This window comes from Chromobacterium violaceum ATCC 12472 (assembly GCF_000007705.1).
Classification (GTDB): Bacteria; Pseudomonadota; Gammaproteobacteria; order Burkholderiales; family Chromobacteriaceae; genus Chromobacterium; species Chromobacterium violaceum.
The window spans coordinates 1,007,059-1,121,329 of record NC_005085.1 but is presented as its reverse complement, the minus strand read 5'-3'; the positions used below and the strand labels follow the sequence as shown (position 1 = coordinate 1,121,329).

The 114,271-nt window shown below is 65.0% G+C and carries 100 protein-coding genes and 7 tRNA genes (2 of these 107 running past the window's edge); 56 read left to right on the top strand and 51 right to left on the bottom strand.

Annotated features, from left to right (window positions below; all coding sequences use genetic code 11):
- The 11 genes from lpdA to CV_RS05210 all read right to left on the bottom strand — a co-directional run.
- Positions 1–166 carry the 5' portion of a dihydrolipoyl dehydrogenase gene (gene lpdA, locus CV_RS05260; protein WP_011134629.1) on the bottom strand. Its footprint begins 1,268 nt before the window's first position, so 166 of the gene's 1,434 nt are visible here — the first part of the coding sequence; the start codon lies at positions 164–166; its stop codon lies beyond the left edge, outside the window.
- Positions 167–182: 16 nt separating this feature from the next.
- Positions 183–368, bottom strand: a complete 186-nt coding sequence (locus tag CV_RS05255) for a hypothetical protein (protein ID WP_011134628.1) — start codon at positions 366–368, stop codon at positions 183–185.
- Between the two features lie 56 nt (positions 369–424).
- The gene (odhB, locus tag CV_RS05250) at positions 425–1,654 is read right to left on the bottom strand and encodes a 2-oxoglutarate dehydrogenase complex dihydrolipoyllysine-residue succinyltransferase (protein WP_011134627.1); all 1,230 of its coding nucleotides are present in this window, start codon (positions 1,652–1,654) and stop codon (positions 425–427) included.
- A 52-nt stretch (positions 1,655–1,706) separates the two neighbouring features.
- Positions 1,707–4,535: a 2-oxoglutarate dehydrogenase E1 component gene (locus tag CV_RS05245; protein ID WP_011134626.1), complete on the bottom strand. Its 2,829-nt coding sequence runs from the start codon at positions 4,533–4,535 to the stop codon at positions 1,707–1,709.
- Positions 4,536–4,666: 131 nt separating this feature from the next.
- Positions 4,667–5,974 carry a citrate synthase gene (gene gltA, locus CV_RS05240; protein ID WP_011134625.1) on the bottom strand — a complete coding sequence of 436 codons (1,308 nt, stop codon included), beginning with the start codon at positions 5,972–5,974 and terminating at the stop codon, positions 4,667–4,669.
- A 33-nt stretch (positions 5,975–6,007) separates the two neighbouring features.
- Positions 6,008–6,256, bottom strand: a complete 249-nt coding sequence (locus CV_RS05235; RefSeq protein WP_011134624.1) for a succinate dehydrogenase assembly factor 2 — start codon at positions 6,254–6,256, stop codon at positions 6,008–6,010.
- Entirely contained in the window at positions 6,253–6,963 is a 711-nt protein-coding gene (locus CV_RS05230; protein ID WP_011134623.1) for a succinate dehydrogenase iron-sulfur subunit, read from the bottom strand. Before CV_RS05230 ends, CV_RS05235 begins: the two co-directional genes overlap by 4 nt.
- A gap of 14 nt (positions 6,964–6,977) precedes the next feature.
- The gene (gene sdhA, locus CV_RS05225; RefSeq protein ID WP_011134622.1) at positions 6,978–8,753 is read right to left on the bottom strand and encodes a succinate dehydrogenase flavoprotein subunit; all 1,776 of its coding nucleotides are present in this window, start codon (positions 8,751–8,753) and stop codon (positions 6,978–6,980) included.
- A complete protein-coding gene (gene sdhD, locus CV_RS05220) occupies positions 8,753–9,097 on the bottom strand; it encodes a succinate dehydrogenase, hydrophobic membrane anchor protein (protein ID WP_011134621.1) in 345 nt (114 codons plus the stop codon). Before sdhD ends, sdhA begins: the two co-directional genes overlap by 1 nt.
- Positions 9,091–9,468, bottom strand: coding sequence for a succinate dehydrogenase, cytochrome b556 subunit (gene sdhC, locus CV_RS05215; RefSeq protein WP_011134620.1), 378 nt, complete (start codon positions 9,466–9,468; stop codon positions 9,091–9,093). The genes sdhD and sdhC overlap by 7 nt, the downstream gene beginning before the upstream one ends.
- 218 nt (positions 9,469–9,686) lie before the next feature.
- Positions 9,687–10,421, bottom strand: coding sequence for a GntR family transcriptional regulator (locus tag CV_RS05210; RefSeq protein WP_043595557.1), 735 nt, complete (start codon positions 10,419–10,421; stop codon positions 9,687–9,689).
- A 197-nt stretch (positions 10,422–10,618) separates the two neighbouring features.
- On the opposite strand from CV_RS05210, the gene CV_RS05205 reads away from it, so the two are divergent.
- The 4 genes from CV_RS05205 to CV_RS22720 all read left to right on the top strand — a co-directional run bounded on the left by CV_RS05205 (position 10,619) and on the right by CV_RS22720 (position 15,894).
- Entirely contained in the window at positions 10,619–11,599 is a 981-nt protein-coding gene (locus CV_RS05205; RefSeq protein WP_011134617.1) for a malate dehydrogenase, read from the top strand.
- A 111-nt stretch (positions 11,600–11,710) separates the two neighbouring features.
- Positions 11,711–12,818 (top strand): peptide chain release factor 2 gene (prfB, locus tag CV_RS05200; protein WP_099973773.1). Its coding sequence is split into 2 segments (ribosomal slippage): positions 11,711–11,794 and positions 11,796–12,818, totalling 1,107 coding nucleotides; the frame shifts between segments, so codons are not numbered across the junction.
- Between the two features lie 89 nt (positions 12,819–12,907).
- Complete coding sequence (lysS, locus tag CV_RS05195) at positions 12,908–14,416, top strand: lysine--tRNA ligase (protein ID WP_011134615.1); 1,509 nt, start codon at positions 12,908–12,910, stop codon at positions 14,414–14,416.
- A 113-nt stretch (positions 14,417–14,529) separates the two neighbouring features.
- Positions 14,530–15,894, top strand: a complete 1,365-nt coding sequence (locus CV_RS22720) for an SIR2 family NAD-dependent protein deacylase (RefSeq protein WP_011134614.1) — start codon at positions 14,530–14,532, stop codon at positions 15,892–15,894.
- A gap of 374 nt (positions 15,895–16,268) precedes the next feature.
- Here CV_RS22720 and CV_RS22715 read toward each other — a convergent pair whose 3' ends face one another.
- Both CV_RS22715 and CV_RS05190 read right to left on the bottom strand, forming a co-directional pair.
- Positions 16,269–16,679, bottom strand: coding sequence for a hypothetical protein (locus CV_RS22715; protein ID WP_218567042.1), 411 nt, complete (start codon positions 16,677–16,679; stop codon positions 16,269–16,271).
- A gap of 121 nt (positions 16,680–16,800) precedes the next feature.
- A complete protein-coding gene (locus CV_RS05190) occupies positions 16,801–17,064 on the bottom strand; it encodes a helix-turn-helix domain-containing protein (RefSeq protein WP_011134612.1) in 264 nt (87 codons plus the stop codon).
- A 270-nt stretch (positions 17,065–17,334) separates the two neighbouring features.
- On the opposite strand from CV_RS05190, the gene CV_RS05185 reads away from it, so the two are divergent.
- The 3 genes from CV_RS05185 to CV_RS05175 all read left to right on the top strand — a co-directional run bounded on the left by CV_RS05185 (position 17,335) and on the right by CV_RS05175 (position 19,890).
- Complete coding sequence (locus CV_RS05185) at positions 17,335–17,751, top strand: DUF1484 domain-containing protein (protein WP_011134610.1); 417 nt, start codon at positions 17,335–17,337, stop codon at positions 17,749–17,751.
- Between the two features lie 687 nt (positions 17,752–18,438).
- A complete protein-coding gene (locus CV_RS05180; protein WP_011134609.1) occupies positions 18,439–18,852 on the top strand; it encodes a GFA family protein in 414 nt (137 codons plus the stop codon).
- Positions 18,853–19,149: 297 nt separating this feature from the next.
- Positions 19,150–19,890, top strand: a complete 741-nt coding sequence (locus CV_RS05175) for a hypothetical protein (protein ID WP_140411178.1) — start codon at positions 19,150–19,152, stop codon at positions 19,888–19,890.
- 280 nt (positions 19,891–20,170) lie between these two features.
- Here CV_RS05175 and CV_RS05170 read toward each other — a convergent pair whose 3' ends face one another.
- From CV_RS05170 to CV_RS24370, 3 genes are all read right to left on the bottom strand, one after another.
- Positions 20,171–21,262 carry a hypothetical protein gene (locus tag CV_RS05170; protein ID WP_011134607.1) on the bottom strand — a complete coding sequence of 364 codons (1,092 nt, stop codon included), beginning with the start codon at positions 21,260–21,262 and terminating at the stop codon, positions 20,171–20,173.
- Positions 21,263–21,772: 510 nt separating this feature from the next.
- Entirely contained in the window at positions 21,773–22,183 is a 411-nt protein-coding gene (locus CV_RS05165) for a hypothetical protein (RefSeq protein ID WP_011134605.1), read from the bottom strand.
- A gap of 199 nt (positions 22,184–22,382) precedes the next feature.
- The gene (locus tag CV_RS24370) at positions 22,383–22,637 is read right to left on the bottom strand and encodes a double zinc ribbon domain-containing protein (protein WP_080508922.1); all 255 of its coding nucleotides are present in this window, start codon (positions 22,635–22,637) and stop codon (positions 22,383–22,385) included.
- A gap of 308 nt (positions 22,638–22,945) precedes the next feature.
- Between CV_RS24370 and CV_RS05160 the strand changes: the two genes are divergently transcribed.
- Together CV_RS05160 and CV_RS05155 are read left to right on the top strand one after the other, a co-directional pair.
- The gene (locus CV_RS05160; protein ID WP_043595549.1) at positions 22,946–23,401 is read left to right on the top strand and encodes a GNAT family N-acetyltransferase; all 456 of its coding nucleotides are present in this window, start codon (positions 22,946–22,948) and stop codon (positions 23,399–23,401) included.
- Positions 23,402–23,632: 231 nt separating this feature from the next.
- Positions 23,633–24,238, top strand: coding sequence for a hypothetical protein (locus CV_RS05155; RefSeq protein WP_011134602.1), 606 nt, complete (start codon positions 23,633–23,635; stop codon positions 24,236–24,238).
- Positions 24,239–24,299: 61 nt separating this feature from the next.
- On the opposite strand, the gene CV_RS05150 is transcribed toward CV_RS05155, so the two are convergent.
- The gene (locus CV_RS05150; protein ID WP_011134601.1) at positions 24,300–25,064 is read right to left on the bottom strand and encodes an SDR family oxidoreductase; all 765 of its coding nucleotides are present in this window, start codon (positions 25,062–25,064) and stop codon (positions 24,300–24,302) included.
- 368 nt (positions 25,065–25,432) lie between these two features.
- Between CV_RS05150 and CV_RS05145 the strand changes: the two genes are divergently transcribed.
- From CV_RS05145 to CV_RS05135, 3 genes are all read left to right on the top strand, one after another.
- Positions 25,433–26,320 (top strand): hypothetical protein, encoded by an 888-nt coding sequence (locus tag CV_RS05145; protein WP_011134600.1) that lies wholly within the window; start codon positions 25,433–25,435, stop codon positions 26,318–26,320.
- A complete protein-coding gene (locus CV_RS05140) occupies positions 26,317–27,816 on the top strand; it encodes a hypothetical protein (RefSeq protein WP_011134599.1) in 1,500 nt (499 codons plus the stop codon). The genes CV_RS05145 and CV_RS05140 overlap by 4 nt, the downstream gene beginning before the upstream one ends.
- Before the next feature lie 210 nt (positions 27,817–28,026).
- Positions 28,027–28,848: a DUF2076 domain-containing protein gene (locus CV_RS05135; protein ID WP_011134598.1), complete on the top strand. Its 822-nt coding sequence runs from the start codon at positions 28,027–28,029 to the stop codon at positions 28,846–28,848.
- 445 nt (positions 28,849–29,293) lie between these two features.
- Here the strand turns inward: CV_RS05135 and CV_RS05130 are convergent, their stop codons facing one another.
- From CV_RS05130 to CV_RS05110, 5 genes are all read right to left on the bottom strand, one after another.
- Positions 29,294–30,580, bottom strand: a complete 1,287-nt coding sequence (locus CV_RS05130) for a DSD1 family PLP-dependent enzyme (protein WP_043595547.1) — start codon at positions 30,578–30,580, stop codon at positions 29,294–29,296.
- On the bottom strand, positions 30,577–31,968 hold the full coding sequence (locus CV_RS05125) for a D-arabinono-1,4-lactone oxidase (RefSeq protein ID WP_011134595.1): 1,392 nt from the start codon (positions 31,966–31,968) through the stop codon (positions 30,577–30,579). The genes CV_RS05130 and CV_RS05125 overlap by 4 nt, the downstream gene beginning before the upstream one ends.
- Positions 31,965–32,363, bottom strand: a complete 399-nt coding sequence (locus CV_RS05120) for a c-type cytochrome (RefSeq protein ID WP_011134594.1) — start codon at positions 32,361–32,363, stop codon at positions 31,965–31,967. Before CV_RS05120 ends, CV_RS05125 begins: the two co-directional genes overlap by 4 nt.
- A 129-nt stretch (positions 32,364–32,492) precedes the next feature.
- Positions 32,493–33,320 (bottom strand): nucleotidyltransferase domain-containing protein, encoded by an 828-nt coding sequence (locus tag CV_RS05115; protein ID WP_011134593.1) that lies wholly within the window; start codon positions 33,318–33,320, stop codon positions 32,493–32,495.
- A 42-nt stretch (positions 33,321–33,362) separates the two neighbouring features.
- Positions 33,363–34,583 carry an RtcB family protein gene (locus CV_RS05110; RefSeq protein ID WP_011134592.1) on the bottom strand — a complete coding sequence of 407 codons (1,221 nt, stop codon included), beginning with the start codon at positions 34,581–34,583 and terminating at the stop codon, positions 33,363–33,365.
- A gap of 304 nt (positions 34,584–34,887) precedes the next feature.
- Between CV_RS05110 and rtcR the strand changes: the two genes are divergently transcribed.
- The gene (gene rtcR, locus CV_RS05105) at positions 34,888–36,495 is read left to right on the top strand and encodes an RNA repair transcriptional activator RtcR (RefSeq protein ID WP_011134591.1); all 1,608 of its coding nucleotides are present in this window, start codon (positions 34,888–34,890) and stop codon (positions 36,493–36,495) included.
- Between the two features lie 138 nt (positions 36,496–36,633).
- Complete coding sequence (locus tag CV_RS05100; protein WP_043595545.1) at positions 36,634–37,068, top strand: hypothetical protein; 435 nt, start codon at positions 36,634–36,636, stop codon at positions 37,066–37,068.
- 9 nt (positions 37,069–37,077) lie between these two features.
- On the opposite strand, the gene CV_RS22040 is transcribed toward CV_RS05100, so the two are convergent.
- Positions 37,078–41,034, bottom strand: coding sequence for a bifunctional diguanylate cyclase/phosphodiesterase (locus CV_RS22040; protein WP_011134589.1), 3,957 nt, complete (start codon positions 41,032–41,034; stop codon positions 37,078–37,080).
- A 162-nt stretch (positions 41,035–41,196) separates the two neighbouring features.
- Positions 41,197–44,007, bottom strand: a complete 2,811-nt coding sequence (locus CV_RS05090; protein WP_011134588.1) for an EAL domain-containing protein — start codon at positions 44,005–44,007, stop codon at positions 41,197–41,199.
- 264 nt (positions 44,008–44,271) lie between these two features.
- On the opposite strand from CV_RS05090, the gene CV_RS05085 reads away from it, so the two are divergent.
- From CV_RS05085 to CV_RS05075, 3 genes are all read left to right on the top strand, one after another.
- Positions 44,272–45,591 (top strand): TRZ/ATZ family hydrolase, encoded by a 1,320-nt coding sequence (locus CV_RS05085; protein ID WP_011134587.1) that lies wholly within the window; start codon positions 44,272–44,274, stop codon positions 45,589–45,591.
- 4 nt (positions 45,592–45,595) lie between these two features.
- Positions 45,596–46,294 carry a bifunctional 2-polyprenyl-6-hydroxyphenol methylase/3-demethylubiquinol 3-O-methyltransferase UbiG gene (gene ubiG, locus CV_RS05080; RefSeq protein WP_011134586.1) on the top strand — a complete coding sequence of 233 codons (699 nt, stop codon included), beginning with the start codon at positions 45,596–45,598 and terminating at the stop codon, positions 46,292–46,294.
- Between the two features lie 382 nt (positions 46,295–46,676).
- Positions 46,677–47,345: a GntR family transcriptional regulator gene (locus tag CV_RS05075; RefSeq protein ID WP_043595543.1), complete on the top strand. Its 669-nt coding sequence runs from the start codon at positions 46,677–46,679 to the stop codon at positions 47,343–47,345.
- Positions 47,346–47,404: 59 nt separating this feature from the next.
- Here the strand turns inward: CV_RS05075 and CV_RS05070 are convergent, their stop codons facing one another.
- Together CV_RS05070 and CV_RS05065 are read right to left on the bottom strand one after the other, a co-directional pair.
- Entirely contained in the window at positions 47,405–47,902 is a 498-nt protein-coding gene (locus tag CV_RS05070) for a dihydrofolate reductase (RefSeq protein ID WP_011134583.1), read from the bottom strand.
- Positions 47,899–48,693: a thymidylate synthase gene (locus CV_RS05065; RefSeq protein WP_011134582.1), complete on the bottom strand. Its 795-nt coding sequence runs from the start codon at positions 48,691–48,693 to the stop codon at positions 47,899–47,901. The genes CV_RS05070 and CV_RS05065 overlap by 4 nt, the downstream gene beginning before the upstream one ends.
- Positions 48,694–48,832: 139 nt before the next feature.
- On the opposite strand from CV_RS05065, the gene flhB reads away from it, so the two are divergent.
- From flhB to CV_RS05030, 7 genes are all read left to right on the top strand, one after another.
- A complete protein-coding gene (flhB, locus tag CV_RS05060; RefSeq protein WP_011134581.1) occupies positions 48,833–49,999 on the top strand; it encodes a flagellar biosynthesis protein FlhB in 1,167 nt (388 codons plus the stop codon).
- A gap of 6 nt (positions 50,000–50,005) precedes the next feature.
- Positions 50,006–52,090 (top strand): flagellar biosynthesis protein FlhA, encoded by a 2,085-nt coding sequence (gene flhA / locus CV_RS05055; RefSeq protein ID WP_011134580.1) that lies wholly within the window; start codon positions 50,006–50,008, stop codon positions 52,088–52,090.
- Positions 52,091–52,103: 13 nt separating this feature from the next.
- Positions 52,104–53,543: a flagellar biosynthesis protein FlhF gene (gene flhF / locus CV_RS05050; RefSeq protein ID WP_011134579.1), complete on the top strand. Its 1,440-nt coding sequence runs from the start codon at positions 52,104–52,106 to the stop codon at positions 53,541–53,543.
- On the top strand, positions 53,534–54,418 hold the full coding sequence (locus CV_RS05045) for a MinD/ParA family ATP-binding protein (RefSeq protein WP_011134578.1): 885 nt from the start codon (positions 53,534–53,536) through the stop codon (positions 54,416–54,418). Before flhF ends, CV_RS05045 begins: the two co-directional genes overlap by 10 nt.
- On the top strand, positions 54,415–55,161 hold the full coding sequence (locus CV_RS05040) for an RNA polymerase sigma factor FliA (protein WP_011134577.1): 747 nt from the start codon (positions 54,415–54,417) through the stop codon (positions 55,159–55,161). The genes CV_RS05045 and CV_RS05040 overlap by 4 nt, the downstream gene beginning before the upstream one ends.
- A gap of 96 nt (positions 55,162–55,257) precedes the next feature.
- Positions 55,258–56,007 carry a flagellar motor protein gene (locus CV_RS05035; RefSeq protein ID WP_011134576.1) on the top strand — a complete coding sequence of 250 codons (750 nt, stop codon included), beginning with the start codon at positions 55,258–55,260 and terminating at the stop codon, positions 56,005–56,007.
- A 24-nt stretch (positions 56,008–56,031) separates the two neighbouring features.
- Positions 56,032–57,684 carry a glycosyltransferase family 4 protein gene (locus CV_RS05030; protein ID WP_052278764.1) on the top strand — a complete coding sequence of 551 codons (1,653 nt, stop codon included), beginning with the start codon at positions 56,032–56,034 and terminating at the stop codon, positions 57,682–57,684.
- Here the strand turns inward: CV_RS05030 and CV_RS05025 are convergent.
- On the bottom strand, positions 57,629–59,083 hold the full coding sequence (locus tag CV_RS05025; RefSeq protein ID WP_225548204.1) for an exonuclease domain-containing protein: 1,455 nt from the start codon (positions 59,081–59,083) through the stop codon (positions 57,629–57,631). The two genes, CV_RS05030 and CV_RS05025, sit on opposite strands and share 56 nt — an antisense overlap.
- 187 nt (positions 59,084–59,270) lie before the next feature.
- Here CV_RS05025 and CV_RS05020 point away from each other — a divergent pair.
- From CV_RS05020 to CV_RS05000, 5 genes are all read left to right on the top strand, one after another.
- Positions 59,271–59,347 (top strand) — tRNA-Arg (locus CV_RS05020).
- 5 nt (positions 59,348–59,352) lie between these two features.
- Positions 59,353–59,427 (top strand) — tRNA-Glu (locus tag CV_RS05015).
- Between the two features lie 7 nt (positions 59,428–59,434).
- A tRNA-Arg gene (locus CV_RS05010) sits at positions 59,435–59,511 on the top strand.
- Positions 59,512–59,514: 3 nt separating this feature from the next.
- A tRNA-Glu gene (locus CV_RS05005) sits at positions 59,515–59,589 on the top strand.
- A gap of 173 nt (positions 59,590–59,762) precedes the next feature.
- A complete protein-coding gene (locus tag CV_RS05000) occupies positions 59,763–62,447 on the top strand; it encodes a TonB-dependent receptor plug domain-containing protein (RefSeq protein WP_011134574.1) in 2,685 nt (894 codons plus the stop codon).
- A gap of 110 nt (positions 62,448–62,557) precedes the next feature.
- Here the strand turns inward: CV_RS05000 and CV_RS04995 are convergent.
- The 4 genes from CV_RS04995 to CV_RS04980 all read right to left on the bottom strand — a co-directional run bounded on the left by CV_RS04995 (position 62,558) and on the right by CV_RS04980 (position 64,101).
- Positions 62,558–62,632, bottom strand: a tRNA-Glu gene (locus CV_RS04995).
- Positions 62,633–62,635: 3 nt separating this feature from the next.
- A tRNA-Arg gene (locus CV_RS04990) sits at positions 62,636–62,712 on the bottom strand.
- A gap of 6 nt (positions 62,713–62,718) precedes the next feature.
- Positions 62,719–62,812, bottom strand: a tRNA-Ser gene (locus CV_RS04985).
- A gap of 62 nt (positions 62,813–62,874) precedes the next feature.
- Positions 62,875–64,101 carry an aspartate kinase gene (locus CV_RS04980; protein ID WP_011134573.1) on the bottom strand — a complete coding sequence of 409 codons (1,227 nt, stop codon included), beginning with the start codon at positions 64,099–64,101 and terminating at the stop codon, positions 62,875–62,877.
- Positions 64,102–64,296: 195 nt separating this feature from the next.
- Between CV_RS04980 and CV_RS04975 the strand changes: the two genes are divergently transcribed.
- Genes CV_RS04975 through CV_RS04930 form a run of 10 tightly spaced genes read left to right on the top strand, consistent with a single transcriptional unit; the run spans position 64,297 to position 74,893 of the window.
- Complete coding sequence (locus tag CV_RS04975; protein ID WP_011134572.1) at positions 64,297–65,223, top strand: hypothetical protein; 927 nt, start codon at positions 64,297–64,299, stop codon at positions 65,221–65,223.
- 18 nt (positions 65,224–65,241) lie between these two features.
- A complete protein-coding gene (locus tag CV_RS04970; RefSeq protein ID WP_011134571.1) occupies positions 65,242–65,610 on the top strand; it encodes a response regulator in 369 nt (122 codons plus the stop codon).
- Positions 65,611–65,636: 26 nt separating this feature from the next.
- The gene (locus tag CV_RS04965) at positions 65,637–65,933 is read left to right on the top strand and encodes an STAS domain-containing protein (RefSeq protein WP_011134570.1); all 297 of its coding nucleotides are present in this window, start codon (positions 65,637–65,639) and stop codon (positions 65,931–65,933) included.
- Positions 65,923–68,136, top strand: a complete 2,214-nt coding sequence (locus CV_RS04960) for a chemotaxis protein CheA (RefSeq protein ID WP_011134569.1) — start codon at positions 65,923–65,925, stop codon at positions 68,134–68,136. Before CV_RS04965 ends, CV_RS04960 begins: the two co-directional genes overlap by 11 nt.
- Entirely contained in the window at positions 68,133–69,743 is a 1,611-nt protein-coding gene (locus tag CV_RS04955; RefSeq protein WP_011134568.1) for a methyl-accepting chemotaxis protein, read from the top strand. The genes CV_RS04960 and CV_RS04955 overlap by 4 nt, the downstream gene beginning before the upstream one ends.
- A 21-nt stretch (positions 69,744–69,764) precedes the next feature.
- A complete protein-coding gene (locus tag CV_RS04950; RefSeq protein ID WP_011134567.1) occupies positions 69,765–70,310 on the top strand; it encodes a chemotaxis protein CheW in 546 nt (181 codons plus the stop codon).
- 31 nt (positions 70,311–70,341) lie between these two features.
- Positions 70,342–71,961, top strand: coding sequence for a methyl-accepting chemotaxis protein (locus CV_RS23765; RefSeq protein ID WP_011134566.1), 1,620 nt, complete (start codon positions 70,342–70,344; stop codon positions 71,959–71,961).
- 25 nt (positions 71,962–71,986) lie between these two features.
- Positions 71,987–72,616, top strand: a complete 630-nt coding sequence (locus CV_RS04940) for a chemotaxis protein CheD (protein ID WP_227590071.1) — start codon at positions 71,987–71,989, stop codon at positions 72,614–72,616.
- A complete protein-coding gene (locus CV_RS04935; RefSeq protein WP_011134564.1) occupies positions 72,613–73,683 on the top strand; it encodes a protein-glutamate methylesterase/protein-glutamine glutaminase in 1,071 nt (356 codons plus the stop codon). Before CV_RS04940 ends, CV_RS04935 begins: the two co-directional genes overlap by 4 nt.
- Before the next feature lie 19 nt (positions 73,684–73,702).
- Complete coding sequence (locus CV_RS04930; RefSeq protein ID WP_011134563.1) at positions 73,703–74,893, top strand: EAL domain-containing response regulator; 1,191 nt, start codon at positions 73,703–73,705, stop codon at positions 74,891–74,893.
- A gap of 7 nt (positions 74,894–74,900) precedes the next feature.
- On the opposite strand, the gene CV_RS04925 is transcribed toward CV_RS04930, so the two are convergent.
- Entirely contained in the window at positions 74,901–75,890 is a 990-nt protein-coding gene (locus tag CV_RS04925) for a serine/threonine protein kinase (RefSeq protein ID WP_011134562.1), read from the bottom strand.
- Positions 75,891–75,995: 105 nt separating this feature from the next.
- Here CV_RS04925 and CV_RS04920 point away from each other — a divergent pair, with 105 nt between their 5' ends.
- The 3 genes from CV_RS04920 to CV_RS04910 all read left to right on the top strand — a co-directional run bounded on the left by CV_RS04920 (position 75,996) and on the right by CV_RS04910 (position 77,719).
- Positions 75,996–76,250 carry a hypothetical protein gene (locus tag CV_RS04920; RefSeq protein WP_011134561.1) on the top strand — a complete coding sequence of 85 codons (255 nt, stop codon included), beginning with the start codon at positions 75,996–75,998 and terminating at the stop codon, positions 76,248–76,250.
- A gap of 153 nt (positions 76,251–76,403) precedes the next feature.
- Entirely contained in the window at positions 76,404–77,345 is a 942-nt protein-coding gene (locus tag CV_RS04915) for a cation diffusion facilitator family transporter (RefSeq protein ID WP_011134560.1), read from the top strand.
- A gap of 89 nt (positions 77,346–77,434) precedes the next feature.
- The gene (locus tag CV_RS04910; RefSeq protein WP_011134559.1) at positions 77,435–77,719 is read left to right on the top strand and encodes a hypothetical protein; all 285 of its coding nucleotides are present in this window, start codon (positions 77,435–77,437) and stop codon (positions 77,717–77,719) included.
- 44 nt (positions 77,720–77,763) lie between these two features.
- Here CV_RS04910 and CV_RS04905 read toward each other — a convergent pair whose 3' ends face one another.
- From CV_RS04905 to flgA, 5 genes are all read right to left on the bottom strand, one after another.
- Positions 77,764–79,089: a DEAD/DEAH box helicase gene (locus CV_RS04905; RefSeq protein WP_011134558.1), complete on the bottom strand. Its 1,326-nt coding sequence runs from the start codon at positions 79,087–79,089 to the stop codon at positions 77,764–77,766.
- A 183-nt stretch (positions 79,090–79,272) separates the two neighbouring features.
- Positions 79,273–80,193 (bottom strand): CobD/CbiB family protein, encoded by a 921-nt coding sequence (locus tag CV_RS04900; protein ID WP_011134557.1) that lies wholly within the window; start codon positions 80,191–80,193, stop codon positions 79,273–79,275.
- Positions 80,194–80,332: 139 nt separating this feature from the next.
- Complete coding sequence (locus CV_RS04895) at positions 80,333–80,797, bottom strand: flagella synthesis protein FlgN (protein ID WP_011134556.1); 465 nt, start codon at positions 80,795–80,797, stop codon at positions 80,333–80,335.
- 37 nt (positions 80,798–80,834) lie between these two features.
- Positions 80,835–81,134 (bottom strand): flagellar biosynthesis anti-sigma factor FlgM, encoded by a 300-nt coding sequence (gene flgM / locus CV_RS04890; RefSeq protein ID WP_011134555.1) that lies wholly within the window; start codon positions 81,132–81,134, stop codon positions 80,835–80,837.
- 89 nt (positions 81,135–81,223) lie between these two features.
- On the bottom strand, positions 81,224–81,901 hold the full coding sequence (gene flgA / locus CV_RS04885; protein WP_099426534.1) for a flagellar basal body P-ring formation chaperone FlgA: 678 nt from the start codon (positions 81,899–81,901) through the stop codon (positions 81,224–81,226).
- 137 nt (positions 81,902–82,038) lie between these two features.
- Here flgA and CV_RS04880 point away from each other — a divergent pair, with 137 nt between their 5' ends.
- On the top strand, positions 82,039–84,180 hold the full coding sequence (locus CV_RS04880; RefSeq protein ID WP_080508920.1) for an autotransporter outer membrane beta-barrel domain-containing protein: 2,142 nt from the start codon (positions 82,039–82,041) through the stop codon (positions 84,178–84,180).
- 67 nt (positions 84,181–84,247) lie between these two features.
- Here the strand turns inward: CV_RS04880 and thrC are convergent, their stop codons facing one another.
- The 4 genes from thrC to CV_RS04860 all read right to left on the bottom strand — a co-directional run bounded on the left by thrC (position 84,248) and on the right by CV_RS04860 (position 88,641).
- Entirely contained in the window at positions 84,248–85,657 is a 1,410-nt protein-coding gene (gene thrC, locus CV_RS04875; RefSeq protein WP_011134552.1) for a threonine synthase, read from the bottom strand.
- Positions 85,657–85,989 carry a hypothetical protein gene (locus CV_RS04870; protein ID WP_043595538.1) on the bottom strand — a complete coding sequence of 111 codons (333 nt, stop codon included), beginning with the start codon at positions 85,987–85,989 and terminating at the stop codon, positions 85,657–85,659. The genes thrC and CV_RS04870 overlap by 1 nt, the downstream gene beginning before the upstream one ends.
- Positions 85,982–87,292, bottom strand: a complete 1,311-nt coding sequence (locus CV_RS04865; RefSeq protein WP_011134551.1) for a homoserine dehydrogenase — start codon at positions 87,290–87,292, stop codon at positions 85,982–85,984. The genes CV_RS04870 and CV_RS04865 overlap by 8 nt, the downstream gene beginning before the upstream one ends.
- A gap of 116 nt (positions 87,293–87,408) precedes the next feature.
- Positions 87,409–88,641: a pyridoxal phosphate-dependent aminotransferase gene (locus CV_RS04860; RefSeq protein ID WP_011134550.1), complete on the bottom strand. Its 1,233-nt coding sequence runs from the start codon at positions 88,639–88,641 to the stop codon at positions 87,409–87,411.
- 236 nt (positions 88,642–88,877) lie between these two features.
- Here CV_RS04860 and CV_RS04855 point away from each other — a divergent pair, with 236 nt between their 5' ends.
- Positions 88,878–89,246 (top strand): Mth938-like domain-containing protein, encoded by a 369-nt coding sequence (locus CV_RS04855; protein WP_043595537.1) that lies wholly within the window; start codon positions 88,878–88,880, stop codon positions 89,244–89,246.
- Here the strand turns inward: CV_RS04855 and CV_RS04850 are convergent.
- From CV_RS04850 to queA, 7 genes are all read right to left on the bottom strand, one after another.
- Positions 89,243–90,550 (bottom strand): MFS transporter, encoded by a 1,308-nt coding sequence (locus CV_RS04850; protein ID WP_011134548.1) that lies wholly within the window; start codon positions 90,548–90,550, stop codon positions 89,243–89,245. The genes CV_RS04855 and CV_RS04850 overlap by 4 nt on opposite strands.
- Positions 90,551–91,122: 572 nt before the next feature.
- A complete protein-coding gene (locus tag CV_RS04845) occupies positions 91,123–92,439 on the bottom strand; it encodes an NAD(P)/FAD-dependent oxidoreductase (protein ID WP_011134547.1) in 1,317 nt (438 codons plus the stop codon).
- Positions 92,440–92,643: 204 nt separating this feature from the next.
- The gene (ubiB, locus tag CV_RS04840) at positions 92,644–94,170 is read right to left on the bottom strand and encodes a ubiquinone biosynthesis regulatory protein kinase UbiB (protein WP_011134546.1); all 1,527 of its coding nucleotides are present in this window, start codon (positions 94,168–94,170) and stop codon (positions 92,644–92,646) included.
- A gap of 7 nt (positions 94,171–94,177) precedes the next feature.
- Complete coding sequence (locus CV_RS04835; RefSeq protein ID WP_043595536.1) at positions 94,178–94,765, bottom strand: ubiquinone biosynthesis accessory factor UbiJ; 588 nt, start codon at positions 94,763–94,765, stop codon at positions 94,178–94,180.
- A gap of 17 nt (positions 94,766–94,782) precedes the next feature.
- Positions 94,783–95,517, bottom strand: coding sequence for a bifunctional demethylmenaquinone methyltransferase/2-methoxy-6-polyprenyl-1,4-benzoquinol methylase UbiE (gene ubiE / locus CV_RS04830; protein WP_043595534.1), 735 nt, complete (start codon positions 95,515–95,517; stop codon positions 94,783–94,785).
- 2 nt (positions 95,518–95,519) lie between these two features.
- Positions 95,520–95,891 carry a gamma-butyrobetaine hydroxylase-like domain-containing protein gene (locus tag CV_RS04825; protein WP_043597388.1) on the bottom strand — a complete coding sequence of 124 codons (372 nt, stop codon included), beginning with the start codon at positions 95,889–95,891 and terminating at the stop codon, positions 95,520–95,522.
- 25 nt (positions 95,892–95,916) lie between these two features.
- Positions 95,917–96,939, bottom strand: a complete 1,023-nt coding sequence (gene queA / locus CV_RS04820) for a tRNA preQ1(34) S-adenosylmethionine ribosyltransferase-isomerase QueA (protein WP_011134543.1) — start codon at positions 96,937–96,939, stop codon at positions 95,917–95,919.
- A gap of 272 nt (positions 96,940–97,211) precedes the next feature.
- Here queA and aroQ point away from each other — a divergent pair, with 272 nt between their 5' ends.
- The 5 genes from aroQ to CV_RS04795 all read left to right on the top strand — a co-directional run bounded on the left by aroQ (position 97,212) and on the right by CV_RS04795 (position 101,627).
- The gene (gene aroQ, locus CV_RS04815) at positions 97,212–97,682 is read left to right on the top strand and encodes a type II 3-dehydroquinate dehydratase (RefSeq protein WP_011134542.1); all 471 of its coding nucleotides are present in this window, start codon (positions 97,212–97,214) and stop codon (positions 97,680–97,682) included.
- Positions 97,683–97,717: 35 nt separating this feature from the next.
- Complete coding sequence (accB, locus tag CV_RS04810) at positions 97,718–98,173, top strand: acetyl-CoA carboxylase biotin carboxyl carrier protein (protein ID WP_011134541.1); 456 nt, start codon at positions 97,718–97,720, stop codon at positions 98,171–98,173.
- A gap of 123 nt (positions 98,174–98,296) precedes the next feature.
- The gene (accC, locus tag CV_RS04805; RefSeq protein WP_011134540.1) at positions 98,297–99,652 is read left to right on the top strand and encodes an acetyl-CoA carboxylase biotin carboxylase subunit; all 1,356 of its coding nucleotides are present in this window, start codon (positions 98,297–98,299) and stop codon (positions 99,650–99,652) included.
- Positions 99,652–100,548, top strand: a complete 897-nt coding sequence (gene prmA / locus CV_RS04800; protein WP_011134539.1) for a 50S ribosomal protein L11 methyltransferase — start codon at positions 99,652–99,654, stop codon at positions 100,546–100,548. The genes accC and prmA overlap by 1 nt, the downstream gene beginning before the upstream one ends.
- On the top strand, positions 100,545–101,627 hold the full coding sequence (locus CV_RS04795; protein ID WP_011134538.1) for a DUF3426 domain-containing protein: 1,083 nt from the start codon (positions 100,545–100,547) through the stop codon (positions 101,625–101,627). The genes prmA and CV_RS04795 overlap by 4 nt, the downstream gene beginning before the upstream one ends.
- Positions 101,628–102,022: 395 nt before the next feature.
- Here CV_RS04795 and CV_RS04785 read toward each other — a convergent pair whose 3' ends face one another.
- Entirely contained in the window at positions 102,023–102,910 is an 888-nt protein-coding gene (locus CV_RS04785) for a LysR family transcriptional regulator (protein WP_011134537.1), read from the bottom strand.
- A gap of 103 nt (positions 102,911–103,013) precedes the next feature.
- On the opposite strand from CV_RS04785, the gene CV_RS04780 reads away from it, so the two are divergent.
- From CV_RS04780 to ptsG, 3 genes are all read left to right on the top strand, one after another.
- Positions 103,014–103,406, top strand: a complete 393-nt coding sequence (locus CV_RS04780) for a DoxX family protein (RefSeq protein WP_011134536.1) — start codon at positions 103,014–103,016, stop codon at positions 103,404–103,406.
- 431 nt (positions 103,407–103,837) lie between these two features.
- Positions 103,838–106,351 (top strand): phosphoenolpyruvate--protein phosphotransferase, encoded by a 2,514-nt coding sequence (ptsP, locus tag CV_RS04775; protein WP_011134535.1) that lies wholly within the window; start codon positions 103,838–103,840, stop codon positions 106,349–106,351.
- A 174-nt stretch (positions 106,352–106,525) separates the two neighbouring features.
- Positions 106,526–108,292: a PTS glucose transporter subunit IIBC gene (ptsG, locus tag CV_RS04770; RefSeq protein ID WP_011134534.1), complete on the top strand. Its 1,767-nt coding sequence runs from the start codon at positions 106,526–106,528 to the stop codon at positions 108,290–108,292.
- Positions 108,293–108,358: 66 nt separating this feature from the next.
- Here ptsG and cfa read toward each other — a convergent pair whose 3' ends face one another.
- Positions 108,359–109,513: a cyclopropane fatty acyl phospholipid synthase gene (gene cfa, locus CV_RS04765; RefSeq protein WP_011134533.1), complete on the bottom strand. Its 1,155-nt coding sequence runs from the start codon at positions 109,511–109,513 to the stop codon at positions 108,359–108,361.
- A gap of 139 nt (positions 109,514–109,652) precedes the next feature.
- On the bottom strand, positions 109,653–110,450 hold the full coding sequence (locus CV_RS04760; protein WP_011134532.1) for a Cof-type HAD-IIB family hydrolase: 798 nt from the start codon (positions 110,448–110,450) through the stop codon (positions 109,653–109,655).
- Between the two features lie 67 nt (positions 110,451–110,517).
- On the opposite strand from CV_RS04760, the gene CV_RS23335 reads away from it, so the two are divergent.
- The 4 genes from CV_RS23335 to CV_RS04745 form a co-directional block, all read left to right on the top strand.
- The gene (locus CV_RS23335) at positions 110,518–110,907 is read left to right on the top strand and encodes a hypothetical protein (protein ID WP_011134531.1); all 390 of its coding nucleotides are present in this window, start codon (positions 110,518–110,520) and stop codon (positions 110,905–110,907) included.
- A gap of 77 nt (positions 110,908–110,984) precedes the next feature.
- Positions 110,985–111,395 carry a CesT family type III secretion system chaperone gene (locus CV_RS04755; RefSeq protein WP_011134530.1) on the top strand — a complete coding sequence of 137 codons (411 nt, stop codon included), beginning with the start codon at positions 110,985–110,987 and terminating at the stop codon, positions 111,393–111,395.
- A gap of 73 nt (positions 111,396–111,468) precedes the next feature.
- Positions 111,469–112,938, top strand: a complete 1,470-nt coding sequence (locus CV_RS22035) for a protein-tyrosine phosphatase family protein (RefSeq protein WP_011134529.1) — start codon at positions 111,469–111,471, stop codon at positions 112,936–112,938.
- A gap of 161 nt (positions 112,939–113,099) precedes the next feature.
- Positions 113,100–114,271, top strand: partial view of an MFS transporter gene (locus CV_RS04745; RefSeq protein ID WP_011134528.1) — the 5' portion only. Its footprint extends 28 nt past the window's final position; 1,172 of the gene's 1,200 nt are visible here — the first part of the coding sequence; it begins with the start codon at positions 113,100–113,102; its stop codon lies off the right edge, out of view.

Here is a 114,271-nt window from a genome sequence, read left to right as displayed (position 1 = left end):
GGATGCAGCCGACGTTCAGGCAGGTGCCGCCCAGCGACGGCTTGCCTTCCGGATTTTTGAACGCGTCGACGCAGGCGGCGCTGAAGCCCAGCTGGGCCGCGCGGATGGCGGCCACATAGCCGCCGGGACCACCGCCGATCACTACAACATCAAACTGTTGGCTCATGGATTTTCCCTTGGGGTCAGGCCTTGCCCACTTTGAACAGCAAGGCCCCGAAAGCGATCATGAACAGCCCGATGACGATCTTGCCGAACAAGCTGTAGCGGTCTTCCCGTATCCCCTGCTGGCGCTTCTTCCAGGTGAGGAACAACAAGGCCGCCCCGGCCAACACCGAGGCGAACGCGTAAACCCAATCCGGCAGATTCATTCTGGCTCCGTTCATGCAGATTCAAACGGGCCGGCTTGCGCCGGCCCGGCGCTTCATCACAGGTCGAGCAGCAGACGCGCCGGATCCTCGATGGCGTCCTTGATCGCCACCAGGCTCAGCACCGCCTCGCGACCGTCGATGATGCGGTGGTCGTAGGACTGGGCAAGATACATCATCGGACGCACCACCACTTGACCGTTCTCAACCACGGCGCGCTCCTTGGTGGCGTGCATGCCCAGGATCGCGGACTGCGGCGGGTTGATGATGGGGGTGGACATCATCGAGCCGAAGGTGCCGCCGTTGGAGATGGTGTAGGTGCCGCCGGTCAGCTCTTCCACGGTCAGCTTGCCTTCCTGGGCGCGCTTGCCGAAGTCGGCGATCTGCTTCTCGATCTCGGCCAGGCTCAGCTGGTCGGCGTTGCGGATCACCGGCACCACCAGGCCGCGCGGGCTGCCCACCGCCACGCCCACGTCGAAGTAGCCGTGGTAGACGATGTCGTTGCCGTCCACGGACGCGTTGACGATCGGGTACTTCTTCAGCGCGGCGACCACGGCCTTGACGAAGAAGCCCATGAAGCCCAGCTTGATGCCGTGCTCTTTCTCGAAGCGGTCCTTGTACTTGGCGCGCAGGTCCATCACCGGCTTCATGTTCACTTCGTTGAAGGTGGTGAGGATGGCGTTGGTCTGCTGGCTCATCACCAGGCGCTCGGCCACGCGCTGGCGCAGGCGGGACATCGGCACGCGCTGCTCGGCGCGGCCGGACAGGATGCCGGCCACGTTGACGGCGGCCGGGGTGGCGGACAGCGCGGCGCCGGCGGAAGCCGGGGCCAGCACCGGGCCGGCCTGGGACGGCGCGGCCGACTTGGCGGCGGCCTGCACGTCTTCCTTCAGCACGCGGCCGTCGCGGCCGGAACCGGCCACCTTGGACAGGTCGACGCCGGTCTCGGCGGCCAGCTTGGCGGCGGACGGCATCGCGGCGGCGCCGGCGGCCGGAGCGGCCTGAACCGGAGCGGCGGCGGCGGCGGCCGGAGCGGCGTCGCCCGCCTTGGCAGCGGTGTCGATCTTGGCGATCAGCTGGCCGGAGGTCACGGTGGCGCCGTCCTGCTCGATGATTTCCACCACCACGCCGGCTTGCGGCGCCGGCAGTTCCAGCACCACCTTGTCGGTTTCCAGGTCGATCAGGTTTTCGTCGCGCTTGACGAATTCGCCGACCTTCTTGTGCCAGCTCATCAGCCTGGCTTCGGATACGGACTCGGGCAGTTGCGGGACTTTGACTTCAATCAGCATGTTCTTCTCCATGGCGGGGCGGCCGCGATGCCGCCCCTTCTTTCTCGTTGGCTCAGCGGGCGACCGACATCGCTTCTTCGACGAAGGCCTTCAGTTGGGCGACGTGCTTGCTCATATAGCCGACCGCCGGCGAAGCCGACGACGGACGGCCGGCGAACGACAGCTGCTGCTTGGCGCTCAGCAGGCCTTCCAGGCGGTGGCGGATCTGGTACCAGGCGCCCTGGTTGCGCGGCTCTTCCTGCACCCACATCACTTCCTTGGCCTGGGTGAAGCGCGCCAGCTCGGCGGCCACCTGCTCGGTCGGGAACGGGTACAGCTGCTCGATGCGGACGATGGCGATGTCGTCCTCCAGGCCGCGCTCCTTGCGGGCAGCGGCGAGATCGTAATAGACCTGGCCCGCGCACAGCAGCACGCGCTTGACCTTCTTCGGATCCTTGACCACCGCGTCGCCGATCACCGGGCGGAAGCCGCCGGAGGTCAGGTCTTCGATCGGGCTCATCGAATCCTTGAAGCGCAGCAGGCGCTTGGACAGGAAGATCACCAGCGGCTTGCGGTACGGACGCAGCACCTGGCGGCGCAGCAGGTGGAACATCTGGCCGGCCTCGGACGGCATCACGATCTGCATATTGTGCTCGGCGCACAGCTGCAGCCAGCGCTCGACGCGGGCGGAGGAGTGCTCCGGGCCCTGGCCGTCGTAGCCGTGCGGCAGGATGCTGGTCAGGCCGCACAGGCGGCCCCACTTGGTTTCGCCGGAAGAGATGAACTGGTCGATGGCCACCTGGGCGCCGTTGGCGAAGTCGCCGAACTGGGCTTCCCAGATCACCAGCTGGTCCGGAGCGGAACAGGCGTAGCCGTATTCATAGGCCAGCACCGCTTCCTCGTTCAGGATGGAGTCGATCACCAGGAAGTCGGCCTGGTTGTCGGACATATTGCGCAGCGGCACATAGGTGCCCTGGTCCCAGCGCTCGCGGTTCTGGTCGTGCAGCACGGCGTGGCGGTGGCTGAAGGTGCCGCGGCCGGAGTCTTCGCCGGAGATGCGCACGCCGAAGCCGTTGGTCACCAGGGAGGCGTAGGCCAGCGTCTCGGCCATGCCCCAGTCGACGTTCTGCTCGCCGGCGGCCATCGCCTTGCGCGCGGCCAGCACCTTTTGCACGGTCGGGTGCAGCTTGAAGCCTTCCGGCAGCGTGGTGAACTTGTCGGTCAGCCGCTGGATGTCGGCCTGCGGCAGCGAGGTGTCGGTCGGGTGCGCCCAGTGGGTGCCCAGGTACTGGCTGAAGTCCAGCGCGTGCTCGCGCTTGTAGTTGGACAGCGTGGTCTGCTCGACGTGTTCGCCCTTGTCCAGCGCGTCGCGGTAGGCCTGGATCTGCGCGTCGGCCTCTTCGGCCTTCAGCACGCCTTCCTGCACCAGGCGCTCGGCGTACATCGCGCGCACGCCCTGGTGCTTGGCGATCTTCTTGTACATCATCGGCTGGGTCAGGAACGGGTCGTCGCCCTCGTTGTGGCCCAGCTTGCGGTAGCACACCAGATCGATCACCACGTCCTTCTTGAAGGTCATGCGGTAATCCAGCGCGGCCTGCATCACGTAGCAGACGGCTTCCGGATCGTCGCCGTTCACGTGCAGGATCGGCGCCTCGATCATCTTGGCCACGTCGGTGCAATACATCGTCGAGCGGATGTCGCGAGTGTCCGAGGTGGTGAAGCCCACCTGGTTGTTGATGACGATGTGGATGGTGCCGCCGGTGCCGTAGCCGCGGGTCTGCGACAGGTTGAAGGTGCCCTGGTTGACGCCCAGGCCGCCGAAGGCGGAGTCGCCGTGGATCAGCACCGGGACGGCGGTCTTGCGCTCGGTGTCCTTGCGGCGCTCCTGGCGGGCGCGGACCGAGCCTTCCACCACCGGGTTGACGATTTCCAGGTGGGACGGGTTGAACGCCAGCGACACGTGCATCGGGCCGTTGGCGGTCGGGATGTCGGACGAGAAGCCCATGTGGTACTTCACGTCGCCGGAAGCCATCTGCTGGGCGGCCTTGCCTTCGAATTCGGCGAACAGGTCGCGCGGCAGCTTGCCCAGGGTGTTGACCAGCACGTTCAGGCGGCCGCGGTGGGCCATGCCGATGATCAGTTCCTGCACGCCCTGCTCGGTGGCGTTCTGGATCAGGTGGTCCAGCGCCGCGATCGCGGACTCGCCGCCTTCCAGCGAGAAGCGCTTCTGGCCGACGTATTTGGTGTGCAAGTAGCGTTCCAGCGTCTCGGCCGCGGTGATCTGCTTCAGGATGCGCTTTTTCTTGTCGGCGTCGTAGCGCGGGGTGGACAGGTCGCCCTCGAAGCGCTTTTGCACCCAGTGCTTTTCGTCGGACTGGGTGATGTGCATGTATTCGACGCCGATGTTGCCGCAGTAGGTCTGCTTCAGGCGCGACAGGATGTCGGACAGCGGCAGCTTCTGCGGGCCGGCCAGCGAACCCACGTTGAACTGCACCGCCATGTCGGCGTCGGTCAGACCGTGGGTAGCCGGGTCCAGTTCGCGCACGATGGCCTGGTCCATGCGCTTCAGCGGGTCCAGGTTGGCCTGGCGCGCGCCCAGCACGCGGTAGGCGGAGATCAGCTTCAGCACGCCCACCTGCTTCCGCATGGCTTCCCAGTCGGTGGCGGCGGCGCTGCGCTGGCCGATCACCGGCTTCTTGGCCAGCTGGATGAAGGACTCCTGGATAGGCAGGTGCGGCACGTCGCGCTCGGCGGCGCCCGGCGCCTGGGCCAGCTTGTCGAAGTAGTCGCGCCATTCCTGCGGAACGGAGTTGGCGTCAACGAGGTACTGTTCGTACAGCTCCTCGATGAACGGGGCATTCCCACCGAACAGATAGGAATGGCTGTACATGGATTGCATCATGGTCTGGCTACCCTTTGGTCTTGGATGTTGCAGCATTCACTCAAAGCGCTTGGGCAAGGCGGCCTTGCCCCAGCGCTCTGAAAAAAGGGCTGGTCGAAGCCCCCGCTTCAACCAACCCCGATTCAGTCAAATCAGCGCTTGGCGACTTCCACGAAGTCGCGGCGCGCGGCGCCGGTGTACAGCTGGCGCGGACGGCCGATCTTCATGCCCGGATCGCCGATCATCTCGTTCCAGTGCGCGATCCAGCCCACGGTGCGGGCCAGCGCGAAGATCGGGGTGAACATGGAAACCGGGATGCCGATCGCGGACAGCACGATGCCGGAGTAGAAGTCCACGTTCGGGTACAGCTTGCGCTCGATGAAGTACGGGTCGGACAGCGCGATCTTTTCCAGCTCCATGGCCAGCTTGAATTTCGGATCGTTATGCAGGCCCAGCTCGTTCAGCACTTCGTCGCAGGTCTGCTTCATGATGGCGGCGCGCGGGTCCATGTTCTTGTACACGCGGTGGCCGAAGCCCATCAGCTTGTAGCGCTTGTCCTTCACGCCCTGCATGAAGTCGGCCACATTGTCCACGGAACCGATCTCGTCCAGCATCTTCAGCACGGCCTCGTTGGCGCCGCCGTGGGACGGGCCCCACAGGCAGGCGATGCAGGCGGCGATGCACGCGAACGGGTTGGCGCCGGAGGAGCCGGCCAGACGGACGGTGGAGGTGGAGGCGTTCTGCTCGTGGTCGGCGTGCAGGGTGAAGATGCGGTCCAGCGCGCGCGCCAGCACCGGGTTCACCTTGTACTCCTCGCACGGGGTGGAGAACATCATGTGCAGGAAGTTTTCCGCATAGGTCAGGCCGTTCTTCGGATAGGAGAACGGCAGGCCCTTGTTGTAGCGGTAAGCCTGGGCGGCGATGGTCGGCAGCTTGGCGATCAGGCGGTGGGCCGAGATGCGGCGGTGCTCCGGATTGGAGATGTCCAGCGAGTCATGGTAGAAGGCGGACAGCGCGCCCACCACGCCCACCATCACCGCCATCGGGTGCGCGTCGCGGCGGAAGCCCTTGAACAGGCTCATCAGCTGGTCGTGCAGCATGTTGTGGCGCATCACGCCGCGTTCGAATTCCTTGCGCTGCGCCGCGGTCGGCAGCTCGCCGTTCAGCAGCAGGTAGCAGACTTCCAGGTAGTCGCTCTTCTCGGCCAGCTGCTCGATCGGGTAGCCGCGGTAGTACAGATGGCCCAGGTCGCCGTCGATGAAGGTGATCTTGGACTCGCAGCTGGCGGTGGCCAGGAAGCCCGGGTCGAAGGTGAACATGCCTGTTTTGCCGAAGCCGCGGATGTCGACGACATCCGGACCCAGCGTGCCCCCCAGGACCGGCAGGTCCAGGGTTTCCTTGCCCTCGTTGTAGCTGAGCGTGACTTTGCGATTAGTTTCCACAGCAATACTCCCAGTCATTATTTCGTTGTTGTAATGGTTTGGGGCCGGCCGTCACAGCGATCGCAGGATCGCCACGATGGCCATCAATTCCGAATCGTCGAGATCGGCCTTGCCGTTGACGACATCCAGAAAATCGGTGTCCGGCAGGTCCAGCAGCCGCCGGTACGCGTCGATCTGGGCGGGCGCCAGCTGGTCGAAGGGGCCGGCGAAAAACTTCTCCAGCACCAGGTCCAGCTCCAGCAGGCCCCGCCGCGACCGCCAGCGGATCCGTTTCAGTTCGATCGGATCGTAAGCCGTCATACCGCACGCTTGACCATCAGGTCCTTGATCTTGCCGATGGCCTTGGTCGGGTTCAGACCCTTCGGGCACACGTCGACGCAGTTCATGATGGTGTGGCAGCGGAACAGCCGGTACGGGTCTTCCAGGTTGTCCAGACGCTCGTTGGTCGCCTCGTCGCGGGTGTCCGCGATGAAACGGTAGGCGGCCAGCAGGCCGGCCGGGCCGACGAACTTGTCCGGGTTCCACCAGAACGACGGGCAGGACGTCGAGCAGCACGCGCACAGGATGCACTCGTACAGGCCGTCCAGCTCCTTGCGGTCTTCCGGCGACTGGCGGCGCTCGCGTTCCGGCGGCGGCGTGTCGTTGATCACGTACGGCTTGATCGAGTGGTACTGCTTGAAGAACTGCGCCATGTCCACGATCAGGTCGCGCACCACCGGCAGGCCCGGCAGCGGACGCAGCTCGATCGGCTGTTTCAGCGTGCGGAAGTCGGTCAGGCAGGCCAGGCCGTTCTTGCCGTTGATGTTCATCGCGTCGGAGCCGCAGACGCCTTCGCGACAGGAGCGGCGGAAGGACAGCGTGTCGTCCTTGGTCTTCAGCTTGACCAGCGCGTCCAGCAGCTTGTGCTCGGTGGCGTCCATGTCGACGCTGATGTCCTGCATGTACGGCTTGGCATCCTTGTCCGGGTCGTAGCGGTAGATGCGGAATTTGACGTTTTCGGTAGTCATCTCTGGTTCAACCCTTAGTAGGAGCGGGCCTTCAACTTGATCGTGTCAACGGTCAGCGGCTTCATGTTCACCGGCTTGTACTCCAGACGGTTGCCGTCGCGGAACCACAGCGTGTGCTTCAGCCAGTTCGCGTCGTCGCGGCCGTTCGGGGTGTCCGGGGTGTCCGGCGCGTCGTCGCGCACGTGGGCGCCGCGGCTCTCGGTGCGGGCATTGGCCGAAACCATGGTGGCCTTGGCCACTTCGATCAGGTTCTCCAGCTCCAGCGCCTCGATGCGCGCGGTGTTGAACACCTTGGACTTGTCGCCGATCTCGGTCTTGGCGACCATGTCCGCCACTTCCAGGATCTTCTCCACGCCCTCGGCCAGCATGTCCTTGAAGCGGAACACGCCGCAGTGGGTCTGCATCACGCGCTGCATCTCGGCGCGGGCGTCGTGCACCTGCACGCCATTGGTCTGATTGTCCAGACGCGCGACGCGGGCGACCGAACGCTCTACGTCGGCCATCGCCAGCGGCGGCAGGTCTTCCGGCTGCTGCTTGATGAACTCGATCATCGAGTTGGCCGAGCTCTTGCCGAAGACCAGCAGGTCCAGCAGCGAGTTGGTGCCCAGGCGGTTGGCGCCGTGCACCGACGCGCAGGCCACTTCGCCGGCGGCGTAGAAGCCGTGCACCGGCGCCCCGTGCACCACCACTTCACCGTGGTAGTTGGTGGGGATGCCGCCCATCTGGTAGTGGCAGGTCGGCACCACCGGGATCGGAGCCTTGATCGGGTCCACGCCGGCGAACTTGATCGAGATCTCGCGGATGCCCGGCAGCTTGGACATGATCACCTCGGGGTCGAGGTGGGTGATGTCCAGCAGCACGTGGTCCTTGTTCGGGCCGCAGCCGCGGCCTTCGTTGATCTCGGACACCATCGCGCGCGATACCACGTCGCGGGAGGCCAGGTCCTTGGCGTTCGGCGCGTAGCGCTCCATGAAGCGCTCGCCGGAGCTGTTGCGCAGAATGCCGCCTTCGCCGCGCACGCCTTCGGTGATCAGCACGCCCGCGCCGGCCACGCCGGTCGGGTGGAACTGCCAGAACTCCATGTCTTCCAGCGGGATGCCGGCGCGGGCGGCCATGCCCAGGCCGTCGCCGGTATTGATGAAGGCATTGGTGGACGAGGCGAAGATGCGGCCGGCGCCGCCGGTGGCGAACAGGGTGGCCTTGGCCTGGAACACGACGATTTCCGAGGTTTCCATTTCCATCGCCACCACGCCCTGCACGCGGCCTTCGGCGTCGCGGATCAGGTCCAGCGCCATCCACTCCACGAAGAAGTGGGTGTTGGCGCGCACATTGCGCTGGTACAGCGCGTGCAGCATCGCGTGGCCGGTGCGGTCGGCGGCGGCGCAGGCGCGGCGGACCGGCTTGCCTTCGCCGAATTCGGACATGTGGCCGCCGAACGGACGCTGGTAGATGGTGCCGTCCGGGTTGCGGTCGAACGGCATGCCGAAATGCTCAAGCTCCACCACCACCTTCGGCGCCTCGCGGCACATGAATTCGATGGCGTCCTGGTCGCCCAGCCAGTCCGACCCCTTGACGGTGTCGTACATGTGCCAGTGCCAGTTGTCCGGCTCGGAGTTGCCGAGCGAGGCGGACACGCCGCCCTGGGCGGCCACGGTGTGGGAACGGGTCGGGAACACCTTGGACAGCACGGCGGTCTTCAGACCAGCTTCCGACAGTTGCAGCGCGGCGCGCATGCCGGCACCGCCGGCGCCCACGACTACCGCATCAAAATGACGAACAGCTACGCCCATTACAGCCCCCAGACCACTTTAACGGAATAGATGAAACAGGAAACCAGCCAGACGATGGTGAACACGTGCAGGGCCAGGCGGATGCCCACCGGCTTCACGTAGTCCATCCAGACGTCGCGGATGCCCACCCATACGTGCAGGAACAGCGCCAGCAAGGTCACCTGGGTGAACAGCTGGACCCAGGTATGGCTGAACAGAGACTTCCAGCCTTCGTAGCCGGCCGGCAGCGCCAGCAGGAACAGCGCCAGGGCCACGGTGTAGAGCACCATCACCACGGCGGTGACGCGCTGCATGATCCAATCGCGCAGGCCGTAGCCGGCGCCGACGACATGACGGTTTACCATAGAGCGATACCTCCCAGAACCGCGGTCAGCACCAGGCTGACGACCAGCACGGTCTTGGCGGTGCCGCGGGCGGTCTCGAGTTCGAGACCCTTGTGAATGTCGAGAAACAGGAAGCGGATGCCGGCGCAGAAGTGATGCAGATAGGCCCAGATCAGGCCCAGCAATGCCAGCTTCATCAGCGGGTGGGACACGACCGCCTTGTAGGTGTCGAACGATTCGGCGGAGCTGAGCGAACCGTGCAGCAGATAGATCAACAGCGGGAGGGAAAAGAACAACGCCACACCACTGACCCGGTGCAGGATGGAGACGAAACCCGGAACGGGCAGTCTGATCCTGGCCAAGTCCAGATGCTTCGGTCTTTGCTTCTGCATAAGGCTTTCCTTGGATGTTTTGTGACCAAGTGGTTTTACATGACGCCCGCCCACCGCGGGCGAAGCGCCTGGCGAACCCGTCCTTTTTCCTGGGAGCGGTATCCGCCTTTACCTGGCATATTGCGAAATTCGTCTGCAATATGCGCCGGGGATTCTAACAAATGTTGGTCTATCCCGCTGGCCGCGCGCCGTTTAATCTGCGTCAAGGACAGCGGCGCTCAGCCGTGTTTCACTGTATAGGCCAGCTGGTGCGTCAGGCAGTAGCGCTGCCGCCACTCCAGCGGGCGGCCATCCATGTCCGCCGACAGCCGCAGCAGGCAAAGCGCCGGCACATCGGCCACCATGCCGGTCACGCCCAGCAGCGCCGCCTCCTCGCGCGGCAGCATCTCGGCGCGGAACTGCTCGCACACCACCTTCACCCGCACGCCGAAGCGTTGCTGCAGCGTCGCGTACACGCCGGCGGAGTTGCGCAGCCAGCGCGCGTCCATGCCGTCGAACGCCTCCGCGGGCAGCAGCGCGTCGTCCAGCGCCACCGGGGCGCCGTGCCAACGCCACAGCTGGCGAATTCTCAATAAAGGCGCAAGGCGCCGCAATTGCAAAGCCTCGGCGATGTCCTCGCTGGCGTTCAGCCGGGACATGCCGAGAAACTCCCTGACCAATTCGTCCGGCCGCTCGAAAAACAGGCCCGGCGTCAGCAGCGCGGCCTCGCCCCAGTCGCCCGGCACCGGCGCCACGTAAGTGCCCCTGCCCTGCTGGCGGTACAACAGCCCCGCATCCACCAGTTCCGACAACGCCTTTCTCACCGTGCCCTGGCTCGCGCCCAGCTCGTCGGCCAGCTCCCATTCACTGGGCAGCGCGTCGTGCGCCTCCCATTCGCCGGCGCCCATCCGCTGCAGCAGCAGCTGTTTGACCTGGGCATAAAGCGGCTGTCTTCTCAGCGTATTGGCTGTCATGGTCTGTGTTTTAACACCAAACAAATCAAGCGTAAAGATAAGTCTTATATAAGACATAAGACTCAAACGTCTGTTTGGTCGGATATTCCATCGTCCCAATCCAAATTCACGGGCAACCGTGTTACACTCGCAACACACCTATACTGCAGAGCAACATCTGCAGCTCATTATCGGATACATCAAAGGAGAGTCCGCCAATGAAAGCCCCCGTTCGCGTTGCCGTTACCGGCGCTGCCGGCCAGATCGGCTACAGCCTGCTGTTCCGCATTGCCAGTGGTGAAATGCTGGGCAAAGATCAACCCGTCATTCTTCATCTGCTGGACCTGCCGCAGGCTCAAACCGCGCTGAAGGGCGTGATGATGGAGCTGGAAGACTGTGCCTTCCCGCTGCTGGCCGGCATGGTCGCCACCGACGACCCGAACGTGGCATTCAAGGATGTGAAGGTCGCCCTGCTGGTCGGCGCCCGCCCGCGCAGCAAGGGCATGGAGCGCAAGGACCTGCTGGAAGCCAACGGCGCCATCTTCACCGTTCAGGGCAAGGCTCTGAACGACCACGCCGCCCGCGACGTCAAGGTGCTGGTGGTGGGCAACCCGGCCAACACCAACGCCTGGATCGCGATGAAGTCCGCTCCGGACCTGGATCCGAAAAACTTCACCGCCATGTTGCGTCTTGACCACAACCGCGCGCTGTCGCAAATCGCCGCCAAGACCGGCAAGCCGGTGGCCTCCATCGAGAAGCTGGCCGTGTGGGGCAACCACTCGCCGACCATGTACGCCGACTACCGCTTCGCCACCATCGACGGCCAGTCGGTGAAGGCCATGATCAACGACGACGTGTGGAACCGCGACGTGTTCCTGCCCACCGTGGGCAAGCGCGGCGCCGCCATCATCGAAGCGCGCGGCCTGTCCTCCGCCGCCTCCGCCGCCAACGCCGCCATCGACCACATCCGCGACTGGGTGCTGGGCACCAATGGCAAGTGGGTGACCATGGGCGTGCCCTCCGACGGTTCCTACGGCATCCCGGAAGGCGTGATGTACGGCGTACCGGTTGTATGCGAAAATGGCGAATACAAACGTGTAGAAGGCCTGGAGATCGACGCGTTCAGCCGCGAGCGGATGGACCTGACCCTGGCCGAGCTGGAAGAAGAGCGCGCAGCCATCGCCCACCTGTTTGGCTGATTGCCGGCCTGACCGAAGAGAAGCGCACCAAACGGTGCGCTTTTTGTCTTTGGTCAAACCGCGAATGAACATTTGAATTTACTAATACAGACTGCCATTTGGAGCGCAAGCATGATTGAAGTTGAAGTTCTGAACCAAATCGCGGCCAAAATCGAAGACCTGGCCGCCCGCGCCGCCGACATTCGGGGGTATCTTTGACTACGACGGTAAAAAAGACCGTCTGGAAGAAGTTAGCCGTCTGACCGAAGACCCGGATATCTGGAACGAGCCGAAAAAGGCGCAGGAGCTGGGCCGCGAGCGCAAGCAGCTGGAAGACGTGGTGCTGGTGCTGGACGGCATCAACGCCACCATCGGCGACAGCCGCGAACTGTTCGACATGGGCAAGAGCGAGGAAGACGACGACACCATCCTCGCGGTGCAGGCCGATCTGGAAGAAGTGGAAGCCAAAGTGGCGCAGCTGGAATTCCGCCGCATGTTCCACGATCCGATGGACCCCACCAACTGCTTCATCGACATCCAGGCCGGCGCCGGCGGCACCGAAGCCCAGGACTGGGCCGGCATGCTGCTGCGCATGTATACCCGCTACGCCGAGCGCAAGGGCTTCAAGGTGGACGTGCTGGAACTGTCCGAGGGCGAAGTGGCCGGCGTCACCAGCGCCACGCTGAAGATCGAGGGCGAGTACGCCTACGGCCTGCTGCGCACCGAAGTGGGCGTGCACCGCCTGGTGCGCGTGTCGCCGTTCGACTCCAACGCCCGCCGCCACACCTCGTTCTCGTCGGTGTTCGTGTATCCGGAAGTGGACGACAGCTTCGAGATCGACATCAACCCGGCGGACGTGCGCACCGACACCTATCGCGCCTCCGGCGCCGGCGGCCAGCACATCAACAAGACCGACTCCGCCGTGCGTCTGACCCACATCCCCACCGGCATCGTCGTGCAGTGCCAGAACGACCGTTCCCAGCACCGCAACCGCGACGAGGCCTGGCAGATGCTGCGCGCCAAGCTGTACGAGCTGGAGCTGAAGAAGCGCAACGAAGCCAAGCAGGCGCTGGAAGACACCAAGACCGACGTGGGCTGGGGCCACCAGATCCGCTCCTACGTGTTCGACCAATCCCGCATCAAGGATTTGCGCACCAGCTACGAAGTGGGCAACATCAAGGGCGTCATGGACGGCGACCTGGACGGCTTCATCGAAGCCAGCCTCAAGCACGGCGTCTAAGCCATATCGGGCCGGCTCCCATCGGGGCCGGCCTTCGCGTTGTACTTTTAGTTAATTGCCGAAGGAACCCTACCCGGCACGGAGTCATCATGTCTGATCACGAACAAGCACAGGCGCAAAGCCAAGACGAAAACCAGATCATGGCGGAACGCCGCCAGAAACTGCAGGCGATCCGCGAAAAAGGCATCGCCTACCCCAACGACTTCAAACGCAGCCACTTCGCCAAACCGCTGCAGGACGACCACGCCGCCAAAGAGGCAGAGGCGCTGGAAGCCGAGAAAATCGAAGTCGCCGTCGCCGGCCGCATGATGCTTAAACGTGTGATGGGCAAAGCCAGCTTCGCCACCCTGCAGGACGTCAGCGGCCGCATCCAGGCCTTCATCTCCCGCGACAACGTGGGCGAAGACGTCTACGCCGACTTCAAGCGCTGGGACCTGGGCGACATCGTCGCCGTCAAGGGCATGCTGTTCAAGACCAAGACCGGCGAACTGACGGTGCAGGCGACCGAAGTGCGCATGCTGTCCAAGAACATCCGTCCGCTGCCGGAGAAATTCCACGGCATCGCCGACCAGGAAACAAAGTACCGCCAGCGCTACGCCGACCTGATCATGAGCGAGGAAAGCCGCGAAACCTTCATCAAGCGCTCCAAGATCGTGCAGAAGGTGCGCGACGTGATGGTGGGCGAAGGCTACCTGGAAGTGGAAACCCCGATGATGCACCCGATCCCGGGCGGCGCGTCGGCCAAACCCTTCGTCACCCACCACAACGCGCTGGACATGCCGCTCTACCTGCGCATCGCCCCGGAGCTGTACCTGAAGCGCCTGGTGGTCGGCGGCCTGGAACGCGTGTTCGAGATCAACCGCAACTTCCGCAACGAGGGGATGAGCACGCGCCACAACCCCGAGTTCACCATGATCGAGTTCTACGAAGCATATAGCGACTACCAGCGCATGATGGAGATGACCGAAACCATCATCCGCGAGTGCGCGCTGGTTGCCTGCGGCTCCACCACCGTGACCTACCAAGGCAAGGAAGTGGACCTGGGCAAGCCGTTCGACCGCTTCACCATCGTGCAGGCGATCAAGCACTACAACCCGCAATACACCGACGCGCAACTGTCCGACGCCGCCTGGGTGGCCAGCGAGATCAAGCGCCTGGGCGGCAAGCTGCCCCCGGCCCCGGGCCTGGGCAGCCTGCAGCTGGCGCTGTTCGAGGAATGCGCCGAATCGCTGCTGTGGAACCCGACCTTCATCATCGACTACCCGGTGGAAGTGTCCCCGCTGGCGCGCGGCTCCGACACCCAGCCGGGCCTGACCGAGCGTTTCGAACTGTTCATCGTCGGCCGCGAGCACGCCAACGGCTACTCGGAGTTGAACGATCCGGAAGACCAGGCCGCGCGCTTCCAGGCGCAAGTCGCCCAGAAGGACGCCGGCGACGACGAGGCGATGCACTACGACGCCGACTACATCCGCGCGATGGAATACGGCCTGCCGCCGACCGGCGGTTGCGGCATCGGCATCGACCGCTTGGTGATGTTGTTGACGGATGCGCCTTCTATCCGGGATGTGATCTTGTTCCCGCATATGCGTCCGGAGTAAGCTGTAGCAAGCTTACATTGGGCTAAAGAGAAAGCCGCTCACTGCAAGGTGAGCGGCTTTTTTGCGACCTTTAAACGTAGCCTGTCCTATTTATCCATCAGAAATGGAATAACATGGAAAATCACGCCCTAACCTGCGAATGTGCTATTTGTAAAAATGAAAAAGATTTTGAGATATCAGAAGCACTTATTGACGAAATTAACTCACAAAAGGTTACGATATTTGCAGGTGCAGGCATTAGCACAGAATCTCGCATCGTTCTCAAAAATACATTTTATGATGATGTAGCACTAGAACTTTACAAAATCAATCCCCACTTAAGGGTCAAAGAACTTACATTTCCAAATCTAATGCAAGCTCTAAAATCACAGCCTAATGGCAGGATAAAATTATTGGAAATGATAACTAAAAGATTCTCTCTAATAAAATCATTTCCAGAACTCCGTAAAATGGCAACAAGATTCCATAGAGAATTAGGAACATTCTTCCCTATCAAGAATATCATCACAACCAATTGGGATACATTTTTTGAGGAGGAATGTAAGGCAACCCCATTTGTATTTGACCAAGACATAGCATTCTGGGAAGCCGCAAAGAGAAGAGTATTAAAAATACACGGATCAGAAACCAATTTTGGATCGATTATTGCAGACGCCGATGATTACAAAAAATGCACAAAAAATTTAAGCAAGGGAATAATAGGAAGCAAACTAAAAGACATTCTTGCAACGCAAACAATAATATTCATTGGATACTCATTATCCGATTATGACTTTAACAGCATATATACTTTTGTTAGAAAACAAATGCGAGGTTTACACAAGCAAGCATATATAGTAACGCCATTTGAAAATGAGATAGAAAAGTTTAGAAAAATTGGGCTAATTCCGATTATTACGGATGGAACGTATTTTATTAAAAAATTAAAGCAACACCCTAAAATAGCCAGCCATTTTATAAAAGATTCATTTATAGAATTTTCCGCTCGGCTTTTATATAAAACAAACATTCAACACAACAGACTTCATAGTGAAATTAATTTTCTCAATCAACCTGATGCAATCTATTCGGCATGTTATCAAGATGGATTAAAACACTCTCTAGAACGTGCAATTAATATGAGTGGGAACTCTGAATACTCTCATGCATGCGAACTAAAAGAAATTATAAACAAATACGAAGATATAAAAAATAAAATAATTAATCGTGGCATTTTCGAAGACATTGCATATATTGAAGGCTATATTAATGGACTAGTCGCCATTTATGAGCATGAAAAATTTACGGAAAATGACATCCCAATGTACTTTCATTTTTCAGAAAGTGAAAATAGCCCAAGTATTACTGATATCGAGCATTACAAAGAAAAAATTCACTCACTCACAAAGAATGATGAGTCATATCGCCATGCAGAAAAAGTTGTACAGCGATTAAAAGAAAATCCACTTTTAGAATATCATCACCCACCTTGGCTGTAAGTCAGCTGAACCACGTAAAGCCCAAAGTTTACTACGCAATACCAATTAGTGTTGTGTCCGCTTCGCGGACAAATATTTAGGCGCCGGTTCCGCCCGGCTGGACGGGTCCATTTCTTTTGCCTCGCCAAAAGAAATGGACGAAAGAAAAGGCGCCCCAGCAGCGCTGCGAAACCCCGCCTCCAAAGCCCATTCCAAGGCGCCGCCGAACTCGCGGGGCGCTAGCGTCGCCCCGCTCAAACAAGCGGCGGCTTAAAACCTTGGAAAGGGCTTCGGAATCGGCTTGCGCTGATGGGACAGGGGCAAGTCGGTTCGATTATACCCCAATGAAAATCAATACAAATATAAGCCGTAACAGAGCGACCAAGAATTTCCATCTAATCCTCATCCTCAATCACTACAATTACAGCCTTTCGACTATTTTTTATAATCAAACAGCTATCAAATGTTGCGCTTGTTGCGGGATCATAACTCCCTGCCCAATTAAAATTATGCATACCTTTTGTGTTCGTTAAGAATTCAGCAGGCTCTATTATTCTATCTAAAATTTCCCCCCAGAAAAATTCTGCCATTTTCATGGGCATTAAATCGATCGAATGAGCCATATCATGAGTCATCAGATAAACGAACTGTTCTTTAGCCTCGCCCTCATCAATCTTATGCAATTTAATTGATTGGTTAATTCCATGCATTGGAAGCTGACTAAACAACCAACCTACCTCATTTATCAGCTTCGACGAGTAAATTTCTAATAGCCGTACACAGCCACAATCACGAGCAATATCCATTTTTGACTCGAGGTCAGCAAGTTCCTCACGGGGGTTAAACATGACTTTTAAATATATATAAATTAATAACCAAACATAGCAGCAGAGTGGGCGAACCTCACTAGCTATCCACCTTGCACGACTATTTATTCGCCTTGTCCAGCAAGCCGCCAAACATCTCAGGGTCCACCAAGTCTCTCAGCGCCACGCCCAGGGCGTCGGCCAATGCGCCCATGTTGTCGATGGAGACATTGCGCTCGCCGCGCTCGATCTCTGACACATAGGTTCGGCTCATCCCCGCCTGCAATGCCAACGCCTCCTGCGACACATCATGCAGGCGTCTGGCAATCCGCAGGTTGCGGGCGAAAACCGCGCGGGCGGTCAGGGGTTTCGTTGTGTTTTCCATACCCCGATAGCATCAGCGCTTGCTAGCGCTCAAGCCACGCGGTATGATTTGCAAAATGTTAACTATAAGTGACTTTTTGATTTTTATTGATATCTTCATGACACTCATTATGTGCTATGCGCTGCTCTGACGGCCACACATGGAGGTGCTTATGCAGAAAATTCCCATTCCGTGATCTACGGCGTTTTCCCGCTACCGCTCTGCCTTGACCATATCCAGAGCCTTGTCCGCCCAACCATCGCAAGGTTCAAACACAATGAGGGTTTTGCCATGCCTAGCATCACCCGCAGTTCGTCTCATCTCGCGTTTTCCCTGAGCAACCATCATCCCGCCCGCAGCCGCTGGCTGCTGAACAAGCAAGTCCCCACCCATCCGCCCAGCCTGCTGGCCATGACTCGGCTGCATGAAGCCTTTGCCGCCTTGCAAGAGCAATTGGCCGGCAAGGATCAAGCCAAAGTCAGAGAGCCGGCCGCGCGCGTCGCGCATGTGTGCCAGGACATCGAGCAGGCGGTGGTGGAGTCCATCTGCCACCTCGCCCATGGCCAGTTGGGTTTGCAGTCGGTTATCGAGCTGCTGGTTTGCCTGGGCGATGACGTCCGCCTACCCTCCAGCCGCATCACCGAGTTGCTGGCGCCGTTGGACAAGCGCCTGGGCGAGTCGCTGACGCTCCTCACCCACGTGCTGTAAGCCCTGCTCCATAAACACCAACAGCCTGTCCGCTTCCCAGCGGCAGGCTGTTTTTGATTGGGGTGCTAACATGCGGTGCAATGCCCGGCTGGAAAATGGCTGCGTCCAATCGTTTCAAGCCGGGTATTGCACCCTACGCTTATGACGTCCACTTGCCTTTCTGCCGCATCAGGAATTGCAAGAACATCTGGACACAAACATTGGAATGAATACGACACACCCTCTTCCCCTTCAGCACGCGCCGGGAACAAAGCGCCGGGCGAGGTTTTAAGACGCCGGCTGTTCGACGCCGCGCGACGCTAGCGCGTACCGCTGAGCGAATCAAAGCTTCGCACGCATGTAGTTCCGGCAGCTCCTCGTTCGGCGCTTTTTTGCCGGGGTTTCGCGGGCTGCAGGGGCGGCCTGGGGTTGAAAGGGGGCTGGCCGCGCAGCCCCTTTCCCGCCTGCCGGACGGAACCTGCACTTAAACATCGTCCGCGCAGCGGACTCCATTCCAGCCACAAGGCTTCACACTCCGATTTCAAATGGATATAGTCTTGTCGCATATCCATTCCCCGCCGCGTCACGATGCGCGCTCCTTGCTTAGCTATTGCCTTGCCACCTCAACAGCGATAACCAACGGACTACTCAGGCCAGGCAAGCGGCCGCTTCAACGCGATCCCCATCAGCAATCCATACGGAGATGAGATGACTGCAAAATACACCGGACAATGCCTGTGCGGCGAAATCCGCTACTCGGTCGATGTCGAGCCCTTGTTTGCCGGCAACTGCCACTGCAAGGACTGCCAGCGCAGCTCCGGCAGCGCTTATATTCCGGCCATGCTGTTCCCGGAACAGAATGTCGAGGTTTCAGGCAAGGCCAAATATTTCGAGACAACCGCAGACAGCGGCAAGACCCACAGCCGGGGCTTCTGTCCGAACTGCGGCTCTCAGCTGTTCGCCAAGTTCGGCAACTTTCCCGGCATGCTGGGCATCAAGGCAGGCACGCTGGACGAAACCTCGCTCTACGCGCCCAAGCTGGATTTCCATGTGGCCAGCGCCGCGGGCTGGGACTTCATGGATCCCCAGCTCCCCAAGAAGCAAGGCGCGGCTCAAGGTTAGCGGCATTGCCTGGCCATTCAATCAGCAGGCGCAGGCCACGCGCCTGCCTGAATCAGGCCAAATCCAAGTTACCCTGCCTCTGCGGAGCGGCGGGTTCCGCTTTTATCAGTTCGCCAGACGGTAGGCGCCGACAGAGCGATTCCATTTCTAGTCGCCGGCGCCTGGCAAAAGCGACATCCACGCATCGCAGCGCATCCGTCTAACGATGCGCGGCAATTCGCTCCCAATACCTTACTCGGCGACATCCCGCCTATGCCTGGAAACCGGATTCATGCAATCCGCGAGCAGAAACAAGGTATGGCATTCATTCAATTCTTTATTCATGATAAAATAAACACATTAATGACAATTGATTTACTTGATATGAAAAAGATTCTGCCGCTTGCCTTGCTCCTGGCCGCTCATGCCGCGCACGCCGATGACCACGACCCTATCCGCAAGATCATGTCCTGCGATGAGAGTTTTTTCCGCCAGCTTGCCAGCCTGCAAGCCCAGCATCCCAAGCAAATCACCGCGGTCAATGGCGGCATTGCCCAGCTGAAAATGGATAAGCCGGTAAATAACGCTCTGGCCATGGAAGAGGCCATGCCTGGCAGTTCCAAGGGATCCAAAGAATTTGCCAGAACCGGGAATTTCAGCCCGGTCTCGCTGAGCCCTCAATGGACCCTGACGCAATACAATGAATCCCATTCCAAATTCAACAAGCAATGGATTGAGGGCGTAGGCGAAGTCTATAGCTGGACGTTTCATGTTGAATCCAAAAAGAACATGAGCTACCAGGATATTGCCAAACTGGATGGCAATATCAAATGGAACAAGTGCGAGGACAGAAGCTGCCTGTTCTTCCAACAGCCCATCAATGGAAAATGGCAAGCGGTGAAAGCGGGACAACTTGTCGATAAGCCCTATCTGCAGCGCATGATTTTCCAGGACGACAAGAACAAGTTCTCCATCTCCTGCACCTTGCGGGACGAGGGCAAAGTGCTGCCTGCGGGCATGATCAAGACGCGTCGTTCGGACTGGGTATTGAATTTCTGACCGGATGACAGCCTCGGTCCAGGCGCCGAAGCGCCCGCAAACACCTGCCGTTTGCCAAGGGCCGGAAGCCAGGCCGCCGCTTGGGACGGCATGCATTCCCAGCTCCCCGAGAAACAGGGCGCGGCCCAGGCTGGGCGCATCGCAAGGCATTCAGCGGGTCTCCTTTTTTCCATTCACAAACCCCTGATCGCCGGCAAAAAACAGGCCCTCCTTGCCGTGGAGGGCCTGGCTTCGAATCCGCCCGGCTGGCGCAGGCCGGAATCCATGCTTCATCTTGGCATCATGATGCCCTGGGCAACTCGAAACCGGCGTGCCACTTGCCTTCGGAGTCTTGCCACGACACCAGGTAGACATTGCCCTGCGCGTCGGTGCCGACTACCTGCAGATAGTGGCTGTTGCCATTGCCGGCAGCCAATTGCGAGAAACTGCCGTTGTAGCCGGACGGCTGCGGCAGCGTCAGGCCGCCATGCCAATTTCCGCCGCTGTCTTGCCACGAGACGAGGTAGGCCACGCCATTGCTGCCGATGCCGAATACCTGCAAGTAGTTGCTGTTGCCAATGCCGGTGACCAGCTTGGCGAAAGTACCGTTGTATCCGCTGGGCTTGGGCAGCGCGAAGCCGGGGTGCCAGTTGCCGCCGTTATCCTGCCAGGCGACGAGATAGGCGTTGCCGTCGGTGCCGATGCCCAGCACTTGCAGGAAGTTGCCGTTGCCGACGCCGGTGGCCAGCTGCGTGAAGGTGCCGCTGTAGCCGCTGGGCTTGGGCAGCGCGAAGCCCGGACTCCATTGGCCCTGGGCGTTTTGCCAAGTCACCAGGTAGGCGTTGCCGTCATTGCCCACGCCCACAACTTGCAGGAAGTGGTCGTTGCCGTTCCCGGTCGCCAGCTGCTGGAAGCCCCCCGCGTACCCGCTGGGATTCGGCAACGGCATGCCGGCATGCCAGTTGCCGCCATTGTCCTGCCAAGCGACCAGATACGGCGAGGACTCCACTCTGGCGCCGATCACCTGCAGGTAATTGCTGTTGCCGATCCCGGTCACCAAGGGACCGCCGCTGTAGCCACTCGGTTTGGGAAGCGGCATGCCGCCGTGCCACTTGCCGCTGCCATCCTGCCACGACACCAGATAGGGATTGCCATCCTCTCCAGCGCCCAGCACCTGCAGATAATTGCTGTTGCCGACGCCGGTGGTCAGCTGGAAGAAGTGCCCTTTCGGATAATCGGACGGAACCGGCAGGGCGAAGCCCGCATGCCAGTTGCCGCCAGAGTCCTGCCAGTCAGTCAGATAAGCGGTATCCGTGATATTGGCGAGTCCCAGTACCTGAAGATAATTGCTGTTGCCGTTTCCAATAGCCAAACCATGAAATTGCGATGACATATTGCTCACTCCTTGAGTTGAAACATGCATGCGACCTGCTAGCTCAGCACTCGACAGTCATGTCCGAGTTCCGCCACTTTAGGACGGAAAATGGCGCTCAACCCCGTGCTTTAGGACTAAAAGTCAGGTAAAGCCATAATCCTGTGGTTTTCACATAGCAGACTTGGCACATCCGTAGAGAACAAAAAACCAATAGTGTGGCTGCGCATGGCTCTCCTGCTCCATGCCAAGCGCAGCGCCCATCCATTCCGGCTGCTGGGCGCGCAGGACCAAAGCGCAGCGCGGGCATCCCGCCCATGCCTCCCGCCGGCGAGGACATAAGATCAGCCGCCATGGGACGTATCCGTGGCGGGATGGACAGCCGGGCAGATATCCACTCCGCTGTTCAAAGCTCGACGATAAGCCGCAGGGGAAAATGGACAAGCCGCGCAGCGCGCATGAAAAACAGCCAGGCCGCCGGAAGGGGGGGCTGGCTGCTCAGACCGCCATCCGTAAAGGAATGGCGCATATTCAGACGGATTCAGTTTCCCGCTGATACGCCTGCATCACTTCCAGGCTGCGCGTCAGCGACTGCACCTGGTCCCAGCAGCCCATGTTCTTGCCGTTTTCTATCGCGCTGCGCGCTTCCGCCAGCAGATCGAAATGCTCGGGAACGGGATCGCCGTAGCGGATATTGAGCATCCTGACATCCACCGCCAATCCCAGGCAGCGGCTCTGTTCGCGGCTGAGCAGGCCTGCCTTCAGCAGCGCGCCGATCGCGGCCTTGGCCTCGGCCGCGGTGACATTGCCCAGATCTGGCTTGTCGGCCGCAGGCCGCGTCTCCTCCATGCGGGCCCCCCGCTTCAGCCAGCCGCGCAGGCGCTGCAGGATGGGAATGCGTTCAGCGGCTTCATGCGACGGGTGCATGGACAAAATCGACATGGGGGTTCTCCGCAGCTTGCCTGTCTGGCAGCGCCTATACCATCTCTCGGTAAAAACCTGCGCCAAACAATGCCTACATCATGACAAGCCCAGCATAGGCCGCGATGCCTAACCCCACAACTGGTTAATATACCTATTAGAAATGAAAATAAATATCAAACGCCTATTCCTATCACCGGCCATTTTGCCAGTCCGCGCCTCACCTCAAACCCGTGCCGCAGGCGGCGCAGAATTTCGCCGCGGCGGCCGCTTCCTGTCCGCATTGTCCGCAACGGCGCGGCAGCAGGCCCGTTCCGCAATGCTGGCAAAAGCGCGCGGCGGCATCATTCGCTTGCCGGCAGCCCGGGCATAGGACCGCCGCCCTCTCTTGCCGATGGGCGGCATCGTCGCGCCCGTGGCCATCATGCTTGCGGCTGCCGTGATGGCCGCCAAACCATTTTCCGAAGTGGCTCATTGCCCGTCTCCTTTTCATGTGGATGGAGCAATGAAAAGGCCTGTAGCCGCTAGAGGGTCAAGCGCCTCGCCGGCTCCCCTGCCCAGCCGCGGAATGGGTATGGCCATGCGGCTTGCGGCATCGCCCGTTCTCCGCTGACATGCCGCCCTGCTCCTGGCCGATCATTGTCCGAAACTATCCATTCTGAATGAGAACGGGCATGCTATCCCCGCTTCCCGCAGTCTTGCCCTCGCGCCGGCAGAAACGCCTCTTCCCGCGCCAAGGCACGGCTACCCCTGTCGAATGAATAAAACACGGATTGGAAAAACATGCTTATCAGATCGGTTGAGCAGAATGACTTGGCGGCCTGGCGACCATTGTGGGACGGTTACAACGCATTTTACGGGCGCGCGGGCGAAACGGCGCTGCCCGAGGACATCACCCGGCAGACCTGGTCTCGCTTTCTCGATCACGGCTCGCCGGTGAAAGCGCTGGTTGCCGAGCGGGATGGGAAGATCGTCGGCCTGGCCCATACCGTCACCCACCTCAGCACCACCCGCCTGGCCGACGTGTGCTATCTGCAGGACCTGTTCACCGTGCCGGAAGCCAGGGGGCAAGGCGTGGCCCGCGCCTTGATCCAGGCCGTCTATCAGCGCGCGGCGGCGGCCGGCTGCCGCCGCGTGTATTGGCAAACACACGAAACCAACCACACCGCTCGCGCGCTGTACGACAAGCTGGCGGAACATCAGGGCTTCATCATCTACGCCTGCGACCTGCCGGCCTGACGCGCAAGCATGGCAAGGCTGCGGCAAGCGCGCAGCCACAGCATCCTCCTCAGGCTAACGCCTGCGCTTTCGCCCTTGACCCCGCCCTTGCCGGCCTCGCGTCGCGGCCAAGTCCGTGCTGGCTGCGCGCCAGGCCGCGCCATACACGCCATTGTCATGTCGATCGACTATAACCGCTAGCGCGCGCCGACGACCGGCTGCGAACATCCCATCCATATAGAGAGAATCGACGTGAAGCTATCGTTATCGAAATGGCCGGCGCTGATCGCGCTCCTGCTGTCGGCACAGGCCCACGCCGCCAGCGAAACCATCGTGCTGCTCCGCCACGGCGAGAAACCGGCCCAGGGCCTGGGGCAAATCAGCTGCCAGGGATTGAACCGCGCGCTCGCGCTGCCGCAGGTGCTGAGCAGCGCCTTCGGCGCGCCGGACGCGATCTTCGCGCCCGATCCCGCCACCCAGGTATCGGACTCGGGCAACAGCTATTATTATGTGCGCCCGCTGGCGACGATAGAGCCCACCGCCATCCGCCTGGGCATGCCGGTCAACACCGCCTACGGCTTCACCCAGACATCCGATCTGGCCGCCAGACTGCTGGATGCGGACTACGCCAACGCCACCGTGTTCGTCGCCTGGGAACACAAGAAGATCGTCACGCTGGCCAAGCAGATCTTCGCCAACCTCAAGCAGTCGGCCAACATCCCGTCCTGGTCCGATTCGGACTACGACAGCCTCTACGTGATCACCATCAACGGCTCCGGCAGCCATCGCACCGCGTCGTTCTCGCTCCGGGCGCAGGGCCTGAACGGACAAAGCACGGCGTGTCCGGGAGCGAACTGATGGCAGGACGCCGCGCCACCGGCTGCGGGCAGGCATCCGTCCGCAGCCGTTCCCATCGAAGCTAAGTCCGCTGAATCGACACCCCGCCGTCCGCCAGCATCGCGCTGCCGGTGACGAAGCTGGCGGCGTCCGACGCCAGGAACAAGGCGGCGCGCGCGATTTCCTCGGGGCGGGCCAGGCGTTTCAGCGCGTGCAGTCCCTCGACGAAGCCGCGTGCCTCCGGCGTGGGCGCGGCGGCGCGGCCCATCTCGGTGTCGGTGCCGCCCGGCAGCAAGGCGTTGGCGCGGATGCCGCGCGCGCCGTACTCGGCGGCGATCACCTGCGTCAGGCCGATCAGCCCGGCCTTGCTGGCGGCGTAGGCGCCCATGCCGGGGAAACCGGCGGTATGGCCGACGAAGGTGGAGGTGAAGATGAGGGAGCCGCCGCCGCGCTGCAGCATGGCGGGAATCTGCTGGCGCGCCGCCAGGAAGGCGCTGGTCAGATTAGTGTCCAGCGCGAAATGCCAGGCTTCCGGCGTGATCTCGTGCACCGGCGCGGACTCCCCGGTCGCGCCGGCATTGTTGAAAGCGATGTCCAGCCCGCCGTAGCGCCGCTGCGCGGTCTCCACCGCTTGCTTCGCGATGGATTCCTCGCGCGCGTCGCCGACGACGATGGCGACGTCCCCTCCATCCTGCCGGATGGCGGCCGCCAGCTGCCCCAACTCCCGCGCGCGCCGCGCCACCGCGACCACCTGCGCGCCCTCGCGCGCGAACAATTTCGCCGCTTCGTATCCGATGCCGGCGCTGGCGCCGGTGATGATGGCGACTTTTCCCTCAAGCTGTCCCATATTCCCTCCGCGTTTTCCTGAAGACCGGCAAAGTCTGGAACAAGGCGCCGCGGGCGGCGACCCGATTCTTGCCAATCCGCCGGAAGCGTTCGGCGCGAGAGTGTGGCGTCTTTTCCTCCGCAAAAACCACTACGACCGCATAATCCAATTGCATCGAAAAACAACTGGTCTAAATTACTAACCGCGCACGCGACGGAAAGCTACGCTTTCTTTTCCGTCCGCCATGCCGCCGCCGCAAGCGACGGGCTCACCATAACAGGGCGGCGCGCCTGAGCCGCCTTCCATTCCGCGATAGCCTGACGCGTTCCTTTACGCGCCGATTTCAGAGGGGATGTTTCCATCCATCTTTTGAGCGCGAAAGGACAACCATGTCTGCTCATATCCTGATACGGGACGGCTCTCCCCACTGGTGGCTCAGCACCGATGTCTGGGTCGTGCCCGGCAACGACCCCAACGGCGCGCCCGGCGCGCCGCTTTCCGGCCAGAAAGCCTATGTCTGGGCCCATGTCGACAATATCGGCGACGCGGACGCGCAAAACGTCCGCATCGATTTCTACTGGGCCAATCCGGCCGGGCAGATGACGGCCGGCGCGGTCAACTACATCGGCGCCGGCTACGCCGACCTGCCCGCGGACCCGAAGGAAGCGATGGGCCAGGACGTGCTGTGCCTGGTGCCCTGGCAGGTGCAGATCGTCAACGATGGCCACGAGTGCCTGCTGGCCGTGGCGCATGGGACGGGCGACAGCAATCCGATTCCCGACCCGCTGCCGGCCTCCTTCAGCTTCGATCCGCCGGCCCACGACCAGATCGCCCAGCGAAACCTCACCGTGCTGGACGCCAGCAAGATGGCGCCGATGCTGCGCATCGCGGTCAATGGCCTGCCGCGCCAGGACAAGCGGGTGAGGCTGACAGCGGAGTTCGGCGGAGAGCTGGACCAACGCCAGCTGCAGCGCCTGGGACTCGCCCGGCTGCAGCTGCGGCCCGCGCCCAAGCCGGAAGTGCAAGTGCGCCTGAGCCTGGAGCCGTCCTGCGGCGGCAAAAGCGCCGGGGAGAAGGCGAGCGATGCCCGCGTGCCCAGCCTGGCTGTCAGCGTGCCGCGCGGCGCGACGGTGCCGGTCTACCTCGACATCCAGGCCAGCCAGCTGCATCCCGACCACTACCAGCTGCTGCACATCGTCGAGCATGACGACGCCGGCAAGCCGCTGGGCGGCGTCAGCTATGTGGTCATTCCGCAAGGCAAGGAGAACAGACTATGAACACGCCGCTCCAGGTGCTGACGCGCCCGTTCGCGATCGAGCCGGTGACCAGCGTCATGCTGCCCGACGGGATCTTCGACAACGCGATCTACCATTTGCGCATCGCCGCGCATTTCACCAACACCTCGGCCAGTGCGCTGAGCAACGTCACCGTCTATCTGGAAAGCGTCGGCGATCCCGGCATCGCCCCGACGGCGCACACCTTCACCTTCCCCGCCATTCCCGCCGGCGGCACCGTGATGCTGGCCTGGGACGCGGACTTCCAGCACGCGGCGCCGGGCAAACCGCTGGTGAGCTTCGTCGCGCGCGCGGACGGCTTCGCGGCCCAACGCTCCATCCAGCAGATATTCGTGTCGCAAACCCGCTTCGACAGCGCCAGCAACACCTATACCTGCACCGTCGAGGAAGGCACGCTGACCATTTCCAACCTCCAGGGCCACTCGCCAGGCAAAGCCTGGGGAGAGCCGACAGGCAACGGCAAGGAATGCCGCTGCCCGCCCCGATTCGGCCCGATGGTGCCCACCGGCCTGACCATGGCCTGGAAACCGAACCCGGCCTATACCGGCACGCACGCCGAGCTGCCGTTCTCCGATCCTTGGTGGAAGGTGCTGGCCATCATCGTCGCCGTCATCGCCGCGCTGGTGGCCGTGATCGCGGCGGCAGTCGGCGGGGGCAAGGCCAATTTCAGCGTCGGCGGCTCGGTGGAGGAGACCGACCCCAGCGTTCACTGCTGCTCGCTGAAAGGGGCGGGATCGGGCGCGCCGGAATTCACCGTCGCCGGCGTGGCTTCCGCCATCGCCTCCGGCGCGATCGCGGTGGCCTGCTCGGACGAAGCCGATCCGTTCTGGCGCGGGCAGGCGGCCACGCCGCCGGCGGCCGGCGAGACCACGGTGGCGGAGCGGGTGGTCGCCAAGTGGAAAATGCTGGAAGCGCCGGTGGCGGGCAAAGCGTACAAGACCGACGTGTCCTGGACTTACGAGCGCTTCACCACCGGCAAGACCTATCACCATTCGGTGACGGAAACCCAGGTCAACGTGCATGCCGCCGGCCCGGTGAAAGTGGAGACCCCCGACGTGGTCCACGCCTTCCAGCCCTTGTGGGTGCGGGCCGCTTTCCAGCGCCAGGACGGCTCGCTGTTCAAGGGCAGCGACCTGTATTCCTTCGCCCTGTTCGAAGCGCCGCAGGGGTTGTACTTCGTCGCGCCGCTGACCGACGACGGCCTGGGCTTCGATCCTGGCGCCAACGACGGCACCTATGCCGGCAGCCTGGACCTGGAGCGCGCCTACCGGCTGCTGCTGCAGCAGCACCAGGACGTGCACGGCGTCTGGCGGGTGTTCGTCTTCGCCCAGGATGTGAACCTGACCAAGCCGGGCACGCCGCCGCACATCGCGGCCCAGCACATCGGCGGCTTCTTCGTGGCCAGCGCGATCGAGATCACCTTCGACGACAGCCTGCCTTGCCCGCTCAAGGCCCAGTCGACGATCACCGTGGTCTGAGGCCGCGCCGGCTGGACATCGCCTGATCGCCCATGCCGGCAAACGTAGGGCGGCCCGCCCTGGCCGCCCTTTTTATTCATGCTTTGGCCATGCGAGCCTTCCCCATCCACGCCAAACGCATATACAATTCATTTACAAATTAAAGCGACATGCTCAGTCGAGATGGACGCCAGCCGCCCCGTCTCTACCCTTCCCCCGGAAAACCAAGATATGACTCCGCAAGAAACCCAAGCGCTGCAAAACTTCCTGAATCAACTGGTGCAAGTCCGCGGCATGGCCAAGGACCCGCAGGCCAACGCCGCTATCATGCAGGCCGCCGCCCAACAGCCGGACGCCGTCTACCTGCTGGTGCTGCGCTGCATGCAGCAGGACCAGGCGCTGAACGCCGCCAACGCGCAAATCGCCAAGCTGCAGTCCGACCTGCAAGCCGCGCGCAGCGCGCCGGTCCCCGCCCCCGCCGGCGCGCCCGGCACCTTCCTGGATCCCAACGCCGGTTCCGCGGCCTGGGGCGGCGCGCCCGCGGCGCCCGCCTTCGCCGCTCCGCGCCAGGCTGCGCCGGCTCCGGCCTATCAACAGCCCGCGCCCGCCTACCAAGCGGCGCCTCCGGCTTATCCGCCGGCAGCGCCCGCCTATCAACAAGCCGCGCCAGCCTACCAACAGCCTGCACCGGCGCCGCGCCAGAGCTTCTTCGGCGGCGGCGGCACCGGCGGTTTCGCCAGCGGCGTGGGCAGCTTCCTCGGCAATGTCGCCACCACGGCCGCCGGCGTCGCCGCCGGCACCTTCCTGGTCCAAGGCATAGAAAGCCTGTTCAGCGACGACAAGCCCAGCCACGGCGGCGGACAGGGCAATGCCGGATACGAGGCGGAACAGCCGGTGGAGCAGCACATCACCATCAACAACTACTACGAATCCGACGCCCAGGACGATGCCGGCTACCGGGAGGACGCGCACCCGCGCGACGACTACCAGACCGTGGCCGACTCCGACTACGCCAGCGACGAGTACAGCGAGGACGACAACGCCTCAGCCTGAACGGCTCCAGGCCGCGCGCCCGCGCGGCCTTTTTCCCGCATCGGCCTTGCATGCCGTCATGCATCGCGCGCTAGCATCCGGCCTCATCATGCATCCCCCCTTGCTACCAGGGAGGAAAATCATGCGACGCGCCGTTCGGCTTTCCGCCGCTGCAGGCCTGCGAGGGTGATCGTTTCATTCCCGCGCTGACGCGCGCCTTTCGCATCCCCCCCAGCCCGCCTGCCTTTTCAGACTGGCCTGATCTGGAACGCCATCGGCATGCCTTCAGCAGCGGTCTGAAGGCGTGCCCCTGATCGTCTCGGACGACGCCTGAATCGAAGGCAGCGCGATCCAACGACTCCACACCGCCGCCGCCCTGACGCGGCGACCCGGTCTACGCCGCTCTCTTCTCCGTCGATGGGCGGTATCCCGCGCGGATAGGGGGCGACATCGGCTGCGGCCAACCTCAACCCGCGGCCGGCAGCACCGGCCAGCTGGCTACGATGCGGCCGCCCTCGTACACCGCGATGTCGCCGAACTGCTGCAGCACCGCCTCGCTCTGGCGCGGGCGGAAGAACACCATGTCGTCCACCGCCAGCGCCTGACGGCCTGAACCGACCAGCAGTTGCTGGTTGGACGAATGGCCGTACAGGCCGCTGCTCTCCAGGCCCGACGGCGATGCCGGATCGGCCAGCCAGTTGCCGCCATAGATGAAGTAGCCGCGCCGCGCGTTGGCATCCCAACCGCCCACCAACCCGCCCAGCCACTCCACGCCGTAGGGCAACTCGAATCGCGGCAGCGTCTTCAGCACCGGCGTGGCGATGAAGCAGGCCGGCAGCAGGTCGTCCAGCAGGGGAAGATCGAAATCGGCGGGCTTGACCATGGCCGAGCCCACCGCGACTTCGTTTTCCGGGCCGTCGCCGTGGTAGAGCCGGTAAGTAGGCGAACCGGCGGCGTTGAAACACGGCCCGCTTGCCGTCCGTGCGGCCGGATGCGCCCGCGCGGCGGCGGCGAAGGCGGCATAGCGGGCGCGCGCGTGGCGAAGCGCCTTGGCCCTCAAGCCCGGCAGATCCGGAATCTTGGCGACGTGCGCGTCGTAGCCCATCAGGCCGGACCACTGCAGCCGCGGCTCCTCGGCCGCCATGTCCAGCATGCGCCGCAGCGTGGCGATGTCGGCGACGCCGCCGCGGTGCAGGCCGACGTCGATCTCGAAATTGAGGCGCAGATGCAGATGCTGCCCGCGCGCCAGCTCGCGGTACTGCGCCAGCCGCTCCGGCGTGTCCACCAGCCATTGCAATTGCCGCTCCGGCCGGAAGGCCGCGTCGGAAAACTGGCGGTAAAAGGCCAGCGCGGCGGCGGCAGGCAGCGGCTTGCCCAGCAGGATGTCGCGCTCGCCCTTGGCCATCGCCTCCAGCTGCGGCAGGCTGAACAGCATCTGCCGCCGGCTGCCGGCCAGCAAAGCCGCCTCGGCCAGCAAGGCGGGGCACGGCAGCGACTTCACCACCACCCGGAGCGCCATCTTGCCGGCAAGGTGATCCGAGATCCGCCGGATATTGGCGCGCAGGCGCTGGCGGTCCAACACCAGCGTCGGCTCGGCGATGCCGGCCTGGCGCAGCGCCGCCTGCAGCTGGCGGAAATAGGCGTCGTGCGGCTCGCCGCGCGCGGATGGCCTGGCCAGCCACACCAGGCTTGCCGCCGCGCCCGCGCCCAAGGCCGCCAGCAGGCGGCGCCGCCCCTGGGACGGGCCGCTCATGCCGGCACGCCGAGCACGCGGCGCAGATGGGGGTTGAGCAGCACGCCCTTGGGATCCAGCTCCCGCCTCAGCTTCAAAAAATCGTTCCAGCGCGGATAGAGCGCGGCCAGCTCGGCCGCGCCGTAGGGGTGCAGCTTGCCCCAGTGCGGCCGGCCCTCGTATTTGCGGAAAACCGGCGCCAATTCGGTCAGCAGGTAATCATGCGGCTCGCCGGCGGCGGCATGGACGGCGATCGAGCAGGAGTCGCGGCGGTAGAAAGGGCTGAGCCAGGCGTCGTCGGCCCGCACGAAGCGGAATTCCAGCGGGAAGAACACATCGTCGCGCCGCTCCAGGCGTTCGATCACTTCGCGCACGCAGGCGATGCCCGCTTCCCGCGGCACATGCCACTCGCTCTCGTTGAAGCGGGTGGGCCGCGCGGTGGACAGCAGCCGCCAGGATTTGTCGAAGGCCTGCTCGCTCAGCTTCGGGTCGATCAGCTTCTGCGCGGTCCAGCGCCGCAGCGCCGGCATGCCGCCCAGCCAGTCGCGCAGCCGGCGCAGCTCGCGCAGCATGTCCTCGTCGCCGGACGCTGGCCGCGACGCCGGCCCCGGCGGGCGGATGTCGTGGGTGATCGCGGCGGCGTAGCCGGTGAACGGCAGGTGGTAGAACTCGAAATGACGGTGCCGCCGCGCCAGTTCCGGCGCGGCGTCCAGCATTTGCCCAGCCGGCAGCAGCCACAGCCTGCGCTGCAGATAATAAGCGGGCAGCGTCGCCACCGTGGCGCGGGCGATCACGCCCAGGCTGCCCAGCGACACCCGCGCCGCCTGCAGCAGATCGTCGTCGCGGCCCTGGCCGCAGTCCAGCGTCTCGCCGGACGGCGTCAGCAGCCGCAACGCGCGCGCGTCGGCATGCAGGGCCGGCAGGCCGGCGCCGGTGCCATGGGTGGCGGTGCTGATCGCGCCGGCGAAAGATTGGACATCGACGTCGGGCTGGTTGCGCAGCGCCATGCCCTGCGCATCCAGCAAGCGCGCCAGCTGGCCGATGCGGGTGCCGGCCTGCAAGATGGCCTCGCCAGCGGCTGCGTCATAAGACAGCAGGCCGGACATCCGGTCCAGCGACACGATAGTCCCCGGCGTGGGCACCAGCGGGGTGAAGGAATGGCCGGCGCCGACGCAGCGCAGCGGCGTGCCGGAGCGCGATGCCTCGCGCAGCAGCCGCGCCAGTTCGGCCTCGTCGCCGGGCGTCGCCAGCGCCTGCGCGGCGCAGCGCTGCAGGCCGCTCCAGTTGCACCAGCGGTAGCCGCCGGCAGTCGCGGCGGCCCGCGGCCCGGCGGAGCGCGCTGCCCAGGCGCCCAGCAGCGCGCCGCCGCCCAGCCGCAGCAAGGCTCGGCGATTCAAAACCGGCTTCATCGCGCGCCTCCTTGTCCGCTATCGGACATGAAGGCGATCAGCCGGGCGAACTCCTCGTCGCTGCAGTCATTGCAATAACCGCGCGGCGGCATCGCGTTCAGGCCGTCGCGGACATGGGACAGCAACAAGGGCATGCCCTTCTCCAGCCTGGCCTCCCAAGCCGGCGCAAAACCGGCCAGCGGCGCCTGGCTGGCCTGGTTGCCATGGCAGATCAGGCAGGAACGCTCGTACTTGCGCGCCAGTTGCGCGTCGGCGGGACGCAGCGTCTCCGCCCTTTGCAGGTCGGCCGCCTGCGGCTTGGCCACCTCCCGCCCGCAGGCAGCCAAGACCGCCAGCCCGGCCAAGACCATGCCGCGCCAATGCCGGCCCCCCATCGTCTTCCTGCCTGCTTCCATGCCGTCTCCTCATGTGTCGGGATGTTGCGATGGCGCGCCTGCGGCGCCTCAAGCGCGAATGGCCGGACAAGCCGGCCATTCGATGACAATGGGTTCAATATACCACTAACGATGAATCAATTATGTCATTTAAATTTCGCAAGCCGCTGACCCATCTTCGCGCACGCTCCCCATCACCCATTCCTGCAACAGACGATCCAGCCGCCTGACATCGCCGTCATGGCGTCCCGGCAGCGGCGGCACCGGCTCCGCTAGCATGGAGGCGATAAAAGCGTCCAGCTTGGGCAGCCGGCCCCCCAGCTGCGCCTCACCGGCCGCCATCTTGATAGCCAGCAGATGATTGATCTCGGCAGCCAGTCCATCATCCTCCACCGTCGCCGCAGCCAGGTCGGCGAAACGCATCGGCGGCAAGCCCTTTCCCGCATCCAGCCAGCGCACCGCCAGCAACGGCCGCAGCACGTACAAGTACTTCTTCAGCCGGACCGTTTCTCCCTGCAAATGAACGCGGTGGTTTTTGCGCGCCATGGACAAATAATGCCACCGGCAACGCCCAAGGGAATGGAAGTCCGCCATCAGCTCGCGCAGCGCCGCTGCCGCTTTCTCGTCGGCTCGGTACACCAGCGGAGACTGCAGCCACTCGAACATAGTCGGGTTGGAACGATTCAACAGTTGCAGCGCCTTGCGCAGCTCCCAGCCGCTGATATCCAGCTCATCATCCAGCGGAAGCTCGATCACGTCACGCTGCGGCTCCACCTGCAGATACCACTGCGGTCGGTGCACGTAGAGAAAGCGCACATCGTAGTCGCTATCCGGCGAGGCAAAGCCCCAGGCGCGACTGCCGGACTCGCAGGCATAAAGCACCCGAACGTGGTGCCTGCGCTCCAGCGCCGCCAATTCCTCCATCACCCGCCGACGCACACCGTCGTCCAGCGGATGATCATATTTGAATCTATGCATATTGCCCTTTCGCCGGCCCGCGGACCGGCTTCATCCACATTGCTAGCCCTTCACGCACACCACCTGGCGCAGCGTGTGCACCACTTCCACCAAGGAGTTCTGTGCAGCCATTACCGCATCGATATCCTTGTAGGCCATAGGAATCTCGTCGATCACATCGGCATCCTTGCGGCACTCGACGTGGGCGGTGGCGCGCGCCTGATCGTCGACGCTGAACCGGCGCTTGGCTTCGGCGCGGCTCATCGTGCGACCGGCGCCATGGCTGCAGGAACAGAACGCCTCCTCGTTGCCCAGGCCGCGAACGATGAAGCTCTTGGCCCCCATGGAGCCGGGGATGATACCCAATTGCCCCTTGTGCGCAGCCACCGCGCCCTTGCGCGTCACCAGCACTTGTTGGCCGAAGTGGTTTTCCTCCTGCACATAGTTGTGGTGACAGTTGACTGCCTCGACGTCGGCGGAGAACGGTTTGACGATCACCTTGCGCGCCGCGGCCACCACGTGCTGCATCATCAGCATGCGGTTCTGCCGCGCAAACTCCTGCGCCCAGCCCACTGCTTCCACATAGTCGTCGAAATGCCGGCTACCCTGTTGGAAATACGCCAATTCACGGTGCGGCAAATTGGCAATGTGCTGCCGCATATCAGCCTGGGCCAACTCAATGAACAGATTGCCGATGGCGTTGCCTACACCACGCGAGCCCGAGTGCAGCATGAACCAGACGCGGCCGGCCTCGTCCAGGCACACTTCGACAAAGTGGTTGCCGGTTCCCAGCGTACCCAGATGGCTGCGGTTATTGGTTTTCTCCAGCTGCGGATGCTTGGCGACGATGGATTGGAAACCAGGAAACAGCTTGCCCCAGGCGGCGTCCACCGTCTCCGGCGGCGCGCCCCAGGCGCCCTTGTCGCGCCCGCTGCGGGTGCTGGTACGGCCGTGCGGCACCGCGGCCTCGATCGCGCTACGCAGGCCGAACAGATTATCCGGCAGGTCGGCCGCCGTCAGCGTGGTGCGCACGGCCATCATGCCGCAGCCTATGTCCACCCCCACCGCGGCCGGGATGATCGCGCCCCGGGTGGGAATCACGCTGCCTATGGTCGAACCCTTGCCCAGGTGCACGTCCGGCATCACCGCCAGGTGTTTGTAGATGAAGGGCATTTGCGCGGTACGCAGCAGTTGATCGCGCGCGGCCGGCTCCACAGGCACGCCCTGTGTCCACATCTTGATCGGCGCACCGTTCTCGCCCTGCAGGGTTTGATAATGATTCATGTCTTGCTTTCTTATTGTGTAATGGTTTGATGTTGACGCTTGGCTAGCGGCCATAACCCTAGCCCGCCCTTGCGACTGGCGCCGCGGGGAGGCTGGCACCGGTTCTCCCATGAAGGAGGCTGCCATCCTGCTTTTCCTTAACGCCAGAAACGTGCCAGCCTGGACGCCCAAAACCAAAAACCATTCAAGGCATTGAAATTAAAAACAAAAAAAATCAACACCAATCAATCACTCAAACTCACGCCCGGCACCACCCTGAAAAAAGCGATAAAATCATCTATTAAATTATCCAATTAGATAAGAAATGAAAAACAAGGTCGCAATAGGATTCCTGGGCACGGTGCTGGACAAGGGGGGCTACGGCCAGGCACGCTGGCAAAAATGGCGCCCCAGCATCGGCATCTGCCGGCAGCCGCAGTTGCCGCTAGCGCGGCTGGAATTGCTGCACGACAACCATCACCATCAGTTGGCAGAACTGACCGCACGCGACATCGCCGAGATATCTCCGGAAACCGAGGTGAGGCTGCATGCAGTCAATCTGGAAGATCCATGGGATTTCGGCGAGGTGTATTCGGCGCTGGACGACTTCGCAGCCGGCTACGCCTTCGACACCGAGCAGGAGGACTACCTGCTTCACATCACAACCGGCACCCACGTCGCGCAGATCTGCTGGTTCCTGCTGGCCGAGTCTCGCCGCATTCCGGCCCGATTGCTGCAAAGCTCGCCGACGCGGCAGGCCAACGACTTCGCCGGCCGAGTCAGCGTGATCGATCTCGATCTCGCCCGATACGACCACATCGCCAGCCGTTTCGCGCAGCAGAGCGAAGACACGGTGGCCTTTCTCAAGTCCGGCATCGCCACGCTCAATCCGGGCTTCAACCGGATGATAGAGCAGATCGAACGAGTGGCTACGCGCTCATCGGCCCCCATCCTGCTGCGCGGCCCGACTGGCGCGGGCAAAAGTCAGCTGGCCCGGCGGCTGTATGAATTGAAAAAGGCGCGTCGCCAATTGTCCGGCCGTTTCGTTGAAGTCAACTGTGCCACCCTGCGCGGGGACAGCGCGATGTCCGCGCTGTTCGGCCACGTCAAGGGCGCGTTCACAGGCGCGCTGAACGAACGCGCAGGCTTGCTGCGCAGCGCCGACGGCGGGCTGCTGTTTCTGGACGAGGTCGGCGAACTGGGCTTGGACGAACAGGCCATGCTGTTAAAGGCCATAGAGGAGAAACGCTTTCTCCCCTTTGGCGGCGACCGCGAAGCCAGCAGCGATTTCCAGCTGGTATGCGGCACCATGCGCAATCTGCGGCAGTGGGTGCGCGAGGGAAAGTTCCGCGAGGATCTTTATGCCCGCATCAATCTATGGCACTTTGAGTTGCCCGGCCTAGCCGCCCGCCGCGAAGACATAGAGCCCAATCTGGAATTCGAACTGGCCAGACACGCCGGCGAACAAGGCCGGCACGTGCGCTTCAACGCCGAAGCCCGCCGCGCTTACCTGGATTTCGCGCTGTCGCAGGATGCCCTATGGCTAGGCAATTTCCGCGAGCTGTCGGCTTCGGTCACGCGTATGGCCACGCTGGCGGATGCCGGACGCATCGACAACGGCCTGGTGAACGAAGAGATTGGCCGCCTACGGGAGGACTGGGGCGGGGAGCGGCAAACCGACGCTCCCCCTTGCCCGCTGAGTAGCGAGCAATGGGAAGGCCTGGACCTGTTCGACCGCGCGCAGCTGGAAACGGTGCTTCGCGTCTGCCGCCAATCGGCCAGCTTATCCGATGCTGGTCGTCGCTTATTCGCCGTTTCACGCCAAGGCAAAACCCATCCCAACGACGCCGACCGGCTGCGCAAATATCTGGCGCGCTTCGGCCTCAGCTGGCAAACCTTGCGCAAGGAGGGCACCCTGCCTGACGGAGGCTGACACCGTACATGTCGTTACGGTTGTGAACAGATACAAATCGCAATCAGTAGCTATCTTTCCTTTGCGCTTGCGAAACAAAACGGGGCCATAGTGCAAGCATGGGCGATGCCTGCTCGTTTATGTAAAAGGAAGACTGCCATGAAACACGTGATGACCGCGGCGGCGCTGGTCGCCGCCTCCCTGACCAGCCTGCCCAGCCAGGCCGGCGTATCCATCAGCGTCGGCGAGCCCGGCTTCTACGGCCAGATAGACATAGGCGGCTATCCCCAGCCGCAGCTCGTCTACCCGCAGCCGGTTATCGTCCAGCCGGCCGTCACCGTCCTGCCGCCCTTGTATCTGCGCGTGCCGCCGGGGCACATCAAACACTGGGACCGTTACTGCCGCGGCTACGGCGCCTGCGGCCGCCAGGTCTATTTCGTCCGCGACGACTGGTACAACCGCGTCTACGTGCCGCACTACCGCGAATACCATCACGACAACGGCCGGCATGAGGGATGGAAGCACGAGCGCCACGACGACCACCGAGACGAGTGGCACGGCGACGAGTGGCACGGCGACCGCCACGAGCACTGATCTTGGCGCCTACTGGCCCGCATTGAGTCCGGCCAGCGCCGCATCATCCGCCAGCCTGGCGGCGAACGCGTCGCCAGGCATGGGCCGGCCCAGCCAGAAGCCCTGCAGCGTGTCGCAGCCCAGTTCCGCCAGCACCCGGGCCTGCGGCTCCGTCTCCACGCCCTCGGCCACCGTTTCCAGGCCCATGGAATGGGCGAGGGAAACGATCATTCCCACCAGCGTCATCGCCTCCTCCTCGTCCAGCATGCGGCTGACGAAGGAGCGGTCTATCTTCAGCGCCTGCACCGGCAGCCGGGCGAGATAGGCCAGCGAGGAATGGCCGGTGCCGAAATCGTCCAGCGCGATGGAGACGCCCAGCTCCCTCACTTGGCGCAGCGTGGCGATGCTGCTGTCGACATCGGCCATGATCTGGCTTTCGGTGATCTCTATGTCTATGCCCGCATGCTGCGGATGCAGGGCCAGGACCGCGGCAAGAGACTGCGCGAAGTCCGACCGCCGCAGCTGCAAAGGCGACACATTGACCGCTATCCTGGGCGCAGGCAATCCCGCCGCGCGCCAAGACTGATAATCCCGCGCCGCCTGCCTCAACACCCAGTCTCCCACCTCGGAGATCAGGCCCAGCTCTTCCAGCATCGGCACGAACTGCGCGGGCGGCACCATGCCCCGTCCCGGACAGCGCCAGCGCAGCAGCGCCTCCGCGCCGACGATGGCATGCCCCTCCGCGGCGAACTTGGGCTGGTAATGAAGCTCGAACTGCTGCAATTCCAGCGCCTGGCGCAAACGGCTGCCCATCTCCAGCGCCGCGGCCGCGCGATCGGTCATTTCCTGGCGGTAGAACAGGAACTGTTCCTTGCCGGCCTTGGCCCGCTTGACCGCCGACTCCGCGCGCTCCAGCAAGCCCATCGCCGTGGACCCGTCGTCCGGATGCATGGAGAGGCCGAACTTCGCCGACAGCCTCAGTTCGTCGCCATTCAGGACAAGCGGCGAATCCAGGCATTCGCGCCGCATCTGCTCGATGCCGAGCGCGGCCTCGTCCTCGCCCGCCGCCTGCGGCAACACCAGCGCGAACTGGTCCGCGCCTATCCTGGCCAGCAGCGACGCGTCCTGCGTATGGCGCAGCAGGCGCTGCGTCAGCAGCGTCAGCACCTGGTCGCCCTCGTTGCGGCCGAACACGTCGTTGATGGACTTGAAATTCTCGATATCGAACACCGCCAGCGCGAAACGCCTCCCCTCCTGGGCCGAATCCGCCATCCGCTGGGCCAGCCGCTCGCCCAGCAGGCTGCGATTGGCGAGGCCGGTCAGGCTGTCGTAATAGGCCAGGTAATCCAGCCGCTCTTCTTTTTGGATATGATCCAGCGCGAAACCGATATCGCTGGCCAGCTCGCGCAGCAAGCCCATCTCCTGGCGGTCGAAAGCGCCGACATCGCCGGCGAACAGCGCCAGCACCGCGAAGGCGCGGCCATCCAGCATGACGGGAAGGCAGGCGACGGAGCGCACGCCATAGCTGATCAGGTGCGGGGCCAGCCCCTTCAGCGAGGCATCCTCCTGCACATCGTTGCACACCACGATTTCCTTCTGCCGCACCGCCTTGCAGGCCGGCCTATCCCGGTACGGCGAATCCTCCTTCGCGCTCAGGCGGATCTGCCGCAGGTAATCGCTGTCCTCGCCGCGGAAGGCGACCACGGTGCCGTTCAGCGTTTCCGGATCGATGACCCCAACCCAGGCCATCCGGTAAGTGCCCACTTCCACCGTGACTCGGCAGATGCCGTCGAACAGCTCCTCCCGCTCATGGCAGCGAGCCACCAGCGCGTTGATCCTGCTCAGCACCTCGTACACCCGGCCCAGCCGCGCCACCCGTTGCCGCAGCAGCGACTGCTGCAACGAAACCGCCAGATGCCGGGCATAGGCCTGCGCCACGTCCAACTGTGCGGCATCGAAAGCGCCCACGGCGTCCGAGGCCAGGTTAAGCATGCCTAGCAGCCGGCCTTCCGCCAGCAGCGGGATGCGGGCGTAGGATTGAATGCCCTGCTGGTACAGCCGCTCCAGCGTCAACGCGCGCCGCGGGATCTGGCCCAGATCGGTCACCACGCAGGTTTCGCCCCGCTTCATCCGCTCCAGGTCCTCCATGCCGTAGCTGACCAGGCTCAGCCGCTGGCCGGGATCGTAGCTGGCGCCGGGCGCCCGCTCGATGGCCAGCACCCTGGCGCAGCTGCTCTCCCAGTCGATCAGCATCGCCGTCGCGCCCCAGAACGGCACTTGCCGCCGCAGGCTGCGCAAGCCTATCTGCGCGATCTGCTCGGCGTCGCTGGCGGCCAGGATCGCCCGGTTCAGGTCGTTGAGCGCCTCCAGCTGCTGCATGCGTTGCGTCATCTCCGCCTGCGTCCGCTCGCGCTCGCTGATGTCGCGCAGGATCACCGTGTAGCTGCGCCTGCCGTCCACGTCCTGGGTGGCGATGGAGGCCTCCAGGTCGAAGATGCCGCCTCCCGCCCGCATGCCCTGGACCTTGCCCAGCCGCCCCATATGGCGCGGGCTGGCCCCGCTCTCTCCGAATCGCTGCACCTTCTGGCGGTGTGCTGCCCGCATGGTGGGCGGCAGCAGGCAATCCAGCGGCTGCCCCAGCATGTCCTGCGCCCGCCGGCCGAACATCCGCTCCGCGGCGGCGTTGAACAGCGTGATGCGCTGATCGGCGTCCAGCGTGATGATGCCGTCCATCGCCGAGCTCACCATGCCGGCGAGCCGCGCCTCGCTTTCCCTAAGCGCCATCTGGGCGCGGTGCCGCTCGGTCACGTCCAGCACCACTCCGTGCACATGGGCTTCGCCGTCGAAATGGATCAGGCGAAACGACAACAATCCCTGCAAAACGCTTCCATCATCGCGCAGCAAGGTCACCGGCACGCCCCTCACCTCGCCTTCGCTCCGGAGCGCCTCCATCAACCTGCTCCTGTCCGCGGCGTCCTTCCAGATGCCCAGCTCGAGCGTGGTATGACCCAGCGCCCGCTCTCGTGTCAGTTGCAGCAGATCCAGGAAGGCCTGGTTCACCTCTTCCAGCGCGCCGTCTTCCATTCTGGAAATCGCCATCGCCACCGGGCTGTCGGAGAACAGCACGCGGAAACGCTCGTCGCTGTGCCGCAATGATTCCAGCGCCGCCTGCCGCCGTGCCAATACCATGGCCAGCCTGGCGCGGGCGCGCAGCTGCACCTCGCCCATCACGCTGAACAGCACGCCGATGAGAACCAGCAGGCTGAGCGACAGCAGCTGCGAAGCCGGATCTGCCGGCACGCCGGAAAAGGAGGTAAGCGACAAGGAGGCGACAATGGAGAAAATCAGGGCGATGGACAGCAGCCCCGGCCCCAGCCCGCCCAGCAAGGCGCTCAGACCGATGGGAATCAGGAACAGCAGCATCAGGTGGTGCTGGAATCGCAATTGGAAGCGCAGCACCAGCACCAGCAGAGAGCCGCAGACGGCGAAAAGATACGCCAGCGCCTGGCCGTGCCTGGGCTGCAGCAGCACGCAATCATCGTCCAGCTGGTTCAAACAAAGCTTCAACACTGCGGCGCAGCCCAGGATGAACGCCGAATCCCACCCGGCCACCAGCCAGGCATAGATCCGCGGACTCGCCAAATAGACCCACAGCACATCCGGCATGGCCATCGCCGCCAGCACGGACATCAGATACAGCAGCACCAGCCAGCCCATGCCGCGACGGGCCAGCGCCAACAGGCCTAGCCCAAGCGGTCCCAGCTTGCGCAACCCGGCCAGTCGCTCCAGCCCCATGCCGCTCAGCAACAGATACAGGAAGGCTGAAGAAACGAAAGCGAACAAGCTGTCCCAGGCCATGCCGCCGAGCGGATTGCCCGGCCTCCCCCATTGGTCCATCATCAGATCGGGCACGATGATCCAGGCCGATGCGATCAGCGCGTACGCCGACACGATGATCCAATGCAAACGCCGTCTATCTGCCTCCATGCGCCCCCCGCGGAGAAACTCCCCGCCATTCGATGCGGATGCCGTATTGCCCTTATTGCTTCAGTATGGCCGGCGATTGCGCCATGTCGAGCCGATATCGGCCGGCAAGCAAGCAAAAAGCCCGCGCGAGCGCGGGCTTTCGGGAATCGGATCCACTTGGGCTCAACTCTGGGGCAGCAGGCTGTCCTTGTGCAGCAGTTCGGCGAAATCGTCGGCCGGCAGCGGCTTGGCAATCAGATAGCCTTGGACGAAATCGCAGCCCTCCTGCTCCAGGAACTGCCATTGCTCCATCGTCTCCACGCCCTCGGCCACCACCTGCATGTTGAGGTTCTTTGCCATGTTGATGATGGCGCGGGCGATCGCGCTGTCGTCGGCGTCCTGCGGGATGTCGCGGACGAAGGAGCGGTCGATCTTCAGCTTGTCCGCCTTGAAGCGCTTCAGATAGGACAGGCTGGAATAACCGGTGCCGAAGTCGTCGATGGACAGCCGGAGCCCCATGTTCTTCATATTGTCTATGGTCTGGATCGTGGCCTGGGCGTCTTCCATGATGATGCTTTCGGTCACCTCGATGTCCAGCGCGTGGCCGGGCAGGCCGCTGGATTCCAGCGCCTGCTTGACCTGCAGGGCGAGGTCCGGCTGGCGGAACTGCAGCGCCGACAGGTTGATCGCCAGCGTCAGCTCCGGCAGGCCGGCCCGGCGCCATTCCACCAGCTGGCGGGTGGCCTCGGCGATCACCCAGTTGCCGATCTGCACGATGAAGCCGCGCTCCTCGGCCACCTGGATGAAGCGCACCGGTCCCAGCAGGCCCAGCGATGGGTGGTTCCAGCGGATCAGCGCCTCGGCGCCGACGATGCGTCCGCTTTCCATCTCCACCTGCGGCTGGTAGTGCAGCACGAACTCGTCGCGCTCGAGCGCGAAGCGCAGCTGGCTCTCGATGGCCAGGATTTCGCGGGCGCGGGCGTTGAGGTCGGCGGTGTAGAACTTGTAGCTGTTGCGGCCGGACGATTTGGCGTGGTACATCGCCGCGTCGGCGTTGCGGACCAAGGTTTCATAGTCGCGGCCGTCGTCGGGGTAGACGCTGATGCCGATCGACGGCGTGATGGTCAGCACGTGGTTGTGCAGCTCGATCGGATTGGCGAACACGTCGCGCACCCGCTCCGCCGCCAGCGCCGCCTCGCCCGGATCGGAAATCACCGGCAGCAGGATGATGAACTCGTCGCCGCCCTGGCGCGCCAGCATCTCGCCCGGCGCCATCACCGACTTGATGCGGTCGGCGGCCACCTGCAGCAGCGTGTCGCCGGCCGAATGGCCCAGCGACTCGTTGACGGTCTTGAAACGGTCCAGGTCCAGCAGCAGCAGCGCCAGCCGCTGGTTGTCGCGCACCGCGTTGTGGATGGCCAGCTCGACGCGGTCCTGCATGTGGATGCGGTTGGGCAGGCTGGTCAGCACGTCGAAGTGGGCCAGGAACTGGATGCGCTCGTCGGCGGCCTTGCGCTCGGTGAGGTCGCTGAAGATGGCGACGTAATGGGTGATCTCGCCCAGGCTGTTGCGCACCGCGTTGATCGCCAGCCATTCCGGGTACACTTCGCCGTTCTTGCGGCGGTTCCACAGCTCGCCCTGCCAGGAGCCGTGTTCGGCGATGGACTGCCACATCTGCTCGTAGAACGGCTCGTCGTGGCGGCCGGACGACAGGATGCTGGTCTTCTGTCCCAGCACCTCGTGCTGGGTGTAGCCGGTGATCTCGGTGAACGCGCGGTTGACGCTGCGGATGCGGCGGTCGGCGTCGGTGATCATGATGCCCTCGACGGTGTTCTCGAACACCTTGGCCGCCAGCTGCACCCGCTCCTCGGCCGCGCGCTTCTCGGAAATGTCGCGCACCATGCGCCACACCGCGTTGATGCGGCCGAAGGCGTCGCGCATCGCCACCGTCTTGACGCTGACCGGCACCTGGTTGTCGAAACGGTTCAGGTAAGTGGCCTCGAACTCGTCGCAATAGCCGAAGCGCAGCACCTTGTTGTCCAGATTGAAGCGCTCCAGCGCCTCGCTCTCCTCCGCCACCAGGCTCCAGAAGTTCTGCTGCTTGAGCTGGTCCAGGCTGTAGCACATCAGGTTGAGAAAGGCCGGGTTGGCGTCGATGACTTGCCCGTCCAGCGAACTGATCACGATGCCGTCCAGGTTGGACCAGAACAGCTCGCGGTATTTGTTCTCGGAGCGGCGCAGCGCGTCCTCCACCTCGCGGCGGCGGGCGATGTCCGCCTCCAGCGCCAGCGTCTTGGCCCTGAGCTCGTCCACCAGGCGCTTGAGCTCGGAACGGGTCCACTCCAGGTGGGTGCCGAGCCGGCCCAGCTCGTCGCGGCGCGACCACTCGAACGGCGAGTCCAGCTTCAGTTCGGCCAGCAGCCGCGCCTGCTCGGTCAGCAGCTTCATCGGGCTGAGGAAGCGCGAGTGCAGGATGCTCATGATCAGCATGATGGACAGCACCAGCTGCGCCGCCAGGATCATCAGGATGTTCTTCACCTGGTTGCTGAGCGCGATGGCCAGGTTCTCGTTGTCGAACTCCATCGTCACCTGGCCGATGGCCTCGCCGCGGTAGATCACCGGTTTTTCCACGTAGGACACGCTGCCGATGCGGCGCTCGCTGCGCACCGCGGACAGGAAAACCTGATTGGACTGGGTATCGGTGACGCGGATGGAAATCACGCGCGGGTCTTCCATCACCGACGCGATCAGCGGATTGCCGGCCTGCCGGCTCAGATTCCACAGCGGCTCCTGCATGCCGAGCGCGACGATGTCGAGCAGGCGGCGCTGATCGGTCTCCAGCTGGGTGGTCAGGTTGTCCTTCTGAATATTGAAGCTGAGATAGCTGATGATGGAGGCGGGAATCAACAAGCCGAGTATCACGGCGATGAGAAACACATCCCTCAAATTCAGGCCAGTGCTGGCAGTGGATTTTTCGTCTGCTTGTTGAGCCATGTCGCGCTAGTCTTTGGTTCGCCGCGGGTTGCGGCAGATCGAATGCCCCGAGTCAATAATTCACATGTGCAATCAGCAGTATACACCGGCCGCCGTCGGCTTTTCGCCGGAATATTCACCAGTCATCCACCCTTATCATTTTCAAGCATATCTTCAGCACAAATCGGTGAAATATAAAGAGAGCACAGCAGCTCATTGCCTTGCCGCAATCGCAGGGCCTAAAATCCACGACACTTAAGACAACGGATCATCAGGATATCAGCCATGCCGCAGTCCCGTTATGAAAAGATTATCTCCGCCCGCTGGATCATCACCGTGGAAACTGACGGCGAAGTCCTGGAAAACCACGCGATCGCCATTCGGGACGGCAAGATAGCCGCCATTATTCCAGCAGCCGACGCCGCCGGGCTAGAGGCGGATGAAAGGCTGGAGCTGCCCGACCATGTGCTGATGCCCGGCCTGATCAACCTGCACGGCCACTCCGCGATGTCGCTGCTGCGCGGCCTGGCCGACGACAAGGCGCTGATGGACTGGCTGACCAATTACATCTGGCCCACCGAAGGCAAGCACGTCCACGACGACTTCGTGTTCGACGGCTCGCTGCTGGCGATGGGCGAAATGATCCGCGGCGGCACCACCACCATCAACGACATGTATTTCTATAATGCCGCCGTCGCCCGCGCCGGCCTGGCTTCCGGCATGCGCACCTTCGTCGGCTGTTCCATCCTGGAATTCCCGACCAATTACGCGTCCAACGCCGATGACTACATCGCCAAGGGCATGGCCGAGCGCAGCCAGTTCCTGGGGGAAGACCTGCTGACCTTCACGCTGGCGCCGCACGCGCCCTACACCGTATCGGACGATACCTTCCGCAAGGTTGTGACGCTGGCCGAGCAGGAGGACATGCTGATCCACTGCCACATCCACGAAACCGCGGACGAGGTGAACAACAGCGTCAAGGAGCACGGCCAGCGCCCGCTGGCCCGCCTGCAGCGGCTGGGCCTGCTGTCCCCGCGCCTGGTGGCGGCGCACATGGTGCACCTGAACGACGCCGAAGTCGAACTGGCGGCCAGGCACGGCCTGTCCACCGCGCACAACCCCGCCTCGAACATGAAGCTGGCTTCGGGCATCTCGCCGGTGAGCAAGCTGATGGACGCCGGCGTCGCCGTGGGCATCGGCACCGACGGCGCCGCGTCCAACAACAAGCTGGACATGCTGGCGGAAACCCGCCTGGCCGCGCTGCTGGCCAAGGTGGGCACCCTGGACCCGACCTCGGTGCCGGCCGCCGCCGCCATCCGCATGGCCACGCTGAACGGCGCGCGCGCGCTGGGCATCGCCGACAAGGTCGGCTCGGTCAAGGTGGGCAAGCAGGCCGACCTGATCGCCCTCGACCTGGCCCAACTGGAAACCGCGCCGGCATTCGACCCGATCTCCCATGTGGTGTACGCTGCCGGTCGCGAACAGGTCAGCCACGTCTGGGTCAAGGGCCGCGCGCTGATGCGCGAGCGCAAGCTGACCACGCTGGACGAAAGCGACCTGAAGGCCCGCGCCGGCGACTGGCGCAACCGCATTCTGGCAAAGTGATAGCATGAGCAACGTAGACGAACTCGAAATCGACAAATTCAGCCAGCTGGCGCACAAGTGGTGGGACAAGGACAGCGAATTCAAGCCGCTGCACGAGATCAACCCGCTGCGCCTGGACTTCATCGACCGCCACGCGTCCATCGCCGGCAAGAAGGTGCTGGACGTCGGCTGCGGCGGCGGCATCCTGGCCGAGAGCATGGCGCTGAGAGGCGCGCAGGTGACCGGCATCGACCTGGCTAAAAAATCGCTGAAGGTGGCGCAGCTGCACAGCCTGGAGTCCGGCGTGCCCATCGACTACCGCTGCGTGGCGGTGGAGGATCTGGCGGCCGAAATGCCGGGCGCCTTCGATGCGGTGACCTGCATGGAGATGCTGGAACACGTGCCGGACCCGGAAAGCGTGGTGCGCGCCTGCTCCACGCTGGTGAAGCCGGGCGGCTGGGTGTTCTTCTCCACGCTGAACCGCAACGCCAAGGCCTATCTGCTGGCCGTGGTCGGTGCCGAATACGTGTTGAACATGCTGCCGCGCGGCACCCATGAATACGCGCGTTTTCTGAAGCCGTCGGAGCTGGGCCGCATGGCCCGCCACGCCGGCCTCGGCCTGCAGACGCTGAGCGGCATGGGCTACAACCCCGTCACCCGCATCTACTCGCTGAACGACGACACCGCCGTCAACTACCTGATGGCGACCCGCCGCGCCGACTGAGCCCCCCGCCCCGGCCCCGCGCGCCTTGCGGACCGCCCGGCCGGGGAAGGAAGGTCTCCCGGCGGCTGCCCTGCCCATGAGGCCCGGCCATGCCGGGCCTTTCGTTTTCCGCACGCTTGTTTCGCACGACTTGTGAAAAATGGCAGAAAACGCCCACTGCCCAAGTCAACACAACACGAAAACATGCGTTTTAATCATCTGATTGATATCATAGCCGCCCTCAACGCCGACGCGCATGATGCGCGCGGCCGGCATGGCAGTGCCGCGCCGCGCGCGTCCAGGCTGGATACAAACAGGCAGACAGACAGGATACTGCCGGACAATCCGGCACAATGCCGTACAATATCAAGAGAACGAGAAAATCAATTTCCGGAGATGATTCATGACATTCAAGGCCAATGACCTCTTGACCGAGCAGATCGCCCAATATTTAGGCAGACAGATCATTCAGGGCGAAATGAAACCGGGCGAGCGGATCCAGGAACTGCGCATCGCTTCCGAACTGGAAGTCAGCCGCGGTTCGGTGCGAGAGGCCTTGCTGATTCTGCAGCGCCGCCACCTGGTGGACATCTTCCCGCGCCGCGGCGCGATGGTGTCCAGCATCAGCGCGCGCGACGTGCGCGACTTCTTCGACCTGTGGTTCCTGCTGCTGGACCGCGTGGCGCAGAACCTGGCCGCCGGCTGGCAGAACGACGACCTGGCCCGCTTCATCGAGCTGATGGCGCTGCTGGAGGAAGACAACCGCCGCGACGACCTGCAGGCCTTCTACGAGCACGGCATCGAATTCCTGTCCGCGCTGTACCGCCACGCCGACAACCGCTACCTGACCGACACCCTGACAGACATGCTGCCGCTGACCCAGCGCTGCCTGTACGCGATCCTGCGCGCCGGCAAGAGCCAGATGGACCGCACCCACCAGTTCCTGGAAACCCTGCTGAAAACGCTGATCGCGCGCGACACCAGCCGCCTGAAGCAGATGATCGCCGAGTTCGGCCAGGATTACAGCCTGCTCGCGCAAAGCGCGGCCGAGGCGCTGGAAGGCGGCGCCTGACTCCCGTTTCCCTGATAAAAAAAGGCTGCCGAGGCAGCCTTTTTCATTGGCGCGCGCCGTCAGCGGCGGCGGTATTCGACGAAGGCGTAGGGCAGCCCCGCTGCGCTGACCGCCTGCTCGCGCGAAACCTCGCGCCACTCGTCGGCGGCGAAGGCCGGAAAATGGGCGTCGCCGTCGTAGTCGCGGGCGATCTCGGTCAGGCACAGGCGGTCGGCCAGCGCCATGGCCTGGCGGTACAGATCGGCGCCGCCGATCAGGCAGGCCTCCTCCACCGCGCCGGCCAGCGCCAGCGCCTCCTGCAGCGAATGCGCGGTTTCCGCGCCGTCCGCGCGCCAAGCGGCCTGGCGGGTCACCACGATGTTGCGGCGGCCCGGCAGCGGCCGGCCGATCGAATCCCAGGTCTTGCGGCCCATGATCACCGGCTTGCCCAGCGTGGCCGCCTTGAAGTGCTTGAGGTCCTCCGGCAGATGCCAGGGCAGCTTGTTGTCCACGCCTATGGTGCGGTTGGCGGCCATCGCGGCCACCAGCGTCAGCGTCGGCTTTTTCGCTTCGCTCATACCGCCACCTGCGCCTTGATGTGCGGATGCGGATCGTAGCCTTCCAGCGCGAAGTCGTCGAAGGTGAACGCGAACAGATCCTTCACCTCCGGGTTCAGCTTCATCGTCGGCAGCGGGCGGGGATCGCGCGTCAGTTGCAGCCGGGCCTGCTCCAGGTGGTTGCTGTACAGGTGGGCGTCGCCCAGCGTGTGGACGAAATCGCCGGGCTGCAGGCCGCACACCTGGGCCACCATCATGGTCAGCAACGCGTAGCTGGCGATGTTGAACGGCACGCCGAGGAAGATGTCGGCCGAACGCTGGTACAGCTGGCAGGACAGGCGCCCATTGGCGACGTAGAACTGAAACAGGCTGTGGCACGGCGGCAGCGCCATCTGGTCCACCAGCGCCGGATTCCACGCCGACACGATCAGCCGGCGCGAGTCCGGATTCTTCTTGATCATGTCCAAGAGCTGGCTGATCTGGTCGATGTGGCGGCCGTCCGGCGCCGGCCAGCTGCGCCACTGGTAGCCGTAGACCGGCCCCAGGTCGCCGTTCTCGTCGGCCCACTCGTCCCAGATCGACACGCCGTTTTCCTTCAGGTAGCGGATATTGGTGTCGCCCGACAGGAACCACAGCAGTTCATGAATGATGGAGCGCAGATGGCATTTCTTGGTGGTGACCAGCGGGAAGCCGGCCGCCAAATCGAAGCGCATCTGGTAGCCGAACACCGAGCGGGTGCCGGTTCCGGTGCGGTCTGCCTTGTCGTGTCCATGTTCCAGCACATGGCGCATCAGGTCGAGGTACTGTTGCATGTGGGCGATTCCGTCAATAATCAGATTATTGTACCGCTAGCGGCGCTGCCGCGCGAGGCGCGGGGCTGGCCGAGACCTACCGGCATACGCTACCATTCAGTTTAAAATCAAGACAAAAGCATTTATCTAAAGCGAGCCCATGGCAGAAGACTCAGACCTCGAACGCACCGAACCCGCGTCAGCCAAACGGCTGTCGATGGCCCGGGAAGATGGCAACATCCCCCGCTCCAAGGAGCTGTCGACCTTCGCCGTCACCATGACCGGGGTCGCGCTGCTGATGGCGATGGGTGGCCAGCTCGGCCATGCGCTCGGCGAGATCATGCGCCACCTGTTCACCTTCGACCAGGCCACGGTGCAGAACACCGAGCCCGCGCTGATACGGTTCAAGGAAAGCCTGTTCCAGGCGCTGGGCGCGCTAGCGCCGTTCTTCGGCGGGCTCGCCCTGGCCGCCCTGCTCGCGCCGATGCTGGTCGGCGGCTGGAACATGACCTTCAAGGCACTGGAGCCCAATTTCGGCAAGCTGAACCCGCTGCCCGGCATCAAGCGCCTGTTCTCGCTGAACGCCGCCACCGAGGGCCTGAAGGCGATACTGAAAAGCCTGCTGATAGGCGGCATCGCCACCTGGTATATCTGGCGGGAGCGCGGCGAGATCATCGGCCTGCTGGCCATGCCGCTGGAAGCCGGCATCCTGAAGATGACCGACCTGATGATCCGCACCTTCTTCATCGTCACCTCCGCGCTGATCCTGCTGGTGGCGCTGGACGTGCCCTACCAGCTGTGGAGCTACTACAAGAAGCTCAGGATGACCAAGGAAGAGGTCAAGCAGGAATACAAGGAAGCCGAAGGCTCGCCCGAGGTGAAGGGCCGCATCCGCCAGATGCAGCGCGAGGCCGCGCGCAAGCGGATGATGCAAGAAGTGCCCAAGGCCAATGTGATCGTCACCAACCCGACCCACTTCGCGGTCGCGCTGAAATACGACGACACCATGCGCGCGCCGCAGGTGGTGGCCAAGGGATCGCTGATCCTGGCGGAAAAGATCATCGACACCGGCAAGGAAAGCCGCGTGCCCATCATGCGCTCGCCGCGCTTCGCCCGGGCGCTGTACTTCCACGCCGAACTGGGCCAGGACATCCCGGCCCAGCTGTACGCCGCGGCGGCGCAGGTGCTGGCCTACGTGTTCCAGCTGCGGCAATATCAGTCGGTCGGCGGCGTGGCCCCGGTGTATCCGGACCAATTGGACGTGCCCGACGAGCTTGACCCGTACAGCAAACGTCCGCAAGATTCGGCGCCAGAAGAAAGCCGATAAGCCAGCATGGACTCCATCCTCCAGATATTGCGCACCATGAAGATCACCCAGCTCGCCGGGCCGCTGCTGATCATCCTCATTTTGATGATGATGATCCTGCCGCTGCCGCCGGTGCTGCTGGACATCTTCTTCACCTTCAACATCGCGGTGTCGGTGATCGTGCTGCTGGTCGGCATCAATGTGCGCAAACCGCTGGACTTCTCGTCCTTTCCGTCGGTGCTGCTGATCACCACCATGCTGCGGCTGTCGCTGAACGTCGCCTCCAGCCGGGTGGTGCTGCTGGAAGGCCATACCGGGCCGGACGCCGCCGGCAAGGTGATCGAATCGTTCTCCCACTTTCTGGTGGGCGGCAACGTCGCCATCGGCATCGTGGTGTTCATCATCATCACCATCATCAACTTCGTGGTGATCACCAAGGGCGCCGGCCGGATCGCCGAAGTGTCGGCGCGCTTCACCCTGGACGCGATGCCCGGCAAGCAGATGGCGATCGACGCCGACCTCAACGCCGGCCTGATCGGCGAGGACGAGGCCCGCAAGCGCCGCTCCACCATCGCCGAGGAAGCCAACTTCTTCGGCGCGATGGACGGTGCCTCCAAATACGTGCGCGGCGACGCGATGGCCGGCATCCTGATCATCCTGATCAACGTGATAGGCGGCCTGATCGTCGGCGTGGTCCAGCACGACCTGCCAGTGGGACAGGCGGCGGAAACCTACACCCTGCTGAGCATAGGCGACGGCCTGGTCGCGCAGATCCCGGCGCTGATCATCTCCACCGCCGCCGGCATCGTGGTGACCCGCGTCGGCACCGACCAGGACATGTCGGAGCAGTTCCTGGGCCAGCTGTTCACCAAGCCGCAGGTGCTGTACATCACCTCGGCGGTGATCGGCATGATAGGCCTGATCCCCAACATGCCGCATTTCGCCTTCCTGCTGATCGCCGGCTCGCTGCTGGCGCTGGCGCGCGGCATGGAGCGCCGCAACCGCCTGCGCCGGGAGAAGGAGCTGCAGGCCGCCGTCCAGCCCGCGGCGGCGCCCGAGCAGCAGGCGGCCGAGGTCGGCTGGCACGACGTGCAGCACGTCGACCAGTTGGGGATGGAAGTCGGCTACCGTCTGATCCCGCTGGTGGACCGCACCCAGGACGGCGAGTTGCTGCGCCGCATCCGCGGCATCCGCAAGAAGATCGCCCAGGATCTGGGCTTCCTGGTGCCGCCGGTCCATATCCGCGACAATCTGGAAATCAAGCCCAATGCCTACCGCATCCTGCTCAAGGGCGTGGAGCTGGGCAAGGGCGAAGCCTTCATCGGCCAGTTCCTGGCCATCAATCCGGGCATGGTCAGCAAGGAGATCGCCGGCGCCGCCACCACCGATCCCGCCTTCGGCCTGCCGGCGGTGTGGATAGACGCCGGCAAGCGCGAAGAGGCGCAAAGCCTGGGCTATACCGTGGTCGACGCCAGCACCGTGGTCGCCACCCACATCTCCAACCTGCTGCAGACCCACTCCGCCGAGCTGCTGGGACGCGAGGAAGTGCAGGCGCTGATCGACCACCAGGCCAAGGAATCGCCGAAGCTGATCGAGGACCTGGTGCCCAAGGTGGTGCCGGTGAGCATATTGCAGAAAGTGCTGCAGCAGCTGCTGTCGGAAGGCATACACATCCGCGACTTCCGCACCATCGTCGAAACGCTGGCAGACCATGTGCCTCAAAACCAGGACATCGACGAGCTGACCAGCGCGGTGCGCACCGCGCTGTCGCGCGTGATCGTCCAGCAGCTGTTCCCCGGCGAGGCGGAACTGCCGCTGATGACGCTGGAGCCGGCGCTGGAGAACGTGCTGATGCAGGCGGTGCAGTCCAAGGCCGGGGGCGGGCTGGAGCCCGGGCTGGCGGAAAATCTGCTGTCCAGCGCCGCCCAGCAGACGGAACAAGTGGAGATCCAGGGATACAATCCGGTGCTGCTCACGGCGCCGGGGCTGCGGCCGCTGCTGGCGCGTTTCCTGCGCCGGGCATTGCCGCAGTTGCGCGTGATTTCGCATAATGAGATTCCGGACAATAAATCCATTCGTATAATTGCGGTAATCGGCGGCAGCAAGGGCTAAGGGCTAATCGACAATGGTGGTGAAAAAGTTCTTCGGGAAAACCACTCGAGACGCACTCCGGCAAGTTCGCGAAGAACTGGGTGCGGACGCCCTCATTTTGTCCAATCGCCCGACCATGGGCGGCGGCGTGGAAATCATGGCGGTGGCGGACGCCGACGTCGCCAACCTGGCCAGCACGCTGTCCACCTCCAGCAGCAAGCATCCGCCGCGCAACGCGCCGCCGGCGGTCAACCGGCCGCAGCAGCCGGCGCCCATTCCCCAGGCCAACGGCAGCGCGATGAACCGCGCCATCGCCCGCACTTACGCGATGCCGGTGGAGCCGCTGGAAAGCCCGGCCCCGCCGCGGCTGGACGCCGCGCCGCCGCGCGTGGAGCCGACCTACGCCCCGCCGCAACCCGTCGCCCAGCCCCTCATGCAGCCGGCGGCGCAGCCCATTCCCCGCGCCGCGCCGCGCCCGCCGGCGCCGGAGCCCGCCGCGCCTCACGCCAACGGCGAGGAGCAGGAACAGATGGCCCAGGAACTCAGGCAGATCGGCGACGAGATCAAGCTGCTCAGGAGCCTGCTGCAAAGCCAGCTGGCCAGCTTCGCCTGGTCGGACATGGAAGGCAAGGCGCCCAACCGGCTGGAATTGTTCAAGCACCTGCTGGCCATGGGCTTCTCCGCCCAACTGATCCGCCAGCTGATAGAAAAGATGCCGGCGCAGTACCAAGCCGAGGTCGCGGTGAAATGGGCGCGCTCGGCGCTGGCGCACAATCTGAAGTGCGCGGACGCCGACCGCGAGGTGATGGACCGCGGCGGCATCTTCGCGCTGGTCGGCCCCACCGGCGTCGGCAAGACCACCACCGTGGCCAAGCTGGCCGCGCGCGCGACGATGCGCTTCGGCGCCCAGCACGTGGCGCTGATCACCACCGACAGCTACCGGATCGGCGCGCAGGACCAGCTGCGCATCTACGGCAAGATCCTTGGCGTGCCGGTGTTCTCCATCCAGAACGAGGGCGATCTGCAGTTGACGCTGGCCGACCTGTCCAACCGCCACATCGTGTTCATCGACACCGTGGGCATGGGCCAGCGCGACGCGCGCGTGCTGGCGCAGATCGACATGCTGCGCACCGCCGGCCGCCCGATCGAGCGGCTGCTGCTGCTGGCCGCCAACACCGACGGCCACACGCTGGAGGACGTGGTGAAGCGCTACCGCGGCGACGGCCTCGCCGGCTGCATCCTGTCCAAGATAGACGAGGCGGTGGCCCAGGGGCCCAGCCTGGACGTGATCATCCGCAACCGGCTCAAGCTCTACTACGTCACCAACGGCCAGCGCGTGCCGGAAGACCTGCATTCCGCCAACGCCGCCTTCTTGGTCGACCGCGCGATGCGCGCCCAGCAGATCGCCTCGCCGTTCGCGCTGCAGGCCGATGAGATGTCCATCATGCAGGCGGCGCAGGCCGGATGGCTATGAACGCCATGCAGGACCAGGCCGCCAGTCTCCGCCGGCTCGCCGCCCAGCGGCAGCGCGCGCCCAGCTTCGCCTTCATCGGCTCCGAGCACGCCGGCACCAGCACCGTGGTGACCGAGCTGTCCCTGGGCCTGGCCTACGCCGGCCTGCGCCCCATCGTGGTGGACTGCTGCCTGGGCCAGGTGCAGACCCGCCGCCTGGGCGTGCCCGCCACCGCCACGCTGGAAAGCCAGGTGGTCAGCGTGGGCGGCCTGGACGAGATGATGGTGGGGTCGCGGCAAGGCGTGCAGTTGATCAATCTCTATGCGCAGCCGGAGCAGCGCGCGCTATTCTCCACCCAGCTGTGGCTGCGGCTGGGCAGCGAATTCGGCGCCCAGGAACGGGACGCCTCGGCGCTGCTGATCGACGCGCCCGATCCGGTGCGCGATCCGATACCGGCCAGCGTGGCCGACAATCTGGTCTTGGTATTAACACCGGATGCCGACTCGCTGACCGCCGCCTACGCTAATATCAAGCGCCTGGCCAGCCGCTTCGGCCGCCAGCGCTTCAATGTGCTGATCAACCGGGCGCGGCACCTGGAGGAGGCGCACGAGCTGTTCACCCGGCTGTCGGCGGTCGCCAGCGAGTTTCTGACCGTCTCGCTGCGCTGGGTCGGCTTCGTGCCGCACGACAACGCGGTGCGCCGCAGCCAGACGCTGCGCCGGCCGCTGATGGAGGCCTTCCCGGACAGCGAGGCGGCCGCGGCCTTCTCGCAGCTGTCGGCGGTGCTGCCGCAATGGGACGCGCCGGAAACCAGCCGCGACAGTACCGGATACATGGACTTGCTGATTGCCGCCTCGCGCGATTGGGCCGAGGCGGATGGAGCCAAACCCTTATGACCTTTCCGTCCTTCCGCCGATCGGGCTACGCGGCAGCGGCCCCCAGCGTCGAGATCGACGTGGAAGCCTATGCCCCGCTGGTGCGCAAGCTGGCCAGCATCATGATCGCGCGGCTGCCGGCGTCGGTGGAGCTGGGCGATCTGGTCCAGGTCGGCATGATCGGCCTGATCGAGGCCGCCCGCCAGTTCGATCCGGCGCAGGGGGTGCAGTTCGAGACCTTCGCCAGCCAGCGCATCCGCGGCGCGATGCTGGACGAGCTGCGCCGCGAAGACTGGCTGCCGCGCCAGGCGCGCCGCAACTCGCGCCAGATCGAGGAAGCGATTTCCAAGCTGGAACAGAGGCTGGGCCGCGCGCCGCTGGAGTCGGAAATCGCCGCGGAAATGGGCGTGGAGCTGGAGCAATACCAGGACATGCTGGGAGACTGCAAGGGCACCACGCTGCTGCATTTCGAAGACTTCGGCGGCGGCGACGACGAGGGCAGCCACAATCCGGTGACCAATATCGCCGACGACGACTCCCCGGATCCGCTGGCCGCCCTGTCCGACGACAGTTTCCGCCGGCAGCTGGTCAGCGCGATCAAGTTCCTGCCTGAGCGCGACCAACTGGTGATGGCGTTGTATTACGAGCAGGAGCTGAACCTGAAGGAAATCGGCGCGGTGCTCGGCGTCACCGAGTCCCGCGTCTGCCAACTGCACAGCCAGGCCATCGCCCGTCTGCGCGCAAAACTGAAAGACTGGCTGTAGGAGCCTGTGATCTTTTTACGAGCAAGAGATCGTAAACAGGCTCTAAGGGAGGGCCCGGCAACGGGTCTCAGACCAGATCGATAACGGAACCTTCTTGTGGACAAGATCAGTCTTATCGCCATTGTAATGGGCCTGACCGCCATCATCGCAGGCCAGGCCATCGAGGGGGGCAGCATTGGCTCGCTGATGCAGCTGACCGCCTTCATGATCGTGATCGGCGGCACCACCAGCGCGGTGATGCTGCAAAGCACGCCCAAGCAGTTCATGGCCGGCCTGCGCATGCTGCGCTGGATCTTCCGCCCGCCCAACTTCGACCACGAGAAAATGATCCGCGAGGTCATCAACTGGAGCCAGACCTCGCGCAAGGGCGGCCTCTTGGCGCTGGAAGGCCTGATCGCCACCCAGCGCGACCCGTTCACCAAGAAGGCGATGCAGATGCTGGTGGACGGCACCGAGCCGGACACGCTGCGCGCGGTGATGGAGGTGGAGATCAGCATGTTCGAGCACGCCCGCAGGCAGGCGGCGCGCATCTGGGAGTCGGCCGGCGGCTACGCGCCGACCATGGGCATCCTGGGCGCGGTGCTGGGCCTGATCCACGTGATGGAGAACCTGTCCGACCCGTCCAAGCTGGGCGGCGGCATCGCGGTGGCCTTCGTCGCTACCGTCTACGGCGTCGGCTCGGCCAACCTGTTCTTCCTGCCCATGGCCAACAAGCTCAAGCACCTGGTGGCGTCGGAACTGGCGATGAAGGAGCTGGTGGTGGAAGGCGTGGTGGCGATCGCCAACGGCGAGAACCCGCGCATCATCGAGAGCCGGCTGCGCGGCTTCCTGGCGATGCACGAATAATCTCAAACCGCCCGGGACGGAAGCATGAGACAGCGTGTTTTCGGCAGCATAGACTCCTTTGTCGAGTCCGCGGACAGCAGTCTGAAAATCGGCCGGCTGGTCGGCAATTTCGGTTTTTTGCAAGCGCTGCTGCGTTTCGGCGAATTCGATCAGATCCAGCTGTTCTGCCCGACGATGGGCAATCTGCAATTGCTCAGGCAACAGCTGGAAAATTCGCTGGATGAAGACACGCTGAACCGGGTGGTGCTGTCCCACCACCTGAACCTGCCGGACGCGCTGGCCGCCACCGACTTCGACGCCTTCCATCTCGGCGACGCGTTTTTCTATCTGCCCAAGATGGCCGAGCTGCGCGCCCGCCACGCGGCCCATCCCTTTCCGCTCACCGCGCCCACCCACAGCCTGAACGACGTCGATCTGGGCGACAAGATACGCCGCCTGTGCCAGGCCCCCCTCAGGGAGGGAGACGCGATCTTCTGCACCTCCCGCGCCGGCGAGGACGTGATGCGGCACTATCTGGCGCTTCACCGCGAGCCGGGCCGGCCGCCGCGCACGGAGTGGGTGCCGCTAGGCATAGACGAAAGCTATTTCATCCCGCGGGCCCGCGCAGCCTGCCGAAAAAAGCTGGGCCTGCCCGAACGGGCGTTCTGCCTGCTCTATCTGGGCCGTTTTTCGCCGGTCACCAAGGCCGACCTGACGCCGCTGCTCTACACCCTCGCCCGTCTGCGCGCGGAGCCGGCCGGCCCGGATACGCCGCCGCTGGAGTGGCGGCTGCTGCTGGCGGGCGGCGGCAGCGCCGGCGAGATCGCCAGCCTGCGCCAGACCATAGGCGAACTGGGTTTGCAGACATGCGTGCGGCTGTGCGACAACGTCGAGGACGAGGCCAAGCGCGACTTGCTCGCCGCCGCCGACGTCTTCGTCTCGCCGGTCGACAACTATCAGGAAACCTTCGGCCTTTCCATCGTCGAAGCGATGGCCGCCGGCCTGCCGGTGCTCGCCTCGGACTTCGACGGCTACCGCGACCTGGTCGTCGACGGCGAAACCGGCTACCTGATTCCCACGCTGGCCTGCCCCCCGCCAGCCCTGATCGACGCCTTGCTGCCGGTGCTGGATGCCAATCTGGTGTCGCTGTGCTGCGCCCAGGGCGTGGCCGTGGACATGGAATGCCTGGCGCAGCGGCTGCGCGAGCTGGCGCGCAGCCCCGGCCTCTGCCGCGCGCAGGGGGAGGCCGGCCGCAGGCGGGCGCAGGCGCATTTCAGCTGGCGCAAAGTGATGGCGCGCTACGACGCGTGGTGGAGAACGCTCAAGCGGGAGGCGCTCGGCGCGGGCCTGGCCAAGCCGGCCGCGGCGCCCCTGCCGCCGCTGAGCGCGTTTCAAAGCTATCCCAGCCGCTGGCTGGCGAGCGATGTGACGCTGCAGCTCACTCCGCTGGCGGAGGACATCGTCGCCGGCAAGCTGCCGATGCCGGCCACCTATGCCGATGTCTCGCTGCTGTCCAGCGCCCCCCTGCTCGCCCACGTGCTGCAGGTGGTCTCGCAGCTGGGCGCCTGCGGGCTGAGCGAGGTGCTGGAGCACTGTCCGGCCATCGCGCCCGACTATGTCTGCTACCAGCTGGCCTGGCTGCTCAAATACGGCCTGCTGCGCGCGCGGCCGCTGGCGCCGGCTCAGCCGGCGCCCTGAGCTCGCCGCCCGGCTCCGGCCGGCGCAGCCAGCCTTCCAGCAGCTTGTAGTAATCGAGGTCGAAAGCCGGCGTCCCCTCCAGCTCGCCGCCGTTGCGACGGCTGCCCAGATAGCACCAGCGGTCGAACAGGTGCTCGGTCACGTCGCCGCATACCTCGTCGCGCTCCACCACCGCCACCTCGCCGTCGAACGGCCAGGGCTTGACCTTGAGCCGCTGCAGCGCGGCCAGCAGCCTGGCGTTATGGCTGTCGGCGCCCTCGTCGCCGACGCAGGCGCCGCGGCAGCGGCGGATCCGGTAGGCCGCGCAGGGCGCGCCCTTGCGGCTGGTCACCTGCTCCACGCCCAGCACCGACTGGCACAGGCCCTGGGCCAGCGCGATCTGCGCCAGCGCCTTGCGCGCCTCGCGCGCGTGTCGGAACAGACCATATAGATCGGCGGTGCGGCTGAAGTCGATGTCGCGCGCCGAGACCGGCAGCGGCCGAACGTAGCCGTCGTCGCCGGCCTGCACCTGCAGCGTGCAGATCTCGCCCATCATCCTGGCGCGGGGATTGTGCAGCGGCTGCAGCCTGCCCAGCCACTGCAGCTCCTGCAGCCGGGCGCCGAACTCGCCCAGGCACTCCCGCCATTCCACGCGCGCCACCGGTTCGTCTATCCGGACCTCGTGGCTCTTGTGCCCGGGCTTGCGCTCGGCGAAATGGCCCAGCGCCTTGCGGTACAGATTGGGCGCGCGGCCGACGTAGAGCGCGCGGCCGTCCGCCCCGAACAGCGCGTAGACGCCGGCCGAGTCCGGCATGTCCTCGATCTGCTGCTGCAGTTCGGCCGGCAGGCTGGATAGCTCTGCCGGCTGCGACAACAATTGCGCCGCCTCATGCGCCACCCGGTCTTCGCCCAGCTCGGCCTCGGCGATCCGGATGAAGCGGTAAACCGCCTCCGCGTCCGCCAGCGCGCGGTGGCGCTCCGGCATGTCGATGCCGTGGCGGGCGATCAGGCTGTCCAGGCTGTGCTTGAAATGCTGCGGGTACAGCCGGCGCGACAGCTTGACCGTGCACAGCGCACGCGCCTGGAAGCGCAGGCCGTGGCGGCGGAATTCGTTCTTCAGGAAGCCGTAATCGAAGCGGGCGTTGTGCGCCAGCAGCAAGCGCCCCTGCAAACGGTCCAGCAATTCGTCGGCCTGCGCGGAAAACGGCGGCGCGCCGGCCACCATCTCGTTGCTGATGCCGGTCATGTTCTCGATGAAGGGCGGAATGGGCTGGCCGGGGTTGACCAGCCATGACAGGCGCTCGACCCGCTCGCCGTCTATCAGCACCATGCCGACTTCGGTGATGCGGTCGCGCGCGATGTTGCCGCCGGTGGTTTCCAGATCGATGATGGCGCAAGGCTGCGCAAACAAGGTATTCAATCTCGCTTCGCTTTCGTGTCTTGCGGCTGCGCCGCCAACATGCCATATGGTTGAAAATGTTGGCCAGCCGCGACAGGGACAGCCGCCGAGTTTACCGGCTTGCAAAAAAATCCTACGAAGTGTTGACAGGGCAAACCCCATCTGTAATATCCGACCTCTCGCAAGACACAACGTCTCGCGAAACAGCGCACCCGTAGCTCAGTTGGATAGAGTATCTGGCTACGAACCAGAGGGTCGGGCGTTCGAATCGCTCCGGGTGCGCCAGGCATGTCCCTATAGTTTAGCGGTTAGAACACCGCCCTTTCACGGCGGTAGCCGGGGTTCGATTCCCCGTGGGGACGCCAACAATACGCACCCGTAGCTCAGTTGGATAGAGTATCTGGCTACGAACCAGAGGGTCGGGCGTTCGAATCGCTCCGGGTGCGCCAGCTGTCCCTATAGTTTAGCGGTTAGAACACCGCCCTTTCACGGCGGTAGCCGGGGTTCGATTCCCCGTGGGGACGCCAGGATGCAGAAAAAAGCCTCGCATGAAAATGCGGGGCTTTTTTCATTCCCCAGCATCGCCTGCCAAGTTCCGCCATATCCCGCTGCGTCATTTGCATTGCCATTTTTCTTCGCACCGCAAAAATGACAAAGAGATATCCTGTTCTTCCCAACATCCAGACGAGAACAGGCTCCCGTGCATTCCGCGCCCATCCCCCTCCCACTCAAGCTGCTGCCCGCCCTGCTGCTGCTCGCCGCCCTGCCGACCCTGGCCGACACCCCATCCGCCGAATCGCTGGAGAGCGTGACCGTCACCGGCTCGCGCATCGCCCGCTCCGCCAAGGAAGGCCCGACCAGCGTGACGGTAATCACCGGCGCGGACATAGAAAAGCAGGGCTACACCAACGTCTACGACGCGCTGAACAATCTGACGCAGAACACCGGCTTCACCCAAGGCGCCGACTTCGGCAACACCTTCACCCCGGCCGCCAACGCCATCAGCCTGCGCGGCCTCGGCCCCAACCACACGCTGACGCTGATCAACGGCCGCCGGATGGCGGACTACCCCATCGCTTACGAAGGCCAGGTCAATTTCGTCAATCTGGCCAACATCCCGTCGGCGCTGATCGACCGCATCGAGATCCTGAATGGCGGCGCATCCGCCATTTACGGCTCGGACGCCATCGCCGGCGTGGTCAACATCATCCTGAAGAAGAAAACCGACGGCGCCTCGATCAACGTCAAGATCGGCGGCGCCGAGCATCACGGCGGCGAAAACGCGCGGCTGCAGCTGACCGGCGGCAAGAGCTGGGACCAGCTCAGCGCGATCTACGGACTGGAAATCAGCCAGCGCAACCCGATCTGGTCCCGCCAACGCGGCTTCATGTCCGACTCCACCGCCCAGGGCGAAGCGCCGTCTCCCATCCTGGCCCGGCGCATCGCCGGCGGCGGCTATCTGGACGCCGGCAGCGCCTGCGGCAACTTCTCGGGCATGTTCGCCGGCAGCGTCTCCACCGTAGGCAACAGCCAGAAGGGCTACTGCGCCAGCGGACTGCTGAAGCCGTCATACTGGACGATACAGACCGCCAATCAGAGCCAGAGCGGCTTCCTCAGCCTCAGCTATCTGGCCAATCCGCATGTCGAACTGTTCAGCGACGCGATGATTGGACTCAACCACACGGAAAACAACACCCGCGGCCCCAACTGGACCGCCGCCGCCGGCCAAGGCAACTACTTCCGGAACCAGAACACCGGCAATTACGAAATCTGGAACAAGCGCTTCGCCCCCGAAGAGCTGGGCGGGACCAGCAACTACAACCGCAAGTGGGATGATCTCGCCGCCAACCTGACGCTGGGCGCGCGCGGCGAGCTGACGGGCAGCTGGAATTACGAAGCGGCGTACAACGCATCGCTCTACACCAGCCGCGCCACCACGCCGATGCTGCTGTCCGGCGTCAACGCCTACTTTCTCGGCCCGCAGCTGGGCGCCGACGGCAGCGGCATCCCCATCTACGCGCCCAACCTCGCCCGCTTCTATCAGCCGCTGACGCCGGCCCAGGCCTCCGGACTGATCGGCGACAGCAACAGCCACAACAAATCCTGGCTGCAAGTGCTCAGCCTGAGCGCCAGCGGCGAGGCCTTCCAATTGCCGGCCGGCCCCGCCAAATTGGCGGGCCTGCTGGAATGGGGCAGCCAGGGCTTCAGCAACGATCCCGACCAGCGGCTGAATCAGGGCGTGTTCTACAACGCCAACCCCGCCATCGGCGCCAGCGGCTCCCGCTCGCGCGAGGCGGCCGGCGCCGAGTTGCTGCTGCCGCTGGCCAAGCCGCTCAACCTGACGCTGTCCGGCCGCTATGACCGCTACCAGATCACCGGCAACAACGAGGGGAAATTCACCTACGGCGCAGGCCTGGAATACCGCCCCATCGGCAGCCTGCTGCTGCGCGGCAACTACGCCACCAGCTTCCGCGCGCCGGACATGAGCTACCTGTTCCAAACCCAGACCCGCGGCTACTACTCGTCGACCACCGACTACTGGCGCTGCGCGCAATCCGGCCAACCGCTGGCCAGCTGCCAGTACGCCGGCGTCTCGCCCGGCTCCAACTACGTCAGCAACGGCAACCCCGGCCTGAAGCCGGAAAGCGGCAAGTCGTACGGCTTCGGCTTCGTCTGGTCTCCCAGCCGCGACGCCGACCTCTCGCTCGACTACTGGAACATCACGATAGACGATCTGGTCACCACCCTCAGCGCGGACAAGCTGCTGCAGGACGAGGCCCGCTGCCGCGCCGGCGGCTACGACGGCGGCTCGGCGCTGTGCCGCGACGCGCTGTCCCGCATCGTGCGCAATCCGGCCAACGCGCTGGTGGATCCTGGCGCGATCAACACCATCATCGTCAACCCGATCAACGCCGCCAGCGAACGTACCAGCGGCATCGACCTGAGCGGCAAATACCGGTTGCGCACCGCCAGACTGGGCGATTTCCTGTTCAAGGCCGCCTACACCAAGGTGCTGACCCACACCTACCAGCAATTCGCCAGCGATCCGGCCCAGAACGAATTGACCGACATGAGCAACACCGACTGGCCGGACAAGCTGGATTTCACCACCACCTGGAATATCGGCGACTGGTCGTCCACGCTGCTGCTGACCCGCTACGGCAAGATCCCGAACGGCGCCGGCACCGGCTACCTGACGCCGACCGTGCTCGCCAACCTGAGCGTGACCTACCAGGCCAGCAAGAAAACCTCGATAGGCGTGATCGTCAACAACCTGCAGGACTTCATCAAGAAAGACTATACGGGAGGCTGGCCGTACTACCCGGTGGGCAGTTACACGCCCTACGGCCGGCAGGCCTGGCTGGAACTGAACCATAAGTTCTAAGTCGGAAACGCGAACGGGATGCCAAGGCATCCCGTTTTCACGGCCCACTCCACCGATTGACAGAAACGAAAAAAGCCCCGCATTTTCATGCGAGGCTTTTTTCTGAATCCTGGCGTCCCCACGGGGAATCGAACCCCGGCTACCGCCGTGAAAGGGCGGTGTTCTAACCGCTAAACTATAGGGACAGCTGGCGCACCCGGAGCGATTCGAACGCCCGACCCTCTGGTTCGTAGCCAGATACTCTATCCAACTGAGCTACGGGTGCGTTATCTGGCGGAGAAAGAGGGATTCGAACCCTCGATACAGGTTTAAGCCCGTATGCTTCCTTAGCAGGGAAGTGCCTTCGACCACTCGGCCATTTCTCCGTTCAGAGAGCGCCATATTAATTATGGCCTCCCTCTCTGTCAAGCATCCGGCGCAAAAATATTTACGCCGCCTGATCCAGGCCGAAAGCCTTATGCAAAACGCGAACGGCCAGCTCCAGGTACTTCTCGTCCACCAGCACCGACACCTTGATTTCCGAGGTGGAAATCATCTGGATGTTGATGCCCTCTTCCGCCAGTGTGCGGAACATGGTGGAGGCGATGCCGCAGTGCGACCGCATGCCGACGCCCACGATGGAGATCTTGGCCACCTTGTCGTCGGCGTCGATCTTGGCGGCGCCGATATGGGTCTGTACTTCGCGCAGGATGGTCAGCGCGCGGTTGAACTCGCCGCGCGGCACCGTGAACGAGAAGTCGGTGGTGCCGTTCTCGCCGACATTCTGGATGATCATGTCGACTTCGATGTTGGCGTCGGCAATCGGGCCCAGGATCTGGTAGGCGATGCCCGGCTTGTCCGGCACTCCCTTGACATTGATGCGGGCCTCGTTGCGATCGAACGCGATGCCTGCCACTACCGCCTTTTCCATGCTTTCATCTTCCTCAAACGTAATCAGGGTGCCCTCGCCTTCGTCCTCGAAGCTGGAGAGCACGCGCAAGCGTACCTTGTACTTGCCGGCGAATTCCACCGAGCGGATCTGCAATACCTTGGAACCGAGCGACGCCATCTCGATCATTTCTTCGAAGGTCACGGTCTTCAGGCGGCGCGCCTCGGGCACCACGCGCGGATCGGTGGTGTAGACGCCGTCGACGTCGGTGTAGATCTGGCACTCGTCGGCTTTCAGCGCGGCGGCCAGCGCCACGGCCGAGGTGTCGGAGCCGCCGCGGCCCAGCGTGGTGATGCTGCCCTCCTCGTCCACGCCCTGGAAGCCGGCGACGATGACCACGCGGCCTTCCTTCAGGTCGCCGCGCATCGCTTCGTCGTCTATCGACTGGATGCGCGCCTTGGTATGCGCCTGGTCGGTCACCACTTTCACCTGCCAGCCGCAATAGCTCTTGGCCGGCACGCCGATTTCCTTCAACGCCATCGCCAGCAGGCCGATGGTGACTTGTTCGCCGGTGGAGACCACCACGTCCAGCTCGCGCGGATCGGGATAGTCCTGAATCTCCTTGGCCAAAGCGATCAGGCGATTGGTTTCGCCGCTCATCGCGGATACCACCACCACCACATCATGCCCCTGAGCCTTCCACTTGGCGACGCGGCGGGCCACATTCTTGATGCGCTCGGTTGTCCCGACCGAGGTGCCGCCGTACTTCTGTACGATGAGTGCCATACGTGCTTCTTGTATTGAGAAAGGTTGAAATATCGAACTTCGATTCTGACCACAGAATGTCGATAAATGCAAGGCGGAATTGGGCGCCGCATCCCGCCTCCGCCGGTTTAAGACAATTGACTGCCTGTTTGCATCCCCACAGCGCAGCGGCTACAAACAGTAGGAAGAATACGCACCGATCGACGAGACCCTTGCATGATCGCCCCTGTTCAACCCTGGCGCTGGATCCGGCTGCAAATCGGCCTGGCCGTCAACGGGGGAATCCAATACACGCTGCTGATCAACCACCCCCTGTTCTGGCCCGCACTGGGCCTGACCTCGCTGCTGATCGCGCTGCTGCTGCTGTGGCCCGTCCCCGCCATCGCCGCCCCTCACCCCGCCCCCTCCGGCGGCGGCGACGAGAGCTACTGGCGCGACTATGCCAGCCACGTCTACGCGCTGCTGCCGCTGTGGGCCGGGCATATCGCGCTCAGCCGCGAACAGATAGACGAGGCCGCCAGCCACCTGACCCAGCGTTTCGACGGCATGCTGCGCCTGCTGGGCCACCAGCCGGACCAGGAAAACGGCCCCTACCCGATCGACTCCGCCGAAACCCGCATGAGCGACACGCTGGACGCGCTGCAGCAGCCCGCCGGCTTGCAACGCAAGCTTTCCGCCGAACTGCAGCAACTGCGCCAGTCCAGCCTGCAGCTCGACGCGCTGGCACAGGCTGGCGGCGACTCGCCCCACACTGGGCAGATCGCCGAGCAGGCGCGCTCGCTGGCGCAGCGGCTGCAGGCCTTGGACCAGGAGATCGGCGCCAGCTGCCACGCCTGCAAGCTGGGCGCGCCCGCCGACATTCCCGGCTTCGACCTGGCGGCCACCGTGGAAGACGTCCTGACCCATCTCCAGTTCCAGGACCGGGTCAGCCAGATCCTGTCCCATGTGCAGAACGACATCTGGCAGCTGGAGGCCTCGCTGCACGAGGCCCTGAACTGCGACGGCGAATTGCCGCCGCCGCCGGACACCGACGCCTGGCTGTCCGCGCTGAAGAACAGCTATACCACGCACGAGCAACGCGCGCTCCACGGCCGGGAAGGCAACGACAAGGCGCCGGGGCCGAGCGATATCACTTTTTTCTGAATGACGGGGTAGTCGCAGATGGGCAAAACCATATTGATCGTCGACGACTCGACCACCTTGCGACAGGTGGTGCGCATGACGCTGGCCGGCGCCGGCTACGAGGTGCTGGAAGCCGGCAACGGCAAGGAGGCGCTGGACATACTGGACGGCCGCAAGATCCACCTGATCATCTCGGACGTCAACATGCCGCAGATGGACGGCCTCGCCTTGCTGAAGAACATCAAGCAGCTGCCGCACTACAAGTTCACGCCGGTGATCATGCTGACGACGGAGTCGGCGGAGGACAAGAAGCGCGAAGGCAAGGAGGCCGGCGCCAAGGCCTGGGTGGTCAAGCCCTTCCAGCCGCCGGTGCTGCTGACCGCGGTGTCCAAGCTGATCCTGCCCTGAGCCGGCGCAACCTCCCAGGAGCGGACATGGCGCTTTCCATCATCGCCGGCCACGAGCAGACCATCTACCAGGCCGCCCAATGGCGGGCCGAGCTGGACGCCGCCCTGCGAAGCGGCGAGGACATTCTGCTGGACTTGTCCGCGATCGAGGAGATCGACTGCGCCGGCGCCCAGGTGCTGCTGTGGCTGCAGCGGGAAGGCGCCAGGCTGGAGAGGCGGGTTGAGTTGCTGTCTCCCAGCCGCGCGCTGGGAGCGTTCCTGCTGCTGATGGGCATGGAAGACGAACTGGCATTCACGCGCGGCGGGGGCGGCGATGGATCTTGAACAGGCGTTGCAGACCTTTCTGGAGGAGTCCCGCGAACTGCTGGACGAGATGGAAAGCATCCTGCTGGACGTGGAAGCCGAACAGACCAGCGCGGAGCAGCTGAACGCGCTGTTCCGGACCATGCACACCATCAAGGGTTCGGCCGGCTTGTTCGGCCTGGACGCCATCGTCCGCTTCACCCACCAGGCGGAAAACCTGCTCGACCAGCTGCGAGACGGCAAGCTCAAGCTGGACGACGAGCTGGTCGGCCTGCTGCTGCGTTGCCACGACCACGTCAAGATGCTGATCCAGGCGCTGGCCGCGGGGGACCCGCTGGAGGCGCTGCGCGACGAGCCGCTGGAAGCGGCGCTGCTCGCCTACCTGGCGGCGCCCCAGCAGGCCATGCCGCCGCCCCGAGAGGAAGCCCCCGCCGCCGCCGCGCTCCGGACGGAGCGCTGGCTGCTGTCGCTGCGCTTCGGCCCAGACGTGCTGCGCAACGGCCTCGACCCCTCGTCCTTCATCCGCTACCTGTCGACGCTGGGCACGGTGGAGCGGATCCGCGCGATCGCTTGCCGCCTGCCTCGCGGCGGCGACTTCGACGCCGAAACCAACTACCTGCGCTTCGAGCTGCTGTATCGCTCGGACATCGGCGCGCAGGCGCTGCACGAAGTCTTCGAATTCGTCCGCGAGGACAGCGAGCTGTTCATCCTGCCGCTGCAAGCCGCCGCCGTCAGCCTGCGCGAGGCTTGCGCCACCGCGGAGCCGGACGAGGCGCAGGAGGTGGCGCTGGCGTGGCGGCAGTTCGGCGCGCCGGATCCTTCGTCTGGGCCGGAGAACGCCCCGGCCGCCGCAAGCGACCCAGCGCCCGGCAGCCCGCCGCCGCCGGCCGAGGCCGACGCTCCCGGCCCCGCGCAGCCGCCGCCGCGGCAAGCCGACGCCGAGCCTCATCCGGAAATCCATGCCGCGGCAGGCGAGACCCGCGGCGGGCGCGGCGGCGAAAGCCGCTTCATCAAGGTGGAGGCCGGCAAGCTGGACAGCCTGATCAATCTGATAGGCGAATTGGTGATCGCCGGCGCGTCGGCCAACCTGATCGCGCGCCGTTCGCAGCAGACCCAGCTGGTGGAGGCGACGCTTGGCATCGCCAACCTGATCGAGCAGATCCGCACCGGCACGCTATCGATGCGCATGGTGCAGATAGGCGAGATCTTCCACCGTTTCCCGCGCGTGGTGCGCGACGTCTCGCGCGAGCTGGGCAAGGAAATCCAGTTGCGCATCGTCGGCGCGGAAACCGAGCTGGACAAGTCGATGGTGGAAAAACTGGGCGATCCGCTGCTGCACATCGTGCGCAACGCCATCGACCACGGCATCGAGCCCACCGCCGTCCGCCAGGCGAACGGCAAGCCGGCCCAGGGCAATCTCTGGCTCAACGCCTACCACGAATCCGGCAGCGTGGTGATCGAGGTGGCCGACGACGGCGGCGGCCTCGACCGCGAGCGCATCCTGGCCAAGGCGCGCGAGCGCGGCCTGCTGGGCCCCGACGACGAGCCGCCGGACAGCGTGGTGTTCCAGCAGATCTTCGAAGCCGGCTTCTCCACCGCCGAGCAGGTGACCAACCTGTCCGGCCGCGGCGTCGGCATGGACGTGGTCAGGCGCGGCATCGAACAGCTGCACGGCAACGTCGAGATCGACAGCGAGGCCGGCCTGGGCACCACCTTCCGCATCCGGCTGCCGCTGACGCTGGCCATCATCGACGGCTTCCTGGTCGAGGTGGCCGCCTCCACCTTCGTGCTGCCGCTGGAAGCCGTGATCGAATGCATAGAGCTGCCTGCCGACTTGCCGGAAAACGGCGTGCACGATTGCATCAACCTGCGCGGCGAGCTGCTGCCGCTGCTGCGCCTCGACCACTTTTTCGAGCTCCCCCCCGTGCCCGCCGTCCGCCGCAACGTGGTGGTGGTGCAATACGGCGACCGCAAGGCGGGCCTGGTGGTGGATGCGCTGCAGGGCGAGTTCCAGACCGTGATCAAGCCGCTGGGCGCGCTGTTCAACACGCTGAAGGCGATCAGCGGCTCCACCATCCTGGGCACCGGCGAAGTCGCGCTGATCCTGGACGTGCCCTCGCTGATCCAGCATGCCTGCCGCCGGGAATCGGAGCGCTTCGCGCTGCCGCCGCGCGCCGACGCCTCCCCCCGCCCCGGTTCGCCCCTACAAGGAAGCACGCCATGACCGCCCTCGCCCGGATGCGCATTCAAACCAAGCAGGCGCTGGGCTACGGCGCCATCATCGTCCTGTTGCTGCTGTGCGTGGCCGCCGCCCTCCATGGCTTTTCCAGCACCAGCGGCATCATCCACGACATCACCCAGATCAACAATGTCGAAGCCCGCCTGGCCCACCAGTTGCTGGAGCAGAACCAGCAGATCCGCATCGACATCCGCAACGGACTGCTGACCGCCAGCCCCGAAGAAGCCTCGCGCGTCGCGCAGGCCTTTCAAGATTCGCTGCGCCGCTATCAGGACACCGAACAGCAGCTGGCGCAGATGTTCCAGCGCGAGTCCAGCACACAGCCCCGCGAGCGGGAACTGATGACCGCCATCCAGAACGGCAGCCGCATCGTCCATCAAGACTACCTGCAGGCGTTGGCGCTGATCTCCAGGCAGCAAGGCAAGCAGGCGGCGCAGTTGCTGACCGGCAAAGGCGGACAGCTGAACGAAACCATCTCGGCGCTCGCCGCCTACGAGGACAAGCTGAACGAAGATCTCGCCCGCCAGGGAGAGGACACCTATGCCGACAGCCGCAACCGCCTGCTGCTGCTGGCCGGCGTGGCGCTGCTGGCCAGCGTGGCGATAGGCCTGCTGATCCGCCGCGACCTGCTGCGCACGCTGGGCGGCGAGCCGCAACAAGTGGCCGAACTGATGCGCCAGGTGGCAAACGGCAACCTGCAATGCCAGATCGCGCTGCGCGCCGGCGACCAAAGCAGCCTGGCCGCGTCCATCATGCAGACGATACAGACGCTGGGCGCCATCCTGGGCGAGGTGAGGAACGGTTCGGAAAGCCTGTCCGTCGCGGCCCAGCACATCCACTCCACGTCGCAGATGCTGGCGCAGTCGGCCAGCCAGCAGGCGTCCGGGCTGGAGGAAACCTCGGCCTCGGTGCAACAGATGTCCAACTCGATCAACCAGACCAACGATAACGCCCGCCTGACCGAGAGCATGGCGGAAAAAGCGTCCGGCGAGGCCGCCGAAGGCGGCCAGGCGGTGCAGCAGACCATCCGGGCGATGCGGGAGATCGCCGACAAGATCAGCATCGTCGACGACATCGCCTATCAGACCAATCTGCTGGCGCTCAACGCCGCGATCGAGGCCGCGCGCGCCGGCGAACACGGCAAGGGCTTCGCCGTGGTGGCCGCCGAAGTGCGCAAGCTGGCCGAGCGCAGCCAGGTGGCGGCGCAGGAAATCAGCGCGCTGGCACGCAGCAGCGTGGAGCTGGTGGACGGCGCCGGCAGCCTGCTGGAGGAAATCGTCCGTTCCAGCCGGCGCACCTCGGACCTGGTGCAGGAAATCGCCGCCGCCTCCAAGGAGCAGGCCGGCGGCGTCGGCCAGATCAGCCTGGCGGTGCAGCAACTGAATCAGACTACCCAGCAGAACGCGAGCGCCAGCGAGGAGCTGGCCGCCACCGCGGAAGAAATGAACCGCCAGGCGGAAAACCTGCACGACCTGATCGGCTTTTTCCATCTGGGCTCGCTGCATGCGGCCTCGCCCGCGCCCGCCGCCGTCCACAGGCCGCAAGCGGCCCTGCCCGCGGCGGCCGACCATCACGGCTTCATGCAGTTCTGACCCGGCAGGAGCGACACAGACATGGCCGCACTCAATATTCTCCGCCGCAGCGAGGCCGCTCCGGAACCAGGCGCCCAGGCCGAGGTACGGCAGTTCCTGACTTTCCAGCTGGCCGGCGAAACCTTCGCCATCGGCATCCTGCGGATACGGGAAATCCTGGAATACATCAAACCCACCTCCGTGCCGCTGATGCCGCCCTTCATCCGCGGCGTGATGAACCTGCGCGGCGCGGTGGTGCCGGTGATAGACCTGTCGCTGCGCTTCGGCCGCGACGAAACCGCGATCAACCGGCGCACCTGCATCGTCATCATCGAAGTGGAGCACGACGAGCAGTGGCAGCTGATCGGCGTGCTGGTGGACACCGTGCACGAGGTGCTGGCCATTCCGGACAGCGAGATCGAACCCCCGCCTCAGTTCGGCAGCAAGATACGCGTGGACTTCATTTCCGGCATGGCCAGGATAGACAACCGCTTCGTCGTGATGCTGGACGTGGACAAGGTGCTGTCGGTCGGCGAAATGTCGCTGCTGTCCGGACTGAGCCGCCAGGAAGAGGCGCAGGAAGAATGACGCCGCCCAACCGTCCGAAACGGAAACCGAGATGAAAACATTCACCGTCCGCCGGCAATTCGTCCTGCTGGCCGCCTGCGCGCTGCTGGGACTGGGAGGACTGACCCTCACCGCCTGGCAGGGCCTGCGCACCGTGATGATCAACGGCGCGATGTACCACCAGATGGTGATCGGCAAGGACTTCATCAACGACCTGGATCCCCCTACCCAGCAGCTGATCTCCAGCTTCCTGCTGGTCAACCAGCTGCGCAACACCAACGATGCGTCGATGCGCCAGCAACTGGCGAACCAGCTGCAGAAACAGCGCGCCGTGTTCTACGACGGCCAGCGGAAATGGGGCAACAGCGAGTTGCCCCAGGCGATGCGCGACATGCTGACGCAGAAAGTGAAGCCGCCGGCGGACGCCTTCTTCCAGGAAATCGACAGCCACTACCTGCCGGCGCTGGAGGCCCACGACCAGCTGGCGATCAACCAATCGTTCGACCGCCTGTCCGCGCAATACGATCTCAACGATCAGGCGATGCAACCCCTGATCGCCAAGACCATGGAGATGCAGAAGCAGATGGAAGGCGAGGCGCAGCGCATCACTTCGCAGACCTTCGCCGCCGTGGCCGCGGTCAGCGCCTTGGTGCTGCTGCTGCTGGTCGGCTCGCTGGTCCTGATCTACCGCCAGTTGATCCGCGGCCTGGGCGGAGAACCCCACGAGGTGGCCCGGATCACCGGCGAAGTGGCCGCCGGCCGGCTGGACGTCGAGATGCCGCCCGCGCCGCCGGGCAGCCTGTCCGACTCGGTGCAGCAGATGTGCCGGCAGCTGCTGGCCATCATCGCCGAGGTGAAGAACAGCTCGGACGGCATCGCCTGCGCCGCGCAGCAGATCAGTTCCACCGCGATGGCGCTGTCGCAGGGCGCCAGCACCTCGGCCGCCGGCCTGCAGCAAAGCTCGGCCTCGATCGAGCAGGTATCGGCGTCCATCACCCAGACCAGCGACAACTCCCGCACCACCGAAGCCATCGCGGAGAAGGCCTCCGACGAGGCCACCCAGGGCGGCGAGGCGGTGCAGCAGACGGTGACGGCGATGCGGCAGATCGCCGAGAAGATAAGCATCATCGACGACATCGCCTATCAGACCAATCTGCTGGCGCTGAACGCCGCCATCGAGGCCGCCCGCGCCGGCAAGCACGGCGCCGGCTTCGCCGTGGTGGCGGCCGAGGTCCGCAAGCTGGCCGAGCGCAGCCAGGTGGCGGCCCAGGAGATCGGCGAGCTGGCGGAGCGCAGCGTCACCGTCTCCGAGCAGGCCGGCCGGCTGCTGAAGGAAATCGTGCGCTCCAGCGGCCGCACCGCCGACCTGGTACAGGAAATCGCCGCCGCCACCCGGGAACAGGCCGGCGGCATCGGCCAGATCAGCCACGCGGTCCAGCACCTGAACCACTCGACCCAGCAGAATGCCGCCGCCAGTGAGGAATTGGCGTCCACCGCCGAGGAAATGAGCCACCAGGCAGAAAGGCTGCAGCAGGCGATGGCCTTTTTCAGGCTGGGCGCGGAAGCCGCGCGCGCATCGCCCCCGCCCGCGCCGCCCAAACCCGTGGCGCCCGGCGGGGCCATCCGGGCCGCGTCCGAGCCGGACGAACTGGAGGACATGTTCCGCTTCTGACAACGCGCTGTACTAGATTGAAACCATGACGACACCGACGGCCACCAGGCCGCGCACCAGGAAGGCCAGCACCATGCCGCATACTCCGCCGGCGTACCCGGCGGCTTCCGCCGATCATCGCCCCCCCTCCTCCCCGCCTGCCGAGCCGGCGGGCGAGGCGGTATTCCTTCATCCCGGCGACTGGCACTTCGGCGACAGCCAGACCCGCATCCGCACGCTGCTGGGCTCCTGCGTGTCGATCACCCTGTGGCACCCGCAAGCCAAGGTGGGCGGCATGTGCCACTACCTGCTGGCCCAGCGCACGCCCCATCGCGGCGAATCGCTGTCCGGCCGTTACGGCGACGAGGCGATGCTGCTGCTGTTGCGCGAAATCCTGGACACCGGCCTGCCGCTGCAGGAATTCCAGGCCAGGCTGATAGGCGGCGCCTCGATGCTGCTGAGCCGGGAACGCAAGCTCAGCCACGACGTGCCCTCGCGCAACATCCAGCAGGCGCGGCTGATGGTGAAGCAGCTCGGCCTGAAGCTGCTGGCCGAGGACCTGGGCGGCAACTGCCCGCGCATGGTGCTGTTCGATGTCGCCAGCGGCAACGTCTGGATCAAGCAATCGCAAGAAGCCGAGCTGGAGCAGGCTCCCCATACGAGGACGCGCAAATGAGCATCAAGGTTCTGATCGTCGACGACTCCGCCGTGGTCCGGCAGGTGTTGAGCCAGGTCTTCACCGCCGCCAGCGGCATCGAGGTGATGGATGTCGCCAACGACCCCTATATGGCGATGGACAAGATGAAGGCGCGCTGGCCGGACGTGATCGTGCTGGACGTGGAAATGCCGCGGATGGACGGCATCACCTTCCTCAAGCAGCTGATGGCCAGCCGGCCGACGCCGGTGGTGATCTGCTCGTCGCTGACGCAGAAAGGCACCGACATCAGCATGCAGGCGATGGCGGCCGGCGCGGTGGAGGTGATCGCCAAGCCGGTGTCCGGCGTCAAAGGCTTTCTCGAAGAGAGCTCGCACGAACTGGTGATGGCGGTGCGCAGCGCCGCCGCCGCGCGGATGAACCGGGTGCGGGTGATGCCGTCCGCCAGCGGAAATCCGCTGGAGACGCGGCCCAAGCTGTCGGCCGACGCCATCCTGTCCGCGCCGACCGGCAGCAATGTGTTCGCCACCACCGAGCGCATCATCGCCATCGGCACCTCCACCGGCGGCACCCAGGCGCTGGAGGCGGTGCTGACCCAGCTGCCCCGCACCTGTCCCGGCCTGGCCATCGTCCAGCACATGCCGGAAAAATTCACCCGCTCCTTCGCCGACCGGCTGAACAGCCTGTCGCAGATAGAGGTGAAGGAAGCCGACAACGGCGACCGCATCCTGCCCGGCCGCGCGCTGATCGCCCCCGGCGGCAAGCACATGATGGTCAAGCGCAGCGGCGCCTACTACCAGGTGGAAGTCGTGGACGGACCGTTGGTCAGCCGCCACAAGCCATCGGTGGACGTGCTGTTCCGCTCCGCCGCCAAGTTCGCCGGCAAGAACGCGCTGGGCATCATCATGACCGGCATGGGCGACGACGGCGCCAAGGGGCTGAAGGAAATGCACGACTGCGGCGCCAAGACCATCGCCCAGGACGAAGAGAGCTGCGTGGTGTTCGGCATGCCCAAGGAAGCGATCAAGCTGGGCGCGGCCGACGAGGTGATGCCGCTGGAACTGATAGCCAAGGCCATCTGCCGCTGAACCTCACGGACCCTGCCGAATGGACATCCACGACATCCTGGTCATCGACGACAGCCGCCTGCAGCGACAGCATGCGATGGATCTGTGCCGCCAGTTGGGCATCGCCAGCGTGCGGGAGGCGCCGGACGGCGAACGCGGCCTGACCCTGATGCGGGTGCAGATGCCCGACCTCCTGCTGCTGGACCTGGAAATGCCCAAGCAGGACGGCGTGCAGGTGATGCAGGAGATGGCCCGCGCCGGCCTTTCCTCCCCCGTAATCATCACCTCGGGCAAGGACTATCTGCTGATCTCCACCGTGGAACTGATGGGCCGGGAGCTCGGCTTGCCGGTGCTGGGCTGCCTGCAGAAGCCGCTGCAGCTGCCCGCCCTGCTCGACCTGATGCACCGGGTATGGACGCCCGCCGAGCGGCCCGACGACGCGCCGCTGGCGGCGGATGAGGTCCGCGTCGCGCTGGAAAAAGGCCAGATCATCCCCTACTACCAGCCCAAGGTGAACCTGGCCGACGGCAGGGTCAAGGGCGCCGAGATGCTGGCGCGCTGGCAGCACCCGGACCTGGGGTTGATTCCGCCCAGCCGCTTCATCCCGGTGATAGAAGACAACGGCTGGGCCACCGAGCTGACCATGCTGATGCTGCGCCAGGGCCTAACCCAATGGCAGGAATGGGCGCGGCATGGCCTGCGCCTGCCGCTGTCGGTCAACCTGTCCGCGCTGTCGCTGCGCGGCGACGAACTGGTGGACGAGATAGAATGCTATGTGCGCGGCAGCCACGTGCCGGCGCGCTTCATCATCTTCGAGGTGACGGAAACCGCCATCGTCGACAACCTGGCGCAGGCGATAGGCTGCGCGGTCCGATTGCGGCTGGCGGGACTGGGCCTGTCCATCGACGATTTCGGCACCGGTTTCGCCACCCTGCAGCAGCTGACCCGCTTTCCCTTCACCGAATTGAAAATCGACCAATCGCTGGTCACCGGCATCTCCGACAAGCCCCACCTGCAGGCCGTGTTCAACAGCATCATCGAAATGGCGCGCCGGCTGCAGCTGGCCACTGTCGCCGAAGGCATAGAAACGGCCGAAGACTACCAGTTGATGGCCGAGCGCGGCTGCCAGCTGGGCCAGGGTTATTACTTCGCCCGCCCGCTGCCCGCCGCCGCCTTCCTGGAATGGACGCGGCAGCCGCCGGTGCTGCCCACCGCCGGCGCCGCGAGCTGAGCGCCGCTCAGCACGACCACAGCGGCGGTTCGTCCATCAGCGCGATCTGCTCGCGCAGGGCCAGTATCTGCTCCTCCCAGTAGCGCGGCGCGCCAAACCAGGGGAAGGCCGCCGGAAAGGCCGGATCGTGCCAACGCCGCGCCAGCCAGGCGCTGTAATGCAGCAGACGCAGCGTGCGCAAGGCCTCCAGCAGATTCAGCTCGCGCAGGTCGAATTCGCAGAAATCCTCGTAGCCGGCCAGCACTTCGCCCAACTGGCGCGATTGCTCGGCCCGCTCTCCGGACAGCAGCATCCACAAGTCCTGCACCGCCGGCCCCATCCGGCTGTCGTCGAAATCGACGAAATGCGGCCCGGCGTCGGTCCACAGCAGATTGCCGACATGGCAATCGCCGTGCAGCCTGAGCTGCGCCACCGGGCCGGCGCGCTCGAAGCAGCGCGCCACGCCTTGCAGCGCCTGTTCGGCCACGCCGCGGTAGACCGCCTCCAGCTCAGGCGGCAGCCAGCCTCCGCCCAGCACGAAATCGACCGGCTCCCGGCCAAAGCTTTGCATGTCCAGCGTCGGCCGGTGGCGATAGCCCTCGGTCCGGCCCAAGGCGTGGATGCGGCCGAGAAAGCGGCCGACCCATTGCAGCGTCTCGTCCCGGTCCAGTTCCGGCACGCGGCCGCCGCGCCGCTCGAACAGCGCGAAACGGAAGCCGCCATGGCCATGCAGCGTGCGGCCGCCGAAAGCCAGCGGCGGCACCGCGGGAATCTCGCGCTCGGCCAGTTGCAGCGAGAACGCGTGCTCCTCCAGGATGGCTGCGTCGCTCCAGCGCGCCGGACGGTAGAACTTGGCCACCAGCGGCGCCGCGTCGTCCAGGCCCACCTGGTAGACGCGGTTTTCATAGCTGTTGAGCGCCAGCAGGCTGCCGCTAGCGCGCAGGCCCAGGCTTTCCACGGCGTCGAGAATGGCGTCCGGCGTCAGGCCGGCGAATGGGGGAGTATGTGCGTTGTCCATCCGCGGATTATAGCGGCAGTCGCCGGCGAGCCGAGGGCTTTCGGCAGCGGCGCGCGCGCCGGTCTGCTAATTTCAAAGAGAGAAATCCAAGCGCGGAGCCAAGCCATGAAACTGTTTCACCCGCTCCACGATTTTCATCCGGATGGCGCCATGCTCAGGCATGGCTCCGAGCGCTGGGCCGACATCACCTTGCGCGGCTGGCTGCTGTTGTTCGACCGCGCGGCCCGGAAGCAGGCCTGGCGCGACGCCCGCCGGCTGGAAAAATGGCGGCTGCTGGGCTGGCTGGCCTGCTGGCTGAGCGGCAGCCTGGTGCTGCTGTCGCTGGCCTATCTGCTTTACCTGGCCTCCCGCTATTTCTAGCGCCGGATTGCTTGGCACCCGGATTTCCCATATCAACGAAATGGTCTCTGCATCTCGTTATCGTTTTCATTATCATTTACTTTATAAATCAAAATTTAATGACCGATAGCAAAAACGATGCGAAAATAGAAAGATGATCAGCCGAACCGAATCATGATGAGCCACCACCACACGCCTCTCAGCGACGAGACCGACAGCGCCGAACGCCGGCAGGCCGCGCGCCGCAGCACGCTGGTCAGCGTCGCCGTCAACATCGTGCTGTCCACGCTGCAGATCGTGGCCGGCGCGTGGTCGCACTCGTCGGCGCTGATCGCCGACGGCGTGCACTCCTTGTCCGACCTGTTCGCCGACTTCGTGGTCCTGCTGGCCGGACGCCACAGCGGCAAGGAGCCGGACGACGATCACCATTACGGCCATCAGCGCTACGAAAACGCCGCGTCGCTGGTTCTCGGGCTGCTGCTGCTGGCGGTCGGCGGCGGCATGCTGTACTCGGCGGCAGCCAAGTTCCTGCATCCTGAAGACATTCCTTCGGTGCACTCGCTGGCATTGTGGATCGCCGCGCTGGCGCTGCTGGCCAAGGAGACGCTGTTCCGCTACATGCTGGCGGTAGCGCAGCGCGTGCGCTCCAGCATGCTGGTGGCCAACGCCTGGCACGCGCGCTCCGACGCGGCTTCCTCGCTGGTGGTCGCCGCCGGCGTGGCCGGCAACCTGATGGGCTATCCGATACTGGATCCGGTGGCGGCGCTGGTGGTCGGCCTGCTGGTGGGCAAGATGGGCTGGCGCTTCGCCTGGGACGCGCTGCACGACCTGATGGACCGCGCCGCCAGCGAAGAGGACATCGCCGCCATCCGCGACACGCTGCTGGCCACGCCCGGCATCGTCGGCATCCACGATCTGCGCACCCGCAAGATGGGCGACCTGATCCTGGTGGACGTGCATCTGGAAGTGGACGGCCTCATCAATGTCTACCAGGCGCACGAGATCACCGAGCATGCCCGCGGCCGGGTGCTCAGCGCGCTGCCGGTGCTGGACGTGATGACCCACATCGACCCGGCGGGGCAGGAAGAGCCGCGCCGCCTGCGCCGCGCCGTCTGAGCCGCCTCTCCCGGGCCGCGGCCCAGCCAATGATCATCAGGACAGTCTTTCCGGCAACTTTTTCGCCGCCGGTATGGTCTATCCCCTCCATGATCCCATCCGTTTTCCCCGCCTGGCGCCGCGGCCTGCCGGCGCTGCTGATGCTCAGCCTGATCTGGCAGTTCGAAACCTACGCCGTCAACCACGCGCCGGCGGCGCCGGCGCAGCCGGCCGCCACAACGGTCTGGAACGAGTCCTGGCCGGCCGACACGCCCTTCCTGCTGGTGCAGGAAGTCCGCGCGCAGTTCCGCCGCGCCGACGCCAAGCGCGACGCCGGCACCCCAGTGCGCGACATCGCCGCGCTGCCGTCGCGTCCCGACGACGCGGCAGGCTGAGCGCCGGACGCGAAAAACCCCGCTTCTGCGGGGTTTTCGATTCATCAGCGGATGATTTCCACCTTGTAGCGCGGCGGCAGCAGCAGCGCCGGAATTTCGCGCTTGGCCTTGCGGCTGCGGCGGCCAGGGCGGGCCTGTTTCAGTCCTTCGCTCTTGCCGGCCGACAGGGCCGGCATGGACGGCGACGCGGACGAGGGCTCGCGCGCCGGCTTGGGACGCGGCAGCCAGGACGGCCAGAAACCGTCGACGCTCTGCGGCGTCAGCGTCTGCTTGGTCAGCTTTTCGATCGCCTCGTGCTGCCTGGACTCGTCCGGGCACATCAGCGAGATCGCGATGCCCTTGGCGCCGGCGCGGCCGGTTCGGCCGATGCGGTGCACATAGTCTTCCGGAGAGGTGGGCAGCTCGAAGTTCACCACATAAGGCAGCTCGGAAATGTCCAGGCCGCGCGCGGCGACGTCGGTGGCCACCAGCACGCGCAGCTTGCCTTCCTTGAAGCCAGCCAGCGTCTCCAGCCGCGCGCCCTGGGTCTTGTCGCCGTGGATGGCCTCGGCGTCCAGGCCATCGCGCTTCAAATCGCGCGCCAGCTGGTCGGCGCTGATCTTGGTCTTGCAGAACACGATCACCTGGCTCATCTCGCGCGAGCGGATCAAATGGGCCAGCAGCTGGCGCTTCTTGAAGTTGTCCACCTGGAACACCAGTTGCTCGACCTGGTCGTTGGTGGCGTTCTGGCGGGCGACCTCGACGGTCTGCGGCGCATGCATGAAGTCGGCCGCCAGGCGCTTGATCTCCGGCGCGAAGGTGGCCGAGAACAGCAGCGTCTGGCGCTCCTTGGGCAGCATGCCCATGATCTTGCGGATATCCTGGATGAAGCCCATGTCCAGCATGCGGTCGCCTTCGTCCAGCACCAGCACTTCCACCTTGTTCAGCTGCACCGTTTTCTGCTGGATGTGGTCCAGCAGGCGGCCCGGCGTCGCGATCAGGATTTCCACGCCGCGGCGCAACTCCTGGGTCTGCGGGTCCATGTTGACGCCGCCGAAGACGGTGGTGGCGCGCAGCGGCAGGTACTTGGTGTAAGTCTGCACGTTGACGCCGATCTGGTCGGCCAGCTCGCGGGTCGGCGACAGCACCAGCGCGCGGATCGGATGCATCGCCGGCGACACGCTGGTATTGGCGAACTTCTTCAGCCGCTCCAGTATCGGCAGCATGAAGGCGGCGGTCTTGCCGGTGCCGGTCTGGGCGGCGGCCAGCAGGTCGCGACCGGACAACACCAGCGGAATCGCCTTCTCCTGGATCGGCGTCGGCTGGCTATAGCCCTGCTCGTCGATGGCGCGCAGGATTTCCGGCGACAAGCCGAGTTCGGAAAACAACATTTAACACACTCCTGCAATACGTAAGGGCACGTTGCGCCTTCCGCGCCAACGCGCCCCGATGTTCATCAATGACAGCGGTCAGCAGAAACCGTCGCTTACTCGACGCGCCCCTCGGGCTTGTCCTGCTGACCGCTCTAAACCGGCGGCAGACAAAAACGCGCCGCCCGCAGGCGGCGATACGGATCAACCCATATGGCTGGCCACGCTGATCAGCAGCGTCACCGCCAGCCACAGCAGCGCCGAGCGCCATACCAGGCCGACCGCGCTCTTCAGGAAGCTGGGATCGGCTTCGTCGCCCAAACCCAGTTCCGGCCGGTACTTGACCGAGTAATCCTGCCGCAGCGGATCGCCCAGCTTGACGCCCAGCGCGCCGGCGGCGGACGCCAGCAGGATGCCGTTGGCGTAGTTGCCCCAGGTGCGGGCCTGGGAGCGCCAGCAGTAGATCGCATCCTCGAAATCGCCCATGATCGCGAACGAGATCGCGGTCAGCCGCACCGGAACCCAGTCCAGCCAAGCCGCGAAACGGGCCGCGAACAGGCCGAACGGATCCTCGTCGGCATTCCGGCTGCCCCATTTCTGATTCAGCATAGAACATAGCCGGTACAACAAGGCGCCGGAAGGCCCCGGCAGCACCACGAACCAGAACATGGTGCCGAACACGTGCCGGTAGCTGTCGACCACGCCCTGCTCTATCGCCAGGCGGGAAATCTCCTCCACCGACAACTCCGCCGTCGGCAAGCCTGTCCAGCGGGCCAGCGCCATCCTGGCGTCGTATTCCCTCCCCTCGGCCAGCGCCTGGGAAATCTCGGAAAAGGCGCTGGAGAAATGGCGGAAACCCATGGTCAGATACAGCACCAGCACGTTGAACGCCAGTGCAAGGATAGGGCTCATCGCCTTCAGCGAGTAGAACAGCAACAGGCTCAGCAGCAGGGCCGGCACGATGGCCGCCAGCCAAGCGAACACGCCATGGCGCTCGGCGCCGGCGTTCAGGTTGCGCTCTAGATGATTGGCGTAGCGGGTGAACAGCAGCCATACCCGGTTGCGATTGCCGAGCGGTCGCAGTTGCTCCAGGGCTAGGGCAAGAATCAGTGAAATCAGGGTCATGGATTCTGGTTAGCGATTTTCACGGGACCGCTGGGGAAGATACCATAAAGGCGGGGGTCGCGCCCACCGCGATGTCGCTCCGGCGCAGAAAACGACAAGGGGCGCCGCAGCGCCCCCGTGCAAAACAATGCCGAGCCTATCAGGCGGAACCCAGTAGACGGCGGCCGGACACCAGCTCCGGCGGCTGCCCGTCGGGGCCATAACCCAGCGTGGAAGCCGCTGCCGTGCGCAGCACGTCCAGCGAGCTCTCCACCTGCGCCAGGCGCTCGTCGACGAAGGCGGCGTTCAGCTGATTGATGCTCTGCGCGCGGTTGACCGCGTCTTCCAGGCGCGTCCACTCCTTGCAGGCCGAGGGCTTGTCCGCCAGCCAGATGTAAAGCGTATCCTTGTCCTGCACGCCCAACGACTCCATCAGCCTGCCCCGTTGCGCGGACTGCGCCGCCAGTTGATCGAGCACCTCGCTCTTGCGGTCCGCAAGCGGCTCCAACTGCAGGCTCTCGCCCCGGATCAGCAGCTTCTGCTCCTGCTCCAGCAAGTCGACAAGCCGGGCGACGATCTCTATTTCGTCCCGGCAATAGCTGACAAACTGCTCAACGGCTGACATATCGCTTCTTCCGTTATTTCGTCCCGCCGCAAGCGCCTCAGCGGTTCAGCAATTCCTGAGCGGACGAGATTAGGCCATCGGCGATCTTGTCGGCGTTGATGCTGAAGCTGCCGTTGGCGATCGCGGACTTGATCTGCTCCACCTTGGCGGCGTCGAACGACGGCTGCTGGGCGCTGGGATCGTTGCCGATCGCGCTCAGCTTGCTGGCGAGCGAATCGATCTTCACGCTGTCATCCTTGGCGCTAGCGCTGCTGCTGGAACTGGACGAGGCACGAGGCGAGGGCTTGCTCTGGGTGCTGTAGGTGCCCGACAGCTTGCCCGAATTGTCGATCTTCATGGCCTGACCTTCTCGTAGCTAAACTCAACTGATCCTATTATCGACCGAAAAAACAATCTCTTGAACTATTTTCTGCGAAATGTCCCAGCCTAGAAAACCACCGCCACGCTGCCGTCCGCCTGGACCACGCCCAGCACCACCCGGCCAGTGCTGAGCCGCACGCTGATCTGATCGCCCTGGGCCGCGTTGCCGAGCGCGGTGCCCTCGGCCTCGGCGCTGAAACCGTCGCCCTGGGCCTGCACCTTCACCCGCTGGTTGCTGCGCACCAGGTAGGGCGCGCGCACCATGAAGTTGCGCACCCAGGCGCCGGCCGGCGCGCCGGAACGCAGCACCTGGCCCACCGCCTGGCTGGCATCGGTGAGCACATTGCCGGCCAGGGCCGGATTGCTGATGTCCACCAGCCTCACATCGCCGCCGCTGATGGTTTCCCCGGCCATCATCGCCCGGTTCAACACCACGCCCAGCCGCTTCTCGTTGATCCGCACCGGGATGCGCAGCGACCAGCCCAGCTCCGGGCAGGACACCGCGACGAAAGTCGATCCCGTGGTCACGCCCGGCATCGCCCATTCCGCTTTCGGCGTGTTGCACGCCGGCACCACCAGCCTTCTGTCCAGTTGGCCCAGCGTCCAGGTCGCGGCGCGCATTTCCAGCTCGCGCTTCAGAAACAGGTTGGCAAGATGCTCCAGCCGCGCCAAATCCTGCGCCCCGGCGCCCCAGGCGGCGCCGGCGGCAAACAGCCAGCACAGACCGATCATTAATCTTCGCATGTCCGCATTTTAACCGATGCCCCGCCCCTGCGCGAAGACGATTGACAAGCGGGGAGCATATTCGAATAATCGTTTGATTAGAGCTTAGACTCTTGGCACTAAAAACAGAAGACAACACCCCGAACGAAAAGAGGAACATGATGCGCAACCGCTTGACCACTCTCGCCCTGGCCACCGCGCTGGCACTGCCGGCCGCCGCCCACGCCTACAGCAACATCTACTTCTTCGGTGACAGTCTGACCGATATTGGCGCCTTCGGCGGCCTGGGAGGGTTGCCGTCCACCGCGCGCTGGACGCTGGGCTATGGTCCCGGCTGGTCGCAAGACTTCGGCGGCCGCTTCGGCATCGCCGTCACCCCGAACAATCCCAACAACAGCACCATAACGGCAAAGAACGGCAACAACTACGCACAGGGCGACGCGCGCGCGCAGCCGGCCAATCCGGTCAACACCAACCCGGAATCGCCTACGGGCAGCCCCGTCCCCGGCGCGATCAACGTATCCGACCTGGTGGACCTGACCGTCAATGGCGCCGTCACCAACCCCGGCCAGATCTCGACTTACCTGGCCCAAAGCGGGGGCAAGGCCGATCCCAACGCGCTGTACTCGATATGGATCGGCGGCAACGATGTAATCAATTCGCTGACAGTAGGTCAGACCGCCATGGCCACCGCGCTCGCGGGTGGCGCCACGCAGGCCCAAGCGCAGACGGCTGCCTCAAACGCTATCCAAAGCTACCTGACGACCTCGGCAACCAACACGGTACAAGCTGTCGGAGCGCTGAAAGCCCGGGGCGCCAATACCATTTTGCTGCCGAATCTGCCCAATATCGCCACCGCGCCGCTGGCGGTGTTTGCCACCATCAATGCGAAATACTCCACCCCGGCAGATGCTGCTAATCTGGCCACCGCCTGGGGGGCGGCCTGGAATGTCCTGAGCGCATCGCCGACCGCCACCTCGGCCGCGCTGGTGCAGCAAGCGCTTGCGGCTGCGGAAACCAGCGTGGGTCTCTCCTCCGGCACGCTGTCCAACATCTACAGCACTCAGGTGCAGCCCACCCTCCAATCCGGCTCTTCCGGCTACAACCAACTGGTCGACATGCAACTGGTCGGCGCAGGCCTGAGTCACGGCATCATCCGCGCCAACATCAACGGCTTGTTCAATGAAATTCTGGCCAATCCGACTGCCTACGGTCTCACCAATACTTCCGGCTCCGCCTGCCCACAGTCCGCCCTGTATTGCAATGCGCAGGTCGTCGCCGGCATCAATTACCTATTCACTGATCCGCTGCATCCGACACCGCAGGCCTACAAGATCGTCTCCGACTACTTTTACGGCCTGACCCAAGCCCCCTACTTCGCCGCCGCCATTCCGGAGTCGTCGCTGAACAACGCCCGCCAGTTGGGCGGCGCGCTGGACGCGCGCTACCAGGCCATCCGCTCGCAGAAGCGCGCGGTCGGCGAAGTCAGCGCCTTCGTCAACGGCGCCTTCGGCGACGGCAAGGCCAGCTACGGCGGCTTGTCGGCCAAGCCGAAGGGCCAGCTGTACACGGTGGGTCTGGACTTCCAGGCCACGCCGGCGCTGAGCGTCGGCCTGGCGATGTCCCGCCAGCAGGGCAAGACCGATGTCGACAGCGTGGGCACGCCCGGCAGCATCGACGACCGCACCACGCTGATGAGCGGCTTCGCCAGCTACAACCAGAACAAATTCTGGGTGGACGGCGACCTGCACATCGGCTCCGGCGATCTCGACACCCACCGCAACGTGACCTTGGGGCCGACAACGGTGGGCATCGACGGCAAAACCCGCGCCACCCAGTTCGGCCTGCGCGCCGCCGGCGGCTACCGGATGCAGTACCGCGGCGTCACCACCGGACCGGTGGCGGGCCTGGACTACGCCTACGCCAAGATCGCCGGCTTCGCCGAGCAGGGCGGCACCAGCAGCAGCATGAGTTTCTCCAGCCAGAACGTCAGCTCGCTGGTGGGTCGCGTCGGCTGGCAGCTGGACGCCGAAGTCGGCAGGTTCAGCCCCTATGCCAAGGTCAGCTTCGCCCACGAGTTCAAGCAGAACGACCGCAGCGTGACCGCCGGCCTCGCCACCACCGTCGGCGACTGGACCACCAACCTGGGCAAGCCGGACGCCAACTGGATGGAATGGACCGCCGGCGTCAGCGCCAACTTCAACAAGACCATCACCGCCTTCGGCCAACTGACCGCCACCAGCGGCAAGAACGGCGGCAACCAGACCGGCGGCAACATCGGCGTCGCCATGTCGTTCTGATCGTTTCGCCCAAAACGAAACAGGCTCCCGAGTGAGCCTGTTTTTTTACCTGAGCGCCGTGCCGGAATCAGCCCAGCGTCTTCTCGATCAGCGCCTTCACCTTGCCGGCGTCCGCCGGCAGCGTCACCACCCGCTGCGGCAGCGATTCCAGCGCCTCGAAACCGGCCGGCCGCGGCGGATCGCGGTCCAGCGCCTCGCGGATGGTCTCGGCGAACTTGGCCGGCAGCGCGGTTTCCAGACAAACCACGGTTTCGCCTTCGCGGCGCAGCTCGCGCGCCGCCTTGATGCCGTCGGCGGTGTGGGTGTCCACCACCACGCCGTCCTCAGCGTCCACCTGGCGGATGGTCGCAATGCGGTCGGCGTGCGCGCTCTTGCCGGACACGAAGCCAAACGCGTCGCGCACCCGGCCCATGGCGTCAGCATCCAGCTGGAAGCCGCCGCCGGCGTCCACCTCGGCCCACAGCCGCTTGACCTCGGCCCCGTCGCGGCCGACCAGATCGAAAACGAAGCGCTCGAAGTTGGAGGCCTTGGAGATGTCCATCGACGGGCTGGAGGTGACATAGGTGCGCTCGCTGCCGCGCGGCGCGTAGCGGCCGGTGCGGAAGAATTCGTCCAGCACGTCGTTCTCGTTGGTGGCGACGATCAGGCGCTCGATGGGCAGGCCCATCTGGCGCGCCACGTGGCCGGCGCAGACGTTGCCGAAGTTGCCGGACGGCACGCAGAAGCTGACTCTCTCGTCGTTGCTCGCCGTGGCGCGGAAATAGCCGTGGAAGTAGTACACCACCTGGGCGACGACCCGGGCCCAGTTGATCGAATTGACCGTGCCGATCTTATGCTTCGCCTTGAAGGCGTGGTCGTTCTGCACCGCCTTCACGATGTCCTGGCAGTCGTCGAACATGCCCTGGATGGCGATGTTGTGGATGTTCTCATCCTGCAGGCTGTACATCTGCGCGCGCTGGAAGGCGCTCATCTTGCCGTCCGGGCTCAGCATGAACACCTGGATGCCGCGCTTGCCGCGCATCGCGTATTCGGCGGCGGAACCGGTGTCGCCGGAGGTGGCGCCCAGGATGTTCAACGTCTCGCCGCGCTTCTCCAGCACGTATTCGAACAGCTGGCCGAGGAACTGCATCGCCATGTCCTTGAACGCCAGCGTCGGACCGTTGGACAGCTCCAGGATGGCCAGGCCGTCATGCAGGCGCTTGATCGGCGCGATGGCCTCGCTGCCGAAGGTTTCCGCGCGGTAGGCCCGCGCGACGATGCCTTTCAGGTCGTCCGCCGGGATGTCGTCGGCGAACAGGCGGATGATCTCGAACGCCAGCTCGGCGTAGCCCAGTTGCCGCCAGGCATCCAGCGTGGCTCGGTCGATCCTGGGATAGCGCTCCGGCAACAGCAGGCCGCCGTCCGGCGCCAGGCCCATCAGCACGGTTTCGCAAAACGGCAGCGGCGCCATGCCGCCGCGGGTACTGATATATCGCATCAACGTTGTTCCAGGTATTGGCCGCAGGCGGCGGAGGCTTCCTTCAGCCGCTGCTTGCCGCGCGGATCGTCTTTCTTGATCTGGCCGGTCACCACGCCCATCACCTCCTCCGAGGTGAAGGTGCTGGCCAGCTTCTCGCTGGCGCACTCGCAGTAGCGCTGCACCTGCTCGTTGCCGGGCTGGCCGACGCCGTCGGACGCCGGCGTGCGCTTGACGCAGCCGCGCATCAGGAAACCCTGCAGCAGCTGGTGCTGGCCGGGGCTGAGCGGCGTGGCGGCGGCGACGCCGGAAAACAGCGCGGCGCACAGTCCGGCTTGCAAGAACTTAGTCATTCAACTCTTCCATTCGCAAACGCACCACCTTGCCGTCGACGCTGTCCAGCGCCTCGATGCCGGCGATGGCGCGATTGATCGCCTTCTCCTGCACGCGGTGGGTCAGGATCACGACTTCGGCGGTGCCGTCGGACACCGAGCCCTTCTGGATCAGCGCCTCGATCGAGATGCCGTTCTCCGCCAGCAGGCGGGTGATGTTGGCCAGCACGCCGGCGCGGTCTATCGCCCCGATGCGCAAGTAGTAGGAGCTGGTGACCTCGGCGATCGGCAGGATGGGCAGATCCTGCAGCTGGTCGGGCTGGAAGGCCAGGTGCGGCACGCGGTGCTCCGGGTCCGAGGTCAGCAGGCGGGTGACGTCGACGATGTCGGCCACCACCGCGGAGGCGGTGGGCAGCGCGCCGGCGCCGGCGCCGTAGTACAAGGTCGGGCCCAGCGCGTCGCCCTTGACCAGCACCGCGTTCATCACGCCGTTGACGTTGGCGATCAGCCGGCCTTCCGGGATCAGCGTCGGATGCACGCGCAGCTCCACGCCCTTGTCGGTGCGGCGGGTCAGGCCCAGCAGCTTGACGCGGTAGCCCAACTCCTCCGCGTAGCGGATGTCGCGGCCGTCCAACTTGCTGATGCCCTCCAGATAGCACTGGTCGAACTGCATCGGGATGCCGAAAGCCAGCGCCGCCATGATGGTCAGCTTGTGGCCCGCGTCGTGGCCTTCGATGTCGAAGGTCGGGTCCGCCTCGGCATAGCCCAGCTTCTGCGCCTCGGCCAGCACGTCGGCGAAGCTCGCGCCCTTGTCGCGCATCTCGGTCAGGATGAAGTTGGAGGTGCCGTTGATGATGCCGGCGATCCATTCGATGCGGTTGGCCGCCAGGCCTTCGCGCAGGGTCTTGATGATGGGGATGCCGCCGGCCACCGCGGCTTCGAAGGCCACCATCACGCCCTTTTCCTGCGCGCGGGCGAAGATCTCGGTGCCGTGCAGCGCCAGCAGCTTCTTGTTGGCGGTGACCACGTGCTTGCCGTTTTCGATCGCCTTCAGCACCAGATCCTTGGCGACGGTGTCGCCGCCGATCAGCTCGACCACGATGTCGACGTCCGGGTTGTTGACGATCTGCAGCGCGTCGTCCACCACCGGCACCTCCGGCCCCAGCGCCGCCCGCGCCTTGGCCACGTCGCGGTTGGCGGCCTGGATCAGGCGGATCTCGCGGCCGGCGCGGCGGGTGATCTCGCCTGCGTTCCGTTTCAGCACGGTGGCGGTGCCGCCGCCCACGGTGCCCACGCCCATCAGGCCGATATTGATCGGTTTCATGCACATCTCCATTCAGTCCCTGGTTTTATTCCGGCCGAAGGCCGTCTGGACAGGCGCTTCCTGTCCAGGCGGTCCTCGAGCGGCGGGAACGCGCCCCGCCGCCCGCTTTCAAACGCTTACTCGGCAGCGCCGTGACGCTTGCGGTAGCTTTCCAGGAAGCGCGCGATGCGGCCGATGGCCTCGATCAGATCGTCCGAGTTGGGAAGGAATACCACGCGGAAGTGATCGGGCGCAATCCAGTTGAAACCGCTGCCCTGCACCAGCAATACCTTCTCCTGCTGCAGCAGTTCCAGGATGAACTGCTGGTCGTCGGCGATCGGGTAGACCTTGGGATCCAGCCTGGGGAACAGGTACAGCGCGCCCTGCGGCTTGACGCAGGACACGCCCGGAATCTCGGTCAGCAGCTTGTGGGCGAGGTCGCGCTGGCGCGCCAGGCGTCCGCCCGGCGCCACCAGGTCGTCGATGCTCTGGTAGCCGCCCAGCGCGGTCTGGATCGCGTATTGCGACGGCACGTTGGCGCACAGCCGCATCGAAGCCAGCATGTTCAGGCCTTCGATGTAGTCCTTGGCGTGCTTTTTCTCGCCCGACAGGATCATCCAGCCGGCGCGGTAACCGCAGGCGCGGTAGTTCTTGGACAGGCCGTTCAGCGTCACCACGAACAGGTCCGGCGCCAAGGAGGCGATGGAAGTGTGCCGGACCGCGTCGTACAGCACCTTGTCGTAGATCTCGTCGGCATAGATGATCAGCTGGTGCTGGCGCGCGACGTCGACGATCTGCTGCAGCAGCGCGGGCGGATACACCGCGCCGGTCGGATTGTTCGGGTTGATGATGACGATGGCGCGGGTGGTCGGCGTGATCTTGGCGCGGATGTCGTCGATGCTGGGGAACCAGCCCTGCTCCTCGTCGCACAAGTAGTGCACGGCCTTGCCGCCGGCCAGGCTCACCGCCGCGGTCCACAGCGGATAATCCGGCGCCGGCACCAGCACTTCGTCGCCGTTGTCCAGCAGCGCCTGCATCGCCATCACGATCAGCTCGGACACGCCGTTGCCGACGATGATGTCGTCCATCGCCACGTTGGGCAGGTGCTTCTGCTGCGCGTAATGCATGATGGCCTTGCGCGCGGCGAACAGACCCTTGGAGTCGGAGTAACCGGACGCCGCCGGCAGGTTGACGATCACGTCCTCGATGATCTCGTCCGGGGCGAAGAAGCCGAACGGCGCCGGGTTGCCGATGTTCAGCTTGATGATGCGGTGCCCCTCGTCCTCCATCCTCTTCGCGTGTTCGAGCACCGGTCCGCGGATGTCGTAACAGACGTTGGCGAGTTTCTGAGACTTGTGTACTGGCTGCATGGCGGCGGCGGTTTCCGTTTCAGGCCGCCCGCCGGACGGAACGGTCTTGCGTTGGCGGTGTGGTTGTTTCATGGGATCTCTTGTCATGGTCCGGCCGTCGCGATAACCGCGCTTCGCGCGTGGTCGCGCCGGCCCCGGGTCTGGGTATAATCCTATCCCAATCTTTGGTGCGCTGCACAGCGCCGCCGCGCGGCCCGCCCGCCGCGCCGCCAACCTACGTCGATGGAGCCAATCCGATGAAAATGCAGCAATCGCTGGGACCCGGCCAGAACCTGTTCACAGGCTACGGCGCAGGCCATGTGCTGATCAACGCCCAACGCCACGACGGCAACCTGATCGTCAGCGCCGACGAGATTTCCGCCTGGGCCGCGCCGGACTTCGCCGGCCTGGCCGCCGCGCACTTCGAGGCGCTGCTGGCCTACCGGCCGGAAGTGGTGCTGTTCGGCTCCGGCGCGACCCAGCGCTTCGTCCACCCGCGGCTGTACGCCGCGCTGACCCAGGCCGGCATCGGCGTCGAGTGCATGGACACCCAGGCCGTCTGCCGCACCTTCAACATCCTGCTGGCCGAAGACCGCCGCGTGCTCGCCGCGCTGCTGGCGATTTAAAGCGACCCGCCCTGGCGCGGCCGCTCGCGGTGGTAGGCCCACACCACGGCGGCCGAGGCCAGCGACACCAGCGCCAGCAACGCGAACAGCGCCGCCTGGCTCCAGGCCAGGCCGATCAGCACGCCGCCCAGCCAGGGCCCCAGCACCGAACCGACGCGGCCGATGCCCAGGCTCCAGCCGACGCCGGTGGCCCGCAGGCCGGTGGGATAGGCGCTGGCCGCCAGCGCGTTGACCGCCGGTTGGCCGCCGATGATGAAGAAGCCGACGCAGAACAACAGCGCGTACAGCCACAAGGCCTGCCCCTCCACCTGCCCCAGCAGCCACAAGCCAAGCGCCGCCAACAGAAAGCAAGGCGGCAAGGCGCGGCGGAACCCGCCGCGGTCTATCCACCAGCCCAGCGACAACGTGCCGGCCACGCCGCCCAGCTGCAGCATGCTGCCGGCCAGCAGCGCATCGCGCATCTCCAGCCCCTGCGCCCGCAACAGCGAAGGCATCCAGTTGGACAGGAAATACAGCACGATCAGGTTGAGAAAGCTCAGCAGCCACAGCAGCAGCGTGCGCCGAGCCAGCCCGCCGCCGAACAGCGCGGCCACGGAATTCCCCGCCGACGGCGGCTCCGCCAGCCATGGCCGGCAGTCGGCCGGCAGACCCGGCTCCATCCGCCGCAGCCAGAACAAGGCCTGAGGCGCGCGGCCGCGCAGCAGCAGGAAGCGCGCCGACTCCGGCAGGGCCCGCAGCATGGGCAGCCACAGCAGCAAGGGCGCGGCGCCGCCAAACACGAATACCGCGCGCCAGCCATGCGCCGGAATCAGCCACGCCGCCAACAGGCCGCCCAGCAGCGCGCCGGCGGTGAAGCCGCAGGAAATGATCATCATCAGGCTGGCGCGCCGCCGCGCCGGACTATACTCGCCGGCCAGCGCCATCGCGTTGGGCATGATGCCGCCCAAGCCCAGGCCGGTGAGAAAACGCAGGACGATCAGCTGCGGCAGCGTCTGCGCCGCCGCCGTCGCCAGCATGCCCGAGGCGAACATCAAGGTGCAGGACAGCAACACCGGCCGGCGACCGACCCGGTCGGACAAGGCGCCGAACAGCAGCGCGCCCAGCAGCAAGCCGAACAGCCCGGCGGCGAACACCGGCCCCAGCGCCGATTTGGCGATGCCCCAATCCTCCAGCAGGGCCGGCGCGACATAGCCCATCGCCTGCACGTCGAAGCCGTCCAGAATCATGCACAGCCCGCACAAGGCCAACAGCCGGTGCTGAAACCCGCCCAGCGGACGCTCGTCCAGCCACTTGCCCAACTCCATGCCCGCTCCTTCGATATGCGAATGTCAAAACAGCATCGAAGAAAGGCGGGAGCGGGTCAAGCTGCGGCGCAGCACCAAACACTGGCCAGCCAGATACAAACGGTGTCAATGAATCACAGCTGTCGGCAGCCATCTAAATCCTTTTTGGGCCGGCACTGGCAAAACAGCCTTGGACCAAGATGATGCCGATTGCGGTTAGATGGGCACTCGAAGCCTGGATATCATGAAGCGCCCAACTTCCCCTTCTGGACGCGCCGTCCTGAAAGCTGAGGGCAAGGTCTTAAGCTGGCGCATGCTTGAGGCGCGCGACGTTAGCGCGCGCCGAGTTCGCCAGCGCCTTGCCCTCAGAATTCAGGGCGGGAACTCGCGGCCTGAGGGGCGGCCTGGGGGTGCCGGGGGGCTGGCCGCGCAGCCCCCTGGCCTGCCCGGCGGGCAGCCCCGCCATCCGAAACATCATCCGCGCATGCGGATTCCACCAAAATCCATCCCATCTCAAGATACAAAAATGCCGCTCGCCAAACAGGCGAACGGCATCGATGCAGACGGACCTCGGACCACCCGCCGGACCAGCCTCAGTGCAGCTTCAACGCCGGCCGCGCCGCGCGGCGCAGCTTGTCGCCAATGAACAGCAGAATCGCCAGCGCCCAGCCGTGCACCGCAGCCTGGTGCATCCGGTACAGCGAGGCGTAGATCAGCTTCGCGCCGCGGCCTTCCACGTGGTAGTCGCGCTTCGGTCCCACCACCGCCGCCAGGCTGCCCACCGCGGTGTGCTTGCCCAGCGACACCATCATGCCCTGCGGCTTGAACACGAAGGGCCGCGCCGGCTTGTCGTCCAGCCTGCGCGCCAGTTCGTCGGCCAGATAGCGCGCCTGCTGGTGCGCCACCTGGGCGGTGGCCGCCAGCATGCGGCCGCTGTCGCCATCCGGAGCCGCCGCGCAGTCGCCCATCGCGTAGATGCAGTCGCCGCCGGCGCAATGCAGCCGGGTATCCACCACCAGCTGGTTGACGCGATTGGTCTCCAACCCGTCCAGGCCGGCCAGCCAGGCCGAGGCCTTGACGCCGGCCGCCCACACCGTGATGTCGGCCTCCACCTTGCTGCCGCCGGCCAGCGCCACGCCGTCGGCCTCCACCGCCGCCACCCGGCTGCCGGTCAGCACCCGGATGTTCTTGCCGGCCAGCTGCTCCTCGGCATAGGCCGACAAGGACGGCGGCGCGGCGGCCAGGATGCGGTCCGCGGCCTCGATCACGCTGATTCTCACCCGCTCCGGCTGCAGCCGCGCGCCGTAGTGGTGCAGCTCGCACATGGTGTGGTTCAGCTCGGCCGCCAGTTCGACGCCGGTGGCGCCGCCGCCGACGATGGCGATGGACAGCGCGCGCGCCGGCTCCTCGCCGCTGCTGGCGCGGAAGGCCTGCTCCAGCACGCGGTGGCGCAGCTTCTCGGCGTCGTTGGGGGTATTCAGGAACATCGCGTGCTCGGCGACGCCCGGCGTGCCGAAATCATTGGCCTCGGCGCCGACGGCGATCACCAGCCAGTCATAGCCGATCTCGCGCTCCGGGCTCAACAGCTGGCCGTCGCTGCCCGGTATCGCCGACAGGCGGATGGTGCGGCGCTTCTGGTCCAGGCCCTGCATGTAGCCGAACTCGAAGTCGTAACCGTTGCGGTAGCCGTGGGCGAAGTAGTTGACCTCATCCTCGCCGGTATTCAGCGCGCCGGTAGCCACCTCATGCAGCAACGGTTTCCAGATATGGGTGGGCGAGCCGTCCACCAGCACGATCTGGGCGCGGTGGCGCGCCCCCAGCGTGCGTCCCAGCCGGGTGGCCAGCTCCAGCCCCCCTGCCCCGCCCCCGACGATGACGATCCGCGGCACGGCCGCGTTGCGGCTTAACATAAGCTGCTCCTTATTAGTGGTATTTTTCGCCAAGGTTACCGCATTTTGGCTGCGGATTGATGGCGCTGCCGATAATTAGCACCATGCCATGGCGCAAGCATGCCAATCGCCTGATTGCGCAGCCCTTTTCCGCGCCTTGCCGACTAGCGGCAGGCATGAAAAAAGCCGCCCGTCGGGGGCGGCTCGGCAATGGCGAGGCATGGATCAGAGCAGCGACTTGGCCAGCAGCGCCGCCAGCAGGATGGCGATCAGCAGCAGCAGGAAATTCTGCCGCTTCTGCTCCCGCATCAGCTGGATGTAGCCTTCCACCAGCAGGTCGGTCTTGGCCGAGCCCAGCGCCTCGTTCAGCTTGCGCGGCAGGGTCGGCAGCGTGGTCGCCCATTGCGGCGCCTCGTGCTTCAGCGTGCGCAGCAGGCCGCGCCAGCCTATCTGCTCGTTCATCCATTTGGTGAGGAAGGGCTTGGCGGTGTCCCACAAGTCCAGCTCCGGGTCCAGCTGCCGGCCCAGGCCCTCGATATTGAGCAGCGTCTTCTGCAGCAGCACCAGCTGCGGCTGGATTTCCACATTGAAGCGGCGGCTGGTCTCGAACAGCCGCAGCAGCACCATGCCGAAGGAGATCTCGCTCAGCGGCTTCTCGAAGATGGGCTCGCACACGGTGCGCACCGCGGCCTCCAGCTCCTCGGCGCGGGTATCCCTGGGCACCCAGCCGGATTCAATGTGGGCGGTGGCCACGCGGTGGTAGTCGCGGTTGAAGAAGGCCAGGAAGTTGACCGCCAGGTAGTGCTTGTCGGTGTCGGTCAGGCTGCCGACGATGCCGAAGTCCAGCGCGATGTAGCGGCCGTCGGCGGCGACGAAGATATTGCCCGGGTGCATGTCGGCGTGGAAGAAGCCGTGGCGGAACACCTGGGTGAAGAAGATCTCCACGCCGAAGCGGCTGAGCTTCTGCAGATCGACGCCCGCCTCGCGCAACCGCTCGATCTGCCCGACCGGGATGCCGTGCATCCACTCCAACGTCAGCACCTCGCGGCTGGAGTAGTCGTAGAACACCTCGGGCACGATCAGCATGTCGCTGCCCTTGAAGTTGCGGCGCAGCTGCGAGGCGTTGGCCGCCTCGTGCATCATGTCCAGTTCGTCGTGCAGGTATTTGTCGAACTCGGCCACCACCTCGCGCGGCTTCAGCCGCTTGCCGTCGGCGAACAGCTTCTCCACCCAGCCGGCCAGGGTGCGCATCAGGGACAGATCCTGCTCGATCACCGGCAGGATGCCGGGCCGCAGCACCTTCACCGCCACCTCGCGGCCGCGGCCGCCGTCCGGCTGGCGCAGCCAGGCCTTGTGCACCTGGGCGACCGAGGCGCTGGCCACCGGCTTGAGGTCGAAATCGACGAACAGCTCTTCCACCTTGCGGCCCAGGCTGCGCTCCACCACCTGGCGGGCGATGTCGCCGTCAAACGGCGGCACCCGGTCCTGCAGCAAGGCCAGCTCGTCGGCGTATTCCGGCGGCAGCAAGTCGCGCCGGGTGGACAGCACCTGGCCGAACTTGACGAAGATCGGCCCCAGGCTCTCCAGCGCCAGCCTCACCCGCTGCGGCAGCGGCGCCGAGGTGTCGCGGCGGACCGGGCACAGGCCGAACAGCTTGTGCAGAAAGGCGAGCCTGGAATGCCCCTCGAGGAAATCGTCCAGACCGTAACGGTACAGGGTGGCAACAATCTTCAGCGAACGCGATATCGACATAAGTCCGTCAGGTCTGGGAATTCTGTTTAGGGTTGAACGCGGCTTCCAGCCGCTCCAGCCGCTTGTCCAAGCGGCCGGCGTCGTCGCGCAGATGATCCACTTCGGCGACGAAGCGTTGAACCAGATGGCGGCTGGCCAGCAACGGCGCCTCTTCGCGCAGGTGCTCGATCCAGCCATCGGCCAAGCGGAAAGCCAGCTGGCCCTTGAAGCCGAACAGGCCGCGCGCCAGGTTTTCCATCCGCTGCGCGGCCACGTCGCCGAACACCCGCGACAAATCCTCGCTGGCGTGCCAGTGCAGCTGGCCGACGATGCGGCCCACCGCGGACGCCAGCTCGGCGTCGCCCTCCAGCGCGATGTCCGACAGTTGCGGCGCCTGGCCGGTCAGATGCGACAGCACCGCGCCGTGGCGCAGCTTGAGCCTGGCCTCCGGCTCGCCGTCGCAGGCGGCCAGCCAGCCCTCTTCCGTGATCACGCCGGCCACGTGCAAGGGCGGCAGCGCGATCGCCACCCGGCGGCCGGCATGGGCGGCCAGCTCGGCGCGCCGCGCCGGATGCTGGTTCAGCAGGTGGTTGAAGGCTGCGATCTGGATGGCCATGGCGCGCTCCCGCGTGATCAGAACTTGACGCCCTTGTGCAGCGCAACAACGCCGCCGGTCAGATTATGGTAGTCCACCTTGCCGAAGCCCGCGTCCAGCATCATCTGCTTCAGCGTCTCCTGATCTGGGTGCATGCGGATGGATTCGGCCAGGTACTGGTAGCTGTCGGCGTCGTTCGCCACCAGCTTGCCCATGATGGGCAGCGCCTTGAAGGAATAGAAGTCGTAGAACGGCGACAGCGGCTTCCACACCTTGGAGAACTCCAGCACGAACAGCTTGCCGCCCGGCTTCAGCACGCGGCACATCTCCTTCAGCGCCGCGTCCTTGTGCGTCATGTTGCGCAGGCCGAAGGCCACCGACACCGCGTCGAAATAGTTGTCCGGGAACGGCAGCTTCTCCGCGTCGGCCAGCGACACCGGCAGGATCACGCCTTCGTCCAGCAGGCGGTCGCGGCCCACGGTCAGCATCGAGCTGTTGATGTCGGTCAGCCATACCTCGCCGGTCTTGCCCACGCGCTTGGCCCAACCGCGCGACAGGTCGCCGGTGCCGCCGGCGATGTCCAGCACCTTGTCGCCGGCGCGCACGCCGGAGGTGGTCAGCGTGAAATGCTTCCACACCCGGTGCAGGCCGCCGGACATCAGGTCGTTCATCACGTCGTACTTACTGGCCACCGAGTGGAAGACTTCGGCCACCTTGCCGGCCTTCTCGCTTTCCGCCACGGTCTTGTAACCGAAATGCGTGGTCTTATCCATGTTCACTCCCTGCTCGCGCCGGCGGCGGCGAGCTTGTCCAGGTATTGCTGCCAATACTGGCCGCGCTTGGCGCCCAGCTCGTATAGATAGGTCCAGCTGTAGAGGCCGCTGTCGTGGCCGTCGTCGAAGGTGATCTTCAGCGCGTAATGGCCGACCGGCTCCAGCGCCGTGATGCCGACATGCATCTTGCCGGTCTGCAGCGTTTCCTGGCCCACGCCGTGGCCGCGCACTTCGGCCGACGGCGAGTAGACGCGCAGGTATTCGCACGGCAGCTCGAAACGGGCGCCGTCGTCGAAGGCGATCTCCAATATCTTGGACACCTGGTGCAGCTGGATTTCCACCGGCTGGGCGGCGTCGGGGGCAAGTCCTGACATGGGCATCATCCCTGTTGATTCAGTTTCAGACCTTCTTTTCCAACAACATCGCGTCGCCATAGCTGAAGAAACGGTATTCCTTCTCCACCGCGTGGCGGTAAGCCTGGAAAATCTCGTCGTAGCCGGCGAAGGCCGACACCAGCATCAGCAGCGTCGATTTCGGCAGGTGGAAATTGGTCAGCAGGCGGTCCACCACGCGGAAGCGGTAGCCTGGCGTGATGAAGATGTCGGTCTCGCCGCGTCCCGCTTTCAGTTCGCCATGCCGCGCGGCCGATTCCAGCGCGCGCACGCTGGTGGTGCCGACGGCCACCACCCGGCCGCCGCGGGCGCGGGCGGCGGCGATGGCGTCCACCGTCGCCTGCGGGATGTCGTAGATCTCGCTGTGCATCTTGTGCTCGGCCACATTGTCCACCTTCACCGGCTGGAAGGTGCCGGCGCCGACATGCAGCGTGACGAAGGCGGTGGCGATGCCCTGCGCCTGCAGCGTCGCCAGCATCGCATCGGTAAAGTGCAGGCCGGCGGTCGGCGCCGCCACCGCGCCCTGCTCGCGGGCGTAGACGGTCTGGTAGCGCTCGTCGTCGTCGTGCTCGGCGCTGCGTTCGATATAAGGCGGCAGCGGCAGCTTGCCAGACGCCTCCAGAATATCGTAGACATTCTCTTCGGCCAGGAAGCGCAGCTTGAACATCGAATCGTGGCGCTCCACCATCTCCGCTTCCCAGCGGCCGGCGAAAATCAGCCGGCTGCCCGGTTTGGGCGACTTGGACGCGCGGACATGCGCCAGCGCCGTGTGATCGTCCAGCACGCGCTCGATCAAGGCTTCCACCTTGCCGCCGCTGGCTTTCTCGCCAAACAGGCGGGCGCGGATGACGCGGGTGTCGTTGAACACCAACAGGTCGCCGGCTTGCAGCCGGGACGGCAAATCGGCGAAACTCAGATCGGACAGCGTCATGCCGTCTACGTGCAACAAGCGGCTGGCGCCGCGCTCGGCCGGCGGGTGCTGGGCGATCAGCGCCTCGGGCAGGTGGTAGTCGAAATCGGAAAGCTGCATTGCGGAAACTATCGTTCGGAATCGGCGAATTATACCCGCGCCCACACTCCCGGCACAGTGCCGCGCATCGACAGCCCTTGCCGTCACCGACTTTTCGCCACAATATCCACATGGCATCATCACAAGCTCCGCGCGTGGAAAAATGCAGAAAAATCTAGGGCCTTCACTCTAAAACAGGCGCAGCGATGCGCGCCGCGGCGCAGCAAACGACCGTTTTAAATTCCGCAAATGCTGGACATCTTGCGGCGAATTGCGGCAAACTCGCGGCCAAGATGAAAAACAGGAGCCTGGCCTTGAGCCAATCCATCCTCGTGCTGCACGGCCCCAACCTCAATCTTCTCGGGGTGCGGGAACCACAACACTACGGCCGGGACACCCTTGACGACATCAACCGGCGGCTGACTCAGCAAGCCAAGGCGGCGGGCTTTTCCCTGTCCGCGCTGCAGAGCAACGCCGAACACATACTGATAGAACGCATACACCAATGCCTGGATGACGGCACCGCCTTCATCCTGATCAATCCGGCGGCGTTCACCCACACCAGCGTCGCGCTGCGCGACGCGCTGGCCGCGGTGAAGGTTCCGTTCATTGAAGTACATCTATCCAACGTCCACGCCCGCGAACCGTTCCGCCAGCACTCGTACTTTTCCGATCTGGCGCTCGGCGTAATCTGCGGTCTGGGCGCCCATGGCTACGAACTGGCGCTTGCGCACGCGATGCGACACCTGTCCGCGCAAGCCTGACCATCGTTACAGAACATCCAATCGAAGGATCGACAATGGACCTGCGTAAACTGAAAAAACTGATCGACCTGGTCGAAGAGTCCGGCATCGCCGAACTGGAAGTGACCGAGGGCGAGGAAAAAGTCCGCATCACCCGCGTATCCTCCACCCCGCAAGCGTTCGCGCAACCGGTGGCCCAGATGTACGCCGCCCCGGCTGCCGCGCCCGCCGCCGCCCCGGCTGCGGCCGCCCCGGCTGCCGCGCCCGCCGCCGACACCCAGAACGCGATGAAGTCGCCGATGGTCGGCACCTTCTACCGCTCGCCGAGCCCGGGCGCCAAGTCCTTCATCGAAGTGGGCCAGAGCGTCAACGCCGGCGACACGCTGTGCATCATCGAAGCGATGAAGCTGATGAACGAGATCGAAGCCGACCGTTCCGGCGTGGTCAAGGCCATCCTGGTGGAAGACGGCCAGCCGGTGGAATACGGCGAACCGCTGTTCGTCATCGAGTAAGCGCTCGGACGACATCGCGAGATTCAGGGCACGGCCAAGGTCTGTGCCCTTGTCGTTTGACGTGACAGCAAGGGCCCCGGCCCGGCCAGGCGCCCTGACCGGACCAGCCCGCGGAGAGATTCCATGTTCGAAAAAATTCTGATCGCCAACCGTGGTGAAATCGCGCTGCGCATTCAACGCGCCTGCCGTGAAATGGGCATCAAGACCGTGGTCGTGCACTCCGAAGCCGACCGCGAAGCCAAATACGTGAAGCTGGCCGACGAATCGGTCTGCATCGGCCCCGCGCCGTCGGCCAAGAGCTACCTCAACGTGCCGGCGCTGATCGCCGCCGCCGAGGTCACCGACGCCCAGGCCATCCACCCCGGCTACGGCTTCCTGTCGGAAAACGCCGACTTCGCCGAGCGCGTCGAGCAGTCCGGCTTCGTGTTCATCGGCCCGCGCCCCGACACCATCCGCATGATGGGCGACAAGGTGTCGGCCAAGCACGCGATGATCGAGGCCGGCGTGCCCTGCGTGCCTGGCTCCGACGGCGCGCTGCCGGACGACCCGGCCGAAATCGTCAAGATCGCCAAGAAGATCGGCTTCCCGGTCATCATCAAGGCGGCTGGCGGCGGCGGCGGCCGCGGCATGCGCGTGGTCCACACCGAGGGCGCGCTGATCAACTCGGTGCAGATGACCCGCACCGAAGCCGGCGCCGCGTTCGGCAATCCCACCGTGTACATGGAAAAATTCCTGGAGTTGCCGCGCCACATCGAAATCCAGATCCTGGCCGACGAATACGGCAACGCCATCTACCTGGGCGAGCGCGACTGCTCGATGCAGCGCCGCCACCAGAAGATCATCGAGGAGGCGCCGGCGCCCGGCATCACCGACAAGCAACGCCAGAAGATCGGCGAAGCCTGCGCCGAAGCCTGCCGCCGCATCGGCTACCGCGGCGCCGGCACCTTCGAATTCCTGTACGAGAACGGCGAGTTCTACTTCATCGAAATGAACACCCGCGTGCAGGTGGAGCACCCGGTGACCGAAATGATCACCGGCGTGGACATCGTGCAGGAGCAGATCCGCATCGCTGCGGGCGAGAAACTGCGCTATAAGCAAAAGGACATCGTGCTCGCCGGCCACGCGATGGAATGCCGCATCAATGCCGAGGACCCGTTCACCTTCGTGCCGTCCCCGGGCAAGATCGAGAGCTACCACCCGGCCGGCGGCCCCGGCATCCGCATCGATTCGCACATCTACCAGGGCTACACCGTGCCCTCGCACTACGATTCGATGGTGGGCAAGCTGATCGCCTACGGCGACACCCGCGACCAGGCGATGGCGCGGATGCGCGTGGCGCTGTCGGAGATGGCGATCTCCGGCATCAAGACCAACATCCCGCTGCACCAGGAGCTGTTCCTGGATGCGGCCTTCCAGCGCGGCGGCACCAGCATCCATTACCTGGAGCACCGGCTGCAGCAGAAGAAAGGGGAAGCCTGATGGCATGGTTGCAAGCCACCATTGACTCCGACTCCGCTGTCGCCGAGCGTCTGGCCGACGCGCTGATGGACGCCGGCGCCCTGTCCACCGCGATCGAGGACGCCTGGGCCGGCACCGACAAGGAACAGCCCATCTTCGGCGAGCCCGGCGAGCCGGTGGACCAGCTGTGGAGCCAGAGCCGCATCATCACGCTGTTCGACGAGAGCGCCGACGTGGCGCTCTTGATCGCCGCCGCGGCCAACGCCTGCCAGCTGGCCATGCCGGCCTACAGCGTCGAGCGCGTCGAAGAGCAGGACTGGGTGCGGCTGACGCAATCCCAGTTCGAGCCGATCCGCATCTCCGACCGGCTGTGGATCACCCCCACCTGGCACGAGGCGCCGGCTCCCAACGCGGTCAACCTGCAGCTGGACCCGGGCCTCGCCTTCGGCACCGGCAGCCATCCGACTACCCGCCTGTGCCTGCAATGGCTGGACAAGCAGCTGCAGGGCAATGAAAGCGTGCTCGACTACGGCTGCGGCTCCGGCATCCTGGCCATCGCCGCGCTGAAGCTGGGCGCGGCCTCCGCCGTCGGCATCGACATCGACCAGCAGGCGGTGCGCGCCAGCCAGGACAATGCCGAGCAGAACGGCGTGAAGGCGGATTTCTTCCTGCCCAACGCCAATCCCGCCGCCCAGTACGACGTGGTGCTGGCCAACATCCTGGCCAATCCGCTGCGCATGTTGGGCGACCTGCTGGCAAGCCATGTGAAAACCGGTGGTAGAATCGTGCTTTCCGGCATCCTCGCCGAACAGGCCGACGAACTGTCCGCCATCTACAGCCAATGGTTCGAGATGGACCCGCCGGTGTTCGACGAAGGATGGACTAGACTGACAGGAACCCGACGCGCCGCCGTATGACATACACGACACAGTGCCCCAACTGCCAGACCCGATTCAAGGTCAATGACAGCCAGTTAGCAGCCGCCGATGGACTGGTGCGCTGCGGGCGCTGTTCGCATGTGTTCAAGGCGCCGGATCATTTCGTCGTCACCCGGCCGGCGCCCGAGCCGGTCCCGGCCGCGCCGCCGGCGTTTCACGCGCCCGCCGAGCGCGACCCGATGGACGACTTCGAGCTGGAAGTGCCGGACTTTGATCCGCAAGCCCAGCAGGCAGAGGTCCATATCCTGCCGGAGCCGGCCGCCGCGCCGCAGGCGCGCCCCGCCGCGCCGATTCACGCCGAAGCCCCGGCCGCGCCGCAGGAAGACGTCGAGGCCTTCCAGCGCGCCCTGTCCGAGGCGATGCAGAACCGACATATCTCCACGCCGATAGGCAACCCCTTCGACGATCCGGAGCCGGCCCCGGCGCCCGAGCCCGAAGTGTTCGGCAGCCGCCGGCGCGCCGAAGCGACGCATGCCGAGGAGGTGCGCCCCTCGCGGGCGGAACCGGAAGACGAGCCGCTGTTCACCGACGCCGACGCGGTGGAGGAAGAGGCGGCCCGCGCCCACAAGCCGGCTGGCCCCTGGCTGAACGGCCTGCTGGCCGCGCTGGCGGCGATCGGCGTGCTGTTCCTCGCCGCCCAGCTGGTCTACATCAACCGCACGCGCATCGCGGCGGAAGTGCCGGAATCCCGGCCGACGCTGGAGAGCCTGTGCCGGGCGCTGGACTGCGAGGTGCCGTGGCCGACCGACATCGCGCGCATCCGCACCGAATGGTCGGAGCTCGCCTTCGTGCCCGACTACCCCAACCTGATCCAGCTGTCGGCGACGCTGAAGAACCACGCGCAATACCCCCAGGCCTATCCGATGCTGGAAGTCACGCTGAAGGACAGCGACGACCAGGTGCTGATCCGCAAGGTGTTCGCGCCCAAGGAATACCTGAAGCCGGACGACCTCAAGCTGGGGCGCTTCAATGGCAACAGCGAAGTCAAAGTCACCATGCGGCTGGATGCCGGCAAGGTGCATGCGATGGGCTACAGCTTGTACTGGTTCTACCCCTGAATGCACTGAAGACGGCGGCGTCGACCGCTATCAGCCCTCATGGCTTCAATTGGAAACTGAAGGTCTCAAGCAAGGTCGTATCGGGCGCGCACTGATACTGCCTCAACGCAGCCACGATAGACGACCGGAACGCGTCCCGGTACTCATCACTAAGCGGGCGATCGAAAGTGATTAGCAATTGTCCTCCGTAATGCCCCGTTCCATCCATCCGAAATATCACCTTCGCTACGCTTTCCACCTCATTCTGCCTCGCACTCTCCGGGTATTCCGGAGAAGCCCGGTGATCACACCTCAAACCGGAAGCGGAAACCGGCGCGCTCAAACCGATAGCCAAGACCACGGCCGACCACAAGCGATACAACATTTTATCCACCCGGCAAATTTTCAAGCCATTATCATATCAAAAAAAACTCCGCCAAGTATTCGACGAACACCCTGACCTTGCCCGGCACGTGGCGTCGCACCGGATACACCACCGACAGGTCCAGGCAATGCCAATGGTAGCCGGGCAGCACCGGCACCAGCCGGCCGTCGGCCAGCTCCTCCTCCAGCAGAAAGCGCGGCTGCAGCACGATGCCCATGCCGTGCACGGCGGCGTCGGTCAGCACGTCGCCGTTGTTGGCCTTGAGCCCGCCCTTCACTTTCACCCGGCCCTGGGTCCCGTCCGGCGCCTGGTAGTCCCAGACATTGGGCTGGGCGGTCAGCGCGTACAGCAGGCATTGGTGGCCCGCCAGCTCCTCCGGCCCCTGCGGCGTGCCGCGCCGCGCCAGATAGTCCGGCGACGCGGCCAGCAAATCCTCCACTTGCGCGAGCTTGCGCGCCACCAGCGAAGAGTCGCTGAGGTTGGATACCCTGAGCGCCAGGTCGAACCCCTCTTCCACCAGGTCCACGCGGCGGTCGTTCAGATTGAGCTCCACCTCGATCTGCGGATGCCGCTGGTGAAAGCCGCCGATGATGCGCCCCAGGTAGCGCATGCCGAACGACACCGGCGCCGATACCCGCAGCCTGCCCACCGGCTCGCTGGCGCCGTGGGACAGCAGCGCGTCCAGCTCGTCCAGCTCGCCCAGCAGGCTGCCCGCCTGGGCCAGATACGTTTCGCCGGCTTCGGTCAGCGACAGCTTGCGCGTGGTGCGGTGCATCAGCCTCACGCCCAGCCGGTTCTCCAGCGCGGCCACCAGCTTGGTCACCATCGCGCGCGACAGCTCCAGCCTTTCCGCCGCCGCGACGAAGCTGCCTAACTCGGCCACGCAAACGAAGGCGCGTATCTCGGAGAATCTATCCATATAATTTCTTAAAATTGAACAATTATTTTCAAATTGCAGTATTTATTGAATATAAAGCCGGTGGTCAAATAGCGCCATAGCAATCTGAACCGGAGCACCCACCATGAACCGTCTGCAAAACCCCTACCTGGCCGCCCTGGTCCTGCGCGTGGCGCTGGGCCTGATGTACTTGTCCCACGGCGCGCTGAAGCTGTTCGTCTTCACCCCCGCCGGCACCGCCGGCTACTTCGCCAGCCTGGGCCTGCCGGGCTTCGTCGGCTACTTCGCCATCCTGATCGAGATCGGCGGCGGCCTGCTGCTGCTGGCCGGCCTCCAGGCCCGCTGGGTCGCGCTGCTGCTGATTCCGCAACTGCTGGGCGCCATCGTCCTGGTCCACGGCGCCAAGGGCTGGATGTTCACCAACGAAGGCGGCGGCTGGGAATACCCGGCCTTCCTGATCGCAGCCTCGCTCGCGCTGTTCCTGCTGGGCCAGCCAGAGCGACCGCGCCAAGCCTGACCCTCATTATCCAGCCCCGCGTCCGCGGGGCTTTTCCGCTTTTTAGAGTTGCATTACAAAAATGCAACAGCGCCCCTTCCCCAGCCCCGTCTCCCAAGTCCGCAATAATCAAGCTCTATCTCACGAGCATCCATCAATATGCTGCAATGCAGCAGACAATTAAGACAATTCCGACTTGCACATTTTCTTGATTGCCATCAAGCTGCTGCGTGATTTACATGTAGTTTAACTACAAAATTGGCAAGATACGTACTAGCCCAGTCGCCGCCCCGCCCTGATGGCAGCCTGTATATAATTGTCAAAACCCCGTCAGGACAAGCCAACACTACAAAAGCATGCCCAGGCGCCGCCGCCGCAAGGCCCCGAGCGACCGGCTTGATTGACGCTCGTAATAAAACGACTGGAATTATCCACGAATTGAGGAGTTTTTCATGGGCACCATCGCACCAAGACTAGACGTTCTGGCCCCCCTATCCGGGTGGCTGGTCCCCTTGGACAGCGTTCCGGACCCGGTGTTCGCCGGCAAGATGGTTGGCGACGGCATCTCGCTCGACCCCACTTCGGGCAGCCTGCTGGCTCCGGTCAGCGGCGTGGTCAGCAACCTGCACTCCGCCCACCACGCGCTGACCATCACCACCTCGGAAGGCGTGGAAGTGATGGTGCACATCGGCATCGACACCGTGATGCTGAAGGGCGAGGGCTTTTTCCCGCTGGTCGAGCAAGGCCAGCAGGTCAGCGCCGGCCAGCCGGTCATCGACTTCGACCTCGACCTGGTGGGCCGCAAGGCGGCCAGCCTGCTGACCCAGATCATCGTCACCAACGGCGATGAAACCGTGAGCAAGATGAAACTGTCGGACGGTTTGGTAGCTGCCGGCAAGGACATCGTGCTGTCGCTGCAATTGGCCAACGGCAAGGCGGTGCTGCAAGTCGAGGCCAGCGAACCCCAATTGTCCGCCGACATCGTCATCGGCAACCCGGCCGGCCTGCACGCCCGTCCCGCCGCCGTGTTCGCCAGCAAGGCCAAGTCCTTCGCCTCCGACATCCAGCTGATCCTGGGCGACAAAGAAGCCAACGCCAAATCCGTAGTGGCCATCATGGGCCTGGCCACCAAGCTGGGCGACGCGGTGCGCGTGCGCGCCGCCGGCGCCGACGCCGCGGCCGCCATCGCCGAACTGACCCAGCTACTGAACGACCGTTGCGGCGAGAAAGCCGACGAGGCGCCGATCGCTCCGGCGGCGCCCGTCTTCGCGCAGCAGCAGGACAGCGACACCCAGCTGGCCGGCGTGGGCGCCTCGCCGGGCATCGCCATCGGCCGCATCGTCCACCATAGGCTGCAAGAATTCGACGTGCCCGAACAGGGCAAGGGCGCCAATGTGGAACAGCAGGCCTTCGCCCGCGCCACCGAGGAAGCCTCGGCCCAGCTGGACCTGGTCAAGGCGCAGCTGACCGACCCGGCCAAGCAGGCCATCCTGTCCATGCACCAGGAGCTGCTGCAAGACCCGGACCTGCTGGCGCAAACCTATACCGGCCTGGCCGACGGCAAGTCCGCCGCCTGGTCCTGGCGCGCCGCCTTCAGCGCCTATTCCGCCCGCCTGGAGGCGCAGGACAACGCCCTGCTGCGCGAACGCGCCAACGACATCCGCGACGTCGGCCGCCGCGTGCTGGCCCTGCTGGCCGGCGTGAAGCAGGCCGCGCTGGAGCTGCCGGCCGGCTCCATCCTGATCGCCGAGGACCTGGCCCCGTCCGACACCGCCTCGCTGGATCCGTCCAAAGTGATGGGCTTCTGTACCCGCACCGGCGGCGCCACCAGCCACGTGGCCATCCTGGCGCGCTCGCTGGGCATCCCGGCCATCTGCGGCATCTCGCAGTCCGCGCTGAAGCTGCCGGAAGGCCTGCAGGTGATCCTGAACGGCAACGAGGGCACGCTGGCCATCGCCCCGACGACTGAAGATCTGGCCGCCGCCGAGCAGGAAATCGCCCGCCTGGCCGAACGCCGCGCCGCCGAAGCCAAGAGCTCGATGCAGCCGGCCGCCACCAGCGACGGCGCGCGCATCGACGTGGTGGCCAATATCCGCAACGCCGCCGACGCGCGCGAAGCGGTGGCCAAGGGCGCGGAAGGCGTGGGCCTGCTGCGCTCGGAATTCCTGTTCGACAACCGCGACACCGCGCCGACCGAAGCAGAACAGGCGGCCGAGTACTGCGCGGTAGCCGAGGCGCTGGGCAAGGACCGCCCGCTGGTGGTGCGCACGCTGGACGTGGGCGGCGACAAGCCGCTGTCCTATCTGCCGCTGCCCAAGGAAGACAACCCCTTCCTCGGCCTGCGCGGCATCCGCGTCAGCCTGGACCGCCCGGACCTGCTGCGCACCCAGTTGCGCGCCATCCTGCGCGCCGCGCCGCTGACCCAGCTGCACATCATGTTCCCGATGGTCGCCTCGCTGGAAGAGCTGCGCGCCGCCAAGGCCGTGCTGGCCGAAGAGCAGGCCGCCGCCGGTGCGTCCAACGTCAAGGTGGGCATCATGGTGGAAGTGCCGTCCGCCGCGGTGCTGGCCGCGCGCTTCGCGCCGGAGGTGGACTTCTTCTCCATCGGCACCAACGACCTGACCCAGTACGTGCTGGCGATGGACCGCGGCCACCCGCAGTTGGCCAAGCAGGCCGACGCGCTGCATCCGGGCGTGCTGGCGATGATCGCGCTGACTTGCGAAGGCGCGCGCGCCCACGGCAAATGGGTGGGCGTCTGCGGCGGCCTGGCCTCCGACGAGCGTGCGGCGCCGCTGCTGGTCGGCATGGGCGTGACCGAACTGTCGGTCAGCACGCCGGCCGTCGCCTCGGTGAAGGCCACCCTGGCGCGCTGGAGCATGGACGAGTGCCGCCAGTTGGCGAAGGACGTGCTGGCGCTGTCGACGGTGACCGACGTCCGCCACCATCTGAATCAACACGCTCGTTAAAAGCATAAGCCTCGGCGCCGGCGGGATCCGCGGCGCCGGATGGGGAGACCTTCGGGGCCACCCGATGCCATCCGGCGCCGCCCAAGCGGACCTGGCGGGCGATGGGGCTTTATAGAGGGGACGGCGTCACAGCCGCTCGACATTCCATAAGCATGTCAAAGCAGGATAATAATCATGTTTAGTCAATCATTCGCTTTTCTGCAGAAGATCGGCAAGGCGCTGATGCTGCCGGTGGCGGTGCTGCCGGTGGCCGGCCTGCTGCTCGGCATCGGCGCGACCGACTTCCACACCCAGAACACGGTCTTCCTGGCGATCCTGTCGCTGATGAAGAACTCCGGCGACGTGATCTTCGGCAACCTGCCGCTGATCTTCGCCGTGGGCGTGGCGCTCGGCTTCACCGAGAACGACGGCGTCGCCGCCATCGCCGCCGTGATCGGCCATCTGGTCACCACCGTGACCCTGGGCGTGATGGCCGGCATCCTGGGCGTGGCCACCACGCCCATCATGGGCCTGCCGTCGATCCAGACCGGCGTGTTCGGCGGCATCCTCGCCGGCGGCCTGGCGGCCTATATGTTCAACCGCTTCTACCGGATCAAGCTGCCCGAATACCTGGGCTTCTTCGCCGGCAAGCGCTTCGTGCCCATCATCACCGCCGTCGGCGCCATCGGCCTGGGCGTGGTGCTGTCCTTCGTATGGCCCCCGATCGGCAACGGCATCAAGTCGTTCTCGCAATGGGCGGCCGTCAGCGACCCCCGCACCGCGGCCACCGTCTACGGCTTCGTCGAGCGGATGCTGATCCCCTTCGGCCTGCACCACATCTGGAACGTGCCGTTCTTCTTCGAAATCGGCGCCTTCCCGGACGCGGCCGGCAAGATCATCCACGGCGACATCAACCGCTTCTTCGCCGGCGACCCAACCGCGGGCATCCTGTCCGGCGCCTTCCTGTTCAAGATGTTCGGCCTGCCTGCCGCGGCCATCGCCATCTGGCACTCGGCCAAGCCGGAAAACCGCGTCAAGGTGGGCGGCATCATGATCTCCGCCGCGCTGACCTCCTTCCTGACCGGCATCACCGAGCCGATCGAGTTCTCCTTCCTGTTCGTGGCGCCGGTGCTGTACCTGATCCACGCCGTGCTGGCCGCCTCCACCCAGTTCGTGGCCAACACGCTGGACATGCACATGGGCTTCACCTTCTCCCAGGGCGGCATCGACTTCCTGATGTTCAACCTGATCGGCGACAAGTCCAAGCATGCCGGCTACGTGTTCATCCTGGGCCCGATCTACGCGGCGATCTACTACTCGGTGTTCCGTTTCGTGATCGCCAAGTTCAATCTGAAGACCCCGGGCCGCGAGGATGAAAGCGCGGAAACTTCCGGCGCCGTCAGCGAAGACCAGCGCGCCCGCGCGCTGGTGCTGGCCTTCGGTGGCCGCTCCAACATCCGCAGCCTGGACGCCTGCATCACCCGTCTGCGCATCGCGGTGCAGGACACCGCCAAGGTCGACCAGGCCAAGCTGAAGTCCATGGGCGCGTCCGGCGTGGTGGTGGTCGGCAGCGGCATCCAGGCCATCTTCGGACCGCTGTCGGAAAACCTGAAGACCGACATGGAAATCTACCTGCGCGGCGCCGGCAGTGACGCCGAGCTGCCGTCCGCCCAGGCCGCCGCTCCTGCCGCCTCTCCGGCCCCCGCGGCCGCGGCTGCGCCGGCCGCCGCCAAGGCTGACGTCGCCGCGCTGAAACAGGCGCTGGGCGGCGCGGCCAACCTCGGCAAGGTGGAAGCCATCGCCCACACTCGCCTGCGGGTGGAGCTGAAGGATGCCGCCCGCTTCGACGAAGCCGCCGCCCGCGCGGCCGGCGTATCCGCCGTCACCCTGGTGGCGCCCGGCGTGCTGCACCTGATCGTCGGCGACCAGGCGGCGGCGCTCGCCGCCTCGCTGCAAGGCTGACCGCGCCCGGTCCCGCCGCAAAAAAACGCCAGCGAATCTCGCTGGCGTTTTTTATCGCCCCCTCCCTCAGCGCGCCACCCTCAGCCCGCCCTCTATGCCCTCGCGGCTGAACAACACCTGCCACAACTGCAGGTCCCGCGCGCGGAAGGCGCCGGCGCAGGCGTTCAGGTAATAGGTAAACATCCGGTAGAAGCGGGACGAATAGTTGGCCGCCAGCTGCGGCCAAGCCTGCTGGAAGCGCTGCAGCCAGGCCATCAGCGTCAGGTCGTAGTCGGCGCCGAAGTTGTGCCAGTCCTCCATCACCCAGTAGGGCGCGCTGGCCCGGGCGATATGCGAGGCCGACGGCAGGCAGCCGTTGGGAAAGATGTATTTCTCTATCCATGGATCGATCCGCAGATCGGTCACCTTGGCGCCTATCGTGTGCAGCAGGAACAGTCCGTCCGGCTTCAGATTGCGCGCGGCGGTCTCGAAATAGGCGCGGTAATTGCGCGGGCCGACATGCTCGAACATGCCGACCGATACGATGCGGTCGGCCTGGAGCGCCAGGTGGCGGTAGTCACGCAGCTGGATCTCCACATCCAAGTCCTCGCAGCGGGCCTCGGCCAGCCGCCTCTGCTGCTCCGAAATGGTGATGCCGGTGACGCGGACGCCATAATGCCTGGCCGCGTATGCCGCCAGGCCGCCCCAGCCGCAGCCTATATCCAGCAGGTGCATGCCGGGCTCCAGCCGCAGCTTGTCGCACACCAGCCTGAGCTTGGCCTCCTGCGCCTCCTCCAGCGTGGCGGCGTTCTTCCAATAGCCGCAGGAATACTGCATGTGCGGATCCAGCATCGCGGTGAACAGATCGTTGCCGAGATCGTAGTGCTCCTCGCCCACGCGGCGGGCCCGCCGGACCGACTGGTAATTGACCAGCCTGGCGGCCAGCACGTAGAGGATGTCCCGCCAACGCCGCGGCAGCTTGTACTCCAGTCCGGCGCGCATGACTCGTTGAAAGAAGACGTCCAGCCGCTCGCACTCCCACCAGCCGTCCATATAGCTTTCGCCCAGGCCCAGCGACCCCTGCTGCAGCACCCGGCGGAAAAACAGCGGGTGCTTGATCTGAATGTCGAACGGACGGCCGCCGTTGACGGCGACGCCCGCGGCGGCAAGCAGTTCTTCGATGACCGCGCGCCCCGGCTGGCGGACGTTCCCGCTCTCATTTCCCAGACACGATGAATTCATGGCAGTCCCCTTGGCATAGCCATTGAGCACAGCGAACGCTATCGACGATCAGAAACAAGGACAGACGTTTGGCCTAGCTTAGCGCGCTCCCGTCCCGCTTGGCCAGCGGAAGCGGGTCTATTTTCGGGCGCCTCCGCCGCTACAGCGCGAACAGTTGCCGCAGATGCAGCGCCACGCCCGATTCCGCGTGGCTGCCGATGCGGCATGCCTGGGGCAGCATGTCGCTGAGCCGCGGGTGGGCATTGCCCATCACCCGCGGATGCCCCGCCGCCTGCAGCAGCTCCACGTCGTTCTGGCCGTCGCCGAAAGCCAGGCAGGCCGCGGCCGGAATGCCCAGCTTCGCCAGCACCAGCTGCAACGCCTGGCCCTTGGACACGCCGGCCGCCATCACCTCCAGGCAATGCTCCAGCGAGAAGGTGATGTAGAGCCGGTCGCCGAAACGCTCCCTCAGCTTGCGCTCCAGCGCCAGCAAACGCTGGTGCGGCGCGATGTACAGCACCTTGGCCACGCCCGCGCCGTCGTGGCGGGCCAGGTCGTCCACCCGGTAGACCAGGCCGGAATCCTTGTGCATGTCCAGCAGTTCCCGGCAGGGCTCGCTGATCAGCCATTCGTCGTCGCGGTAGAAGTTGACGATGGCGCCATCGGCGAATGCCGGCTGCGAAATGGCGCGCACCAGTTCGGCGGCTATGTCCTGCCGGTGGATCAGCGCGTCGTCGGGATCGTGGACGCGGGCGCCGTTGGAGGTGATCAGGTGGGCCCGCACGCCCAGCGCCTGGCGGATGCCCCTGACGTCCAGGTAATGCCGGCCGGTGGCGAGAGCGAAGCGCACGCCTCGGCGCTCCAGGCTCTGCAGGGTTTCCGCGGTCAACTGCGTGACGGCGTGGTGCGGGTCCAGCAGCGTGCCGTCCAGGTCGGAGGCGATGAAACGGTAAGGCATGAGGACTCCTGTGTGGGTCTGACCGGCAATTATACGCCGCCGGCGCCAATGCCCTTGCCGCCACGCCATGCATGCCCGGGCGCACGCCGCATCCGCTCCGGACTTGGCGCTTTTTGCAAGCGGCTGGCTTTTCCCGCGGGCAAAATTTCTCGCGAAAACGGCGTTTTCCGCGCTATCCCGCGCGGCCAAACCCGTCTACGGCCGCAAAACCGGCTGGCTCGGGCTGTTCGGCCAACGCGCGGTTTTAAGTCAGCCGTTTGCCCAGACGCTGAGCGATGCATTGCGCAAACAGGGATTCCATCAGCCTGAAGTCAGCGGCTATCACGGCGCGGGCGTCACCTACAGCGCCGCCGGCCATCACGCCCGCCGCCTGCCCGGCGGCTCCGCGCAAGCCGATGTCCGCGCCGCGGACGTCCGCAGAGTGTTCACGCCCGCCAAATCATCCAGCCGGCGATGAGCGAATTCTGGAAGCCTCTCATCGCGCCATCCATAAGAATAATCTGATTAAAAGATAATCAATACGAGGAATCCGTGATGCATGACCTGACAGCCTTTCACCACTGCGCAGCCGAGCTGTTGCGGCACCTGGGTTTCGACGCGCCGCAGCCGGCCGCCGGCCAGGAGGTTGTCAGCCTGACGGTGGAACAGCGCTTCACGCTGCATCTGGGCGCCATCGATCAGGACAGCTGGTTCATGCAGGCCGATCTGGGCGACGCGCTGCCCTCCCCCTCCGCAGCCTTGCTGGAGCGCGCGCTGCGCGGCAACCAGATTGCGGCCCGGCCCTGGCAGCCGGTCGCGGCGCTGGATACCGAAGGCAGGCTGGGCTGCTGGCTGCGGCTGCCCAGCCACGGCGTCGACCTGCCCATGCTCGCGGCCGCGCTGGACGCGCTGATCGCCGCCGCAGAAGATCTGCTCGGCCAAGCCGAAGCCGCCCTTCCTCGCTGACCCATCCGGCGCGCCGCAGCCGCGCGGCCGCTCTACAAGCCCATCCGGGCAACCCGCTAAGAAAGAAGTGAAGATGAGCACCATCCAAACCGGCATCCAACTGGGCGGACGCCAGCTCGACCTGTCCCGTCTGGACAGCCTGAGCGGCGTGAACGCCGACAAGGCCCGCATCGGCATCCGCAAGGACGGCACCCTGGTGGTCTACACCGGCCGCTCCTACCTGCTGCACCCTGATCAGACGCGCCGCGCTGACCAGTTCCTGCTCAAGCACGATCTGCTGATTCCAGGACAAAAGCCGCGCGAATTCCGCCTGGCGCAATTGTTCGACCGGCCGATGGACGCGCTTACCCAGCGCAACACCCAAGCCAACGAAACCATCGCCAAACCCACCCAGCAAGATGTGGACACGGTTACCCGCGGCGGCAAGCCGAAACTGCGCTGGGCGGATCAAGCCGCCGCCCGCCCATCCGGCGAGCCGTCCCGCGGCGAGCGCGCGTCGTTGAAGCAGCGCCGCGGCGCCGAGCACCTGAAGCTGGCCCAGCCGCGCGCCGAGGCCCGTCCCGAGAAGCACGACGCGATCAAGACGGAATTGGCCAGCCGGCTCGGCAGCAGCGATCAGCCAAGCGGCCTGCTGCTGCAGCTCAAGGCCCAGGTCGGCTCCAGCGCGGAAGGCGCGCGCTTCCTCAACGATGTCGGCCAAGCCCGCTTCCGCGACATCCCCACCGCCGCCGCCACCCAGGTCCGCGCGCCGGATGGCGCGCCGCTGCCGGCCAACCGCGTCCAGGTCGGCGGCGTCAACGTCGCCATCGCCAGCCAATATCCGAAAGCCGCCCAACTGGAAAGCTACTTCGGCATGCTGGCCGCCAACCGCACGCCGGTGCTGGTGGTGCTGGCCTCCGACGCCGACATGGCCAAGCAAGGCCGGGACGGCAAGGCAGACCTGCCCGACTATTTCTCCCAGAGCGGCCGCTACGGCCGGGTCGAGGTCGAGTCCAAGAGCAAGGGGAGCACCACGCTGGAAGGCGGGCTGGAGGTACGCGCCTACCATCTGAACGTCAGGGGCGCCGACCACAAGAGCGTCTCCATCCCGGTGCTGCACGTGCCCAACTGGGCCGACTTCGGCGCCCAGGGCGCGACCGCGCTGAAAGCGCTGGCCCAGCACGTCGATGCGGTGGCGGACAAGAAAACCGCGTTCTACCGCGACAACAACAGCAGCGCGCTGAACGACCCGGACAAGCTGCTGCCGGTCATCCACTGCCGCGCCGGCGTCGGCCGCACCGGCCAGTTGATCGCCGCGCGCGAGCTGCTGAAGCCGGGCGCGTCCAGCCTGGAATCCATCGTCGCCGACATGCGCGGCAGCCGCAACCATCTGATGGTGCAGACCAGCGGCCAGCTCTCCACGCTGGTGGACCTGGCTCAACAGCAGGGCCGAGCCATCCTGCAGCCCGAAACCGCCGCCGAGCCGATCTACGCGAACCAGGCGCAAGCGGAGCCGATCTACGCCAACGACGCGCCGCCGCCGCCGCCCCGCCGCCCGCGCTGAGCATGGCAGCCGTGAAAAAAGCACGCCCAGGCGTGCTTTTTTCATTTCAGCCATGCGCGCGATGACGACCATCGTCAAATTGACAAAGACATAAGGGATGGATAGCTTGACCTGATCGGCGCGAATCCGGCCGCCGACGCCGAAAACCGCCAGGAGAAACCATGAGCAATCGATACGGCCAGTTGTTCCGCACGCCGGGCGTCGCCGCGCTTGCGCTGGCCGGCTGGGTGGCGCGCCTGCCCAGCACCATGGTGGGAGTCGGCGTCATCACCATGCTGTCGCAGACCCGTAACAGCTACAGCCTTGCCGGCTCGGTGGCCGCCACCTTGATGCTGGCCACCGCCTTGCTGTCGCCGCAGGTATCGCGGCTGGCCGACCGCCACGGTCAGAGCCGGGTGCTGCCGCCGGCCACCGGCATCGGCGCCTTCGCCCTGCTGGCGATGGCCCTGTGCAGCCGTCTGGAGGCGCCGCCCTGGATGCTGTACCTCTGCGCGGTGCCGGCGGGCTGTCTGCCCAGCATTCCGGCAATGACCCGCGCGCGCTGGGCGCGGCTGCTGGAAGGCCAGACACTGCTACCGACGGCGTTCGCGCTGGACAGCGTCTTGAGCGAGATCGCCTTCGTGATGGGCCCGCCGTTGTCGATAGGCCTGTGCCTGGCCTGGTTTCCCGAGGCCGGCCCGCTGCTGGCCTCCCTGCTCATCCTGCTCAGCGTCTCCGCGCTGCTGCGCCAGAAATCCACCGAACCGCCGGCCCATCCCGCCACGCCGGGCAACGGCCGCTCCGCGCTCTTCCTGCAGCCGGTGCCGGTCCTCGCCCTGCTGATGGGCACGCTGGGCGCCATCGCCGGCATCATCGATGTCGCCGCCGTGGCCTTCGCCAAGGCGCAGGGCTCGCCGTCCGCCGCCGGCTGGGTGCTGGCGCTCTATGCGCTGGGCTCCGGCATCGGCGGGCTGGCCTTCGGCGCGCTCAAGCCGGCCATGCCGCTGGGCAGGCTGCTGCTGTACTGTTGCGCGGCCACCGCGGCAAGCTCGGCCTTGATCGCGCTGGCGCCGAACGTCTTCTGGCTGGCGGCGGTGATGCTGCTGTCCGGGCTGTCATTCGCGCCGACGCTGATCGTGGCGATGGAGATGGTGGAGAAGGCGGTGCCGCGCGCGCGGCTGACCGAGAGCTTGACCTGGCTGGTCACCGGCATTCTGTTGGGCGTGGCCGGCGGCGCTTCCTTGTGCGGCCTGGCGATCGACGCCTACGGCGCCCGCGCCGGGTTGAATCTGCCGCTGGCGGCTGGCGTCTGCGCGCTGCTGATCGCGGCGGTCTTGCCGCGCGCGCCCTTGCG

Coding starts and splice junctions, on each gene's coding strand:
- queA (WP_011134543.1), bottom strand. CDS start 96,939: ATGCAGCTTTCCGATTTCGACTACCACCTGCCCGAGGCGCTGATCGCC.
- CV_RS04975 (WP_011134572.1), top strand. CDS start 64,297: ATGATCGCCCCTGTTCAACCCTGGCGCTGGATCCGGCTGCAAATCGGC.
- lysS (WP_011134615.1), top strand. CDS start 12,908: ATGTCTGATCACGAACAAGCACAGGCGCAAAGCCAAGACGAAAACCAG.
- CV_RS04835 (WP_043595536.1), bottom strand. CDS start 94,765: ATGGCCATCCAGATCGCAGCCTTCAACCACCTGCTGAACCAGCATCCG.
- CV_RS04895 (WP_011134556.1), bottom strand. CDS start 80,797: ATGTCAGCCGTTGAGCAGTTTGTCAGCTATTGCCGGGACGAAATAGAG.
- CV_RS04950 (WP_011134567.1), top strand. CDS start 69,765: ATGGCCGCACTCAATATTCTCCGCCGCAGCGAGGCCGCTCCGGAACCA.
- CV_RS04860 (WP_011134550.1), bottom strand. CDS start 88,641: ATGCAGCCAGTACACAAGTCTCAGAAACTCGCCAACGTCTGTTACGAC.
- thrC (WP_011134552.1), bottom strand. CDS start 85,657: ATGCGATATATCAGTACCCGCGGCGGCATGGCGCCGCTGCCGTTTTGC.
- CV_RS05245 (WP_011134626.1), bottom strand. CDS start 4,535: ATGATGCAATCCATGTACAGCCATTCCTATCTGTTCGGTGGGAATGCC.
- sdhC (WP_011134620.1), bottom strand. CDS start 9,468: ATGCAGAAGCAAAGACCGAAGCATCTGGACTTGGCCAGGATCAGACTG.
- CV_RS05140 (WP_011134599.1), top strand. CDS start 26,317: ATGAACACGCCGCTCCAGGTGCTGACGCGCCCGTTCGCGATCGAGCCG.
- CV_RS05065 (WP_011134582.1), bottom strand. CDS start 48,693: ATGCAACAGTACCTCGACCTGATGCGCCATGTGCTGGAACATGGACAC.
- CV_RS05100 (WP_043595545.1), top strand. CDS start 36,634: ATGAAACACGTGATGACCGCGGCGGCGCTGGTCGCCGCCTCCCTGACC.
- CV_RS22040 (WP_011134589.1), bottom strand. CDS start 41,034: ATGGAGGCAGATAGACGGCGTTTGCATTGGATCATCGTGTCGGCGTAC.
- CV_RS04980 (WP_011134573.1), bottom strand. CDS start 64,101: ATGGCACTCATCGTACAGAAGTACGGCGGCACCTCGGTCGGGACAACC.
- CV_RS05175 (WP_140411178.1), top strand. CDS start 19,150: ATGGCATTCATTCAATTCTTTATTCATGATAAAATAAACACATTAATG.
- CV_RS04925 (WP_011134562.1), bottom strand. CDS start 75,890: ATGGACAACGCACATACTCCCCCATTCGCCGGCCTGACGCCGGACGCC.
- CV_RS24370 (WP_080508922.1), bottom strand. CDS start 22,637: ATGAGCCACTTCGGAAAATGGTTTGGCGGCCATCACGGCAGCCGCAAG.
- gltA (WP_011134625.1), bottom strand. CDS start 5,974: ATGACTGGGAGTATTGCTGTGGAAACTAATCGCAAAGTCACGCTCAGC.
- CV_RS05180 (WP_011134609.1), top strand. CDS start 18,439: ATGACTGCAAAATACACCGGACAATGCCTGTGCGGCGAAATCCGCTAC.
- CV_RS04965 (WP_011134570.1), top strand. CDS start 65,637: ATGGCGCTTTCCATCATCGCCGGCCACGAGCAGACCATCTACCAGGCC.
- CV_RS04955 (WP_011134568.1), top strand. CDS start 68,133: ATGACCGCCCTCGCCCGGATGCGCATTCAAACCAAGCAGGCGCTGGGC.
- accB (WP_011134541.1), top strand. CDS start 97,718: ATGGACCTGCGTAAACTGAAAAAACTGATCGACCTGGTCGAAGAGTCC.
- CV_RS05075 (WP_043595543.1), top strand. CDS start 46,677: ATGACATTCAAGGCCAATGACCTCTTGACCGAGCAGATCGCCCAATAT.
- CV_RS05185 (WP_011134610.1), top strand. CDS start 17,335: ATGCCTAGCATCACCCGCAGTTCGTCTCATCTCGCGTTTTCCCTGAGC.
- CV_RS05115 (WP_011134593.1), bottom strand. CDS start 33,320: ATGCATAGATTCAAATATGATCATCCGCTGGACGACGGTGTGCGTCGG.
- aroQ (WP_011134542.1), top strand. CDS start 97,212: ATGAAAAACAGGAGCCTGGCCTTGAGCCAATCCATCCTCGTGCTGCAC.
- CV_RS04960 (WP_011134569.1), top strand. CDS start 65,923: ATGGATCTTGAACAGGCGTTGCAGACCTTTCTGGAGGAGTCCCGCGAA.
- ubiG (WP_011134586.1), top strand. CDS start 45,596: ATGAGCAACGTAGACGAACTCGAAATCGACAAATTCAGCCAGCTGGCG.
- CV_RS04760 (WP_011134532.1), bottom strand. CDS start 110,450: ATGCCTTACCGTTTCATCGCCTCCGACCTGGACGGCACGCTGCTGGAC.
- CV_RS04970 (WP_011134571.1), top strand. CDS start 65,242: ATGGGCAAAACCATATTGATCGTCGACGACTCGACCACCTTGCGACAG.
- prmA (WP_011134539.1), top strand. CDS start 99,652: ATGGCATGGTTGCAAGCCACCATTGACTCCGACTCCGCTGTCGCCGAG.
- CV_RS05145 (WP_011134600.1), top strand. CDS start 25,433: ATGTCTGCTCATATCCTGATACGGGACGGCTCTCCCCACTGGTGGCTC.
- CV_RS04865 (WP_011134551.1), bottom strand. CDS start 87,292: ATGAAACCGATCAATATCGGCCTGATGGGCGTGGGCACCGTGGGCGGC.
- accC (WP_011134540.1), top strand. CDS start 98,297: ATGTTCGAAAAAATTCTGATCGCCAACCGTGGTGAAATCGCGCTGCGC.
- CV_RS04940 (WP_227590071.1), top strand. CDS start 71,987: ATGACGACACCGACGGCCACCAGGCCGCGCACCAGGAAGGCCAGCACC.
- CV_RS04920 (WP_011134561.1), top strand. CDS start 75,996: ATGAAACTGTTTCACCCGCTCCACGATTTTCATCCGGATGGCGCCATG.
- CV_RS05165 (WP_011134605.1), bottom strand. CDS start 22,183: ATGTCGATTTTGTCCATGCACCCGTCGCATGAAGCCGCTGAACGCATT.
- CV_RS05210 (WP_043595557.1), bottom strand. CDS start 10,421: ATGACAGCCAATACGCTGAGAAGACAGCCGCTTTATGCCCAGGTCAAA.
- CV_RS05135 (WP_011134598.1), top strand. CDS start 28,027: ATGACTCCGCAAGAAACCCAAGCGCTGCAAAACTTCCTGAATCAACTG.
- CV_RS05255 (WP_011134628.1), bottom strand. CDS start 368: ATGAATCTGCCGGATTGGGTTTACGCGTTCGCCTCGGTGTTGGCCGGG.
- flhB (WP_011134581.1), top strand. CDS start 48,833: ATGGCAGAAGACTCAGACCTCGAACGCACCGAACCCGCGTCAGCCAAA.
- ptsP (WP_011134535.1), top strand. CDS start 103,838: ATGGGCACCATCGCACCAAGACTAGACGTTCTGGCCCCCCTATCCGGG.
- CV_RS04915 (WP_011134560.1), top strand. CDS start 76,404: ATGATGAGCCACCACCACACGCCTCTCAGCGACGAGACCGACAGCGCC.
- CV_RS05230 (WP_011134623.1), bottom strand. CDS start 6,963: ATGACTACCGAAAACGTCAAATTCCGCATCTACCGCTACGACCCGGAC.
- CV_RS22715 (WP_218567042.1), bottom strand. CDS start 16,679: ATGGATATTGCTCGTGATTGTGGCTGTGTACGGCTATTAGAAATTTAC.
- ptsG (WP_011134534.1), top strand. CDS start 106,526: ATGTTTAGTCAATCATTCGCTTTTCTGCAGAAGATCGGCAAGGCGCTG.
- cfa (WP_011134533.1), bottom strand. CDS start 109,513: ATGAATTCATCGTGTCTGGGAAATGAGAGCGGGAACGTCCGCCAGCCG.
- CV_RS04880 (WP_080508920.1), top strand. CDS start 82,039: ATGATGCGCAACCGCTTGACCACTCTCGCCCTGGCCACCGCGCTGGCA.
- CV_RS04935 (WP_011134564.1), top strand. CDS start 72,613: ATGAGCATCAAGGTTCTGATCGTCGACGACTCCGCCGTGGTCCGGCAG.
- CV_RS22720 (WP_011134614.1), top strand. CDS start 14,530: ATGGAAAATCACGCCCTAACCTGCGAATGTGCTATTTGTAAAAATGAA.
- rtcR (WP_011134591.1), top strand. CDS start 34,888: ATGAAAAACAAGGTCGCAATAGGATTCCTGGGCACGGTGCTGGACAAG.
- sdhA (WP_011134622.1), bottom strand. CDS start 8,753: ATGGGCGTAGCTGTTCGTCATTTTGATGCGGTAGTCGTGGGCGCCGGC.
- CV_RS22035 (WP_011134529.1), top strand. CDS start 111,469: ATGAGCACCATCCAAACCGGCATCCAACTGGGCGGACGCCAGCTCGAC.
- CV_RS04780 (WP_011134536.1), top strand. CDS start 103,014: ATGAACCGTCTGCAAAACCCCTACCTGGCCGCCCTGGTCCTGCGCGTG.
- odhB (WP_011134627.1), bottom strand. CDS start 1,654: ATGCTGATTGAAGTCAAAGTCCCGCAACTGCCCGAGTCCGTATCCGAA.
- CV_RS05040 (WP_011134577.1), top strand. CDS start 54,415: ATGACCTTTCCGTCCTTCCGCCGATCGGGCTACGCGGCAGCGGCCCCC.
- CV_RS05160 (WP_043595549.1), top strand. CDS start 22,946: ATGCTTATCAGATCGGTTGAGCAGAATGACTTGGCGGCCTGGCGACCA.
- CV_RS05085 (WP_011134587.1), top strand. CDS start 44,272: ATGCCGCAGTCCCGTTATGAAAAGATTATCTCCGCCCGCTGGATCATC.
- CV_RS05110 (WP_011134592.1), bottom strand. CDS start 34,583: ATGAATCATTATCAAACCCTGCAGGGCGAGAACGGTGCGCCGATCAAG.
- CV_RS04905 (WP_011134558.1), bottom strand. CDS start 79,089: ATGTTGTTTTCCGAACTCGGCTTGTCGCCGGAAATCCTGCGCGCCATC.
- CV_RS05235 (WP_011134624.1), bottom strand. CDS start 6,256: ATGACGGCTTACGATCCGATCGAACTGAAACGGATCCGCTGGCGGTCG.
- CV_RS04900 (WP_011134557.1), bottom strand. CDS start 80,193: ATGACCCTGATTTCACTGATTCTTGCCCTAGCCCTGGAGCAACTGCGA.
- CV_RS05070 (WP_011134583.1), bottom strand. CDS start 47,902: ATGAGCGAAGCGAAAAAGCCGACGCTGACGCTGGTGGCCGCGATGGCC.
- CV_RS05150 (WP_011134601.1), bottom strand. CDS start 25,064: ATGGGACAGCTTGAGGGAAAAGTCGCCATCATCACCGGCGCCAGCGCC.
- flhF (WP_011134579.1), top strand. CDS start 52,104: ATGGTGGTGAAAAAGTTCTTCGGGAAAACCACTCGAGACGCACTCCGG.
- CV_RS05120 (WP_011134594.1), bottom strand. CDS start 32,363: ATGGAAGCAGGCAGGAAGACGATGGGGGGCCGGCATTGGCGCGGCATG.
- flgA (WP_099426534.1), bottom strand. CDS start 81,901: ATGCGAAGATTAATGATCGGTCTGTGCTGGCTGTTTGCCGCCGGCGCC.
- flgM (WP_011134555.1), bottom strand. CDS start 81,134: ATGAAGATCGACAATTCGGGCAAGCTGTCGGGCACCTACAGCACCCAG.
- CV_RS05190 (WP_011134612.1), bottom strand. CDS start 17,064: ATGGAAAACACAACGAAACCCCTGACCGCCCGCGCGGTTTTCGCCCGC.
- CV_RS05130 (WP_043595547.1), bottom strand. CDS start 30,580: ATGAGCGGCCCGTCCCAGGGGCGGCGCCGCCTGCTGGCGGCCTTGGGC.
- sdhD (WP_011134621.1), bottom strand. CDS start 9,097: ATGGTAAACCGTCATGTCGTCGGCGCCGGCTACGGCCTGCGCGATTGG.
- CV_RS04850 (WP_011134548.1), bottom strand. CDS start 90,550: ATGGAGTTGGGCAAGTGGCTGGACGAGCGTCCGCTGGGCGGGTTTCAG.
- CV_RS04870 (WP_043595538.1), bottom strand. CDS start 85,989: ATGACTAAGTTCTTGCAAGCCGGACTGTGCGCCGCGCTGTTTTCCGGC.
- CV_RS05125 (WP_011134595.1), bottom strand. CDS start 31,968: ATGAAGCCGGTTTTGAATCGCCGAGCCTTGCTGCGGCTGGGCGGCGGC.
- CV_RS04785 (WP_011134537.1), bottom strand. CDS start 102,910: ATGGATAGATTCTCCGAGATACGCGCCTTCGTTTGCGTGGCCGAGTTA.
- CV_RS05030 (WP_052278764.1), top strand. CDS start 56,032: ATGAGACAGCGTGTTTTCGGCAGCATAGACTCCTTTGTCGAGTCCGCG.
- ubiB (WP_011134546.1), bottom strand. CDS start 94,170: ATGTCGATATCGCGTTCGCTGAAGATTGTTGCCACCCTGTACCGTTAC.
- CV_RS04825 (WP_043597388.1), bottom strand. CDS start 95,891: ATGTCAGGACTTGCCCCCGACGCCGCCCAGCCGGTGGAAATCCAGCTG.
- CV_RS04755 (WP_011134530.1), top strand. CDS start 110,985: ATGCATGACCTGACAGCCTTTCACCACTGCGCAGCCGAGCTGTTGCGG.
- ubiE (WP_043595534.1), bottom strand. CDS start 95,517: ATGGATAAGACCACGCATTTCGGTTACAAGACCGTGGCGGAAAGCGAG.
- CV_RS04795 (WP_011134538.1), top strand. CDS start 100,545: ATGACATACACGACACAGTGCCCCAACTGCCAGACCCGATTCAAGGTC.
- CV_RS05045 (WP_011134578.1), top strand. CDS start 53,534: ATGGCTATGAACGCCATGCAGGACCAGGCCGCCAGTCTCCGCCGGCTC.
- CV_RS04930 (WP_011134563.1), top strand. CDS start 73,703: ATGGACATCCACGACATCCTGGTCATCGACGACAGCCGCCTGCAGCGA.
- CV_RS04845 (WP_011134547.1), bottom strand. CDS start 92,439: ATGTTAAGCCGCAACGCGGCCGTGCCGCGGATCGTCATCGTCGGGGGC.
- CV_RS23335 (WP_011134531.1), top strand. CDS start 110,518: ATGCATGCCCGGGCGCACGCCGCATCCGCTCCGGACTTGGCGCTTTTT.
- CV_RS23765 (WP_011134566.1), top strand. CDS start 70,342: ATGAAAACATTCACCGTCCGCCGGCAATTCGTCCTGCTGGCCGCCTGC.
- CV_RS04910 (WP_011134559.1), top strand. CDS start 77,435: ATGATCCCATCCGTTTTCCCCGCCTGGCGCCGCGGCCTGCCGGCGCTG.
- CV_RS05205 (WP_011134617.1), top strand. CDS start 10,619: ATGAAAGCCCCCGTTCGCGTTGCCGTTACCGGCGCTGCCGGCCAGATC.
- CV_RS04855 (WP_043595537.1), top strand. CDS start 88,878: ATGAAAATGCAGCAATCGCTGGGACCCGGCCAGAACCTGTTCACAGGC.
- flhA (WP_011134580.1), top strand. CDS start 50,006: ATGGACTCCATCCTCCAGATATTGCGCACCATGAAGATCACCCAGCTC.
- CV_RS05090 (WP_011134588.1), bottom strand. CDS start 44,007: ATGGCTCAACAAGCAGACGAAAAATCCACTGCCAGCACTGGCCTGAAT.
- CV_RS05170 (WP_011134607.1), bottom strand. CDS start 21,262: ATGTCATCGCAATTTCATGGTTTGGCTATTGGAAACGGCAACAGCAAT.